The sequence below is a fragment of the Vibrio sp. 10N.222.55.C6 genome (genome assembly GCF_041473395.1).
Lineage (GTDB): Bacteria > Pseudomonadota > Gammaproteobacteria > Enterobacterales > Vibrionaceae > Vibrio > Vibrio crassostreae_C.
Window position 1 is genome coordinate 1 of record NZ_JBFRSD010000033.1, and the last position, 115,343, is coordinate 115,343.

The following is a 115,343-nucleotide window of genomic DNA, read 5'->3' on the forward strand; positions in this document are numbered from 1 at the left end:
AGAATATGGTGGAGGGAGACGGATTCGAACCATCGAAGGCAGTGCCGGCAGATTTACAGTCTGCTCCCTTTGGCCACTCGGGAACCCCTCCAGGGTGTGTCTTACTTTTCACAAAGTAAGCCTAAATTGATGTTTTCCCATAAGCCCATCAATCAGGTTGTTCTCTTAACTCTCAAAAGAGGTAAGAAGAATATGGTGGAGGGAGACGGATTCGAACCATCGAAGGCAGTGCCGGCAGATTTACAGTCTGCTCCCTTTGGCCACTCGGGAACCCCTCCAGGGTGTTTTTCCTAACTCATAATGGATAGGCTAAAGAGATGTTTTTCCCAACGCATCTCTCAAGTGCGGAGCGCATCATAGCAAACACGTTAAACCTGTAAAGAGTTTTTCTTATGGTTTTGTGTTGAATGCTGCCTTTTTGGGCAAAGATGGCGAAAAGTACGCATATTGCTCGGGAAGTGAACATCTGTACTAAGGTTTACGTACTGATAGGTAACACCTTGAGGTGACAGGCTTTCTGTATTGTGTTCAATGTGTCTAAAACGTGATGAAACGTAAATGGAATTTAATCTAGATTTACACTTCTTGACGTTACAGCATTCATCAGTTGATAGAATACGGTTAATTTCATTTATAGATAATAATACCTATCGTAGTAAGTAACTTGTCATTCTAGCTTGCTAAAATGCTCGAGAACAGCGTCAGATATTTTGATTGTAGAATAACTACTTATCGAAACTATCTGTTGAAAAGAGCTGCCTTGTTCTCAAGCCTTTTCCCTACGCTATTTCTGACCACTTACTCACTGTGATTGGTATAAACTTACTTGCAGACCATTATTATGAAGCGTAAATCTGTTTTAACCCTGCTTAGCTTGTCTATTCTTATGGCGTCTCCAGCCGTACTCGCTAAACGTATGGGCCCAAGCACTGTCACTGTTGTTACTGAGCAGGTTGATATTCACCAAGTTAGCCAATCTCTTTCGTTGGTCGGTAAGCTAGAAGCCGAGCAATCGGTAATGATCACTTCTGAAGTGGCTGGCAGAGTGGACTCTATCAACATTAAAGCCAATCAAGATGTCACTAAAGGGCAGATGTTGGTTCAACTCGACGATGACAAAGCAAAAGCGGCAGTTGCAGAAGCGCAAGCTTATCTAAAAGACGAGCAACGTAAGCTAGCGGAATTTCAACGCCTAGTGAAACGTAACGCGATCACGCAAACTGAAATTGACGCTCAGAAAACGAACGTAGAGATTGCCAACGCTCGTTTAGCTGCTGCAAATGCCAATCTGAAAGATCTTCACATCAGCGCGCCATTCTCGGGCACTGTTGGTTTTATCGACTTTAGCCGCGGTAAAATGGTGACTGCAGGTACTGAACTCGTGACCTTAGATGACCTATCGGTAATGCAATTAGATCTGCAGATCCCGGAGCGCTACCTTTCTAAACTGTCTAAAGGTATGAAAGTAACGGCTCGCACCAGCGCCTGGGGTGACACTCAGTTTACTGGTACTGTCGTTGGCATTGATTCTCGTATTAACGCTGAAACTTTGAACCTTCGAGTTCGAATCCACTTCGACAACAATAATGATTATCTAAAGCCAGGTATGTTAGTGGCAGCGGATATGGACTTCCCACCAGTGGAAGCGCCAATCATTCCCGTTCAAGCGCTTGAGTATTCAGGTACGAAGCGTTTCGTTTATGTTATTGACGAAGACAACAAAGCAACTCGTACAGAAGTTTTCCTTGGGGCACGTATTGATAACGAAGTCGTGATCGACAAAGGCATCGAAATTGGCCAGAAGATCGTGGTGCAAGGTATCGTGAACATGCGTGACGGCGTCTTGGTTCAAGAGCTTGCCGTTAATCGCCCAGCTGATGCAGCAAGTGATAAAAAAGCACAAGAAGGCGCTAACTAATGTTGTTATCTGATGTTTCTGTAAAGAGACCAGTAGCGGCCGTCGTATTGAGCCTACTATTGGTTGTGTTTGGTATTGTCTCTTTCAATAAGCTCGCGGTTCGTGAGATGCCAGATATTGAAAGCCCGGTAGTATCGATCAGTACTCGTTATGAGGGTGCGTCTGCCACCATCATTGAAAGCCAAATAACCTCCAACCTTGAAGACCAGTTATCCGGCATCAGTGGTATCGATGAGATCGAATCCACAACGCGTAACGGTATGTCGCGTATCACGATTACTTTTGAGCTTGGTTACGACCTCAATACCGGTGTGAGTGATGTTCGTGATGCTGTAGCTCGTGCGCAGCGTTCATTGCCAGATGAAGCCGACGACCCAATTGTTTATAAGAACAATGGTAGTGGTGAAGCTTCGGTCTACATCAACTTAAGTTCGACGGAGATGGACCGAACGCAGTTAACCGACTACACCGAACGTGTGTTGATTGACCGCTTTAGTTTGATTTCTGGCGTGAGCTCGGTGGATATCTCAGGTGGCTTGTACAAAGTAATGTACGTGAAGCTGAAACCTGCGCAGATGGCGGGTCGTGGCGTTACTACCTCGGACATCACTTCTGCTCTGAACAGTGAGAACATTGAAAGCCCAGGTGGTGAAGTACGTAACGATGCGATTGTGATGTCGGTTCGTACTGCTCGTTCTTACACTGAAGCGGAAGATTTCGAATATCTAGTCGTTAAACGTGCCTCTGATAACACACCTATCTACTTGAAAGACGTAGCGGATGTTTACATTGGCGCAGAAAACGAGAACTCGACCTTTAAGAGTGACGGCGTTGTTAACGTAAGTATGGGTATCGTGCCTCAGTCAGATGCGAACCCACTTGAGGTGGCTGACTTAGTCCATAAAGAAGTCGAAGCAATTCAAAAGTTCTTGCCAGACGGTACTCGTTTAGCTGTCGACTATGACTCAACTGTCTTTATCGACCGCTCAATCTCTGAGGTTTACAGCACGCTCTTTATCACGGGCGGCTTGGTTATCCTTGTGCTTTATATCTTTATTGGTCAAGCACGTGCAACACTTATTCCAGCGGTAACCGTACCTGTATCTCTGATCTCGTCGTTTATTGCCGCGTACTACTTCGGTTTCTCTATCAACCTGATTACCTTGATGGCACTTATCCTGTCGATTGGTTTGGTGGTAGATGATGCGATCGTGGTGGTTGAGAACATTTTCCACCATATTGAACGTGGTGAGTCACCGCTGCTTGCGGCCTATAAAGGTACTCGTGAAGTAGGCTTCGCGGTAATCGCAACAACGCTTGTATTGGTAATGGTATTCCTACCAATCTCGTTCATGGACGGCATGGTTGGCCTATTGTTTACCGAGTTTTCTGTATTGCTTGCGATGTCGGTGATCTTCTCGTCGCTAGTCGCATTAACGCTAACGCCAGTGCTAGGCAGTAAGATCCTTAAAGCGAACGTTAAACCAAACCGTTTCAATTTGTTTGTCGAGCGCGTATTTGGCAAGCTTGAGTCTGGATACCGCGCGGTATTGCTCCGTGCTCTTAACTGGCGTTGGGCCGCTCCAATCATCATTATCGCGTGTATGGGCGGTAGTTATGGCTTGATGCAACAAGTGCCGTCGCAACTGACGCCACAAGAAGACCGTGGTGTTATATTTGCGTTTGTTCGTGGTGCCGATGCAACCAGTTACAACCGTATGTCTGCCAACATGGACATCGTTGAAGAACGCTTAATGCCATTGCTTGGTCAGGGCTTCTTGAAGTCATTCAGTATTCAATCACCAGCGTTTGGTGGTAATGCGGGTGACCAAACGGGCTTCGTAATCATGATCCTAGAAGACTGGGATGAGCGTGACGTTACCGCACAAGAAGCGTTGAACGAAGTTCGTAAATCGTTGAACGGCATTCCAGATGTGCGTGTATTCCCGTTCATGCCGGGCTTCAAAGGTGGTTCAAGTGAGCCTGTTCAATTCGTACTTGGCGGTTCTGATTACTCTGAACTTCAGAAGTGGGCAGAGCTCTTAAAGCAAGCGGCTGAAGATTCTCCAATGATGGAAGGCGCGGACATCGATTACTCTGAGAAAACACCAGAGCTATTGGTAACCGTAGATAAGCAGCGTGCAGCAGAGCTAGGTGTTAGCGTTTCGGATATTTCAGATACGTTAGAAATCATGCTGGGCGGTAAGAGTGAAACGACGTTCGTTGAACGTGGTGAAGAGTACGACGTTTACCTGCGTGGCGATGAGAACAGCTTTAACAATGCCAATGACTTAAGCCAAATCTACATGCGAACTCAATCTGGTGAATTGGTAACACTGGATACGCTAACGCATATTGAAGAGGTAGCGTCCTCGATTCGTTTGTCGCACTACAATAAGCAGAAATCGGTGACCATCAAAGCGAACCTAATGGAAGGTTACACGCTGGGTGATGCACTAGACTTCCTCGATGAACAAGCGATTGAGCAGTTACCGGGTGATATTTCAGTAAGCTACTCTGGCGAGTCAAAAGACTTTAAAGAGAACCAATCAAGTATCCTAGTGGTGTTTGCGCTAGCGATGCTGGTCGCATACTTGGTACTGGCCGCGCAGTTTGAAAGCTTCATTAACCCGCTGGTGGTGATGTTCACCGTACCTATGGGTATCTTCGGTGGCTTCTTAGGCTTGGTGCTGATGAGTCAAGGGCTCAACGTCTACAGCCAGATTGGTATGATCATGTTGATCGGTATGGTAACCAAAAACGGTATCTTGATCGTAGAGTTTGCTAACCAACTTCGTGACCGTGGTATTGAGTTTGAAAAGGCGATCATTGATGCTTCTGCTCGACGCTTACGTCCAATCATGATGACGGCATTCACGACGCTGGCTGGTGCAATTCCATTGATTACTTCAACGGGCGCAGGCTATGAAAGCCGAGTGGCTGTGGGTACGGTTATCTTCTTCGGTATGGGCTTCGCGACATTGGTTACTCTGTTCGTAATTCCTGCGATGTACCGACTGATTTCAGGATCAACACGCTCTCCGGGTCACGTGGAAGCGGAACTTAATAAAGAGCTTAGCCATGACAACGTGGGAAGAACCAGTCACGGTTAATGAACACGCACGATTAATGAACACGGAATAGTGTAACAATATTGAAAAGCCTGCGTTTGCTCCTAGCGAATTGCAGGCTTTTTTTGTATAACAAACAGAGCTCAACGAATTAATACAATAGATCGAATAAAGGAAAGTAAAGTGGCTGAATTTAAATACAAAGATCTTTCTCAAGAAGAACAAGATAAGCTGGATGCAGCAACCTTTCGTCGCCTGCTAGCACACCTAGATAACAATAAAGATGTGCAGAACATCGATCTGATGATCTTGGCTGGCTTCTGCCGAAACTGTTTCAGTAAATGGTACAAAGCGGAAGCAGAGCAACAAGGCTTAGACTTGGATATCGATGACGCTCGTGAGCGTGTATACGGCATGACTTACGATGAGTGGAAACAAAACCATCAACCAAAAGCGACGCCTGAACAACTCGCGGCATTTGAAGCGAAGCAGAAGCCAGAGTAATTTGTTCTCGTTAGTGGCTGACTAATAGAATGAATAAACAAAAAGAGCCCATCAAGGGCTCTTTTCTATTTCGAACTATCGGTTTTGAACTTAAGCCAACTCACCCGTTTGCGAGAAAGCTTCTAACTTCGCTGCATAAGGTTGTAGGTCACCGATATTCAGATTTACCCACTCGTCATTGAAGTAAGTATCTAGGTAACGCTCACCACTGTCACACAGTAAAGTCACGATAGAACCTTTTTCTCCACGTGCTTTCATTTCACTGGCTAATTGAAGCACACCGTACATGTTAGTCCCGGTTGATGCGCCGACCTTGCGACCAAGAATGTCAGATAACCAATGTGTCGTTGCGATACTTGCTGCGTCTGGGATTTTACGCATTTCGTCAACCACACCAGGAATGAAGCTTGGTTCTGCTCGTGGGCGACCAATGCCTTCAATCTTGCTGAATGTACTACATTTCACGTTCGCATTGCCTGTTTGGAAGTATTCGTGGAATACAGAGTTCTCAGGGTCCACAACACAAAGCTTAGTTTCATGTTGTTGGTAGCGAATGAAACGGCCAATCGTCGCTGAAGTACCGCCAGTACCTGGGCTCATTACTACCCAAGCCGGAACTGGGTGATCTTCCATCTGCATTTGATTGAAAATCGAGTTCGCGATGTTGTTGTTACCACGCCAGTCGGTTGCGCGCTCAGCGTAAGTAAATTGGTCCATGTAGTGACCGTTCAGTTCTTCTGCTAAACGACGAGACTCATCGTAAATTTCATCTGAGCGGTCAACAAGATGCGCTTGGCCGCCGTAGAATTCTATCTGCTCAATCTTCTTCTTCGCTGTGCATTTTGGCATTACCGCAATAAACGGCAGGCCAAGTAGACGAGCAAAGTACGCTTCAGATACCGCAGTACTGCCCGATGAAGATTCAATAATTGTTGTTTCTGGGCCAACCCAACCGTTACAGATAGCGTATAAGAATAGAGAACGCGCTAAACGGTGCTTTAAAGAGCCTGTAGGGTGTGTACTTTCATCTTTAAGGTAAACATCAATGCCTTCGATACTTGGTAGATCGAGCTTGATAAGGTGCGTATCCGCTGAGCGTTGGTAGTCCGCTTCAATTTTACGAATCGCGTTGTTAATCCATTGATGGTCAGTGCACATAAGCGTTCTCCTGATCGAGTGTAGGAATTCTTTGTAATTGGTATGGTTCTAATTTATCCATAATCCGAGAGAAAAACTTTGCCATATTTGCTTTGTTTTGCTTAAATTGTAGAAAATTATTCTCTTTAAATGCGATTTGGTGAAAGTGTGATAGATGCCGTAGATAAAAAAATATTAGGGTTACTGCAAGAAGACAGCACCCTGTCATTGAACGATATTTCTGAAGCGGTCAATCTCACTACAACGCCTTGTTGGAAAAGGCTTAAGCGCCTCGAAGAGAACGGCATTATTGAGAAAAGAGTTGCACTGCTGAACCCGGAAAAACTGGATCTTTCCTTTACTGCGTTCGTATTGGTGAAAACCAGTGATCATTCTCATGAGTGGTATGGTCGTTTTGTGAATACTGTGTCGGAATTTCCAGAAGTGATGGAGTTCTATCGCATGGCTGGCGAATATGATTATATGATGAAGGTTCAGGTTAAAGACATGAAGTGCTTTGATGATTTCTATAAGCGCTTGGTGAATAGCATTGATGGTATCTCTAATGTGACCTCGACGTTTGCGATGGAACCATTGAAGTACACGACAGCATTGCCGCTTTAAGCTGCGCCTAGTAATAGATTAACTATCGCTTTAGTTTAACTATCTTCTCAGTTTAGATCTCGTCTCTGCGATAAAGAAAAGGATTATTCATGTTTGCAAAAGTATCTACCGCTATCCAGCTGGTACTGGCGGTCGCCATTTTTTACTTGGGTTACACCATCTACTCATTGACTAATAAAGTCGGTGAAATCGTTGATACTTACCCGCAAGTTATCGAAGACATATCGGGCCTCACCAAAGGGCTCAAAGTAGAAGAGCTATTAGCGCTTGCAGAACATGTCAGCGATCTTGCTCCTCAGGTGTTAAACACTGTCGAAGAAGTTAGAAAGACGATCGATGATGTGAATCAAACCGTAGCCTCGGTCGACAACAAAATCCCTGCGATATTAGATGAAGTGAAAAATGTTCGAACGGAAGTCGAGCAGGTAAGAACCGATGTTATTCCACCAACATTAACTGAATTAAAGAGATACCGCGTAGACGTAATGCCACCAATGCTCGCTGAAAGTAAGTCTTACCGCGAACAGACTATTCCTGTCATCGTCACGGAATCTGAAATGCTACGAGCGGAAGTCCCAGGTATTTTGGCACAAGCTAATTTGTTAGCTGATAAGAGTAAGGAACTCGCTCAGGGAGCCGCTGAGGGCGCGGTGAAAGGCGTAGTGTTATCGCCATTTAACCTTCTACGAGACGCAGGTGATGGCATTAAAACGCGAGTTCAAGGCGAGTTTGAGCCAACGTTAGAAGTTGAGTAGGTTTTATTGATTTTTGCGTGACGAGTTTTCTTAAGCGTCATTAAAGAAAGAGGCTAGGTATTAAACCTAGCCTCTTTTTGTTTGTGCGTATTTGGGGTTTGTAAGAAGCGTTTATCCGCTATTTATTTGAGTGCTATTTAGTAAAACGCATCACACCTTCTTGTACTGCTGTCGCTACCAGCTCACCTTTCTGGTTGAAGATCTCGCCGCGCACTAGGCCGCGAGTGTTCGCTGCCGTTGGGCTTTCAATCGCATAAAGCAGCCATTCGTCCATTTTGAATGGGCGGTGGAACCAGATTGAGTGGTCAATCGTCGCCACTTGAAAATTTGGCGTCATGATAGAGACTTCATGTGGGTGAAGCGCCGTCACTAAGAATCCCCAATCCGATGCGTAGGCAAGCAGGTATTGGTGGATCAAGTGGTTGTCTGGCATCGCGCCATTCGCTCTTACCCAAAGGTATTGTTTCGCTTCCGTCTTCTTAGGTTTCAGTGGGTTTACCACCGTCACCGGACGCATCTCAATCGGCTTTTCGCCACAGAAGGTTTTGCGCAGTTTCTCTGGTAAGAATTCCGCAATGTGGCTCGCTAATTCAGTTTCTGAGGCAAAGTTCTCTGGTCCCGGAATATCAGGCATTGAAATCTGGTGCTCAAACCCTGGCGCATCGCCATGATAAGAAGCAGTGAGATAGAAAATAGGGCGGCCATTTTGAATCGCTTTTACACGGCGTGTGCTAAAGCTGCGTCCATCTCGTAGGTTCTCAACATCGTAAATGATTGGCTTTTCAGGATCGCCGGGAAACAGAAAATAACTGTGGAACGAGTGAACACTACGGTCGTCTTGAACGGTATAACGAGCAGCAGAAAGCGCTTGTCCCAATACCTGACCGCCGTATACCTGTGGTAGGCCTAGGTTCTCACTTTGCCCACGGAATAAACCTTCTTCCAGTTTTTCTAGCTGAAGTAAACTTAGTAATTCTTGTAAAGGTTGACTCATCGCCAGCATTCCTCTTCGTAAAATGGGTGTCAGATTATGGTGTTAATCATTTAGCTTAGTCAGATATCTGTCAATAAATCATAGGGTTTCGAGACAGAATATGAAAGCTCTCTTATAATTGCTGAGTAGATTTGCCGAGTCCGGCAAACATGTTGAGAGAAATTGAATATGAAAAAGGCTCTAATTCTTATTACGTCTTTAGTATCGTTTGGCCTACTTGTTGGTTGCCAAGCAACATCAGAAACGAGCGCTTCTCAGGAAGTGGTTGCAGAGAACACTCAAGTGATTTCAGGAACAGTAAGCTACCGTGAAAGAATTGCATTGCCAGAGAATGCAGTGGTTACCGTTACGCTAGAAGATATCTCACTGGCTGATGCACCATCGACGGTTATCGCAACTCAAGAGTTCACCACAGACGGTAAGCAAGTACCGTTCGCATTCGAGCTGAGCTACGACAACGACAAAATTAAAGCTAACCACCGTTACAACATGCGCGCATCGATTCATGTTGACGGCAAACTGCGTTTCATAACGGACACGATTAAGTCAGTAATTACTGATGTAGAAAATACACAGCAAGCAGACCTACGTTTGGTTGGTGTTCGTTAATCAGAAGTCGATGCCACTGTTAAGGCATCTTGATTGGCTTAACTTAGCCAGTTGAATCAGCGATTAGTGGCAGCTCTAGGGCTGCCATTTGTATATTCTGAGTTTGATCTTTCCTGCATCACTCACCTCAATCCCTTCTTTAACCAAATGCTGCTTTTGTCGGTCGAACGAATCACCCTTTAAAGAGATTTCACCCTTGCTGTTTATCACTCGATACCAAGGCAGTTTGCTACCTTCTGGCAGGTTACCCAGCGCTTTACCAACATGGCGCGCATAGCCCGGAAATCCTGAAAAACGTGCTATGTCTCCATAAGTTGTTACTTTTCCATATGGAATTTGGTGAATCACAGCAAAGATTTGGCTCAAAAATTGGTCCATACTAAATGTTCCTAGTTCATAAATACCAATCACAGTAAGTAAGTGTTCAAAAATAGCGCAGGGAAAAAGCTTGAGAGCAAGGCCGCTCTTTTTGATAAGAAGTTTTGATAAGAAGTTTTGATAAGTAGTCATTCTCCAATCAAAAAATCTAACGAGGTTATCGAGTTTTTTAACAAGCTAGGGTGACCAGTTAATTACTACGATTGGTATGGTACCACGGATCGGTAGAAGGAGAGGGCTATGGTATTTACAACGTTTCAGTTCTTGATCACCACATTATTAGCGGTTGTTTGCGCGAGAGCAATCAGTTTAAGTGAGGGAGATATCCCGGTGCTTGCAATGGTAATTCCTGCTTTATGGATTTTACCGCAGGGAGGCATAGCAGGATTAGCTTTGCTTGCTGCCATGACCACTTATGGTCTAACCCTTCCTTTGCAGCCTATCACGCTGTCTGTCAGTGCGTGGGTACTGTTCCCGCTATTGATGGTGGTCTTCTCAAGACGCAGTAGTTTGTCGGTCGTGATTATTTCTGGCTTGATCGTGACTACGTTGCAGGTCGGAATCATGGTCACGCAATCAGCAGGCAAGCTTGAAGGCGTCCCGTGGGTTACCACACTTCAAACCTTATCTATCATCGTAATTTGGTGGGCGGCAAATCATCTTAAGACTGCTAGCCGACACAGCTGGTGGTCATTAGGCTTAATACTTCCATTATGGATAGCCGATTTACCTTATGCTGCTTTGGTGGCCTTGTGTATAACGGGCATCATGGCATCAATGGAAACGCTGACGCGCTTGAAAACGTTCCGCTGGAATAAACTATTATGTTGGACACTGCCAACGGTCGGTTTTGCGGCTTTGGTGATTACCCCAAGTATCGAAGTACCTAGTCCAGTCTTTGTAGTATGGTTGTGTCTATTAGGCACCGCGTGGATGACAGACTACATCATTCGCACAGAAGATAACGAAGACATCGATATCTAGTACTCCAGCAATCCAAACCTTCCAAATGCAGGTAAATGGTGAATTTACCTGCGATTTTCTAGTGGTTTGAATAAAGGATAAGCACTTAGACCGCAATTGTTCAAAAATAGGGTGGAAGGGCTTGCAATGGTTGCTGTGATGCTTAATAATCCAATCACTCTTTGAGGCAAGCCTCTTAGAAAACGAATCTATGGGGGCCTGGTCCTCCCGCAACAATAGCTCGTGAACTCGGTCAGGCCTGGAAGGGAGCAGCCGCAGCGAGTGACTTGTGTGCCGGGATGTGGCTGGGTTCCCACCCCTTAAAAAAGCCGCTCTTTATGAGCGGCTTTTTGCTATCTGATGCTTTCTAAAGTGAACACAGTTCGCAATTAGTTTAGTCCACACTGCATACCAAACTATTCGTAAATGCTGTATGAAAAATACTTACTTGCGATTTTTTGATGCTGACCATTGTCGATCAAGCGCTGGATACCGTCATCAATAAGATCTTTGAGTTCATTATCTTGTTTTCGTACCGCGACACCAATACCACGCCCGAACCATTTTTCTTCTGTAAATTTAGGACCCGTAAAGTGGTAGTCCTTACCTTGCTCCGTTTCAAGAAAGCCCGTATTGAGTCCCATAGAACCACCAAACACGCTACCTAGGCGCCCGTTGAGTAAATCGGTAAAGGCTTCGTCGAATGATCCATAACGCTTGATATCTACATTTGGGTAGATCTCGGAAAGGTATTTGTCACCAATGGTAGCGCGCTGAACTCCAATTGTTAGTTCATTTAAGCTGCCGTCATCCATATTGATTTCACGCCCTTTTTCCATGACAAAACGAGTGGGAACTTTAGCGTAAGGCATCGTGAAGTTAACTTTCTTTTCACGTTCTTCGGTAATGGTCATAGCCGCTATAATTGCATCGTTTTTACGGCTTAAAAGCGAAGGGATAATCCCGTCCCAGTCAGTTTTTGAGATGATACATTTTACTTCTAATTCGACACACAAGGCGTTGGCTAAATCGACTTCAAACCCCTCTAATTCACCATCTTGCGTTGTCCGGCTGAATGGTGGGTATGCTCCTTCCACCGTAAATCGGATTTGCTTCCAATCTTTTGCGTAAGTAAATACTGAGAAAACACTGACGAATACAACAAATATCCACTTCATTTTTATTTCCTTATAGTTTTAATGGATAAGTTGGTTAATCAAATGTTAAAGAATATCAATGTTAATGCATATCATTGTGAGCAAAGGCATTAGATAACTTCTGGAGCTCTTGCTTCCCAAACTAACTACACGACTTTTTCTTATCTAAATTTCTATTTATATCTTTCATAAACAGTAGCTTGCTGTACTTCTCGCAAGATCTTTAAGATACTCACCTTTGATTTATGTTGCATCTGAAACAAAAATCAATACAATGAGCGCATTATTTTGTTGCAGGTGAAACATTATGGCTAATAAAGCGTATCAATGGATGCTCTATCTAACACTTGGCACCAGTGCCTTGTTTGCTCTTTTCTTGGTGGCAAGTGACAACCTTGCGCCGTTCACAACTCAAGCTCAATTGCACATTCCAACCAGCCGTATTGCTGCAGAAGTGTCGGCGCCAGTGGTGGAGTTGGCTGTTAAGAATGGTCAGGATGTAAAAAAAGGGGAACTGCTAGTTCGCTTAGATCCAACTCGTTTTGAATTGGCGTTAACTCAGGCTGAAGCGGCTTTGGTTGAATCAGAGCAAAGCTATGAAGCAAACAAGCAGCACTTGCATGGCGCGGAAGCGACGTTACGTCAGCGCCAACACGAAGCTCTGAATGCCGAGAGAAAATTGAAGCGTAACCAGCAATTGATTTCGAGAAAACTTGTTAGCCAAGAAACGCTAGACGATAGCCGATCGGACACGATTGTAAGACAGCAAGCCGTCGAAGCTGCGCAAGCCGATATTGAGCAGATAAAAGCTGAGCTTGAGAAAAGCAGCGACAACGGTGCTTTGGCTGTTGCTCGAACTCGCGTTGAACTGGCGCAATTGGATTTGGACAAAACGACAATCGTCGCGCCTGTTGATGGCGTAATCAGCAATCTCAACCTTAACTCAGGAACCTATGTTGGCGCTGGCAGCCCCGTTTTGTTTTTGGTTGATCGCCAGCATGCTTGGATTAACGCAGACTTCAACGAAAAGGGCAGTGCAAATCTGACTGCGGGAACAACCGTTCGTTTGGTGTTTGATGCAATGCCTGGTGAGGTGTTTGAGGGAAATATTCAAGGTCGTGAACTGGCTATCTATGATGCGAGCAGCGACAACAGCGGCCTCGCGAAAGTCGTGAATGATGATCGCTGGATTCGAGACCAACAAAAAGTGCGTACACAAGTAACGTTGCCGTCACTTGATCACTCATTGTTCTCAGGCTCTAAAGTGAGCGTGATGGTGGTGCCTGAAGCGACGTTTTGGGATGTGATCGGAAGTGCATGGATGGAAGTGCTAGCTCGCATTCGTTACCTAGTTTAACTGTGCTCTTCAATCATCGACTAACTGACTACCCACTGACGAAATAACGATTTACGACCTAAGAGGCAGATTATGAATAACGAAGTTCGAGGCCCGATTAACTGGTCTGAAGTAGCTTGGATCAGCGCTATCGTGTCTTTGGGTATGTTGGCTCAACTTTGGCTACAGCTAGGTGTTGCGGCGTACCTCGCTCTTTATCCGGTAATGGCGGCGACCAAGATTAACGACTACTCAGTGAGAGGTATGCTCAAAGCGTTTCTCCCTATCTTGGGTGTCGCTTGTGTGGCTCTGCTTGTCGATCAGTTATTTGCCTCACACCCGGCAGTGGTTTGGGGGATCAGTTTATGGGTATTTGATTTAGCAAGAAGGTGGGCCGACACGCCTGCCAAACTTGGGAAAATCTACATCCCATTGCTCAATTGGTTTTTGGTGATTGTGTTTGCACAACATGGCCCAATGCCGATGACGGACTGGGTTCGCGATATAGCAGTGAGCATGGTGACGACCATGGTTGTGGTGAGATTTGTGATGCTGTTCTTAAAGCCGCCCAAAGCGATGTCGCCGCTGCCAATGCAAAGTGTTCCTGTGACGTACCAGCAGCGAGTGATATATGTGGTCATGCTTGGAGTTGGTTTAGCATTTTTGATGATGGTCGATTTGATTGCCGCGACGTTCTGTATGATGCCTGTGATTATTGCGGCTGCGCAAAGTGAACGCATGAACTATCAAATGGTGGTGAAAAACTGTTTACAAGCCCACGTTGGTGGTTGTGCATTGGCGTTGGTCTTCGTAACCTTGTTAGCGGGGCAACACTCCTATAATTGGGTGTATATCATTGGACTAACAAGCTTGGTGACCATGATAGCAATTTGGATCAGCGGCAGTCGTGGTGGCGTGCGAGGTATGCATACTGAAGCGATGTTAGGAACTATGCTACCATTGCAACTCTATGTTTCAGCAACCGATCTTGGTTTGCAAGATACCTACTTTCGTGCAGAGTTAATGTCCATCGTGTTGGTATTATTAGTGGTCTGCCAAGGAATTATATATGGAAAATCAACCAGCATTATCCATCACCGGAATTGATGCACTCGACAGCAATCCTATGTTCTTAATGGGCTTTGCTTACAAACAGTTTCGAGCTCAAGTCACCGCTGAGATGGGCACCACTTCGGGCATTTCTCTAGAGATGTTTGGTGCGCTTCGAGTGTTAGATAAGCATGGCAAAATCACTCAGCAAGAGTTAACCAATTACTTGCTTCGAAATCGCTCTGTGACCAAGCGTTTGGTTGATAACGCGATTAAGCTGAACCTTATTGAGGCCAGCAAGAGTGAAACGAACAAAAAGGTAAAACTTCTTTCTTTAACGGAAGAGGGCAAGAAGCTTGCCGAATATTGTGAGCCTATGGTCGATAGTATCAGCGAGCAGTTTCAGAGTGCGTTGAGTGAAGACGAATCCAAGCAGTTACAGACCTTGTTGGCTAAGCTTGTAAAAACAGACCAATTCGTCGACTGATTATGCGATCGAAGGTGTGGGTCTAATAACAATCGAATAAAGAGTAAGTGACATGACATACAAAATATTAGCGATGCTAATGATTAAGCTGTTGTTTACGTTTCGTGGCAGTAAACCTACGTCTAAAATCCCCGCCTCTGACTTTGATGCCGAACGCTTCGCTGGTACATGGTATTCCGCTTGTTTTATCCCGCATCCATTGCAATCAAAGCTCGGTTCTTTGTCGTTTAGCTTTTTATTTGAATCTGACGGTAATCTTAAGCTGACAACTCGAGGCTACAACGCGAAAAAGAATGAGTGGAAGACCAAAGAACAAGCCGCAACATTTAAGGGCTCTCAAACCGAAGCGTGGTTTTCAGTCGAAGCGAATAGCCCTTATGAGAAGCAGAGAAAGGTAATTTTCTTGAATGAAGATTACACTCAGGCTTTGTTGGTGGGTCCTACCAAAAATACCTTACAGATCTTGTATCGCACTGCAGAGTTCACCAAACAAGACTTAGACTCGCTGATTGAACGGGCGCAGAGCATGGGTTTTAAAACCAGTAAGCTAGTTCGTGTGTCACAACATATCAATGATGTGCCTGAACAATAAAGTAAGTTCGGCTAGTCCTGACTAGGTAGCTCGGCTAATAAGCAAACAACATTGCTAACCCGTTCTAATTCGCTGGCAACACCACTGCCGACGCTTCTTCCTCTGAATCTTCTTTGTCTTCTACTTGGTCAGCAACCCAATCAATCGTCTTTGTTAAATAAAGCTTATTGGTTTCGGTATCATACCAATGTTTTGATAATCCTCTTCGATTAAACTCACTGCCAATTGCTGCGAGTGTCTGGTTGCTTGAGCGCCCGTAATACAAGGTGTCACAAAGTTGTAGGTTCGACATGGATTGAGGATACGTATTGACTGGCGAGGAGTTCATGCTCATTGCTTTTGTTTGGTTATGAGTGCACCCAGTTAGGCTCAGGAAAAAGAAAAGGATTAGCGTATTTTTCATGGTGTATCAGATCTGTTGCCGATGATTTGAAGAGAGTATTGCCATGATTGCCCCACTAATTTGTCAATTTCTCGCCAACTAGTTATAGACCAAGACTTTCCTCCCAGTTAGAAAGCGTTATTAAGCCAACGATAAAAACAGTATTAACAAACAAAAGCGCAATTTTGTACAAAAGCTGAAAGAGACTATAGAGTAGACTGATAAGTCGCTCGATAATCAACAGGCTTAGGAATTGTTATGGAGAACAATAAACGCTCTAAAGAAAAGGCCGAGTATAAGATAACCGAAGAGCTCGGCGGCCTTGAAATTCTTAATGCTGAATACGAAAAGCAGAACTTCTCGCGCCACAGCCACGAGGGCTATACGCTGGGAGTCATCGAGCAGGGCGCTCAGCGTTTCTATCGAACGGGCGGGCATCATATAGCACCACAAGATGCGATTATTCTGGTCAATGCCGACGAAGTTCATAGCGGTCACTCTGCCACTGAAGGCGGTTGGGCGTATCGAGCCATGTATCCACTCCCAGAGCAACTTGCCAAGATCACTCAAGAGCTTAACCTACCGAATTACGGCGCGCCTTATTTCCCAAGAGCGGTTGTTGAAGATCCTGAACTCGCCAATCAATTGAGATTAGTCTTTAACACGATTGATGAATCTGACAATCGCTTGTTAAGAGAAACCTTGATGTACGGAATGTTGGTTAAACTTATTAGCCGACACGGAAAATCGCCGCTTAACCCTCAACTCGATGGGAAAACTCAGCGCCAACTTGTCTTAGTGAAAGAGTTCTTGGATGACTTTCCACAAGCCGATGTATCCCTAGAAGAACTATCTAAGTTAGCGGCTTTGAGTCCGTTTCACTTAGTGCGTTCCTTTCAGAAAGAGTTTGGCCTTCCGCCACATGCCTATCAGATTCAATCTCGGCTAAGGCTTTCCCGTAAGCTATTGAAACAAGGACATACCATTTCTGATACCGCGCAAGAGTGTGGGTTTCACGACCAAAGCCATTTTCATCGACACTTCAAAAAAGCCAATGGTTACACGCCGGGGCAATACATCAAGATGCTCTAAATCGGACACGTTAATTCAGTCTTTAAATCGAGCAAGTTTGTACAATCGAACCGACTCAACTCCTCTTACATTGAATAGCTAATGTGAAAAGAGAAAAGAACTATATGGATAGTGAAAGAATGGATAGACGAACACAGTTATGGAAGGGCGTTTTAGCGGGAATGCCCTTGAGCATTGCGGTAATCCCTTGGGGAATTCTAGCGGGCTCATATGCGATAGATGCTGGGTTGAATCAACTGCAAGCTCAAGCGATGTCGGCTATTTTATTTGCTGGCTCAGCGCAACTTGTCGCAGCGGGTATGTTCAAAGCGGGTATTGGTTTAGGGACCATGTTGTTGACCACACTGTTCATCACCTCAAGGCACTTTCTGTATAGCGTATCGATGCGAGACAAAATCAGTCATCTTCCTGCGCGTTGGCGCCTATTACTCGGATTTTGGCTCACCGACGAGCTGTTTGCGATTTGTAGTGGGCAGTCTCAGCAAGAGTTTAATCGTTGGTATGCCGCGGGTGTAGGTGGAGGTTTTTACCTTGTTTGGAATATCGCGAGCTTTGTTGGCATTGTCGCGGGAAGCCAAATCCCGTCACTCAATGAAATCGGTCTCGACTTCGCGGTAGCCGCAACGTTTATCGCGTTGGTTTTTCCATTAATCCGAACTCTACCCGTCGTGGTGTGTGTGGTGGTTTCATTGGTCACCTCGGTCGCGATGTCGGTCAACAATGTTGAAGGCGGGCTGATGATTGCAGCGATTGCTGGCATGTTAGCGGGCTTTTTCAGCGAGTCATTTCAAGAACGAAACAATAGCAATAAGCCAATCGCGGAGGGTAAATAGAGATGATTTGGTTAACGATATTCCTCATGACTGCGATTGTTTTCTTTAGTCGGTATCTGTTTCTTGAGCCTGCAATCCCGCTTCGACTCAATCAAACCGCAAGGCGCCTATTGCGCTATTCAAGCCCAGCGGTGCTGACTGCGATTTGGGGGCCAATTGTATTTGCTCCTGAACAAACATTTTGGCCAAGCCTTGAAAACCCATACTTGATAGGCGCGGTGGTGACTGGCTTATTGATTTGGAAAACAGGCAGTGTGCTACTAACGATCGGCGTTAGCATGGCGGTGTTTTTGTTCTATAACCTTGTCGCGGTTGATTACCTTTTCTCGTGAGCTTCAACTTCAATGTCAACTTAGGCTTTGTGTTTCTCCTATTATTTAAGGGCTGTATAAATATGATTACTTGTTATGTTCGATATGTGATTGATCCTAAAAAGGTAAATGAGTTTGAGGCATACGCAAAAATGTGGATTCCTCTGGTCGCTAAATTCGGGGGCCAACACAATGGTTATTTCTTACCGTCGGAAGGGGCGAACAATATTGCCTTGGCGCTGTTTACCTTTGAAAGTTTGGCTGCCTATGAAGAGTATCGGATTAAATCGTTGAACGATGCTGAGTGTATTAAAGCGCTTGAATTTGCAGACGAAGTTGATTGCATCGTGAGTTATGAACGCAGCTTTTTTAGACCTGTTTTAGAGTGATAGACCTTGCAACGTATAGCGTGGTGGCATCTAATGTACTGATTCACTGTTTGTGTATTTAGGTTCTGGTAAGGAGTTAGTTTGGCTAAGAAATATTATGTGGTTTGGAAAGGTCGTACACCGGGTATTTTTACCACTTGGAATGAGTGTAAATCCCAAGTTGATGGTTTCGCTGGTGCGAGATATAAATCGTTTCCAACACTAGGCGAGGCTGAGTCAGCTTTCGGTGGTAAAACGTCGTCTGCGTCAGGTTCTACAGCGACAAAGCCAAACTCTGCGGGTAAGGCGACGAAAGCTAAGGTGCCGCCTCTTTCGGAGCAGCAAATCACTGATATGCCTTTTGATATCAAGATCTTTACCGATGGAGCTTGTGAGCCAAACCCCGGTGAAGCGGGGACGGGTTTAGCGGTATACCAAAACAACCAATTAACCGAATTATGGTATGGCTTGTATCAACCTGTTGGTACCAATAATACCGCTGAGCTACATGGGCTTAAGCAAGCGTTTATTCTCGCGAAAGAGAAGTTAAACGCGGGCCTCTCTGTTGCGATTTATTGTGATTCTAAGTACTCAATTGATTGTATTACTAAGTGGGCAACGGGTTGGGAGAAAAAGGGCTGGACCAAGTCTGGCGGTGAGATCAAAAACCTCGATATTATTAAGCCTGCGTATGCGCTCTACCAAGAACTGGCTTCAAAAATTACCATCTACCATGTGAACGGTCACGTTGGTATTGAAGGTAACGAACTGGCCGATAGAATGTCGATTGTGGCTATTTCATCGAAAGAGCAACAACTCGCTCAATATCGTGACATCGACGATATTGAGTCTATTTTGGCACTGCGAGCAGGCTAGTTAGGCTTCTTAATGAAAAGCTACTGAAAGCATAAGTCGCGATCATTGGGCAGTGCTAAGTTGAGCGTTACATTTCAAATTGATGTAGCGCTCTTTTGTTTTTGTGGTGCTCCGTTTTCTTATGGTGCTTAGTCGTTCTTGTGAGGCGTAGCAGTCCTTGTGATGCTTACTGCCTGAGTTAATCCTTATTGAGCTGGGTTCTCTATCCAACGAGATAATTGCTGAGCTTGTTTGATCGAATTAAAACTGTCTTTCACTCTCTCACGTGCCTTTAACCCCATCGATGCTTTATCGTTGCTGCTTAGTTGCGCGAAACGCTCAATCGCTTCTCTTAATTCTTCCACATTCTTTTCGCCAACCACAAAACCTGTCTCTTGTGAGACGATCTCTTTGCATCCCATGATGTTGGTGGTAATAACTGGCGTTCCTACGGCCATCGCTTCTTTTAAAACCAGTGGTCCTGTATCCACACACCCGGTTTCGGAAAAACAGAAGGGCGCGATTAGGCTGTCATAATTCGATAGTTTCTCTTTCACCCATTCATGAGGCTTAGCGCCAAGAAAGGTCACGTTTCGAGTGAGCCCTTGCTCTTTGACCTGTAACTTTAATTGTTGCTCTAAATCGCCAGTACCGATGATATCGAGATGAATGTCGAGAGGTTCGGCAATCGGCGCCAATGCATCAATAAGATGGTGGATACCTTTTTGCTCCACTAATCGGCCAAGGAAAATAAAGCGAAGTTGCTTCGTTTCGGTTTTTGGGTTGAGTTGGAACTGTTTGGTATTAACTCCGCAATGCAGGAGCTTAATGTTTCCTTTCGCCATGGTATTGAAGTCAGCAAGCATGTCTTTACACACTGCAACCACAAAATCACTCGATGAAATTTTATGTTCAATGTCATAAGCGAACTCATAAACATCATGACCATGAGCAACGAACGAGCAGGTGATATTCAGCAGTTTTGCCGCGACGATGGCGTGTGCTGTAGTGTGCTGACAAAAATGCGCATGAACGTGTTCGACGTCGCTTTCCGCAAGTTGTAGCGCTAATTTAAAACCATAAGCGAACAGTGACTTTTTGGGCATACTGGTTTGCTTAGAAATAAATGAGACAGCCTTGATGAACCCTATCCAGTTAATGCTGGCGACTTTACCCATCCGAACATTTTTACCTATTTCGACAATGTCGTAGTCGAACTGTTTTTCACTGTTTTCAATTTTGAACGTCATTACACAAACATCGTGCCCACACGCTTTCACAGAGTCGACTTCTGTTTGAATGAAGGTCTCACTGAGTACTGGGTAGGTTGGCGCCACAAATGCTACTTTCTTCATTCCTTACTCCTCAAATCCATATGACTAAAGCTATCAAGCCAAGGTAATAACCAATAAAGCAAGATACGAACCAAGATCGAATCGTAGCTTTGGAGGGCTTTCTGATTGCTTTTCGAAGGTTACCCCTTAAGAGGTGGCTCGTTTTCTCAAATTGATAATCAAATTGGAGTTGCAGTTTTTTTGAACATCTGTGTTTGGTCGTCATTTTGAGAATGGACGCGTAGGTGACTGATATAGAGGTGATTTTGTAGTAAGACACTCTCGGCATAGAACATGCAACGTCAGCCATATAACGTATAAATCTGAGGGCGTCATTATGGCTAAAGTAAGTGTTGTTATTCCTACCTACAATTGTTTGGATTACCTGCCGAAAGCGATTGGTAGTGTACTAAAGCAGACTCATCAAGATGTTGAGCTGATTGTCATTGACGATAACAGTAACGATGGAACGTCGACGTATCTTGCTTCTATAGACGATGAACGCATTATTACGTTGTCCACATTGGGTGTTGGTGCGCCTCAAGCGAGAAACCTAGGGATTGAAAAGGCGACCGGTGAATACATCGCTTTTTTAGACGCAGACGATTTCTGGTTTCCTGAAAAAATTGAGCGCCAACTCGAATTTCATCAACGTTACCCTGATCTCGCGATGAGCTTTACTAACTACGAGCATCTTACTGAAGATTACCAAGTAATAGTCGACTGCTTTAGTTACTGGTCGCAGTTTCAAGATCAAGATGAGCTGTTCATCAATATCGAGAACCCGTTGGAGTTCATCATAGAAAATAACGTGATTGGAACATCAACGGTCATGGTGAAAGCGGATGTGTTTTCTCTAACAGACAGTTTCAATGCTGACATCAAGTATGGGGAAGATTGGGAACTGTGGCTTCGAATGAGTGAAAACCATCAGATCGGTGTGTTGAACTCGGTGCAGGTTGGCTACTTGATGAGAGCGAGCTCTGTTACCCAAACTGAAAGTCTTAAATTGAGAAATTTGCAGTCTATAGAGACTATTCTTCAACATTACCAAAATGACAGTCAACGATGGAATCTACCCACTTCTAGCTTCAAAATCGCAAAGGCGAGAATACTGGAAGGTTATGCTGACTATTATCGAGGTTTACAACAGAATAGACAGGCTATTGCCTACAGTTTCCGTTCTTTGGTCATGTCACCTCAAAAACGCACATTGCGACACCTAATTGGAGACTGTAAAAGTTTCCTAAAGCCAGCTTGGTAAGGAAAAGGTGACGACTATGGGTTCTTTAAAGCAGTCGGCTTACTACGCCATCGGTATATTAATGATGAAAGGGATTTCATTGGTGATGATCCCGTACATTACGCACAATATGACGTTGGCAGAGTATGGTTCCTTAGAAGCCATTGTCTTGCTGGCAGACATTGGGACGATATTGTTCAGCTTCGGTATTGTCGATGCCATGTATCGTTATGTGGGTGTCGCCGAAGGTGATGAAAAGCAAAAGCTCGTCTCGAACTGCTTCACATTGAGCGTGCTGGTGTGCGTGCTTGGGGGCGCCTTGATTGCCCTCAGTATGCCGTTGTTAATCTTAATGTTGCCAGTTGAATTCCAGCCTTACCAGATACTGCTTCTGCTTATTCCTACCATGCTCGATGGGGCGATTTCTATCCCGCTAACGCTGATGCGTATGAACGCGATGGCGAAACGTTTTTGCATGCTCAATGTGTTGAAAGCCGGTGTTCAAGCCATCATGACTTTTGTTTTGCTTGAGGCTGGATACGGTATAGATGGCGTGTTGATTTCAGCTGCGGTATCCAGTGTGTTGCTAATGGTTTGTTTAGTGCGTTATCAATGGCAAGAGATGGGATCTTTTGGTTGCTTCAAATACTCGGCGAAGATCTTAAAATTCGGACTGCCCGTTCTGGTTGGCGGTGCATCAATGTATATGATCATGGGGCTCGACCGCTGGGTAATGGCAAGCTTCGTCGGTGTCGAAGAACTCGCGATTTATGCGGTTAGCGGAAAGTTCGCGTTGATTCTTGGTCTGTTGTTGCAGCCTTACGCGCTTTGGTGGTTTCCAAACCGTGTGGCGATGCTTCAACAGCCGGGTGGCAGTAAGATGTGTGCCGATAGGGCGTTAGTCGGTGTTAATCTGGCCATTGTATTCGGTTGTTTGATGATCCTTACTGTACCTGGTTTTATTACTTTGATTTTGCCAAGCAGTTATCAATATGCAGGCACGATTGTCGTGGCACTCTTGGCGATTGGTGTGATTAAGAACGCTGGGGATTACCTTAACCTTGGCTGTTTCAGCGGTCACTCAAGCCAATCGCAAATGTGGATACAAGGCGGGTGTGCGATTCTAGCTGCGATTGGTTATTTTGTTGTGACACCGATTTATGGCGTGTGGGGTGTTGTGGTGGTGCTTTGTGGCACTTATGCCGTGAGACTGTCACTGCTCTATATCGTGAGCCAAAAAATGGAGTACTTGCCTTACGAGCATCGTAAATGGATGACAGCGCTGAGTATCGCCATACTTGCCATCATTAGTGATCGAGTTCTTGCCTTGGTACTGGTTGATGTTCATGATTTTGTTTTAGGCAGTTTTGTGGCGATAGTGACGTTAGTGGCCTTCATTCGATACTCTGTTATCCCAGTTCCACAGGCGCTGCTTGATAAGTTTACGTTAGGCAAGCATTCACATGTGAGTTGAATTCATGTCATCCAAGCTCTGGGCTTTCTAATCGGCATTCTTAGATATCATAATTCCTGACAATAAAACACTGTTCATAATACTTCTGATTAGATAGTATTTATAAATTCAGTGAATATTAACGATGGAAAGATATATGAATAAGTGGATGCTGCTCCTTTCTCTGTTTTCAGCTGCCTCATACAGCGCCTCTGAGTTTTCAAGTGAGGGTATTACTGCTCCCGACTTCAATTCACCGGATTTCAAGCCGCCTGAAGTTTCCCAACAGGAGCAACACAATATCGTTTGTGAAAGTGTCGTTTGTAATTCAATCTCGCGATCGCAGCCAGTTCCTGAATTGGGCGAAGTACCGGATAGAGAGCCGAATAAACATTAGAAACGATAGCGAGTGCGATTTTCATCGCGGGCGAAATTGGTATTGCAGAGAATTTGATTGAACCAGACGAAGAGCATTATATTGTCGAGTAATGGTTAATTAAAATGGCGGCATGTGAAGCGGTAAATACAGAGCTTTCTGCATTCGTTCATTGATTAAATATTTACGAAGTTTTTAACAAGGACGAAAAATGGAAATCTGGAAGTTAATGCTATTCATCCCCGCTTGTTTTGCGCTCAACATGACTCCGGGCCCAAACAATTTGTTATCAATGAACAACGCCCGTTGTTACGGATTTCAGGCCGCCTTTGTCGCAGGCCTAGGAAGAATCCTCGCTTTTTCTGGCATGATTGCTTTGGCTGCATCTGGCTTAGCGGTTGTGCTTTATACTTCTGAAACGCTGTTTTTCCTGATCAAACTATTTGGCGCGATGTATCTGTTGTGGATCGCGTTCAACCTATGGCGCTCACACGCCAGTCCGGTCGTGGATATCGAACGAAATAAGAATTGGTTTGGTCTGTTTAAACAAGAATTTGCACTCGCTGCTGGCAATCCAAAAGCGATACTCATTTTCACTGCATTCCTTCCTCAATTTGTCGATGTTTCAGCGAACGTAAATACTCAATTCTTTGTTTTAGGTAGCACCTTTCTAGTGTTAGAAATGCTCGCGATATCGATCTACGCGGCATTTGGCTTATACCTCAGAAACTGGTTCTCTAAGCCACAAATGGCAAAACGTTTCAACAAAGCGTGCTCGGTTTTTCTTGCGTTATCTGGCGCAAATTTGTTGGTTATTCGACAGTAAAACATAAGTAACCTAATCTACTCCTCAGGCGTTAGTTAAGTGGCATCTTCGTTAAGGTAGTTCGTAAGCCTTTAGGCTGTTGATATATTGTTAATAGCACCTTTGAGTTTGCATGTTTAAACTTGAGGTTCGGTTTAAATGAGGTCTATCTATGAATGTTGTTTGTGCGGAAAAACAAGAACTGGCTGATATCTACCAGCTTGAACATGCTTTGTTTGGCGCTCACGCCTATCCGCTGTTTTTCTTTCGTCAGGCCTTTGATTGCTGGGGAAAAGGTTTATTGGTTGCTAAGCAAGACTCAAAGATTGCTGGCTATGCCTTAACGACAACCACAGACAAGCAGAATGAGTTTTGGGTCCTATCATTGGCTGTAGACCAGAATTATCGTGGCATGGGAGTTGGCCGGAAACTGATGCAACAGGCGGTTGAGCAGTTGCCTCGAGATGCTAGGCTTTTGCTCACTGTAGACCCAAATAACACATCGGCTCGTGCGCTTTATGCATCGATGGGGTTCGTTACCATCAAGCAAGAAGACAACTACTTTGGTGATGATGAGCCGAGGTTAGTGATGAAGCTCATCATCTAGATTGTTGCTAACGGTTTTTAACAAAGGCGCTTAACTAAATCAAAGGCTCACACTTCAAAGACAATCTCGTAGCTCTAGGTTAGCATCACGATACCGTGCATTAACACGACACTAGAGGTCAGCCGAGTCCTCATATCAAAGTAGCCATCAGGACCTTGGCTCTGGTTCTCTTCTCTCATCGTCCTTTCAGCTCGCCAAACCGCAATATAACCAAAGATGAGAATCAGAGTTGTCACTAGCTCTTTTTGTTCGCCAAGCAATACTGCCAGCCAAGCGATGAGCACAATCGCGTTGCTTATTAGCAGTGCTTTGTTACTTGATTGGCTTTCAAAGTTTTCGATGCCATTTGCCCACAAGATCCCTGAAAGAAAACTCAAAATTGCCACGCTGTAGGTGATGAACAGCGTTTCACCGCTTATCCCCATAAATTGGCTGTCGGTGAGCGAAAGGAGAAGACCGAATAAAAACGGAATTAACCCCATGTACCCCAGTTTGGCCATGGTGTTACGGGTTTGAGTTGTTGCCATGTAATCCGCCTTCATAACTGCTGCTCAATCGCGTTTTTGAGCGTGGCACTCACTGGAGATGTGGAGCTAGGGAAGGTGGCGACGACTTTACCTTCTTTACTGATCAAGAATTTGTAAAAGTTCCATTTAGGCGTTACGCCCGCTTGCTGTTGTATCTCTGTAAACACGGGGTTGGCGTTGCTACCAGACAGTGAAGCTCGTGCCATCATTGGGAAGGTCACGCCATAGTCTAGGTAACAAACCTTTGCCGTCTTCTCTTCGCTTCCCTTGTCTTGGCGAAAATCATTACTTGGGAAACCGATAACCGTGAAGCCTTGGTCTTTGTAGGTTTGATGAAGTTGCTCGAGTTGCTCAAACTGCGGAGTGAAGCCACATTGGCTCGCTGTATTTACCACCAATAGAGTTTTGCCTTGAAACTCATCGCACAAGGCGATTTCTTCGGTTGAGTTTAACAAGCGCTGTTTGCCATTAAGTATTTCGGGACAGCTCGCTGCAAAGGCGATGGAACTCGTGAGGCTTGTAATCAGTGCGGTTGAGCAAAGTAGTGAACATTTCATAGGGTTGGCTCATTTTAGTTGGCGTAATGGTTATTACTCTTGAGCACGATGAAATGATCACTTTGCGTATTATTTACTGTCTCATTAACTCGCGCTTTTAGTTGTGCTTTTGCTCTCTGAGATAAGATATGGAGCGACCAAGCGACTGATATTCACTTTTGCACCAAGGCGAGCCGCTAATAGATACATGCCACCAATTTTTCGGTGCAGGAACAGCGCATCGGCGGGCGGCGTATGCCAATATTCTTGTTCCATGCTCAAAATGGTGCCTGCTTCACGAAGCCTTTGTGCCAATCCACTGGCTTTGAAGTCGTACTCTTCGTCAACTAACATCGGCTCACAGGCCATCTTCACTAGATTTAGAATCGCTTGGCGTTGTTCGGGAAGAATTGTCTCGCTAAAGAATCCTATTTGCTCTAAAGCTCGGTTGAGCACTTGCTCATCGTTGTTAATGACAGAGGAAAAGGCCAAGCGATAACCCTCGCTGAAGCGGTCACTGTACTCACGGGTTGCTCCGAAATCTAATAAGCCAATTTGTCGGGTGTTTTCAACATAAAGGTAGTTGGCGAAATTGGGATCGGTTTGCACCATCTTAAAATCGAACAACTCTCTGAACAGAAGCTCCAGTAAGCTGTGCATTACAAAGTCACGTGTGCTTTGGTCGTAACTTTCGATTTGCTCTATCGAGACGCCTTCGATGAAGTCCATGGCGAGCACCGATTCTGAAGAGACTTGCGGATGAATCTTAGGTACGACGAAGTGAGAGTATTCTTTCAATGCATCATGGTAACGAGTTGCGTAATCAGCTTCGCGAGCATAGTCTGCTTCATCGTGGAGCTGTTTCTTTGCCTCTTCTAACAAGCCTTTGTAGTCGACCGACTTTGGTATCAAGCCAACAATATTGAGCAGCGTGCCCACGTTATCTACATCACTGTCGATACTTTTTCTAATGCCGGGGTATTGGACTTTGACTGCGAGTTTGTCCCCAGCATCACTATAGGCTTGGTGAACTTGTCCGATAGATGCACTGGCGATCGGTTTAAAATTGAAGGACAGGAATTCGGTTTTCCAATGGTTCCCGAGCGAGCTTTCTAACACTTGATTGAGCTGTTTTGTTGGCAGTGGATCGGCATCGGAGCGCAGGCGAGAAAGAATGTCGGCTAATTCTGGCTCTAGAACATCGCCCGCATCCATTGATAGCATCTGCCCCAGCTTCATCGCAGCGCCACGTAGGTGCGCCAGTTGATCGGTCAGGCGAGCAATGTTCTGTGGCGTTAACAGTAAGTCTTTTGCTTTGGGCCTGTTGCCTTGTGCAATTTGTTTGGTGCCTTCCGTTAGCACGTTACCCGCGACTCTTGTCGCCAACGAAGCGAACTTACTGAATCTAGAAATTCGATGTGTGGGAAGGTTTCTCTCTTTTGCCGACATAAAGGTTCTCTCTGGGAATCAGGGTTGATACCAATCGTAGTAAATAACTGTTCACCCTAGCTTGTTAAAAATCTCGATAACGTCGTTAGATTTTTTGATTGTAGAATAACTACTTATCGAAACTTCTTGTCGAAAAGAGCCGCCTTGTTCTCAAGCTTTTTTCCTGCGCTATTTCTTGACACTTACCTACTGTGATTGGTATGACTACAAAGTTCTATCAATCATTACACAACCGTATGTTTTGTTGTGCTAACTTGTCGCGTGGAACAGTAAACAGAATTAAAAGGACAAAACATGAAGTTTATTTGGTTGAAAGTGGCCGTTACGGTATTGGTGTTCGCAGCCCTATTTGGCATCGTTTACTACAAAGTCGCCAGCGGCATGTCTTAACTCAACACTATTTTGTGCAGCTGTTACCGTTGCAACGTGATTTTCCGGTTAGCCAAAACGAAATCTTATATCGATTTTTGGCAAACCGTAGATAACACCAATCTGCCATTGGCTTAAAAATCGCCCAACGTAACGGGGCATACAGCCAACCCTTTCCTACTAGCTTCCACGCTTGGTAAGTCACGTCTAAACCGAGCAGCAGCTTTCCGTTTTCGTCCAGTGCATGCAAGATTGTATTGGCTGCCTCGGCATCTATTTGCGGGTAGTTTGAAAACGCTTCACTGTAGATATCGACGGTCTGGATCTGATCTTTGGAATCAGACTTAGTCAGTGCTGCCATCTCTTTTGCACAAAGTGGACAGGTTCCATCGTAAAATATCGTTAATGCAGTCATTGTTTTCCTTACTATTTTCGTCAATTCTCATTGATACGACATCACCATTTAGGTGGATCATTCTGCCCAGTTATCCGACACTGTTATTGTGACAACCAATTTACAGTATCATCTCGAGGTAACATCCGTTCCATGCATTTAAAAAATAAGAGCCTATCTCCAATGACAACAAAGTTAATGAACCGTTTGATTATAGCTGTGACAGCCCTGATGCTCAGTGGTTGTGTTAGCTACAGTATTACCGAGCAAGAAATGACGAAGTACCTTGAAGACTCAGTGATGCTAGAACAAGAGGTTGGTGTACAAAGTGTGATGTACGCACAAGTGGCTGTGGATGATCTAGAAGTGCAAATTGGTCGAGCCGATGCACAACGCGTGTCCGTGTTGGCGAATACCAATGCAAAAGTTCAAGTGTTCAATATGCCTAATATGGGGTTGGATTTAGACTTAGAGTTCAGCGCGATTCCCGAATACGACAAGGAGAGTGGCGAGGTGTATCTAAAGTCGCTGCGACTAGAGCGCTTTGAAGAAAAAGGCAAACAGCTTTCGCCTGAAATAGAGACACTACTCAAACCAGCTGTATCGATGATAGGTTTTGCTTTGTCCCAGTCTCCGGTTTACAAACTCGACAGCAACAAGGTTCAAGAGTCGTTGATTAAGTCATCGGAACCCAATCTAGTGATTAAAGACAATAAATTGGTTATCGAATTGTTTGATTAACCCTCAGTGCATTAGTTTTGACTAAGCTCTCACCCATAATGGCTGCCTACTAGGTAGCCATTTTTGTTTGAGCTCAGTCGGTCATGACTGTTTTTAGTCGGTTTACTCACCTTGTCTATCAGTCTCATTTATTGAATTCGCTGGGTATCTCACCTTTACTTTACTCTTGTGAGCAAGTCATCGCTTCAGTCATCAAATCATAAGAAAGAAAAGGTGAGCGAACTATGAAGAGTCCAGTAATTGCGGATAACAAACCCGTTAAAGTAGAGCTGACAGAGGGAGAAGAGTATTACTTCTGTACCTGCGGGAAATCGAAAAGCCAACCGTTTTGTGACGGTTCTCATGCTGGTACGGGGTTCAAACCGAAAAGCTTTGTCGCCGAAGAGAGCGGAGACGCCTACCTTTGTCGCTGTAAGTATTCCAACAACCTTCCTTTCTGCGATGGCACTCATAAACAGTTCACAGCGGAACAAGTTGGGCAAGAAGGCCCGGAGGTTCACATTCAAGCGGCTGCGCCAGATTTGTCGCCAGCTGCGAGCGCAACCAAAGAAGAACCTACCGTCGAGTTTATTCATCAACTGGCGCGTGATGGTTTATCCAAGGTTGGACATCATGGGCCAATGACCTCCATGGGCGTTCCAAGACATTTATTGCCTCACTGAAGTGATGGTCGCGCAAATGGCCACCAAGCCTTTGCTGGAGAATGTGCCCGTTGGAACTGAACTGATTATTGGCCCCAAAGCGAAGAAGCCACTCAAATTGGACATCTCTTTGTTTGTGTCTGATATGAGTTTTGGCTCGCTATCTGAAGAAGCAAAAGTCTCATTGGCGAAAGGTGCCGAACTCGCAGGGACGGGTATCTGCTCCGGTGAGGGCGGTATGTTACCCGAAGAGCAAGCGGCGAACTCTCGCTACTTTTATGAATTAGCCAGTGCTCAGTTTGGTTACGATGAAGCTAAGCTCAAAAACGTTCAAGCCTTCCACTTTAAAGGCGGGCAGGGTGCCAAAACCGGAACGGGCGGGCACTTACCGGGCGCGAAGAACATAGGCAAGATCGCGGAGGTGCGTGGCATTGAAGCGGGCACGGCAGCGATTTCTCCACCCACCTTTGTCGACCTTAACACGGTCGAGGATTTTAAAAAGTTCGCCGACCGTGTTCGAGAGGTGACAGGCGGTATCCCGATTGGCTTTAAGTTAAGTGCCAATCACATCGAAGAAGACATTCAGTTCGCGCTTGATGCCAGTGCCGATTACATCATCTTAGATGGGCGTGGTGGCGGTACAGGGGCGGCGCCAGAAATGTTCCGTGACCATATTAGTGTGCCGACCATTCCAGCGCTTGCTCGTGCCAGAGCCTATCTAGACAAGCAAGGCGTAAGTGACAGAGTCACCTTAATTATTACTGGTGGGCTTCGTGTTCCAATGGACTTCGTAAAAGCGATGGCGCTTGGTGCAGATGGAGTCGCTATCTCAAACAGTGCTATGCAATCTATTGGGTGTGTTGCTGCCAGAATGTGTAACACCAATAATTGCCCGGCGGGCATCGCGACTCAAAAAGCCGATTTACGCCAACGCTTAAATGTCGAGAAGGCATCGAATCAATTGAAGAATTTCTTCGAAGCCTCGACTGACTTGATGCAAGTGATGGCGAGAGCGTGTGGTCATGATCATTTGAATCAATTTAACCCTCATGATTTGGCAACATGGAATCGCGAAATGGCCGAGCTATCCGGTGTCGCTTACTCTGGTGTCTGTCCATTAAATCACTTTAAGTAAATAATACTTCGATAAAGCACACTCAATGTATTTTGGGTGTGCTGACTTTTTCCTGTGTAATGCCAACCTATGTTAAACCTTTCATAATCAACTGCTTTATAAGTGTTTTTAAACTATTTCCTATATTTTGAAAATATCGCTTTACCTCAAGTTAACTTGAGGTTTTATCATCATCCCCAATCTAAAAACACAATCTATCACCTTGTCGCCTAGTGCAGGTTTTGATGTTATCAAACAGACGTTACGAATCTTCAGTTATGAATTTTGAGCTCCGTAATTGAAGTCACGAGTGCAAAAAGGTGAGAAAAATGAACAAGGATCAACAATGAAAGTATTAGCGATTGGCGCGACCAACAGTACAACATCAATTAATCAACAACTTGCAGCGTACACCGCAGGTTTAGTCGAAGGCGCGCAAGTCGAGGTGCTCGACCTTAATGATTTCGAGATGCCAATTTACAGCGAGAAAAGAGAGCAAGATTCAGGTGTTTATCAACACGCTCAACGCTTTTTTAGCAAGATTGGCGAAGCAGATGCTGTGGTCATCTCTTTTGCAGAGTATAATGGCTCATACACCGCAGCCTTTAAGAATGTGTTTGATTGGACATCACGAATCGACATGAAAGTGTACCAAGGCAAACCTGTTGTGATGCTCTCCACATCACCAGGCCCAGGCGGCGCAAACTCTGTGTTGTCGTCTGCGGTAAATTCGGCACCTTACTTTGATGCAGATGTGAATGGGTCGATGTCGGTGCCAAGTTTCTACGACAACTTTAATGTAGAAACGGGTGAGATCATCAATGCCGAAATGGCCGAGAGCCTGAAATCGATCATGAGTCAGATTTAGAGAGCGAGAACACCACAATAAAACAAAGCAGCCATGTTCACGATTGCTTTTCATTGCGCCCGTTGTCAAAGTTTAAGGACATTAATTGGTTAAGGTAACAATAGGTCGCTACTCTAAAGTTAAAGTAAGCTTTAAATATTTATGATCTCAAGGATAGTGTCGTAATGAGAAACATCGTATACCTCACCATAGGCCAGTTGGCTGAGCGCAGTGGCGTGGCTCCTTCGGCGTTACGTTTTTACGAAACCAAGGGGTTGATTGCTTCGATTCGTACTAACGGAAATCAGCGCCGTTATCAGTCGGCGATGTTGAGACGAATTGCGTTGATCCAAGTCGCGCAGTCGATAGGCTTCACGCTGGAAGAGATCACCGAAGAATTATCGACACTGCCGATGAACCATACCGCGACTAAGCGAGACTGGGAGCGGGTTGCTAAGAAGTGGCAGGGTCAACTCGACAGCAAAATGGCGCAGATTAAATCGCTACAAGAGAACTTAACCGGCTGTATCGGTTGCGGATGCTTGAGTATGCAAAAGTGCAACTTGCTAAATCCTGATGATATCTTGCATGACCAAGGGCAGGGCGCACAACGAATTGTTGAACAGACTAACTGAGTTCCCGAAAGGCATGGAGCAACGAACTAAGTTTCAGGTGTTTGCTCAATGGGTTAAGCAACAGTTGTGACCGAATAGCGTGCCTAGACAAACACGAATTATAGGTCTAGTTTAGGTTGTTCTTTCAATAGAAGAAGAGGTTAGTTATGTTCAGCCATGTTTTTCTCGGTACCGAAGATATTGAACGCGCGAAGGCTTTTTATGACCCAATCATGAAAGTGCTTGGTTATAGCGAAGGCTCTGTTGATCTTAAAGGGCGCTGTGTTTACGTTAGTCAAACAGGTGTGTTGGGCTTAACGAAGCCGATTGATGGTCAGCCTGCGACTCACGGCAACGGCATGACGGTGGGTTTTCTTGCGCCTTCTCCTGAAGTTGTAGATGAGTGGCATCGAGTTGGCGTCGAAAATGGCGGTACCAGCATTGAAAATGGCCCCGGAGCGAGAGGTTCTGACGAGCGTCGCTTGTACATGGCTTATTTGCGAGATCCTGATGGAAACAAGATTTGTGCAACGCACTTTATGCCGTAGTTTACGTTATGCCATCGTTCATTTTATGCCACAGTGGCGTATACTTAGATCATATTGATGGTTCGGAGTTGGCTAAGTTGCGGCTCTGGACTTGTTAGCTTCCCGATAACTCAAAATTTTGCAAAGGACTGGCTAGATGAAACCGAACGAACTGTTTTATGAAAGTTTTGAGCGCTGCCGGATTGACCAAGAATTTCTCGAAACGTTTTTGGCTGATTTTTGCGAGCATAACCCAAGGTTTTCAGAACGTTTTGAAAATATAGGGTTAGAGCAACAAACCAAGATGCTTAAAGCCTCGATCATTCTTATCTATAACTCTGCTGGTCTACCAAGCGTGCGTAACTCAGTAAAGAAATTGGGTAAAAGGCATAAAGACCTAGGGCTGGATATTTCCGAGATTGAGCTCAACGAGTGGTTCAATTCGTTACTCAATACAGTTAAAAAATATGACCCTCACTACGATGAAAGCGTCGAACAAGCTTGGACAGAAACTCTCGAGGCCGGCTTAACTATCATGAAGAAAGAGTGCGTAGTTCCAAACACTGTGAATAACTAGGTCGTTGATGGGTAGTTTTGCTTGTTCGTTAGTTAAAACCGGCATTAACTCTTGAAAGATTGACATTGTCAGGTAAGCCTAACGATATCAGGCTTACCTCTTATTGTTTGACTAGAAATGAGCAGCCCAACCAATCAGGAACCCTTGCGATGCGGTATCGTATTCAAAGGTCCCCTTGTTTTCGTAATCAACCCAGGTCGATTTGTAGGCAACATTTAAGTCAGACCAACTGTTTATCTGGTATCGCACGCCAGTTAACAGAGATGAGGTAAAGTTGGTGTCACTACCAAGCCCTGCATCAATGGTTGCGTGAAACTTCCAATCCTTATTGATCTGCGTTATCCATCTCACACCTATTTGGTACTGTCCATCACGCGGTCACGTTTGGACGCACCTGTCACCTGAATACGAAGCGATGCTCGGTCAAAACGGTTGGGGACTCCAAGAAGTGGTCATGAAAGATCTTGATGATCACGTCGGTGAGATGATGGCGAAGATGGAAGAACTCGGTATTGCTGACAACACCATCATCATTTTCACTGCCGATAACGGCCCAGAGATCATGACTTGGCCAGATGGCGGTATGACACCTTATCACGGTGAGAAAGGCACAACTTGGGAAGGTGGCGTAAGAGCCCCTGCATTGGTTAGCTGGCCGGGTAAAATCCCAGCGGGTACTGTAGGCAATGGCATCTTTGATGGTATGGACTGGTTACCCACTCTGGTCGCTGCGGCTGGTGGTCCAACGGATCTAAAAGAAAAACTGCTGAAAGGTCACGATGGCTTTAAAGCGCACCTTGATGGTTACAACCAAGTGGATATGCTGACCGAGAAAGGCGAGTCAAACCGTAAAGAGATCTACTACTACGAACGAGACAAGCTGCAAGCGGTTCGTGTTGGTGATTGGAAGGCGCATTTCATCGTGCAAAACCACGGTTGGAGTGGCCCTAAAGAAGAGCTAAACGCACCATTGCTGTTTAACTTACGTCGTGACCCATACGAGCGAGCGGCGGAAGAGTCGGGCATGTACCTAAAATGGATGGGACAAAAAATGTGGGCATTTGGCCCGGCACAAGCGGCTGTCCAACAACATCTAGCAACCTTCCAAGAGTGGCCTCCAGTGACGCCTGACTCTCCGGCAGAGAAGACCGGTGGTGTAGGTAACTAGTTAAATATCATAAAAAATCCCGCTCACACTGAGCGGGATTTTTGTTTGAAAGCGTCTTAACGTTGGTTCTGTTTTAGCGTCGTGTTTCGTTCAATGAACTTCACTGGCACCATCAGCTTAACCAAGCTTGTGTCTTGCTCTTGAATCTGGCTAACGACAATTTTCACTGATTCACGTGCAAGGCGTCTGAAATCTTGCTTGAAGGTAGTGAGTTGGTAGTTCAACCATTGAGTCTGTGGGATATCGTCAAAACCAATCACTTGAAGATCTTCTGGAATACGCAGGTTAAATTCTAAGCGCGCCACATCCATTACTGCCATCGCGAGGTTATCTGTCGCACAGAAAATCGCTTGAGGATGTGTGGGTTCTGAAAACAGAGTCCGAATGGTATCTAGAGCATCAAGGTAGTCATAGTCAGCTTCAATAACACGAGCTTGTTCACCGGTAAGTTCTTCAAATTCTGAGCAGAACCCTGCTTCACGTTCGCCGTTAGTGTAGGTTGGAACATTACCTGTCAGGTAAACCGCCGACTTTGTCCCTACGCTATGCAAATGCTGAGCGGCAACTTGGCCAGCGGCGTAGTTGTCGCTCACCACATGGCTACTCTTAGTCCCTTCAACAACACGTGCGAACTGAACGATAGGAATGTCGAATTCTTCACACTCTTCATAAAGCGACTTATTAAAGGTCGCCGAAGCAGCAATTACGCCATCAACTCGGTATTGGAAGATATTAGGAATCGAGTGGTTGTCGTTTCCATCAACTTGCCAAGGAATCAATACCGCAGAGTAACCTTGTTTTTGTAGCTCAGTAGAGATAAGTTGCAGAGTTTTCATGTGGATAGGGTAGTCGGCATCAGGGAAAACTAAGCCAATCAATTTTGATTCATTTGTCGTAAGGCTACGGGCAAAAGCATTGGGACGATAATTCAACGATTTCGCGGCATCGAACACTTTCTGCTTGGTCTTTTCAGACACTGAACTTCCCGGTACAAATACGCGAGATACAGTTGATTGAGAAACGCCAGCAAGTCTAGCGACATCTTTAGATGTTACGGTTGTTTTGGACAGCGAAGAGTGTTTTGGAGAGTTCATAGACCATACTTTTGAACCAAATTGATTGTGCATAGAGTAACATAATTAGGTACGTACTCAAAAATACAATATGCCATGATTGGATGAAAAATAAGGGTTAATAGAGAGTGTTGAATATTATTCTGGGTATGACCCAAAAAAGCTCTGCGTAAGAGCAGAGCTTTGTTTAAAGAATTTATGAATCGACTAACTGGGCGTTAGAAGTAGTAACGAATACCTGCAGCGAATTGGTCATCTCTGTTTTCGAATTTATTGCCAACGAGCTGATCTTTACCTAGGTCGAATTGGTATTCAGTCCAAACTAGGAATTTGTTCTTCTGGAAGTGGTATTCAACACCAGGGATAAGCAGGTTACGCTCATAGCCATCTGTTTGGTCATCACGATCTTCCATGTAGTTGTAGTTCAACGTAGGGCGTAGGCCATTGTCGAAGTGGTAGTACGTGTAGATTTCACCACCTAGGGTATCGAACATTACATCCGTACCGCCTTGGCTTACAGCTTCCCAGTTTTCGCTAACATGGAAAGTGGCACCTGCGTAGAAGCCGCCGTTGCTGTAGTTCGCACCCAATAGCATGATGCGCATGTTGTCGCCATTTTCTACGCCAACCACACCTGAGTCTAGGTCTGCAATTTCATTTTGGTGGTAAGCTGCACCTAGTGTTACGCCATCAACCGGTTTGTAAGTGATTGACGCACCCATTCCGTTTTTCAATGAAGCTGTCGCATTACTCGCTAGTGCCACTTCTTCACGTGTCGTTTGGTAAGTGAAGCCGTAGCTTACTTGGTCGTTGATTGAGTTACGGTAAGTAATGGAGTTTTCTGCTCGACCTGTACCAGATGCAATACCCCAGTCAGAAAGGTTGTAAACACCTGAGCCGCGAGTACCGAAGACACGACCTAAGTCGGTGTACCATGCGACGTCATAAAAAGTAGACCACTGCTTAGTACCTGCTGCGATCTTGCCGTATTTGTCGTGCTCTACGCCTGCGTATAGAAGTCGGTCGTAAATATTGTCGCCGTTAGCACCTGAGTTGTAACCCCATTCAGCATGGCCAAAGCCAGTCCAGCCGTTATCGAGTCCCATTTGACCTTTAAGGCCGAAACGAGAGCTACCGCTGTTCCACTCACCGTTGTGGTCGCCGCCCTTATCTTGGTAACGAACGTCGAAACGACCGTCTAAAGTAAGGCTATCGCCCGCGTCATTGGTAAAAGTGTGTGCAGCAAAAGCAGAACCTGAGGTAAGTGCTGTCAGGATCACTGCTGAAAGAATCGACTTTTTCATTGTAATTCTCTTTATTCAGGCCGTAGAAAGCCACCGTGCTTTCAAGCCCGTTATATTGGTAATGGTTTGGCAGGGTGTACCCCATCCATGAGGCACTAGTAGATTCAGTTATTAGTGGAGCAATAATGAATTGGTTGGAGCACTTACTAGGAGCGAGAAGGGTCCCCCAGTAAGCGTGGCAACCTAAATCAGATGTCTATTTAGGTTGCCACTATTTCGTTTCAATCTTTTGGATTAAAGCGTATCGATTACAGCGTTGGGTTCATGATGCTTGAAGTGCGTTCGAACACATCTAGACCTTGCTGTTGTAGCCAGTAAGGAAGGTCGATAAGAACCCAGTTCTCAGACAGTTTGTCACCGTCACGGTAGTAAACGTCAACTACTTGCATGTTTGCACGTACTTCACCGCCAGTCATACCTAGGAAGCCACCTGTTGGTGTGTTTGATAGGTTTGGCCAACCGAAGAAACAAGAGAAGTTACCTTCAGCGAAACGACAAACGTGGCCGTTGAACTTCTTGTCTTTCAGGTTGTTACGGAAAGGAAGTTGGTGCTGTTGTTGGTAGCGAGGAATTGTGTAAGACGCGCCGATACCACATGGGCCGTACCAAATCATGTCTTTTGACCAGCTCTTCGCTAGTACTTCTGGTGGGCAACCCATCGCGCCGCTGTCGTTAAGAGCAGACAGGTCATCAACCATTTTGTTTACTAGAGCAAGTGTCGCAACACCTTCTTCTGGAGCCGCGTCTTCGAATAGCAGACCGTCGTGGTTACGTGGGCCAGGGTATACGAAGTGCTTACCAGTTGATGGTGGAAGTGGGTAGCAACCCGCTTGATCCATCATGCCTAGAAGGTCTAGGAACAGGCCTGTCTTAGTGATTTTGCCGTCAACCACACAGTTAAACTCTGCGTAGCGAACGTTCATGATCTTGCCAGTAGGGCGCATGCCTAAGTATTCAGCGTCGAATAGACCCATGAAGTGACCCATGCTCATTACCCAAATCTCATCTGGGTTAACTTCGTTGTTACCACCGATGAAGATGTCTTGACGACGCTGCATGCGAGTCATTGACTTCATCATTGGTGCCCAGAATACGTCAGCTGCTGCTTGTGCGCCTTCTTGCTCACGGAATGGGTAAACACCGCGCCACAAGTAATCTTCAGAAGTGTGTGCTTTTAAAACTTCAGCAACGTTCTCGTGAGTTGCGTTTTCCATTGCATCGAAGTATTCACGAACAATGCGTTTCGCTTCTTGATATTTAGACATAATAATTTCTCTTTGTGTTGTCGAGTCAACATTCGGAACAGGACTCGATTTGGATTTTGTTACCGGCTGATTTATCAGCCGGCTTTAAACTTTTCGTATTTGAACTTCAGCGTATGAGTGTCGAATTAAGCTTTTGCTGTTTCAGCTTTTTTGCTCTTATCGAAGACGCCACCTTTTAGAGTTTCAGGCAGTGTTAGCCATAGTAGGCCGGCGATAATCCATACGATTGGTGAGCCCCACATTGCTGTTTGTAGGTCGGTACGCTCTTGGATGAAGATAAGAACCATTGGTGCCCACATGCCGATAATACGACCGCCATGGAATAAAGCTGCACCATAGCTACGCAAGCGTGCTGGGAACAATTCAGAGAAGTAACCGCCCCATACTGCAGAAGCAGACAGGCCGAAGTTGTAGATAAGACCCAGAAGAGCCAGCATGTTTAGGCCGCCAATCATCATGTCGCCAGGTGCGACAAAGAAGATAGAAACCATGATACCTGCGAGGATGAAGCCGAACGCGTTGATCTTACGACCGTACTTATCGGCTGCCCATCCCCAGAACCAAGCACCGAAGAGTGAACCAAATGCTGAGATAGAGAAGATCAAACCGATGGTTGCACCATCAAACATACGAACATCTTTCAGGTAGGTAGTTACAAAGCCACCGAAGAATTGGAATCCGTAGAAGTTAAGACCAGAAAGAAGTAAACAAGTAATCGTAATTTTGCGGTAAGGCTTGCTTAACATCTCACCCCAAGAACCTTTTTTAGCTTCGGTTACTTCCCCAGCTGTATTGGTTGTTGTTTGTTGATCTTCTTCACCGTAGGCGATCACAGTTTTGTCGCTTGGTAATACAAAGATCATTAACGCTGCTGCTACAAGCGGTGGAATACCACCTACCCACATTAGGCTCTGCCAAGGTGCATCAACACTTGTAATGAAGGCTGCGTAAGCGCCCATTGCCACTAAAGCAACAGAGAACATTGAAGAAGCAAAAGCAGTCAACTTACCGCGAACCGTTGGTGTAAATAGGCCAATCATCAAAGATACAGCTACAGTGAAGTAACCACCTAAAGATAGTCCAATGATGAAACGCATTGCAGCCCAAGTGGCGTAGTCGGTAAACATCATGTTGATGATGGTTGCACCACCGTTTAATGCCGTAATTGCTATTAGTGTGGACTTCTTGCCGAACTTGGTTGCGAACCATGCACAGCTCAGAGCACCAATCAGAGCACCAACCGACTGCCAAGTGTAGAACTGAGCGGTATCAGAAAGGCTAATACCAGCATATTCTTCCACAATGTATGGGCGTACGTAGTCAATAATTACAAAGTTATAACAATAAAAAAAGTAACCTACTAGAATTGCTAGATATGCGGCTACCCTTTGAATCATAGGAACTTCGCTCATGTGTTTTTTAATGGTCATGACCGATAAACCTTTATTTTATATAGGGTGGTTTTGGTTTTAATTATTGTGTGTTGATTATTTAGCTTCATCACACCGTCTTCATTTCGGGAGAGATAATAGAATTTTTGTGGTTATTAGATCCGTGATCAAAGTCAATTTTAAAATGAGTGCGTACCCATTTTGTGCATTTTAGTGAACTTGATCTCATTTAACTGGGTTTTTGTGCTTTGTGGGGTGGTTTGAGTGTTTAATCGTCTATCTTAGTGATAATAGTCACACTTATTGTGGGTTTTTGAGGGAAAACATCCATTTTTGAGTACTATTGGCAGCGAATTAATTGCGACATACAATAAACGGAATCTAAAAATGGTTACGTACTCAAGTTTTGTGGTTATTGCTCTTTATGTGCTAACTACTTTGTTTATCAGCTACTTAGTTAATAGGCGCTATAGCGTCGGTGGCGACTTTTCGACTGGTGGAAAACAGTTTGGTTGGTTTACGGCAGGTGTGTCGATTCTTGCAACCTACATCAGCGCAATGACGTTCGTTGGCATGCCGGGCTGGGTTTATAGCTCAGGCATGGAAGCGATGAGCGTACATTTGAACTATCCAATAGTGATCTTTTTCACTGTGCTTTTCTTTGTTCCGGTGTTTTACAAGCTCGGCCTAACCTCGATTTACGAATACCTAGAGCACCGCTTTGGCGTTGTTGCTCGCACGATCAATTCCATCGTGTTCATTGTGGTTCAGTGTATTTCGGCAGGGGTTATTCTGTATGCGGTAGCCCTGATCTTAGTGCAAGTGCTGCCAGTGAGTATCTCTGAGGCGATCATCTACATCAGCGTATTTACTGCGTTGTATACCTATGCGGGTGGTATCTCGACTGTAATCTGGACTGACATGCTTCAGTCAGCAGTGTTGATTATCGGCAGCATTGCGATCTTTGTTTTATTGCTGATGAAAATCGATGCGGGCGAGATGTTGTCTCCTGAACATTTGAATATCATCAATCTCGATTTTGACTTAGGCGTCGATACCACATTGTGGGCCGGCGTAGTGGCTGTGAGCTTCTTGCACCTGAGTGTGTATGGCACTAACCAACTGATTATTCAAAGAACATTGGCGACTAAGTGTGTTAAAACAGCGCAAAAATCGATGTTGCTTTGTGGCTACGGCGCATTTTTTGTTTATCTGTTCTTTGCTGTGATGGGGGTGCTGTTAAGTGTCTTTTATCAAGACAGCAGTTTTGAAAACAGCAACGAAGTGATTCTCGATTTTGTGTTTAACCATACCAACCCAATCATTGTTGGTTTGGTGATCTCAGCACTTTCGGCTGCGGCAATGTCGACATTGGATTCCACCTATAACTCAATGGCGACGGTCGCAACGTTCGATTTCTATAAGCGCTTCTTCCGTAAGCAAGCCTCTGACGCGCACTATGAATCAGTGGCTAGAAAAATGAGCCTGGTTGCTGCAGCGTCGGTTGTTGTGCCTGCGTTACTGGCTGTTTCTAATGAATCAGTGCTTAAAACGATTGCGAGCTTAACCTCTATTTTTGTTGGTATTCGCCTTGGCTCTTTCATCTTGGGTTTGTTCTTCAAACAAGCAAACGAGAAAGGCGTAATTGCGGGCAGTATTGGCAGTGTGGCCGTCGTATTCATCGCCAAATACAGCGGAATAGCTTGGCCTTGGTTTGCCTTGATTGGCACTGTGGTTTTCTTAGTGTTAGGTGTTGTTGTGAGCCGCTTCTGGGGAGAGGTAACCGAGCAACAAAATGAATTTATAGAAAAGCAAAAGCATTTGTTTGCAAAGCCTACCGCGAGTCATTATGGCTTGTTGGTGTTCGCTGTTGTGACGATTGCTGCTTGTACTGTTATCCCTGATTGGCTTTATGCCGCTCTTTCTTAATTGACCGATTTTTTACTGGTATATCTATGTTATCGATCTTTGATATCTACAAAATTGGTGTTGGGCCATCGAGCTCTCACACCAACGGCCCAATGATTGCGGGTTTCCATTTCACACAATTAATCGCTGATAAAATCGCAGAAGTGACGCGTATTCAGGTGGATTTATACGGTTCTTTGTCATTGACTGGCATAGGTCACCACACCGACAGAGCTACAATATTGGGGCTACTCGGCAATAAACCAGACACCATCAAAATCACCAGCGCAAACCAAGCAATGCGTCATGCCGTAGACAGTGGTGAGATGGATTTAGCGGGCACCAAGCACATTGCCTTCAACTACGAAACCGACATGTTGTTCCACAAAGACAATCTGCCTCTGCATGAAAATGGCATGATGATTACTGCGTTTGACCAGAGTGGCAACGTGATTGTCGATGAAACTTATTATTCGATTGGCGGCGGTTTTATCGCAACTGCTGATGAACTGCAAAATGGTACTCAAACCCAAGCGGTAGAAGTTCCTTTCCCGTTCAAAAACGCCGATGAAATGCTTCAACAAGCTGACAATAGTGGGATGAGCCTCGGTGGTATGATTCTAAAAAATGAAGCGGAGTTCGAAGGCGCTGACATTATTTCAGAGAAAGCGGATCAAATCTGGCGAGTGATGAGTCGTTGTATGGAGCGTGGCTTTGAAACCGAAGGCATTCTTGATGGTGGTTTGAACGTAACTCGTCGTGCGCCTAACCTACTGAAAAAGTTAGAAGCGAATGCGGCGGTTGAAAACGACCCAATGGAAATCATGGATTGGATTAACTTGTTTGCGTTTGCGGTTAGCGAAGAAAATGCGGCTGGTGGCCAAGTGGTAACATCACCAACCAATGGTGCGGCGGGCGTTATTCCTGCTGTGTTGATGTACTACCATCGCTTCATTAAAGAGTTGGATACTAAGCAGTTAAAAGATTTCTTAGCGGTATCGGGCGCGATTGGTATTCTGTACAAAACTAACGCTTCGATCTCTGGTGCGGAAGTAGGATGCCAAGGTGAGGTAGGCGTATCATCCTCTATGGCGGCTGCGGGATTAACGGCACTACGCGGTGGCAGCAATGAGCAGATCTGTATTGCGGCGGAAATCGCGATGGAACACTCATTGGGTATGACTTGTGACCCAATTGGCGGCTTGGTTCAAGTGCCGTGTATCGAGCGAAATGCGATGGGTGCGATGAAGGCAATTAATGCATCTCGCATGGCATTGAAGCGAAACTGCAAGTCTTTGATCTCACTCGATAAGGTCATCGCAACCATGTACCAAACCGGTAAAGACATGAACAAGAAATATCGTGAAACATCACTCGGTGGTTTAGCCTTGATCCATCTAGCTCATCCTTGTGAATAGCTAAGCCAGTTAACCCAGTAAATAATAACGTTAAGCCCAGAGCCTTAGACTTTAGAAATCTATCGCGGCTGGGCTTTTTGTTTTATGTGTTTTAGGGAGCTAATCTGAAAGCGGTAATCGATAGCTGTTTTTCAACTCTTTTACTGAGATGTTCGACTGAATCGCACTCACGCCTTTGACTCTTCTGATCGAGCTAATACGCTCAAAGTACTCTTCCAAATCTTTGGCCAACACTTGCACCATGTAATCGGCGCCGCCTGCAATGCAGTGACACATAGGAATCCAATCGGTTACCGCGACAAATTCTTCGAATGGTTCTGTGTTTTCAACTTCATGGTTACCCAAGGTCACAAGAGTAAAACCAGCCACATGAAAGCCTAATTTCTTACGATTCAGCTTAGCGGCGTAACCATCGATATAGCCAGTTTCCTCCATGCGTTTCCAACGACGCCAGCATGGGGTTTCGCTGAGGTTGACCTTCTCTGCGAGCTTGCTGTTGCTCATGCGTCCGTCTTGCTGGATATGCTCTAAGATGGCGATATCTGTGTCATCTAACACTTCTTTGGTGGATTCTTTCTGTTTCATGGCTATTTTAGAAAAGTCTTGCTCAAATTTGGATTAATATTAGCCTATATAGCAATTTAATTCCTAGTCGAATCTGTAAACTCTCTCCCTATAAATACTTTACTTATTAGGAGTGAGAGGAAATGAGCTCTCAATTAATGCTGGCGTTCTTGCTATTTTCAACATCAATTGCAATTACCCCTGGGGCAGGCAATATCGCATTACTTGGGATTTCAAGTCGTTATGGATTTGCTGCGACTTTACCTTTTATCTCTGGGAACGCTGTTGGCATCATCATCGTACTGGCGGGTTCTAGTGTCGGTTTGGTGAGCCTATTTACCCTTTACCCAGAGCTATACAGCATTTTGAAATACGCGGGTGCGGCTTATTTGCTGTTCATGGCGTGGTCGATTGCGAATATGCAAATCGAAGAAAGCACCACCGACAATCGTTCAGGCTTTGTGTCGGGTGTGTTGGTGCAGGTGTTAAATCCTAAAGGTTGGATAGCGTCATTAACCGTGTTTTCGCAGTTCATCACTCCGAATGCAGATTACTTGATTCAAGTGGTGACCATTATCGCGGGTATGGTGATTACCGGTGTACCGTGCATGTTGGTGTGGGCGTATTGCGGCACCATGCTTAAAAAGCTACTGCAATCACCAAAAAAGATGATGTTTGTGAACCGTTGCTTGGGCGGAAGCTTAGCGATGGTGGTTGCCTTTATGCTTTATCAACCGGCGTAAATCACAAAGAAAAAAACCACTCCTAAATCCATAGGAGTGGCGTCTAAATGTCGACTAAGTCGTTAACAGTAAAGAATTAAGTTAACAAATATTTAAGGAACTTGAGTTAAAAGCTTTAAGCTTTTCAGTGTAAAGATTAAGCGGTTTCTGCCTCTTTAACTGGAGCTGAGTTACGAATTAGGTGGTCAAATGCACCTAAGCTTGCTTTTGCACCTTCACCCATCGCAATGATGATCTGTTTGTAAGGTACGGTTGTTACGTCACCCGCTGCGAACACACCTTTCATTGATGTTGCGCCATGAGCGTTAATTTCAATTTCACCGCGTGGTGAGAGCTCAACTTTCGAACCCTTCAACCATTCGCTGTTTGGCATCAGGCCGATTTGAACAAAGATACCTGCGAGTTCAATCTGTTTAAGTTCATTGGTGTTGCGGTCTTTGTATTCCAGACCGGTTACACGGTTGCCATCACCAATCACTTGCGTTGTTTGTGCCATCTTGATGATTTCGATGTTTGGTGTTGCGTTCGCTTTGTCGATAAGCACTTGGTCGGCACGCAATGTGTCTGCAAATTCAAGTACGGTTACGTGTTCAACGATACCCGCTAAATCAATTGCCGCTTCGATGCCTGAGTTACCACCACCAATAACCGCTGTTTTCTTACCTTTGAATAAAGGACCGTCACAGTGTGGGCAGTAAGCGACGCCTTTATTGCGGTACTCTTGCTCACCCGGAACGTTCATTTCACGCCAGCGAGCACCGGTACTTGTGATAACCGTGCGAGCTCGTAGTGTTGCGCCGCTCTCTAGCTCAACGTGGATGTAGCCGTCTTCAGTGTCTTCTGCTGCAATGATGTTTGCAGCGCGCTGCTCAGTCATCACTTCAACACCGTACTCTTTTACGTGCTCTTCAAGGCTTGCCACTAATTTAGGGCCAGTTGTCGCTTTTACTGAGATAAAGTTCTCAATCGCCATGGTGTCCATCACTTGGCCGCCGAATCGGTCAGCAACCACACCAGTACGAATGCCTTTACGTGCAGCATAAATTGCCGCTGAAGAACCTGCAGGGCCGCCGCCGACAACCAATACATCAAACGGTGCTTGTTGGTTTAGGTTTGCTGCTTTCTTTTCCGCTGCGCCTGAATCAACCTTGTTAAGGATTTCAGCCAGTGACATACGGCCTTGACCAAATAGCTCACCATTAACGAATACACTTGGTACTGCCATGATGTCGCGAGACTTCACTTCATCTTGGAATGCTGCGCCGTCGATCATCGTTGTCTTAACCAGAGGATTAATCACCGACATCATATTGAAGGCTTGAACCACTTCTGGACAGTTTTGGCATGAGAGCGAGATAAAAATCTCTACATTAAGCTCTTGATCGAGTTCTTTAATTTGCTCGATTACGTCCGCTTCAAGCTTGATAGGGTGACCACCACTATGAAGCAGTGCTAGAACCAGTGACGTAAATTCGTGACCCATTGGCAAACCGGCAAAACCGATCGCGGTGCCTTTCTCTTGGTTCACGACCTGCATGATAGGGCTGCGAGTGCTTGCGCTGTCATCGCGAGTCACTTCAATTTTATCGGTTAAAGACGAGATGTCATTCGCCAGATCTTGAAGTTTGTTCGCGGTGTCGCTGCCATCCAGGCTAAGCACTAACTGAACATTGGTTTTTAGGTTTTCTAGGTATGCTTTTAGCTGCTGCTTCATTGCTTGATCTAACATAATCGTGCCTGCTCTTAAATTCTGTGTCTTGGTATTGACCAATACCTTCTTGCTGAAAAAGGAAAATAAAAAGGGGGCGCAAGTCGGCAAATATTGTGGTGTTGATGTTTTGAAAGGGTGGCGCGCGACTGCCCTTTAGGAGGGGGGCCGAAGCGCGCCTGTAGAACCGTTTAGCTATTCTTGTTAGCTAGGCTTAGATTAAATCTTGCCTACTAGGTCTAGAGATGGAGCTAGAGTCTCTTCGCCTTCTTTCCATTTAGCTGGGCAAACTTCACCTGGGTTAGCGGCTACGTATTGTGCTGCTTTAACCTTGCGTAGTAGGTCTTCTGCGTCACGGCCGATGCCTTCAGCTGTGATTTCCATTGCTTGGATAACGCCTTCAGGGTCGATTAGGAACGTTGCACGGTCTGCAAGGCCTTGACCTTCACGCATAACGTTGAAGTTATTTGTGATGTTGCCTGTTTGGTCGCCTACCATGAAGTATTCGATAGTGCCGATTTTGTCAGAAGTATCGTGCCATGCTTTGTGAGAGAAGTGCGTGTCAGTTGATACTGAGTAAACTTCTACGCCGCGAGATTGAAGCTCTGCGTATTTGTCTTGTAGGTCAACTAGCTCAGTTGGACATACAAACGTGAAGTCTGCTGGGTAGAAGAAGAATACAGCCCACTTGCCTTTAACGTCTTGCTCAGTGATTTCTACGAATTCGCCGTTTTTGAATGCTGTCGCGTTGAATGGTTTAATTTCTGTGTTGATCATGATTCGACTCTCTTTCTAATTTGTAGTGTTTAACGCTATCCCGCGTCGATGGAGCTATATTGCATTCGCACCGAAAATTAGTGAAATCGGACATTTCTATAGATTCAATAGGCAAATCCTATCTTCGTAAGAAGATCGCTATCGACAAAAGCTATCAAACTAGGGCTACGTTCTATTTGGGTAGCTATGCTCTTTAGGCTGTTCTTTATTTCGGCTTATCTCTATTCACGTAAGCCTCTATGTATCTAAGTATCTAAGTATCTAAGTAGGTAAGTAGGTAAGTAGGCAAGGGCAGGCATGGCTTCTTTCAGCGAGCTGGGATTTGATGCTAAATCTGTAAATAACAAAAAATTATCATTAATATAATTTATGATAATTTCAGTTAATCGTCACATCTCCATATACTCTCTCCATCGAAACGAAACATCGAAGCCAGTCTTCGAAACGCACAGAATTAAAAACGAATTTGGAGCAAGTTATGAAAATGAATCACGTAGGCATCATGGTTGGCGACATGGACAAAGCAGTCGAGTTTTACACGAAAGCGCTGGGTCTAAGAATCGTAATGAACAACACCAAAGTAATGGAAGAGCGCGAATCAGCAATCGGCCGTATGTGTATCGCAGTATTTGGTGAAGGCTTCAAAGGCTTCAACATTGCACACCTAGTCACATCTGATGGCATCGGTGTTGAGCTGTTCGAAATGAAAGATCGCCAAGAGCGTCACGAAGTTGATTTCTCTCGCCTAGGCATCTTCCACTTCTGTCTACAGCTTCCAAAAGAACAGTTCCATTCAGCTATCAAGCGCGTTGAAGAGTATGGCGGTAAGGTTCGTATGGACATCATGCGTTACCACCCAGAAGACGAACTAAAACAAGCACAAATGGTTTACCTAGAAGACCCGTTTGGCAACCTATTCGAATTCTACTCGCACACATACGAAGATACGTACGCGACTGATTACGAGTAATAGCGTTACTGCCTTCCATAGGTAGAAAAACCGAAACACCCCCTAAAGAGGATTGGTAGCAATACCAATCCTTTTTTTGTGTCTGTAGGGCTTAATTTAGGAACATCGGATAAACTATCGGTTGCACTAAAACAAGCCGACATTGTTGATCTATAGTGCAGCATTGGCTTGAGCGAAAACTTAACTGATTGATAAATATGATGTTAAACCATTGGCATATATGTTGCTCTATTGCCTTTATGTAAATTGTATACAATAAAAAATACATAAAGGAAGTCACATGGAACAGAACAGTGAATTGATCTACGGATTAGACGATCGACCATCAGTCAAAGCAGCCAGTTACGCGGCGCTGCAGCATGTATTAGCCAGCTTTGTTGGAATTATCACACCCACGCTCATTATTGGCGGTGTTTTAGGGTTGGGTGAACACATCCCTTATTTGATCAGCATGGCATTGATGGTGTCTGGGGTTGGCACTTTTATACAAGCTAGAAAAATAGGGCCAGTTGGCGCAGGGATGATCTGTGTCCAAGGGACCAGCTTTGCGTTCTTAGGTTCTGTCTTAGGTGCGGGTTTTCTTGTTAAAGCAAATGGCGGTGGGCCGGATGAGATGCTCGCCACCATTTTTGGTGTCTGCTTCTTTGGTGCATTTGTCGAAATCGTCCTATCGCGCTTTATCGAAAAACTCAAAGTAGTGATCACGCCCGTTGTGACCGGCATCGTTATCACGACGATTGGTGTCTCTTTGATTAAAGTCGGCGTCACTGATATCGCTGGTGGTGTTGGCGCAGAAGATTTTGGTTCTGGAAGCAATCTGATGTTGGGTGCGATTGTGCTCGGAACCATAGTGGCACTTAACCTAAGCAACAACACCATGGTAAGGCTGTCGTCGATTTTAGTCGGATTGGTTGTAGGGTGGGGCGTTGCTATTCTGATGGGCAAAGCGCCAATGGTTTCTTTTGCATCTCAACCGCTATTGAGTATCCCAGTCCCATTTAAATACGGTTTCGCTTTTGATTGGCAAGCCTTCCTTCCTATTGCTTTTATCTACTTGATTACTGTTATTGAAACGACGGGCGACCTTACCGCCAACAGTATGTTCTCAGGCCAACCAGTTAAGGGTCCAAAATACATCAATCGACTCAAAGCTGGCGTGCTAGGTGACGGCGTGAACTCGCTTATCGCCGCTGTATTTAATACTTTTCCAAACACGACTTTCAGCCAGAACAATGGTGTGATCCATTTTACGGGGATTGCGAGTCGTTACATTGGCTACTTCATTGCGGCAATTCTTTTTCTATTAGGTCTATTTCCCATCTTAGGCGCGGTATTAATGACGATTCCAAAGCCAGTATTAGGCGGAGCGACATTGGTGATGTTTGGTACGGTTGCTGCGGCGGGCATCAAGATTATCGCTAGTGAGAAGCTGGATCGTCGCAGAATCATGACGATTGCCATCTCATTAGGTTTAGGACTGGGGGTAATGCTAGTACCGGATTTATTGAAAGAAGCACCCAAGCTAGTGCAAAGCATATTTGGCTCACCAGTCACGATGTCGGGTGTTGCTGCTCTTGTTATTACCGGGTTGATGTCTTTGGTGCCTGAAACTAAAGCCAAATCGATGACGAATTCGGTACAAACCAGTAAAGCGTAACTTATACAGCCGAGAAGAAGCGTACGTGACTGATTACGAGTAATCGCGTTATCTACCTACCATAGGCAGAAAAACGAAACATCCCCTAAAGAGGATTGGTCGAGATACCAATCCTTTTTTGTATTTGGATGTTTGGCTGAGTGACTTATCTACATGAAGTGATTGAGAAATGTACAAATTTAAGACGTTGTTAAAGTTGACGTTTTGACGATAAAACCTTTCATGAATATGACGGAAGAAAGTGTCGTTCATGAAAACATTCCGTCATCATACCGAATGGTAGCCTTGGCTGAGCAGTGACTATACTCAGCATTATATTGCTAACCAACAACAACGAAAATAGAGAAACATGCAGAGATTAGCGCACACAAACCATATGAAAAAATCACATATTATCTTTACCGCTCTTGTTCTTATGATATTAGCCGGATGCACCTCAACGTCGGCTGTCGGCAGTTCTAAAACAAAGGAATATGCCAAGTCACATGCTCTTGCTGGTAAAGCTTCTTGGTATGGCGATAAATTCCATGGAAGGCTCACAGCAAGTGGTGAGACCTATAATATGAATGCGAATACTGCGGCTCATAAAACTTTGCCCTTTGGCACTATCGTGAGAGTGATCAATACAGACAATAACAAGTCTGTTGATGTGAAAATTAATGATCGAGGCCCTTATGTAAAAGGCCGAGTGATCGACCTTTCGCACAAGGCATTTGCAAAAATCGGCAACGTTAAACAAGGCACCGTGCCTGTCAAAATCGAGATTGTTGATGACAGCAATACCTTTAGGTACAAGCACTAGAATTCCCTCCTAACCTCCCCTTGGTGTACATCTACGATCCCTTACTAGTAATGGGAAAGGGGAGGAACAGAACCTCGATCTCGATGATTGAATGTCACATTTATGCTTACTCAATAAGGCTGCTTTTTAGCCTTTTTTGTGCCTTTCGATAATCCATTTTTAATAAGATTATCTTATTTCTAATATGTGGGTTGATGATGTTATGTGGTCAATAAATCAGTGTCTTAGCTTTCTTATTATTAGGGTTCATTGAAATTCATTGTGAAATAATGAAAAGCTGAACTAATCCAAAATTGGTTGTGGCGGGCGTGTAATAGAAAGGGGGAGGTACAATTGATGGGAGAAGAAGACTCTCAAAGTGAGGGAAATTACATTTCGTTACTCACTGAAGTAAATCTGAAATATTAGTGACACGGTTCTGAAATTTTTGGTGTTTAGCTTATGGGCTTCTATGTCGTATTCAAATAAGGAAATACCCGTGAAGCTAACCCCTGTCGTTGCAGCCGTAATTATGTCTTTTAGCTCAGCAAGCTATGCTTTCAGTCTTCAACAATCTGCCAATGAAAACAGTGAAGATCTCGTATGGACAGGGCACCTAAGCCCAGACAGCGACACGGTAATGTCTGCGATGCTCGCGGCTCATATCTATGGCGGTACAGCGACAGTACCTGAGCCTATCAATCCAGAATCCACCTTCATCTTGAACTACTGTAATGCGGAATCTCCACGTGTAGAGACAGGTTACTCTTCATACCGAGTGGGGCTGGTTGACTTCAACCAAGTGACTCAATTAGCACCAACTATTGATCAAGCATCCATTGTGGCAGTGGTCGATCATCATGCGATTGGTGGCTCTCCAATTAACACCCCGCAGATTGTCGAGATGGATATCCGAGGTTGGGGTTCAGCTGCAACTATACTGGCTGACAATGCTGAAAAGCTCGATGTGACATTACCTAAACACCTCGCTTGTGTTGGCTTGGGTGCGATTCTTTCTGACACAGTGGTATTCCAATCAACAACTACAACAGATCATGATCGTGAATACGCAGAGAAGCTGGCGAAGGTTGCAGGCATTTCAGATATCGAAGACTTCGGTCAACAGATGTTGGTTGCTAAGTCAGATCTTAGCCACCTTTCATCTGAAACCATTCTGACGCTGGATTACAAAAACTTTAAGTACGGTGGCAAACAGGTGGGTATCGGTGTTGCTGAAACACTAATGGCTCAACAACTGATTGACCGTAAAGACGATCTTCTAGCAGCAATGAAGACTTACAAAAAAGAGAACGGGCTAGACCATCTGTTCTTTTCAATCACAGATACCAAGAACAAAGAAGCGAACTTATTGTGGGTGGATGAAAGCGACTATCAAGTCATCAAATCGGCTTTCAACGCTGAACCAACAAGCGACATGCTGACATTAGAAGGCGTCACTTCGCGTAAGCGTCAGATTGGCCCTGCGGTACAAAAGGCAATAGAGAGCTTGTAGAGAATAAGAACCGTTACTTTATAAACAAGTAGTGAAGGGATTGGTAGAGATACCAATCCCTTTTTGTTTTGGGTGTGTTGAATTGGATTTGGATAAAATTGAGTTGCGCTTTTTCTAATTTAACAAAGCTTATGGATAACCCGGATCTAACATAGCCCTTATGATACGAATCCCAAAGGACATTCACGACCAACCACGTGAAGAGTTAGACTTAGAGCAGCCTTAAACAAGTAACCAATCCTAGTCGCGGCTTTCTATTATCGGTAAGTTAGTATTCATAGTTTGAACTAATAATACAGTGTTTTATTGTTTATAGTAAACCCCAGACAGAATGACTAACAGGACAATGAAATGACCTCAATCAAAACCATTGGTTTAACAGCTATCGCACTTGCACTTGTGACAATTACTGGCTGTACCAGCTTAAAGGTAAAGGCTGCGAACGCCTTCGTGTCTGACCCAATTATCACACACGCAGACCACGACCAACTTACCGAAGCCAGTTCGAAAATCGATGGTATCCGTTATACATCAATGACGACGACGATCATCACGACTAAAGCAGCCAAGCGCACAAATGGAGTTGCTCGCGTAGACATCGAGGCTGATGGAATCGAAGAGGTGCAATCAAAATGGCATGGTGAAGAACACGTTTGTCAGATGTACCACGATCGCATGAACAATCCAGAAACTGAGGGCCTGTCAGATATCGTCGGCAATGGATTGGCGCTGAACTACCAGATCGCTATTCGTGGTGTTGATGGTCAGTCCTATACTTGTTCTGGGCATGTAGATCCCCAATAACAAAAAATAACACTGCGCTTTACTGGGTCTATTTCAAAATTTGGAAACGAATTTTTTTTATCGCTGTTTGGTGAGCAATGTACCTGTTTTTCACATTAGCTAGTTGTATTACTCGTGCCATACCTAATGAAACGTTTAAGGCACTTTCGAGAAAGGAAGTGCCAAAGGTAAAAATTCATCCTACGAAGCATCTGGACAGAAATGAGCTTCGGAGAACCAAGTATTAGCAAATCACGAATTAGCATAAGTATGGAAAGTCACTAAGCTCACTGTCCAGTATTGTTTTTACACAAATCTGACATTGATGAATGCCATAAGCTATCGATATAAACATCAATATATTGTATTATTATATCCGTATTTATACTTATTAGGATTTTCTATGTTGATTCACGAATTTTCGAATAAGGACGTTACCGCTGAGCATGTAATTTTAGCTCAAGCAATACTAGCAGGGACTGCTCAAGGTGATAAAAGTAAAGCACAGCGCTTTATGATTTTTGTAAATGAGATTCCCGATGCGCCGACTGTGCAAAACCTGATTCCACGCTTTAGTCAATTTATGAAGCTCTTTAAAGCCAGCTGACATTCAAAATACGTTACACAGGGATGTGTAATTAAGATCACCAACTCCCCCCTAACCACTACCTACTTTTAAACTCTATCTGACCCTATGCTCGCTCTATATCTAGCCATTGTTGTCGGAGGACAATAGAGTTTGATCAATTTTAAAAACGTTTCTGGACAAAAATGCGTTACGACAAATAGAATATTAGCAATTAATGGATAACTTCAAGTATTGAATAATAGCTTTGGGAGAGTTAGCGCATGACGCGTACATACGCTAACAGCGTAGCTTGTGCCAAGAGCATGAAAAATAATTTAATCACACAAGCTAGGGTCTAAAACATACGTCCGACTTGAGGATTTTAATGTGAGTTCTTGTTCAGAGGTGCATTCGATATAGCTTTTCTCATGAAGTTTTACCTTCAATGCTCCATTTACCTTCCAGCCGGTTAGAAAAGCTAATACAGTTATACTCCCAAGAATGATTATAAATATCTTGGGTATCCAGAGGAGCTTTTCCCCTGTAATCAGGCAGATGACCATGAATACAGACATAACAAACATTGCCCAAGAAAAAGTAAATGTAGAAGCATCATTAATCGCCCCACTTACGACTATTTTATCATGAAGCAGTTTATGTGCATCAAACACCCCCATAACATCGTGAGCCGATAGCAGAAAAAGTGATGAAAAAATCAAACAGAAAGCAAATGCCTTTAAGCGGTTAATTTTCATCAATTAATCTCTCTACTTCTTTTTTCATTGGTTCAGTATATCTATATTTGTCATCTACTTCAGATACTTTCTTACCAATGTAAAATGCACTTATGGCAAAGAAACCTAGTAACAATGCTGTAGGCGGGGTAGCAAACGCTAGGGTTAATCCAGCTCTTAATACTAAAGTAGCACCTTGAGCTATTACGCCTGCAACCACACCTTTAGATATATCCGCTGTAAATTGGCCGACCACTTCACCTAGCGTTTTTTCATCATGTAAAATGTAGTTAACTGCATTAACCGCACCACTAAACACAAGCTCTACATAGATGTTGCCTTTCAAGAAACTGACATTGCCTTGAACGGTATTTAGGGCGTGACCAATTTTAAGCAATTGTGGTGTTGCTTCTTGCCAACGGATACCTAGGTCTAAATATTTAGGCTTGTAGTTCTCAACCACAATATTCATTACACCATTGATATTGACAGCTTTAGCGGTTGCCCCCCAACCGCCAAGCTCTTTAGCGACCTCATAAGCGCCTTTAAGCCCCATACCTACGCCAGTGTAGTCCTTGCCATTCGAAAGCTGTCCATGCGAGTCTTTGATGAGCAAGTCTAAATACTCGTTACCTTCTTCAACAGTCAGTACCGCAATACTCACGTTCTCTTGTCGAGAGGTGTCCCACTGATATTCTTTAGCTTGCTTTTGTAAATCATCGTTCCATTCTTTTTCTGTTAGGTCGTAAGCTTGTTGGGCAGCTTCGCGTTCAGCAAGAACACGCTCTCTATTTTCAGCCCATCGTTTCTCATCGCTCGCGGTATATCTCAGCTCTTCCTGACGTTCTCGATGTTGACGTACTGCACGTTCTGTTGTGGTTTCTTGTCTTTCTTCTGGAGCTACAGGAGCGGATTCATATCTCATGGGAGTCGACTTCACTGATAAATAAAAAGGATATTAACAATATTTTCAGTGGTTTATTATCCTCAGCAAGAGGATCTGATGATTAAACCAATTAAATAGGCAACCTGACAGGTCAAATAATCATAATAAAGGTCAAATCGTGTTGAGTTGCATCATATAGGATAACTTTTTGTAGGGTAAAATGAACGACACAGATCTTGTAGAGTATTTGGTCTAGCTGATTTTGGGGCAAATCCGTGTTAGCCCAACCTCCCTCGGTAATCACACCAACCTCAAATTCCCTCCTAATCTCCCCTTAATCCGTATTTTCGACCCATTATGATTTCGTGGAAAGGGGAGGAACTGAATGCCGATGGCGACATGCGCATTTTCACATTCAGCGCCAAAGAAGATTCTCCCCCTCGGTCGTCAATCTAGAGGGGGTGATGAACTCAACTTGAGGGGGAGTTAGAGGGGGAGGGTGTTTCAAAATCGACGAGTACAGTCAGCTCATTAGCTATTGAAAAGTATTGTGATTGCGCCTGATATGAATGGAACGTCCAAGCGTTCCAATTGAAAAATTCAGCGTTCTAAAACTCACAACGTATAAGCGTTATTCGAATCCAACCACTCTTTTACCGCTCGGTTAAAAGTGACCAACTTCTGCGGTGTTACTCTTCTTTGAGCATAGATAAGGCTTAGCTTTTGGGCTTTTATCGACCATTCTGGGAACACGTGAATAAGCTTACCTTGTTTGATCTGCTCTTCAACTTGATAGAACGGCAAGCTGGCGACACCTATCCCTTGCATCGCTAACTCTAAAATTGAACTGTAGGTATTAGAGCTAACGCTTCCGGTTACTTCAACATGGTAGGTTTGTTCGCCATTGATCAACTCCAGCTGATTCCAACGTTCATTTTGACTGTTAAGAATGAAGCTGCATTTATGGATGTCTTTGGTGGTGGCGAGTGGGTTAGTCGATGCGTAACCTGCACTGCAAACCAGAACATTGCGGATATGCCCGAGATCGTTGGCAATCACATCATTAGGCAATTCATCGTAAGCTCGGAAAGCAATGTCAAAGTCGCCAGACTCTATCTTCTTTTTCATCGGCCCAAAGTCGAGAATCAAATCCACTTTTGGATACTCTTGCTTGAAAGTAGGGATGATATGACGACAAAGCGCACGCCCAAACTCTATCGGGGCGGTAATTTTCAAATCGCCTGCCACTTCCTGCGTCATGTCTAAGACACGCATTTCCGCTTCGATTGCTAATAGTTGAATTTGCTTCGCTTTCGAATACAACTCTTCACCCACTTCCGTGAGGCTGATAGAACGAGTCGTTCTGTGAAACAGCTTAGAATTCAATGTTTCTTCGAGTCGTTGTACATGCCGAGACACCAAACCTTTTGACACATCCAATACTTCAGCGGCCTTGGTGAAGCTTTGCTCTTCGGCGACAGTCAAGAAGGTCTGCATATAAATCAAATTCATCATTAACACCATTTAGTAAACAGTGAAGTCATTTTGTACTGTTTTTCTCACTCCTTCAAGCAACTAAGATTCAAAACGTAAACAGAAAGGAGAAGAACAATGAACAAATTACTACTTATTACCGCTGCAAAGGCTGCCTCTATGAATGTTTCAGCTGCCTCTGTTGTAGAAAGCAACCCAACATTGGTTGGAGACTCATTCGGCTTTGTTGAAGGCCCTACATGGGATGTGGAACATCAACGTTTCTTGTTTAGCGATATTCCAAATAACACAACCTATTCTTACGACCTTAACGGCAAGTTGAGCGTTTTTGATGACAATTCTGGCTATGCCAATGGTCTCGATATTGATGCCAAAGGCAACCTGTGGGCTGCCCGCCATGATAGAAAGCTGTCGTACCGTCAGGGCAACGGAGAGAAAGTGATTGTCGCTGCAACGTATAACGGCAAGCTGCTTAATAGCCCGAACGATTTAACCGTTAATAGCGATGGAAGCGTGTGGTTTACCGATCCTCCGTTTGGTATCCAAGGTTACGGCCCAGCAAAGGCAGAACCAGAGCAAGCGGTTAATGGCGTTTATCGTTACCTAAATGGTGATCTAAAGTTGATCACTGGAGAGTTCAAGTTACCAAACGGCATCGCTTTTTCTTCTGATGAATCTTCTTTATACGTTGCCGACACATCTGATGGCTGGGTATACCGATTTGATGTTGATGGAGAGTCACTCAGCAATAAGACTCAGTTTGCTCAAGTGAAGGCGGAGTCTGGCTCTGAACCTATGGTTGATGGTGTCGCTGTTGATGCCGATGACAACCTATTTGTTGCAGCGCACGGTGGCGTGGGTGTGTTCGATAAAGACGGTAAGCAGATAGACTTCATTGCTATTGATGCGGGCCATATCAGCAACCTAGAAATTGGCGGGAAACAGCAAGACTTACTGATGGTAACGGCATACAACAAAGTGTTGGTGTTCAAGCTTAAGTAACACCTTATACAAACGAAAATAAAAAAGGGACGGGTAGAAATACCGGTCCCTTTTCTCATTTGAATAGGTCGAAAGTGGGTTAGCTCGATGCGCTGCAAGGATGCTGCTGGCAATTAAGACTTAGTCTGATTGGCTTCTATATCAAGCGCCGTTTGATTTGGCTTACTGAAGTACTTCTTCCACTTTATTGGCATCATCGGAATGACGATCAGGCTGATGCCGACAAGGGTCAACATGTCTGGAATCTCATCAAACCACATCACGCCAAATAAGGTCACGAACACCAACCCCGAGTATTCCGCGAGAGCAATTTGGTTTGCTGGTGCTTTTTTATAAGCCACCACCACAAGGGCATGGTATCCAAGAACGAACAGGTTGATTGCCATAATCCACCCAACATGACGCCATTCAATCGCCGCCCATGCAGGTAGAGCAAGAGCCAACGCCAGCGGTAGAGTCATCACACTGGTCCAAAATAGTGTCGAGATAATGTGTTGTTCTGCGTGAAGACGTTTAATCAAAATATTGCCGACACCCATGGCGAGCGCACTGCCTAACCCTGCAATAGCGGCCCAGTGAAATTGCTCTGGACGCAACACGATTAACACACCCACGAAACCAATCAATGTCGCCACCACTTTTGATGATGTCGGCTTCTCTTTCAGTAAAACAATAGAAAGCGGGAGCATCAGAATGGGCCCAACATAGAACATCGCATTTGCGGTCGCCAACGTTAGGTGTGTGATGGCAATCATTGCGCAGCCGCTTCCCATTAGGATGAATTGAGCCCGCAAAAAATTGATGCGACAACCACCTTGCATGCGCGTCTCTTTGGGTAGCTTTAGCCAAAAAGGGAGCAGCAACATCACGCTCAATAGCTGGCGGATAAACACATATTGGAACGTGGGCACTTCGCCATTCAGTACTTTTAGTGAAACGTCTGAAAAGGAGGCGAGCAGGTTGGCGAATACTAAGAGCAAAATCGCGTGGTTGGTGGCTTTGGTCATACAGAAACGGCGCTACATATTTGTCATACAATTATGGGCGCACATAATACATGAGAATCGAAAATATGTAAGAACAAAAAACCAAGTAAGAACAATGTCGTTCGATGCTTAGTGATATGGGGTGCGAGATCTGCTATTACGACCTGAGTTCAGTAGGTGAGTGCCCAGTCCAATTCGGTATTTATCGAATAATCGAATGAATATGCAACAATATCAGCGCATTGGAGATCATCGCTGCTTGAACCTACTTGGCAGAGAGACACTGTCGGGTAGGATCTCGCAACTCAATAATGGTATTGCTTGTGTCGATTCGTTTGAAAGCAGAGTCACTGACTTGGGCATTGCTGAAATCGGTACGGAATAAATCGGCGCGCAGTAAATCGACGTTGAGCATTTGGGCGTAACTCATGTTGGCGTTACGTAGGTCAGCATCGCGGAAGCTCGTATTGTTGAGGTTCGCGTGGCTGAAATTGGCATAGGTGATGTCAGCCTCATTCATGTCCGCACCCGATAAATCGGCGCCACTAAAATCAGTACGTATCAGGTTGGCGCAACGAAGGTCAACATCTTGAAGCGCTAGATTACTTAGATCGGTATTACCTAATTGTGCTCGTTCGCCGCCTTGGTTTTCCAACCACAATTTATGCTGATCTAAAATAGAATCGAGTTGTTGTCAGAGTTTGTTGGTCGAAAGCGAGATCAGTTTTAGGCGATTCAAAGAAAAGCAAACAACCAAGTTAGTCATCTCGGTTATTTGCTTTAGATTTGTTGCTTTTATGGTGAATGGACGAGCGCTTTTCGAGGTTAAAGCGTGTTTTTGTACACCTTGCCGTCTTTCATGATCAGTTTTTGTGTCTCTGTGTTCGCCACACATGCAACACTTTCCAGTGGGTTGCCATCGATGATCAATAGGTCGGCATACGCGCCTTCAACGATCTGACCTAACTTGCCTTCTTGGTATGGGTGTTGGTAGGTCGACATTTCGAACAAGCGACCACAGTTTGATGTCGCCATGCGAAGCGCGGTGATGGTATCGAATACTTGCTCAATCGCACCAAGTTCATTCAATTGTGTCGCGTGAACGTTGGTTTCACCTACACAGTCAGTGCCAAAAGCGATGTTCTGGATGTCGTATTTCTTAATCAGTTCTGCTGACTTGAACATCGCTTTGCCTACGCGTTCTGTCTTGCGGTATGTCTCTTCATTTGGCAGCGGGATCTTACGCTCTGCAATCAATGAAGAGGTAAAGTAAGAAGGAATCACCCAAATGCCTTTCTCTTTAATGATTTCGGCAATGTCGTCGTCCATGATGGTCGCGTGTTCGAAAGACATCACGCCCGCTTCAGCTGCTCGGCGCATCGCATCAGAGGTGTGGATGTGCGCAGCGACATAAGTGCCGTAATCTGAAGCGGCCTCAACTGCGGCTTTCATCTCGTCTGATGTAAATTGCAATGTGTCTAGCGGGTCGAAGGTTGAAGATGCGCCACCGCCAGCCATGATCTTGATTTGTGATGCGCCCATGAATAGCTGTTCACGCACCGCTTTCAATACTTCTGAACGCCCATCGGCCACTTTCATTGAGCCTTGCTTCATCATTGGTGAGTCTTCATGGCCGTTTGCTAAACGCTCTTGTGCTTGGTTTTGACGGTAATCGGAGTGACCACAGGTTTGTGAGATAGCCGCCATTGAAGGAAGAATGCGTGGGCCAGTCGCATAGCCCTTGTCGATACTGTTTTTAAGGCCAAGCGTATTGCCCGCCACGTCGCGAATGGTAGTAAAGCCGCGCATTAACATCTCTTCTGAAATCTTTGCTGAGCGAATCGCCACTTCTTCACGAGTCATCGTATCAATGACATTAAAAGAGGCAGAGAGCGTGATATGAACGTGCGCATCAATCAGGCCTGGCATGACTGTGCCACCTTGAGCATCAATGATTTCATCCGCTAACGTTGCATCAACCTTGCCAATTTGAGTAATCAAGTTGTCTTCAATAAGAAGTGATACGTTCTCGATTAGGTTGTTATCAACACCGTTAAATACGTTCGCGTTAGTGATTAGCTTTTTCATAGTCTGCACCTTTTGGAAATGAGTGTGTGTCGCTGATGGGGTCATCATATGGGGCGCAGCATTTGAAGAATGGCCATTTGGTGACAAGCAATGACGAGACTTATCTTTTGGTGCTTTTCAATATTTCTAAGTTTTTCCTACTCGAACGTTAAGGTGTATTTCAAATCGTCGTCACCTTGTGTTGAGAGTCAATTTACCGAACTGTAACTGGATCTAAAACGGAAGGCTTAATGAAAATACTGAATGAGTTCATCCACTTATAGGTCGAACGTTAAATTGACAATATCTTATAAAATGTTAAATCGGTGTCAGTATTTAGGGGCTCTGACATTGGTCTGAAATTTAAGTTCGTTCTATGAGGCAACATCCTTACATCAAGAAAAATATATGCTTAAGGATTAACTCATGAAAAAACAAAATATCTCGGCAGTCGCCCTTCTAGCACTGATTATTACGGGTTGTGGTGGAGAGAGTTCATCAGGAGGTGACAGCACAACGTCTAATAACGCTAATGTTCCAAGTAATCCAAGTAATCCAAGTAATACCGGCTCATCATCTACCTCTCAGCAGCCTGACATTAAAGCTCTTAGCAACAATATGATTTTTGCGATCGAAGGTTTTATCGAAGAAACGGATCCAATCAGAAATTTCTCATCTATTACCGTCAAAAATGAGCTGCCTGCGTTCAAGAGTGGAGATACTCAGGAGGTTGATGTGACTATCGCTGTACCAACAATCGTTATCGATAATGGCAGCAACTTTGTTAACGATTGGCACTGTTACGAAACCACAGGATTAAGCGCGCAAAGGAAGGATCATCAGTTACTTGTGGACGGTACAATTTCTGAATATCGATACGATATGCAAAGTAACTCTTGTTCTAGTGAGCTCTTGGGATCGTATGTGTTTAACGATGCGGTGTTCGACAGTTCGTTGGAATTTAAAACCGTTGGCAGCGTAGTTTCCAAAGATGGGAGCGGGACAGAGTCTAATTTACCTACTTACGATTTTATCGCTCAAGCTTATGGAGAGCAGTCAAAAGAGCGGTTTGGTGATTCGTGGGAATTATTACAGCGCGACAAAATTAACGCAGCAGCTAAGGAGGTTGGGGCCTCGATCTTTGAGTTGAACACTTCATCTGGAAAGATCGATTTGGATCTAGGTCAGCTTAATAGCGACACTCTCATCGATTTCGCTTCACTAGATACAAATCAATTATTGAATGGTGCGATTTGGGGGATGCCCGGTCAAGGCGTTGCCGATGAAAAATGGTGCCGAATTGTGAATATTCCAGAAGATCTAAGTCAGAACAGTATCAAGTACCAATCTGTTATCTCGACAAATTGTGCGAGGTCGACACAACGTTATTGTGATGCCTTTGGTTCATCGTTTTCGAGTGGTAACTACCCACCAGCAGCTCCTATCGCTTGGGACAATAATACGGCGAGTAATGCCCAGTTGAACTCAGATGAGCAGTACCGAAGAGATGCTCAAGGTCACTTTGTTGTGAACAGTTCTGGTCAGAATGCGTTTGTCCTCTCATCCAATTCGGTTGTGATTCCTATTTTCGGTTACACCAGTCCACGAAGTGATGGGCAAATTAACAATGCCGGTCTTAATAGTTGGGCTGGTCACGAAGGTCACTGCCAAAACGTGATGAATAGCCGACACACAAAGATGGGGATTGGATACAAAGCCAGTAAGTCAGATGCATCGAAGATGTCTTATTGGACGCAAGATTTCAATTAACACACTCATTGCTTAAATAAAGGTCATCCATTTAGCGTCGCTATTCTTTCTTTAGTTGGTAGTGGCAGGTTACTTGGTAGTAGCAGATCACTCGAGAGTGCCATTTTACTTTACAGTGATACGTGGGCGATCAGGATTATTGAAGGTGGAGGCGCGAGGACACTATGACGATTCATTAATGTCGTGAATGATTTTGAGTGGTGTCATGAAATGGTAAGTTTTGCTTCGATTCGAACGCTAAGATGTATTTCAAATCAAGGCGACTTATCAAATTAGAGAGAGACAGAATGACTAAATCAGACAAAGTTTACGGATTCAACACACCACAACGTCTATTCGTAGGTTACACGTTAGCCGTGCTGGTGGACTTAGTAGTGCTTAACTTTTTCGATGAGTACTGGGACTTCGTCAACATTGAATCTTTCACTATTTCTTTGATAGCGGCGTTGCTGCTGCAGTTATTGTTGAAGCTCTCTATTGGCTTAGAACACAAGGTAGCGGATTACTTCAAACAGAAATCTGGAACGGCACCTAAGGTGTATCGAGCACTGTCGACATACATTATTCTTGTTGGCTCAAAATTCGTCATGCTAGAAGCGATAAACCTTATGTTCGGTGACAAGGTGAGCTTCACAGGCCCTTGGGGCGGTGTAGTTGCGTTCTTCGCTGTGGTATTTACAATTTTGGTTGCTGAAGTGATTGTATCGAAGATCTACTTTGCTCTGGATGAAAAGCAAGAATCAAATGAGAAAGCACTAAAAGAGACCAACGCGTAACAGAACTAAAATACATATGTGAATAACAGACGAGCCAGCTGATTAAGCTGGCTCGTTTTCGTTTTCGTTTTCGTTTGAGTTGCGATAACCAATTCGACGTGCTTGTTGGTTCTATTTTTCGTAAACCACACTTCCGCGCAACACCGTCATCAACACCTGAGTCTTGGCTATTTGTCTTGCAGATATGGTCGTTATGTCTCGGTCGAGAATGGCGAAGTCCGCTGATTTTCCTACCTCAATAGATCCAGTGATGTCGTCGATGCCCAAGCTAGAAGCGGCATTAATCGTGTAAGCGTCGATAGCCGTGTAGATATCAGTTAGGCCCGTTTTACCCATGATTAAACTGTTCGCGATGCCGACCAATGGGTTGATGTCGTGTACGTTCCAGTCACTGCTTAAGGTGATATTCGCGTCGGTCTTGAGAATCGCGTCGAGGTTCATCATGGCTTTAGCACGGCGAGCACCAAGGAAAGCTTCGGCCCATTGGTGTTGATGCCTTGCAACGTAATCAGAGCCGACTTGGAAATCTGCGGTCACGTCTAATTGGCGAAAACGTGGCACATCTTCATCATTGATTAATTCGACATGGGTTAGGGTGTAGGGCTTGGTTGAACCTTGTTTGCGAATGCTTTCTATCGCATCAAGCGATTCACGAACGGCACCATCACCAATGGCATGAATGTGGGCGCTAAACCCTATTTTTTCGAGCGCAGTTAGCCACTCTTTCATTTGTTCTGGTGGAATATAGTTCAAGCCATTAGGAGACTGGGGAAGATAAGTATCTAAGTAGGGTGCGAGCGTTTTGGCGGTGCCGTTGATAAAGATGCCGTCGCTGTACATTTTCACCTGATCGACAAGTAACAGACGGCTTTTATCGTCGGAATACATCTTCTCAAAGACTTCTAATTGAGAAGGTATTGCCATCGATGGGTATACCCAAGGGCGCAGCGACACGCGTGCCGTTAAGTCTTGATTTTGCTCGGCCTCTAGCCAAACGTCATACCAACCTCGTTTCCAATACATGCGACCGTCGCCAATGGTGGTGATGCCGTGGGCTGCCGCTTCCTCAAGCCCGAACATTAACCCTTGGTAGCTTTGCTCAAACAGTTCGCTTTGGCTGTTCCAAGCCATCTCCATCACTTGATCGCCAGCATTGTCTAGCAAGATGCCATTGAGCTTGCTGCTATCAGGATCTTTTAAATAAGCGCCACCTTGTGGATCCGGAGATTGTTGGCTGATTCGGGCGATTTTTAGTGCTTTGGAGTTGACCCACATTGAGTGTGATGTCTGCTCCATGATCACCACAGGGCGATCCGGGAAGATACTGTCGATGATCTCTAGTGGCGTGTAGTCAGAGTCGCTATCGAGCGTCGCTTCTAAAGAAAAACCATAACCCATTAGCCAACCTCTGCCATCGGTATCAGCATTGATCTTACACGCTTCTAAGTAGGGTATTTGCTCTTCTAACGTTGCTTCAGAGTCGAGTTCACAATTGCCACCCAGCTCTGAGGCGGCTTCAAACACATGGTTATGGTTGTCAATGAACCCCGGCAAGACAAAGGCATTGTCTAGATCAATGACATCAGTGCTTTGCCCTTGAAAAGTTTGCGCCTGTGATTGGTTACCGATAAAGATGATCTTGCCTTTGTGGGTAACGATCGAGTCTGACTCGCGATGCCCATATATATCTGCATTGGTAAAAATTTGGTCAGCACTTTGGCTTTTAACAGTTGTTTGCGCTTGAACTGCTGTTTGTGTTTGAACAATAGTGTTGGCTTGTGCAAGCACAGGCGCTACGGCCGATAAGCTTGCGAGTAATGCTATCCATGCAGTGCGTGACAGAGTGAGCTTGTTATTCATTATTATGTCTTCCATGTTCCACTGTTTAGTAAGTATAGAAAGCGAGTGGCCAGAATCATATCGTGAATTTTTAATAATAAAGTGTCCTTGGTTGCTCTCTTGTTTGAATGTAATTCCAGTGCCTTTTGAGGTGGTTGTGGGAATACAGCTCGTCAATAAAGGATTGCGAATCCATTCGCAGACTAAACAATTCACATAAGGTTCTGAATAAATTACAGTTAAGTGAGCTATAAAAATGGATTTAACGTATTACCAAGGATGTAAGTTTATGTTTTCAAGAGACTTACTCGCATTACTAATAAAAACAAGTCGAGGTTAGGATGAAAAAAATATTATTGCTGCTTAGCGTGATCTTATTGGGTGGTTGTGTTGGCATGCCCGAAACGGTAAAGCCTGTTCAACAGTTTGAGTTGGAACGATACCTAGGGAAATGGTACGAAGTGGCTCGTTTGGATCACTCGTTTGAGCGTGGCTTAGACAACATCAGCGCTGAATACAGCCTTCGTGATGATGGCGGCGTGAAGGTGATTAACCGTGGTTATTCGGCGGAAGAAGGTGAGTGGAACGAAGCGGAAGGAAAAGCGTACTTCGTTGAGGGCTCTGAACAAGGCTATTTGAAAGTGTCTTTCTTTGGCCCTTTCTACGGCGCTTATGTCGTGTTTGAATTAGACAAAGAGGGCTACCAATACGCGTTTGTTTCTGGGCCCGACACTGATTACTTATGGCTACTCGCAAGAACGCCTGAAGTCGCACCAGAAGTGATGGAGAAGTTTAAAGCCATGTCGAAAGAGCGTGGCTTCAATACTGATGAATTGATTTACGTTGAGCACAGCAAATAAGCTGAGCGCGCTAGGTTAACGACAGTTGATTGAGAAAAAGGAACAGATGATGAGTGCATCTGTTCCTTTTTTATTGGTTTGGTTTTGTATGAACTAGCCTTGTCGACGAACCTGCAACACGCTGAGTATCGATAGTGATAGGAAGAACGCAGGGTCACTCCAACCAAAACCAACAAAAATGCCTGTAAACGCGGCATACAAGGTGATGATGGCACCCAGCATGTTGGTCACAACCAAACCTTGTACGAGCTTTTTGGCACTGACTCCGGGCTCAATGTCTCGCAATAACCAACTTATCGCGGCAATACCACCAAGGAAGATACTGGTGTGCTGAGAGAGAAAATAAGCGTACTTATCATTAATTTCTACGCCGTACATAGGCCACATGACCGTTGGTAGGAAAAACAACGCCAAAGCAAACCCTGCGTAAATGATGCCGTGTAGGCTTAAAAACGTTTTATTGTTCATTTGTTATCTCTCTATCTCGTGCCTTTCGCTAATTCTTTATTCATTCCAATCGCTTTGTTTTCATTCAGCGAATTAACTAGTCGTTGATTGGGCCTTTGTTAATGGTAGTTAAAGGCTGGTTCACGTCGAAAATTACACCACGTACTTCGTCGACACCCATCTGTTTAAGGCGAGCGCTATGCATCGCTAGGTACGTCTCTGCACTGAGTTGGTCTTCAAAAAGATAGACACCACCGCCCAGTTTTTCAGCTTCGTTTTCTGTCCAGATTTTCCAGATCATACCCGGTTCGTTGTTAATAGATTTTGCTAGGTCAACTAGCGCGCTCGACATCTCTTCACCAAATGGGCCTGAAAATTCAAAATCGACTTGTAATAATTTCATGGTTATTTCTCCAAACAGTTACTTGGTATTGCGCTGAGACTCATGGTCATTTCGCAAAACGTAGGGGGCTTGATTGCCTGTTGGAATAGATATTACCTGTAAAAAACAGACAGAAAAGTTCATAATATAGTTAATAACTATCAGGATTTTAGACCGATGAGATTGAAAACCACCCTCGACCAATGGCAAACGCTTTACGAAATTGACCGTGCAGGCAGCATTCAGGCGGCGGCAGTGCAATTGAACAAGAGCCACACCACGCTGATCTATGCGCTGAGAAAATTGGAGGACCAATTAGGCGTGACTTTAGTGCAGGTTGAAGGTCGTAGGGCGGTCTTGTCGGAGGATGGTAAATCACTGTTGCGCCGTGCAAGCAGTATGTTGGAACAAGCTCGCGAGCTAGAGTTGATCAGTGAACAGCTGGCGAAAGGCGTCGAATCTGAAATCGTGGTCGCCGTGGATCATTTGTGCTGCCTTGAACGCCTTTATCAACCGATGGCGGCATTTTTGGCGGAGAACAACACCACATCGATACAAGTGATTGAAACGTCACTGTCTAAAACAACGGAAATGGTGACTCAAGAACTGGCTGATGTGGCTATCATCAACTTGCCTATTACTAATTACTCAGCCGAAGCGTTTGGTTTTACGATGATGGAGCCAGTAGTTGCTAGCTCACATCCGTTAGCAAGTGCCGTTTCACTGTCGTTGAATCAACTGTCGTCTTTGCCACAAATTGTGGTGCGAGATTTAGGTACACGATCTAATCAAGGCACTAAAAGCCAAGGGAACAAACAGGATGTGGGTTGGTTGAAGTCGAGTCAGCGCATTACGGTGGATAATTTCGATCATGCGTTTGGCGCGGTAGAGCAGGGAGTCGGTTATTGTCGACTACCAAAGCACATTGTTGAAAGTCGAGGTAGCGACAAGCTCACTGTGTTGAATGTCGAAAATGGCAGTGGGTATCACGTTCCGCTGCACCTGACTTTACCAAAAGGAGCCAAGACAGGCCCTGCTGCTAAACGTTTCTATGAGTTACTTCTTGAGTCAGCTTCAAATGCGAGCTAACGGTTAAATATTCTAAGATTAACGAGGCTGGTTGCCGTTCAAGAATAGCGCGACACATTCGCGAGTGTAGTGAAGCCTTTCTTCTTCGGATTCTCCGCTATCGTGACCGAAGAATGACCAATACGCCGATTTGCCGTGAAACATCAGCAACAGTTGGCGTGCTGCAATGACTGGTGAGCTTGATGTCGACAGTGTGAGATCACCAGAGTCTATTTTCGACTGCAAATAATCAGCAAGTAATTTGGTGGTTTTCTGAGGCCCAGTTTCTAAATAGATAGAGGCGATCTCTGGGTGCGTGTTGGATTGGCTCACAGCATTTTGAAAGGTCTGTCTGGACTGCTCATCAAGTAACAAATCTTGAAACTTCACACCAAACTTCACCAATTCGTCTTCCAAAGTGGCATTCATATCAAAAGCAGAAGGGCTGAGTTCGCGCTCGGCACACTTAGTTTGCATGCAGGTTTCGAAAAGCTCGTCTTTGTTTTTAAAGTGAGAGTAGACCGTTTGCTTGGAAACGTTCGCTGCTTTGGCTATTTGATCCATATTGATCTTGAAGCCATGTTCAGAGAAAAGTTGGCTGGCTGCGGTTAAGATCTGCGATCTCTTCTGTTCACTCTTGATGATTTTTGTCACGTGCTTGCTTCTCGTTACTTGGTGTTGGGTCGTTACCTAGCTTGTCTCTTTGCTTAGTGCCTATTGATACTCCGCTATAGGTGTCTCATTTGGCGCTAAGCATTATGCTTTTTGTGATGGTTTTATCAAACATTAACCATGAAACTTATTTTTAACACAATCAAACTAGACAGTCTAGTTTGGTTTGGTTAGTCTAAAAAAAGAACATAATTGAGTACCGCATAGGAACAGGAAGTATGTATAAATTGATGAAGGGAAGCGCAGTAGCAGTGGCGTTGTCGACTCTTCTTGTCGGGTGTGGTGAAAATACACAAGCCGAGACAGCATCGGATGCAGATAATGCTGCAGTGGAATCGAGTAGTGCAGCGTCGACAGTCTTAACAGTAGAAACTGTCGCTTTGGAACGCTCTCCATCGTATGCGGTACAGCGTGAATATGTCGGTGTGGTAAAGGCCGGGCAGCAGGCGAATTTGGGTTTTGAATTGGCGGGTAAGGTCAATGAGATTCTGGTGGATGTCGGTGACACAGTCACAACAGGTCAGCCGTTGATCAGACTGGATACCCAACTTTTGGAAACCGAGTCTAGCCAACTGAAAGCGCAGGCTGAAGAAGTCAAAGCTCAATTGAGTTTGGTGGCAGCGAACCTTAAACGTCAACGTTCATTGAAAGCGAAAGGCTTCAGTGCCGAAGCTGAGATTGATTCGTTAACCAGTGAGCAACGCGTATTGCAGGCGAACTTGCTGCGTATTGATGCCTCGGTAAAAGGCAATCAATTGAAGCTGGTGAAATCGACAGTTCGTGCGCCATATTCAGGGACTATCGCAACCCGCTTTGTCTCGCTTGGAGATGTAGTGAATGTAGGGAATCCAACTCTTACACTGCTTGCCTCTGAAGGGAAAGAGGCCTTTATCGGTATTCCTGCCCATCAAATGAAAAAGGTTACTTCACTTTCCGCCCCAAGTATTCGCGTCGGGCGAGATGAATTCGCTGTGAGCCTGTTGAATCCGGGCGCAATGGTCGACACACAGTCTCGCAGTGTCGGTTTGCGTTACTTGTTTCCTGAACAATCGTCGGTGTTAGAAGGGCAACTTGCCTATCTGAAATTTGATGAGCAGATTGATGACCAAGGCTACTGGGTGCCATTAACGGGTTTGATTGATGGATTGCGCGGTGTGTGGAACATCTTTGTGATTGGTGAAGACAACAAAGTTGAGCGCCGAAGTGTTCAGGTGTTGTTTGCCAACAATCAACAAGCGTACGTGAGTGGGGCGATTGAAGACGGTGAACAAGTGATTGCCAGTGGTTTACATCGTTTAGTTCCCGGACAAACCGTGAAGCCAGCAAGCGTTACTGCTGAATAGGAAATAGCATGAAAATCATAGAGACTATTTCCAACACTCGACTGCTTATCTTAATGACCGCACTGCTGATGGTGAGTGGTATTTCTGCGTTCATGACGTTGCCGCGTGCAGAAGATCCGGTGATCATCAACCGTTACGCGAACATTACTACCAGTTTCCCCGGCGCCAGTGCCGAGCGTGTTGAAACCTTGGTAACAGAAGTTATCGAGAACAAGCTGCGTGAGCTGAGTGAAGTTAAACTCGTGAGCTCAACCTCAAGACCGGGCGTGTCTATTGTCACCTTAGAATTGAATGACACCATCACCGAGCCTGAGCCGGTTTGGTCTCAAGCTCGCGACAAGCTATCTGACATCGAATCCATTTTGCCTGCGGGCTCTCACTCTCCCGATCTCGATAGTGATCATACCTATGCTTTCACAACCATCGCATCTCTAACCTGGTCTGGTTCAGGCGAGCCTGACCGATTAACGCTGGGCCGTTATGCCAAAGAGCTCGCCAAGCGGTTACGAACCTTGTCGGGTACTGAATTCGTTGATGAATATGGGATGCCACAAGAAGAGATTCAAATCAGTTTACGTACCGCAGATGCAGCCGCGTTGGGGCGCTCAAGTGCTAATATTGCTGAGTCGCTAGAAGGGGCGGACGCCAAGAACTCGGCGGGTGAACTGGTCAGTGCTTATTCTCGCTTTGGCTTAGAAATTAAATCTGAACTCGATTCTATTGAACGTATTAAGCAAGTGCCAATAGCCACTGATAGCAAAGGTCACATCATCCGTATGGAAGACATTGCTTCTGTGAGGCGTGGTGAGAAAACCCCGCAAGACCAGATTGCCATTATTGATGGTGAGCCGGGTGTGATTGTCGCGGCAAGAATGCACCCTGATCTGCGAGTTGATAACTGGACGTCGCGAGCTAATGCTCTGATTGGTAAATTTGAGCAAGAGTTACCAAGTAACGTTAAGGTGACCGTGCTCTTTAATCAGCAAGGTTATACCGAAACTCGCTTAGACGATTTAGGCAAAAGCTTGATGATCGGTTTCGGTCTGATCTTGATTGTTCTGTTTGTCACTTTAGGCGTGCGTGCCGCGATCTTAGTCGCCATTTCTCTGCCGTTAACCTCATTATTGACCTTGTCGATCATGAAAATGACCGGTGTGCCGATTAACCAAATGTCGGTGACAGGCCTAATTGTGGCGCTCGGGATCATGGTTGATAACGCGGTGGTGATGGTCGATACCATTCAAGCTTATCGTTTGAAAGGGCAACAACGAGCAGAAGCGACCATGAATGCATTGAAGCATTTATGGGTGCCGTTATTAGGCTCAACTTTAACTACCGTGTTGGCGTTTGCCCCGATTATCTTGATGCCGGGTGCATCGGGTGAGTTCGTCGGTGGTATTGCGATTACCGTTTCTTTCTCATTGATCGGCTCTTACATCATCTCGCACACCTTAATCGCAGGCTTAGCGACTAAGCTACTGCCGAAACAACTCAGTGATGTCGACAAGAAAGGACAGCACCATTGGTACATGACCGGCTTAAGAATCCCGGCTTTGACGCGCTGGTTCTCATCTTCTGTCCGCTTTGGTGTCACGCATCCAATTATCACGATTGCTTTGGTGTTGTTGGTTCCGTTTACCGGTTACTGGAGTATGTCTCAGCTGACTGAGCAATTCTTCCCGCCATCAGACCGAGACATGTTTGAGATCCAGGTGTACATGCCGCCGCAAGCGAGCATTTATGCCACTAAAAACACCTCTGAAAAAATCGACGATATCATTCATCGTTACCCTGAAGTGGAGCGTATCGATTGGCTCGTGGGTGCAAACTTCCCATCCTTCTATTACAACCTGCAAGCAAGGCAAAATAATGCGCCATACTTCTCGCAAGCCATGGTGAAAACAGAGAACTTTGACCAAGCCAATACGCTAATTCCACAGTTGCAAAAGGTGTTGGATGAAGAGGTGCCGGAAGCACAAATCTTGGTACGTAAGCTTAACCAAGGGCCTCCATTTACCGCGCCCGTTGAACTGCGAGTGTATGGTGAAAACCTCGATACGTTGAAAGCGATTGGTGAGGATGTGCGATTGATTTTGGCGGGTGTTCCTCATGTGACGCACACAAGGGAAACCCTGCAACCAGGTACTCCGAAGGTGTGGTTGAAGGTTGATGAAGACACCGCAAAGCTGAATGGTATTTCATTGAACCAGTTCGCAGGTATGCTGCAAACTACGCTGACAGGTCGTGAAAGTGGCTCTGTGATTGAAGGCAGTGAATCGGTGCCAATCCGTGTTCGTGTGGCAGATGAGGCGCGTGAGAACTTAGCGCATTTAAGCAATATCCGTTTACCAATCAGTTCAGATGTCTACTCGACAGGTATTAACGTATCGACACTGGCCGAACTTGAACTGACCACAAGTCGCGGCGCGATTACTCGTCGTAACGGGCAGCGTGTGAATACCATTGAGGGCTACATTGAAGCGGGTGTCTTGCCTCAAACCGTGCTCAATGAATTCCAAAAACGCCTAGAAAACTATCAGATGCCATCAGGCTATACGATTGGTTTTGGTGGTGAATCTGCTGAACGAGATAATTCAGTCAACAGCCTCATCTCGAATGTCGCAGTCGTGGTGGTATTGATGGTTTTGGTGGTGGTGATGTCATTCAACTCGTTCCGAATGAGCAGCATCATCTTCATGGTAGCAGGATTGGCGGGTGGGCTAGGGTTGTTGTCGGTTTGGACTTTCGGTTATCCGTTTGGCTTTACGGTGATCATCGCGATGCTCGGCATTGCAGGTTTGGCGATCAACGCGGCCATTGTCATTCTGACCGAATTGAAGCTAGACAAGGAGGCTTCCTCTGGGAATGTTGATGCGGTCGTTGAGGCGGTGATGTCGTGTACTCGACATATCAGCTCGACCACGATTACGACGGTGGGGGGCTTTATGCCGTTGATCATCGCTGGCGGTGGTTTCTGGCCTCCGTTTGCGGTCGCGATTGTGGGCGGAACGGTATTAACCACGCTTATTTCATTCTACTTTGTGCCTGTGGTTTATCATTTGATGACTCGAAATCAGCGAAAATCCATGACTACTCAAGCGGCATAACTGTTTTTCGATTTAACGTCTCTTCAATTTGGCTACTCTTTAATTGCCCATAATCGAGCCGTATCTGGCTCGATTATGGTGTGGTTATTCTCGATAAATTCATCCCAATTCCTACCTTTTTGTTGTGCTTTTCACCGCTATTACGCCCTCAATTAGTCAAATTATCCTTTCTGTTAGTCATTATATTCTTTCAATTCGTCACATTAGTGCATAGATGAATGCTTGATTATCTTGTTGGTGAATGAGTGGGTGTTTTGAATAATCTAACCAGTGAATACCTTGTAAATGGTATGTGAATTCACAATTTTGACGGGCGTCACACTTCTATTTATTCGCTCTTTCTAATGTACCTTGAACTTGCCCCGAGCTTTGGTGGTGAGCGAGTGTTTATCTACTTTTTCTAAATCCCTTGTCAGTACTGGCTCCATCTGTGTAGCACGCTATTGATGTGTGTCTTAATCGCTTACTGCTTCTTAGTTTTCGTCTTCATAAATGGAAGGTTAGTTTCCAAGTTTGTTTGGTGAGCTTTCAATTTCAACTCTTCATAATGCGCCGAATGTAACAATGTATTTCAAAGTGTAACAATTAAGTCATGTTTTCTGTGTGGTTTTAACCCAGCAGTAACGAACCTTATTGCATTGCTTTTTGAGATGCGGCGTTTCACATGCTCAACACATAAATATTCTAATGATCATGACAACCAGTACTCAGACGTTCGTTCTGAGGCTGGATAACCATCGAGAAAGTTAATGGAAGCTTCAAGATATAAACGCATTTTATCGAGGACAAATTTGTCGAAGATTGGTTTGCTGGGAACCGTTCTGATGCTCGAAGGATGTAACTCCGCATTGCTCGACCCAAAAGGTAGCGTTGGCGTTCAGGAAAAAGAGCTGATTATCACGGCTCTGTTGCTGATGTTGATTGTCGTCATCCCAGTGATTCTGATGACCATCTACTTTGCTTACCGATACCGCGAGAGCAATACCACGGAAGAGTATGCACCTGACTGGGCACACTCAACCAAGATTGAAGTGGTGGTATGGACGATTCCAATCATCATCATCGCGATTCTAGCCACCATCACTTGGCGAACAACACACGAATTAGAGCCATCAAAGCCTCTGGAAAGTGATGTGCAACCTATGGTGATCGAAGTGGTCTCTCTGGACTGGAAGTGGCTGTTCATCTATCCGGAGCAAAACATTGCGACGGTTAACTATGTTGCGTTCCCGAAAGATGTACCGGTGACGTTTAAGCTAACTTCAGACAACATCATGAACGCGTTCTTTATCCCGCGTCTTGGTTCGCAGATCTACGCGATGCCGGGAATGGTGACCAAGTTGAATTTAATTGCAAACCACGAAGGTGACTTCAAAGGCTTTGCATCGAACTACAGTGGCAAAGGGTTCTCTCAGATGAAATTCACCGCATCGGCCATGCCTGATCAAGTGGCGTTTTTAAACTGGGTGGAGAAAGTGAAAGCAAGCCCTGATCGCATCGAAGATTGGGAGCAGTTCCGTTCATTGGCCGCGCCAAGTGTGGCTGAGCCTGTGACGCTGTTTTCAAGTATCCCACCATTTTTATTCACTGATGTCGTGACCCAGCACCCTGGTTCAATGAACTGTTTGCCGGAAACCCAAGGATAATCGTCATGTTTGGAAGATTAACTCTAGACTCAATTCCCTACCACGAGCCCATTATTTTGGTCACGTTAACCATGATCGCTTTAGTGGGCAGTTTAGTGGTGTACGCGGTAACCAAAGCCGGTAAGTGGCAATACCTTTGGAATGAATGGTTTACGTCGGTAGACCACAAAAAATTGGGCTTCATGTACATTGCTGTTGCGATGGTGATGTTAGTTCGTGGCTTTGCTGATGCGGTCATGATGCGTAGCCAGCAATTGCTTTCTGCAGCCGGTGAAACGGGCTATTTGCCGCCACATCACTACGACCAGATCTTCACGGCTCACGGCGTGATCATGATTTTCTTCGTAGCGATGCCTTTGGTTATCGGTTTGATGAACATCATCGTGCCGTTGCAAATCGGTGCTCGTGATGTTGCATTCCCTTATCTGAATAACTTGAGCTTCTGGCTATTTGTGGTGGGTATTATCCTAACCAACATGTCGCTTGGCTTAGGTGAGTTTGGCCGTACGGGTTGGTTGGCGTATCCGCCGCTGTCTGGCATTGAGGCGAGCCCAGGAGTCGGGGTCGATTATTGGATATGGGCACTGCAAATATCCGGTGTGGGTACCACGTTAACGGGTGTGAACTTCTTCGCGACTATTTTGCGCATGCGTACTCCATCTATGCCAATGATGAAGATGCCAGTGTTCACTTGGGCATCTCTGTGTGCAAACATCCTGATCATCATCTCTTTCCCAATCCTAACGGTCACTATCGCGTTACTGACTTTGGATAGATACATCGGCACGCACTTCTTCACCAATGACCTTGGTGGCAACGTGATGATGTATGTGAACTTGATTTGGGCATGGGGACACCCTGAGGTGTACATCCTAATCTTGCCTATCTTCGGTGTGTTCTCTGAAGTGACTGCAACCTTCTCTCGCAAAAAACTGTTTGGTTATACCTCACTGGTATGGGCGACGGTGGCTATCACTATTTTAGCGTTTGTGGTTTGGCTACATCACTTCTTCACCATGGGTTCAGGCGCCAATGTGAATGCCTTCTTTGGCATCGCAACCATGATTATCTCTATCCCGACCGGGGTTAAGATCTTCAACTGGCTGTTCACCATGTACAAAGGTCGTATCCGTTTCACAACACCTATGTTGTGGACAGTTGGCTTCCTTATCACCTTCACCGTTGGTGGTATGACGGGCGTGTTAATGGCAGTACCGGGTGCAGACTTCATTCTGCATAACTCAGTATTCCTGATTGCGCATTTCCACAATGTAATCATCGGTGGCGTAGTGTTCGGTTGTTTCGCTGCGATTGGTTACTGGTTCCCGAAAGCGACCGGTTTCACTTTGAACGAGCTTTGGGGCAAACGCGCGTTCTACTGCTGGATCATCGGCTTCTTGATGGCGTTCTTGCCGCTTTACGCTCTAGGTTTTATGGGCATGACGCGTCGTTTGAGCCAAGACATTAACCCTGAGTTCTTCCCACTATTGGCGGTTGCGGCTGCAGGTACGGGCGTGATTGCGATGGGTGTGGTGTGTCAGTTCGTCCAGATTTACGTGAGTGTTCGTGACCGCGACCAAAACCGAGATCTAACGGGTGACCCTTGGGGCGGACGTACATTCGAATGGGCGACATCGTCACCACCACCGTTCTATAACTTTGCAAAATTGCCTAAGGGCGATGAGATCGATTCGTTCTGGTATCAAAAGCAAAGTGGTGAGTTTGATCCAACTCAGGAAGAAGAATACGAACGTATTCACATGCCGAAGAACACACCGACAGGCATTTATGTGTCTGCATGGGCGTTGGCATTTGGCTTCGCAATGATCTGGTACATCTGGTGGCTAGCGGCTGCAAGCTTAGTAGGCATCGTGGTGACGTGTATTCAACACAGCTACAACGACGATGTGGACTACTACGTGGAAGTTGAAGAGATCAAAGCGATTGAAGCGGCTCGACGTGCACAGCTTGCAGAAGCGAAGAAACAGTCAGTGAAAGGCGACCATTCTGGTCGTGGTAACAGCGCTGACACTGATAACAACGACAAAAAAGATGACTTGGAGACGACGTATGCAAGCTAATACTCCGTCACACACTTATGATCTTGCACACTCGCATGATCATCACCACGAAGCTGCGGGGAATAAGTTGTTTGGCTTCTGGGTTTACTTGATGAGTGACTGTGTCCTGTTTGCCACGCTTTTCGCGACGTATGCCGTGCTTGAGAGTGGATCAATTGCAGGGCCGACAGGTAAAGACATCTTTGAACTGCCGTTCGTGTTTGTCGAAACCATGATGCTGCTGTTCAGTAGCATCACCTTTGGTTTTGGCATGATTGCAATGAAGCGCAAAGACGTGACCGGACTGAAGCGATGGATCAAAGTTACTTTCGTATTGGGCTTAGCCTTTATCTGTATGGAAGTGTATGAGTTCCATCATTTGATTGCAGAAGGTTATGGCCCTCAAGAAAGTGCATTCCTTTCTGCGTTCTTTACCTTGGTTGGCACACACGGTTTGCACGTAACGTTTGGTCTGATTTGGATGGCGGTGGCTTATCACCAGCTTTCAACCAAAGGTTTGAACGACAACATGTCGATGCGCTTCCAGTGCTTGAGCTTGTTTTGGCACTTCCTTGATATCGTTTGGATTTGTGTATTTACCATCGTGTACTTAATGGGGGTGATGTAATGGAACAGCATCTAGACAGTGGTGCAACGGATTATGTGAAAGGCTTTATAGCGTCACTGATTCTCACCATTATTCCGTTCTACATCGTGTGGGCGCATGTATTACCAAGCACAGAAACGTACGTGATCTTGTTCGGCTGCGCGTTGGTGCAAATTTTTGTGCACTTTAAGTACTTCTTACATATGGAAGCGAAATCTTCCGATGGGCGTTGGAACTTGGTGTCACTGATGTTTACCGCCATTGTTGTATTGATTCTTATCGCTGGCTCGGTATGGATTATCTACAACATGAACGTCAACATGAAGTTGTAGGCTAAGGTATGCTGAAAAGATATCTGTCTATCACCAAACCGGGCATCATTTTCGGCAACCTGATTTCTGTTGCGGCGGGGTTCTTCCTCGCCGCAAAAACAGAACCAGCCAGCGCGATGTTGTTACTGACAACATTAGCGGGTGTGGGACTTGTGATTGCATCAGGTTGTGTTGTGAACAACATCTTTGATCGAGACATCGACCAAAAGATGAAGCGCACACGAAATCGAGAATTGGTTCAGGGCAACATCAATACAGACGTCGCGTTCGTTTATGCCTTGGTTTTACTACTCTCAGGCACAGCGCTTCTGTTCCAGTTCGCTAATCCGATCTCTGCGGTCATGGTGTTGCTTGGCTATGTGTTTTACGTCTTTTTCTACACCATGTGGTACAAGCGTACATCGGTTTATGGCACTTTAGTCGGCAGTATTTCGGGAGCCGTTCCGCCATTGGTGGGTTATTTGGCGGTGACGAATTACATCAGCCTTGAAGCGGTATTGTTGTTTGTGATGTTCTGCTTATGGCAAATGCCACACTCGTACGCGATCGCGATGTTCCACCTTCAAGATTATCGAGATGCAGGCATTCCTGTGTTACCGGTGAAAGAGGGCGTCGACAAAGCGCATCAACACATGAAAGCCTATGTAGTGGCGTTTGGTGCAGTATCATTGGCGCTGTTCCTACTCGGGGAAGCAGGTTATGAATACCTCGCGGTGTCAGCGGCGGTTTGCTTTATGTGGACCAAAGTGACATTTCGCAAAGTTGATTGCCTCAACTACATCCAGTGGTCAAAGACCGTCTTCAAGGTCTCTCTGCTGGTGGTGATGAGTATCAGTGGTGTACTGGGGCTGGAGTTGATTCCGTTGCCTACGCTTTTTTGATTTAAGTTTGTCGTTGAACCCTCAATGTTCTGAAGTCCGAGGGTTTGACGACTTTTTATCTGTCCCGCTTTAAGCTATTACCCTTCAAAAATATCACTCAGCCAATCTTCAAGCTGCTCTCGTTTATCTTGTGGGCCGTTGATGATCACTAAGCCGTTTAGTGTCGCGTGATCCCAAGAGATGGTGCCAGTTGCCAACGCATCGAACACATCGAGTTCCGTAATCAGTAATAGATCTTCCTCGGTAGGCAAAGTATCTCTGCCTGAGACATCGACCCCCTTCTCAAGTTTCACTTGGCTGTAATGACCTTTGATTGCTTCGAACAAGTTGAACTCAATTTTGCTTGGGTGGGGTTTCGCAAGCGCAGCCTTGATGGCAAAGAGTCGAAAGTGATCTGGCTTATTGAGGTTGTTGAATTCATCGTCTTGTCTGGCTGTAATGACGTTACCAAATACCTCGAGTGAACCGGGCTCTGTCACCAAACTAAATCCGGTATCTTGGTGAAGACCACAGGCAAACGTGAGTGAAGAGGTAAGCGAAAGAATCAGAGCAAATCGTTTTAACATAATGGTTATCGAGACCTGTAAAAGGATTAAGAATCTGACGGCAGCAGCCGAACCTGACGATAAAAAAGGGACCACAAAGGGTCCCTGTATTTGTTTGTCGTCCATGTAACGGTCAGCGAATCGATTGATAGCTATTTAGCGAGATTGTTTGCTAAGTAGCTTTCGTCAAAGAGCCATCGTCGAAGATCTATCGCCAAAGAGCGACCGTTCGAGCTCGCTATTAGCGAACGATGAGCATGATCTCTTCTGGAGTCATTGCCTTATCGAAGTAGCTCATGAATTGACCGAAGCCTTTGATGTCGCCATTCGAGAACGTGAATGCACCAGACTGTAGGTTGGTACCAATCACTTGTTGAGCGTTTGGACCTGCAATCAAGATTTGGTTCAATACTGCACGAGTGGTGTCGATTTGAACGTGTGCGCCTTTCACTGCTTCTTCGTGTAACTGAGCAATACCGTTACGGATTTCGATAGTGAATGCTTCGTTCGTATCAGAGAAGTTGTACGTTAGCATCATGTTCACGTCTAACGAGTTTTCTGCGATAAGCGTTGAAGTCATCATGTCGAAGATCTGCTTGCTTGGTAGTGCAGTAAGAACGTCAACAGAAGCGAAGCTGATCATGTTAGAGAAGTCACGTTTGTTCTCTAGTTCAGCCGCCGCGTTGAGCGCCCAGTTACGCCAGTTGATGTTCACTTGGTCTGCAGCCCATGCTTTGTAAGCTTGTGCTTTCATCTCACGAGCTTCCATATCTTGCTTGTTTACCGTGATTGGGTAAGAAAGAATTTCTGCTGCAAATGTGTAGTTCTCAGCCTTAATTGCTGCTTGTGCAGTCGTAAGGATGTTGTCACGACCGCCCATGATCTCTACGAATGCTTTAGCGCGTTGCTCGTAAGCCATTGGCTCTAGCTGCCATGGATCCGCTTCGAAGAAACCGTTGTAACCTACGTAAATCTGACGCACGGCGTGTGCAACAGTACCATAGTGTTCACCTAACCAAGGGTGTTCTGCAAGGTGCTTAGGAAGTTTAACTACTTCAACTAGCTCGTCTGGCGTCATACCTTTGTTCATGTAACGGATAGTTTGATCATGAGTGTATTGAATCGCATCACGGTAAGCCGTTAGTACGTCAGCTACTGCTTCTTTACCTTCAACAGGACGACCGTGAGAGTTAATCATGATCTCAGTGTCGAACTTACGCATTACGTCGATGCCCTTGAACCACATTGATGGGTCACGGAATTTAGTACCACGGATGGTGTGAAGGTTAGGGAAGTTCTCACCTTGAAGTACTTCAGCCGCGTGCAGGATTTTCTGGTCTGGGAAGTAAACCACTAACTCATCTTTAGTTTCAGATGGCACGTTCTCGATGTGCATTTTCACGCCAGAAATTTCGATTTCGATGTGGCTTTGGCTTGGTACAAGCAGGTTTGGTTCGATGAACGAGATAGCACCTTGCATGAAGCGTGGACCAAGGCCGTCGTTTACTGTGCCGTGCTCGCCTTCTTCTACGTGCTTAGCACCTGTGTAAGAAGTACGGTGACCAAATAGAGTACCTAGGTTTGAAGACCAGTTAGCCACTGCAGCGGTTAGGCCTTCTTCAGCGATGATTTTTACTTGACCTGATGCCACTTCTTCGTCAGTCACCCACGCACGCACACCAGAGATGTGGTCGATGTGGTTGTGAGAATAAATGATTGCTTTAACCGGCTTGTCGGTGATTTGACGGAATTACTCTTTTACCGATTGAGCCATTTCTACCGACTCGCCTGGATCAACAATGATGATGCCGTCCGTACCTTCAATCATGACGGGTGTATCTAGACCGAAACCGTAACCAAGATATACGTTGTCATCTACTTTGATGATTGCTTCGTCCATTTTACGACCATGCTTGGTGAGGATTGGGTGAACATGGTCAGACTCAGCAGTGTAAGCTAGAGAATCGCCTGTTTTAGAAACAACTTGAATACGTTCGCCTTTTCCCCAGAACATGTTTGATTTGTGTTCGAATAGAACCTCGCTCTTGTAGCGAGCATCAAGATCAATGTTTTGGTATTGCGCAGCATTTGCCGTCTGAAGTTCTTGGCCGACTTTCGATGTCGCTTCTACAGTTGGCGTTGCAGATGCAAAACCAGAAGCAAGTAGGGTGCTCGCAATAGCAACAGGAAGCGCCATTTTTTTGAATGTATTAGTCATGGTAGTGACCTTATATTTGGATACAGGAATTGGATTTCTTGAGCCAAATGATAGAGGTGGGGGAGGTCGCTATCTACGCGCTAATAATATTTCAATCTATCGTTTTTTCGATGATTTGTTTGATAAACGATTGTATTGGCGATTAATTTTGATCTAAATCAATTAGTAAGTGAGCTTGCAACAGATACAAAAATGCCCTGAAATTGAGGGCATTTGTTTTACAATTAGTCGCTAGTTCATGAGTGGCTGTGATACGAGTGAATAACAGCCAAATCATTGAATATTTAATTGCTTATCAAGAGCTAATCGTTTACCAAGAGCTTAATCGTTTACCAAGCACCTAGGTATGACTTGTAAGATTGTAGGCGAACTGTTGCTGCGCCGATTACATCAATGAAGCCCCAGAACGGATGTGGTTTCTCTGCTGAGATCCAAGCCGCGCCAGTTGAACCAATAGGGATGTTGTAACCTTCTGGTTCAATGATCTCAAGTACGATAGTACGACCTAAACCATTGCCGTTTCTTACCACGTGTTGACCGACGCTTTGTGGCCCCTGAAGTGGAGAAATACTCGACTCACCGGTACCGGCATTAAAGCTGTGTACTTTTGCTCGGAACACGTGGCCTGGGTATGCATCAACGAAGAACTCAGCGAAGTCTCCTACTTGAACATAGCCATAAGTTTGGTCTGAAATACGCATCTCAAGAAACTTTTTGCTGGTGTTGTAGAGGTGCATGTTACCCATGACAGAACCTTCAGCAATATTCACTATCGATACCTGACCATCAAACTCAGCTCTAATGGTCTTTTTCTCTTGCGCCCAATTTACTTTTTGTAAATCGGCTTTTAACGACACCAGTTCAGCATGCAGCACTCGAAGATCAGAGTCGTACTTTTCTACGTCACGCATATTGAAAATTTCAGGTGACGTTTCAGCACGCTCTAAGTCGCGATTCATTTGCTTGATCTCTTCTTCTTTCTGAACAATTGAAGATTCGATCTTTGCTTTGTCTGCGGCTGAGTCAATGTCGACGAGTGTGTAAATTACGTCGCCTTCTTTAACCATTTGGTTGTGTTCAACAAGCACTTGGTCGATCTGCTGGCCAAAGATCGGTGACATTACCGCGTGTGGTGCTTTCACTGTGGTTGAGTTGGTTAGATCAACGGGTGCCCACAAGCGAGAGATTACCGCTAATACCGCAAGAATCGTTACGCCACCAATGGCAGCCCATGTGTAGTTCTTGAAGTTCTTCTTAAGTGCGCCTGTCGCAAACAGTGACCATACAATTAGGATGTATGGAATCATCATCTCTTTCATTATGCGACCTCTTTTTCTGTAGCGGATGGTGTTGTTGGAGTCTTTTCTTCTGAAGCCTGTTCTTTTGAAGATTGCTCTACTGAAGACGGCTCTGTTACCGGTTGTTCAGGTGATACGTGGACTGCGGCTGTCTCTGTAATGGTCGCGTCTTGTTTAGGCTGAACACCACGGCGAATCACATCACTCAGTGATTGACCAATATGTTTCCAGTTCGCCAATGCGATAACCAATGCGATAACCCAGAATGTTTTGCTGATGAAGAGTCCGCAAAGTGACAGTGCAAACACGATCTGAACGTGAGCGCTTTTGTGCTCTTTTGCTTTATGCACACCCAGTTCATGCAACTGCCACATGCCGTAAACACCGGCTAAAACCACAGCAATGGTCACTGAGAACAAGTAACCAGAGAAGGACTCCATCTGGAAGAAGTTCATCATCATTTCATTGGGATGATTGTTGAATTGAGACATGTCGATGTCTTTAGAATGGATTGTGCCTAATGGTGCAAGAGCCCATGCTCCCGCAAACATCACTGCCATAAACAGACAGAATTTGACCAAGACCATCACAATGGCCCAGATTTTCTGGAAAACGATTTTTATAAAGTTCATATCTCAACCTAAATAAGGAGAGAGAAAGTGCAGCCTTGGTACAAGACTTTTAGAAGACATCTGAAAGAGGTGTTGAACTCACGTAACCGTATAGACCTACTGAGTCAAAAGTACTAGATGACAATTAAAAATCGCTTTGACCACGTAGACAACGCATTCTCGCGAATAGAGTGTTAAAAACACCTGGCGAAATCATTCTTAAGTAACGTCTACCATTGATAGGTTCGTTTGCTGCATTGGGTTTTAAGGCCGTCTTCCGTGATGTGTGCAACACCATCATCTACACATTTTTAGGTTTTCTGTTTAGGTTAAGAATTGATTTGTTGGCGAAATAATAGGAAGTGTAACTGGTGCTATCTACGCATTATTGCGATATTGAATTATCGTAATTACGATGAATTGAGTGGTTGCTTAAACGTGAGGTGGGTTTATTTGAACAGGCTCAAACTCGGCTTATAAAATATGTCTATTTAATTAGCCTGGATCATAGAAGTGGCTATAAAAGTATCAATAAGGCAGGACGGAAATATTGAATACTCCGACCAGTCTAGGGTGAGTTTGGGTGGATTAAGCGTTACTGGCACAGCGAAGAGATTTAGATTCCAATCTGGCGAATGTGGCAGCTATTCGAAAGAGTGAGTTGTTCTGACATTTTTGCTCTTTACCATATGATGCTTCCTTCTCAGTTTTGTTTTCTCAATGAGCATCCGTTGTTTCATTCTATCGCTTTTACGATAAGATAATTAAATCTATCGCCAAATGAGCACTGAATCATGAGTAATGACATTCCGAATTTTAACTTATTGGCTGTGTTTTCAGCGGTGATGGAGCAGGGCAGTTTGAGTAAGGCTGCCGATCATTTGAATACCAATCAATCGACGATCAGCACTGCGCTCGGCCGACTGAAAAATGAAATTGGCCAAGAGTTGTTTGTGCGCAGTGGGCGAGGGGTTGTGCCTACTGCTTACTCGCAAAGCTTGTATGAGCAAATCAAAGCGCCAATACACGAGCTCAACGGCGTGTTTCAAGGTATGGCTGGGTTTGATGAAGCGAGTACAGAGCGCAGGTTTGTGGCTTCGGTTCCCGAACATTTAAAGTGGATGTTGCTCGATCGATTTTCTCAGTTATCTAACCAAGGCTTATCTCTTGAGGTGTATGACCAACCAGATAGTGATGATCAAGTCCATGAGGATCTATTAACTCAGAAGTTTGATTTGATGATCGACATTGTGTTGCCTGAGCATTCAAGCATGATGAGCGAAAAGCTCTACGACAGTGAGTTTGTGATTGTTTGCCGAAATGGGCACCCTAGGATCAAAGGTGAGATCACCGAGGCGCAATATCTCAGTGAGCAACATGCGGTTTTAGCCAGAACACGTCGCCAAGTAAGAAGTTTGACTCACTACACTTCGTTAGACTTATCCTCGCGTAAAATTGTAATTCACGGCAGCTCTATGGCCAGTAACCTAATGCTGTGTAGCCAGACTGATTACATCACTGTTGTGCCGCTTTCTATGGCGATCCAGTATCAGGAACGTCTTGGGTTACAGTTGTTCAAACCGCCTTTCGATTATCAGCCTATCTCTCATTACCTCATTTGGTTGAAAAAACAGAACACCGATCCGGCACATAAGTGGTTGAGAGAGCAGATCATCAATACGACTAATGACATGTCTAAATCACTAAACAGTTGGCGCTCCGCTTTCTGATCGTCGCCCTATCTTTTGTTTGCCAAATATCTTCTTAACAAATCACTTGTATTAAGTGAGTTATAATAAAAAATTATCACAATGAGAATTTATGATAATTTCATTTATTTGCTGTCAGCTCGTATATTAACCCTAACAAAGAAGTGGGTAACCTCCACTCACGATTATATCGGCTCAGGTTGCTGGGCTAAAAAGGGCGAAATATGAAATTCCTACACACAATGATCCGAGTTACTGATTTAGACAAGTCTATCGAGTTCTACACCAAGGTATTGGGAATGAAGGAACTTGAACGCCACGAAAACAAAGAGTACCGCTACACATTGGTTTTTGTTGGCTATGAGCAAGGCGGCACGACTATCGAGCTAACGTACAACTGGGATACGAATGAGTACGAGATGGGCAGCGCGTTTGGTCATCTGGCATTGGGTGTAGAAGATATTTACGCAGCATGTGACAAAATCAAATCGCTAGGTGGCAACGTCACTCGCGAAGCGGGTCCAGTGAAAGGCGGCTCAACTCATATCGCTTTTATTACTGACCCAGACGGCTACCAAATCGAACTGATTCAACTAGGTTAATCGAGGATATAACAATGACAAACGCACTATTTCAACCAATTCAACTTGGTAATATCGAGCTTAAAAACCGTATTGTTATGCCACCGATGACGCGTTCTCGCGCAACGCAACCTGGTAATTCAGCAAACGATATGATGGCGGCTTACTACGCTCAGCGTGCTTCTGCAGGTTTGATTATTGCTGAAGGCACACAAATTTCACCTATGGGTCAAGGCTATGCTTGGACTCCGGGTATCTATTCTGATGAGCAGATCGCTGGTTGGAAAAAAGTGACTGATGCCGTACATGAAAAAGAGGGCGTTATCTTCGCTCAACTTTGGCATGTAGGCCGTGTAACACACCCAGACAACATTGGTGGTGAACAGCCAATCTCGTCTTCTGCACTTAAAGCACAAAACGTAAAGGTATTCATCGATAACGGTACTGATGAACCGGGCTTTGTTGATGTGGTTGAACCTCGTGAAATGACGAAACAAGACATCAAAGAGGTGGTTGAACAGTATCGCCAAGCGGCTTTGAATGCGGTTGAAGCAGGCTTTGATGGTATCGAACTTCACGCAGCGAATGGTTACTTAATCAACCAATTCATCGATTCTGAAGCAAACAACCGCACTGACGAATACGGTGGTTCAATTGAAAACCGTTTACGTTTCCTAGGCGAAGTGGTTGAAGCTATGGTTGAAGCGATTGGTGCTGACCGTGTTGGTGTACGCCTTGCTCCGTTCACATCGTTGAATGGTACGGTTGACGCTACACCAGTAGAGACTTACACAGCGGCGGCAGCACTACTTAACCTATACAAAATTGTTTACCTACACATTGCAGAAGTTGATTGGGACGATGCACCTGAAACGCCAAAAGCATTTAAAGCAGCAGTTCGTGAAGCCTACGAGGGTGTCCTTATTTATGCGGGTAAATACGATAGCGAGCGTGGCGAAAAAGCCGTTGCTGAAGGCGTAACTGACATGGTTGGTTTTGGTCGTCCATTCGTTGCGAACCCAGATTTACCAGCTCGTATTCAAAATGGTTACCCACTTGCAGCGCACGATCCAAACACATTGTTCGGTGGTGCTGAAAAAGGTTTAACGGATTACCCAGAATACGCAGGCTAAAAACAGCTGCCTGAAGCAGAGTATTGAGATAGTATCTCGATCCTGTTGAATGTTTATAAAAAGCAACCTTGCAGAGTCGGGTTGCTTTTTTTGTTATTGGACTAAGTAAAATGATGAACGTGAAAGCGATGCGCGGAGAGTTTTACCTTCTATTTGCCACCCTGCTAGCTGGGGTGGGATGGATTGCATCTAAGCTGGTGGTATTAGAAATGCCTGGGCCAGTGTTCATTGGTGTGCGATTCCTCGTCGCGAGTCTTATTCTTCTGCCATTTTGTATTCACCATATTCGTAAGCTTTCGTTTAAGCAGATTCTGTCTCTTTGCGGCGTGGGTTTGTTGTTGTCTGCCTCATTGCAGGTATGGGTGTTTGCAGTTTCGGTGACTGAAAGCTTGTCGGAAGGTGCATTCATCATGAGCTTAGCCATGATCATTGCACCGTTTGTGTCTTGGATTTTGTTTCGAGTTAAGCCTAATCGCGCGTTTTGGATGTCTTTCCCGATCGCGATTATTGGCATGCTGTTGCTGACTTTGGGTAACGGCTGGCATGTTGAGCAGAGTCAGATTTATTTCTTACTAGCATCGATGTTGTTGTCTGTTCACTTTGTGATGAACAAGCGTGTGATTACCAATATCAAGCCTATCGCATCAATCTGTGTGCAACTGTTTGTGGTGGGTGTGAGTGGTTTAGCCTTTGCTTCTATGACAGCTCAGCCGGAGTTCGAAATCACCAAAACCTTAGTCTTCTGGTTTATTGTCTCTGCGGTGATCGCAACGTCTATTCGTTACTTGCTACAAACGGTCGGTCAGCACTCCGTGAACATGGAAGTGGCGGCATTGATCATGATTCTTGAGCCTGTGTGGACGCTGCTGTTAAGTGTGAGTGTGCTTGGCGAAAGTGTAGAGATGCAGAAGCTGCTCGGTGGGGCGGTGATCATTGCTTCACTATTTTGCTATATCAAATGGTCGAGACGAAAATAAAACACTCGGCGCAAGGCCGAGTGTGGGTTGTTTTTCAATACACGTTCAGAGTGTAATAATTTCTAAGCACTAAGCTTGCTAAGCAGTGAACGCGGTAAGATCAGATTGCCGCGACTACTTTCTGAAGTAGCTTGAGCATTTGTTGTTGCTCTTCAGCATCTAACTCGTTCATCAACTCTTTGTTTAAACGAACGGGGATAGGAACGAGTTGTTCTTCAAGTGCTTTTCTGAGCTTTATCAGGCGAGTGTTGAACAAGACTTGTCGAGTGCAGAGCAAGGGTTAAATTCTGCGAATAAGACGTGCAAAGGGTGTCACCGTACTTATCGTTCTCGCTGGTAACTATTCTAACAACGAGCTTTGAATACAGGTGGTAAAGTCGAACCCTTACCACCATAGTCCTATCGCACAGCCTTCTTTTCTTTATGCCATCAATTCGAATGCACTAGGGGCGGGAAAGGACGTGAATGAATTAGTCGCGAATAGTGACTTTTGTAATCACAATATCTTCGCAAGGCACATCTTCGTGTCCCCAGCGAATGGTTGTTGGTGCTTTCGCAATTTTGTTTACCACATCCATACCTGCTGAAACCTTACCGAATACCGCGTAACCCCAGCCAGCATTGGTTGTTGAGGTGTGATCTAGGAAATCGTTGTCATCAAGGTTGATGAAGAACTGCGCCGTTGCAGAATGTGGTGCATCAGTCCGAGCCATTGCCACAGAACCAATCACATTCTTCAAGCCACGGTTTGCTTCGTTGACGATTGGGGCACGAGTTGGTTTTTCTGTCATGTCGATAGTGTGACCACCACCTTGAATCATGAAACCTTCAATAACACGGTGAAATGTCGTGCCTTCGTAGAAACCGTCTTGGCAGTATTTAAGGAAGTTTTTCGACGTTACTGGCGCTTTTTCAAGGTTCAGTTCAATCTCGATATCGCCAAAGTTGGTGGTGAAAGTAATCATAGGGTTACCTAAAGTTGAAGTTTTACTGAGTCGTAATGACGAAAGTGGGTTGCAGTATAGGGAAAATAACAGCAGATACTAGTGATGGTTTTATTGTGGTTGAATTCTCATCAACCACCAAAATCACGCCTGATATTGTTTAAGGAACATCTCGACACTTGAAGTAATGATCACTTGTTTGTGCGCAGCATCCGGTGACGGCACATGACCAATGATTTGCGGCCAAAACGCAAAAGACTTAAGCAGACCAATGAACTGCGTGGAGGCGAATTGTGGGTCTAGTTCTACTAAACGACCGTCTGCCAACGCGGCTTTAATCCAGGTTGTAAGTCCACTTTCTGCTTGGGAATATTTTTCCATCGCTTGATGCGCCAGTTCGGCGTTATGGAAATACTCTGAGAACAACACGCGTGACAGGTCGATGAAGCCTTCAGACTCAAGTAACTCAAGTTCTTGATTGGCTATCGACGAAAGCTGTTCTTCAAGTGGCAGTTCTGCTTGATAAGGGAAATGCGTTGCGGCCAGAGTTTTGCTCCAAATGCTGTCTAGAATCTCATCTAAAAGCAGTTCTTTGCTGGCAAAGTGATTGTATACGGTGCGCTTTGATACTTCTGCGCGACTCGATATTTTATCCATGCTGGTGGCCTTGTAGCCATGCTCAGTAAACTCTGCGATAGCAGCGGCAACGATCGATTCACGTTTTCTTTGGCTCAGCGTTTTTTTTACAGTCATCGGGATACTACTCAATATGTCGCGGTTAGCATTACATACGCTAATTTTACACCAGTAAGTTTACTTTTAGAACACCAATCCGCGTATTGGTAATTCGGTCGAGAGCAACTGAATCGCTTTGCAATGCACGGTGGGTATCATAGAATCGAAAGTGTATTCGAATTTTATTGATATCAACGGAAGAGAATAAACAATCAATGAGTAGTATTTTAGAGTGTATTCGTACAGTTGGACGAGGAGAAAGAGGGCGTAAGCCTTTATCGTTCGAACAAGCCTACCGCATCATGGATGAGTATTTAAGCGGAGAAGTCGGTGACGACCAAATGGCTATGCTACTGATGTTGATTCGTGTGCAGAATGAAACCAATGAAGAGATCGCTGGCTTTGTAAAAGCGTTTCAATCTCGAGTGCCAGATTTAGGCGCTGATATTGATTGGCCGTGTTATGCAGGTAAGCGTAACGATAACGCCAGTGGCAAGCCTTGGAACTTGTTGGCGGCAAAAATCTTAGCTGACAATGGCTATAAAGTGTTAATGCATGGCTATATGGATAAGCCGAGCGGTAGGACGCACGTTGAAAGCCATTTGCAAGATGTCGGTGTGCAAAGTGCTGAGAGCCCTGAACATGCTAAGTCGATTCTTGAACAAGACGGCATTGCTTATTTACCGCTAGCTAACTTTGCGCCCGAAGCACAAACCATGATTGGTTGGAAACACCGCTACGGTTTGAGAACACCAATTAACACGGTAGTTCGAGCATTGAATCCTGGTGGTGGCCGTTTAGGTCTGCGTGGCAGTTTCCATCCTGGCTTTCCACAACTTCATGCGGAAGTTGAGCATGTTATCGGAAATAAATCCCACTCGGTGATTTCATTCAAAGGGATGAACGGTGAGTCGGAATATAATCCTAAAGTTAGCCAAACGGTATGGATGAGCTCTCCTGACAAAGTCGAATCGTTCTACTGGGAAGAGATGATGAACCTAGAGCTGCCACTTCCTAGTCAATGTGTACTTGGCACATCGGCTGAAGATATGGCGCTAATGGCGAATACCGTTGTCGACAGCATGACAGCCATTCTCTTTGCAGAAACGCACGATAAAACTGAGGCATACCAGAAAGCGGTGCGCCTGTGGCATGAGTATTGTGCGCGTTAGATGGTGGTTTGTAATCAATGAGAGAAGGTCAGCGAGCGCTGGCCTTTTTATACTTGATTTCTAGCAAGGGCTTTTCGTGAACGCCCAAACAATAAAGCTACTTCACTCGCATCAAGCGATGCATTTTGTCTTCGAACTGAATCTCAATCACCTGTGAGATTTTCATCTTATCAACACGATCAAGCATTCTCGCTTGGTAATCACGTTTTTTCATCCACTCTAGCGGTTCTTTAAAGCCATCTTCATTAATCACAAACGACTGATCGGTAATAGAGTCTTCAAAGATATGAACCACCCAAATGCGTGATTGGAAATCCAATAACTCACTAAAGTAGCTTTTTAACTTAGATAAGGAATTCGTTAGATACGTTTTAGGTGAGGTTTGAGAAGACATAGTAAACCGTATTGGGACAATGAAAATCGGCAATGGCGCCGTATGATCATTATAGCCTTTACCCGTTAGGCTTGTCAGGTCGAATTCGGCAGCCATTCACGGCTATTGCGCTTGCTAATGCTACTATGGCTGCCAGTTAGAGATTAACCAAATCAGTGTCGGATTCACTATTTAACGAATAGGCCGAAGTCGATCTCTTGTTCTCTTTGATATTTCACCAGCTTCACTTTTAGGTCGTGTTTTGCTGCTAAATCAATGGCTAAGCATGACATGCGTTTTATCTCATCAACGCAGCTTGATATCAGCGGTTTTTCTTGATTATCGATAGTGGCGATGAGTGTGTTTTCTGTGCCGTCGTTACCTGCGTAAATATACGCGTACATGTTGTTGTCGTGTTGCATAAACTTCCTAAAACGGGATTTCTAATTATTAGTGAGGTGAAGATTACAGGGTTTATTTACGCAGGCTAGCTCGGCTAAGTAAGGTTAAGCAAGGGAAAGTAAGGCTTTGTAAGGGCTCTTTTTTTTCTTTTTTCTGGCGTTCGAAAACGTGCTCAACCCTTTGTTTGTCTCACTTTTTTGTCTTGTTAGGTTTTGCCTATCAATAAAATTGTTGAAATCCATTTAGTAAAATCAAGATTTTAGACAACAATTAACTTAACAAGATAGAAAATATATGACGCAAAGTATTTAGGGAGAACGCAATGCATTCTATTAAAGTGAAAGATTACATGACGCAGCAGGTTGTGACATTTACTCCTGATATGCCGTTAAGTCTAGCGTTAGACAAAGTGATGCGTAGCCACCATATGGGTGGGCCCGTAATCGATGATAACGAACAAGTGATTGGCTTCCTTTCAGAGCAGGATTTACTCGAGAAACTTGTGAAGGTCAGTTACTTCTGCCAAGACACACACCTTGTGGGTGACTGTATGTACCAAGAAGTGCTGTCGGTGTCACCTGACTTATCCATTATTGAATTGGCGGACATGATGCAGGTTGGAAAACCTAAAGCATACCCTGTGATCGATAATCGAAAACTGGTGGGTATTATCACCAGAACTGATGTTTTGAGAGCAATTGGCAAGAACTTGGAAGAATGCTTCAAACATCAGGTATAGTAGCGTGTTAAGAACGATTATTTTTCTCAATACTCTCAATTGAAAAAAGGCGCACTAGCGCCTTTTTTCTGTATAGCGCTTTTCTTGGTCGATCCTTTCTTTTTGGATCCCTAGCCAGTTGAACAGCTGATTAGGCTTTAGCTCTTGGGTATTCCAACTTTTGGAGGTTTCATGTCAAATCAAACGGCAAAGTTTGTTGAAGGTTCAACGATGCGCCACATATTGGTGATGTCGGGGGCTGGCTCTGTCGGTTTGATGGCGTTATTTGTGGTCGATCTGCTCGACATGCTGTTTATCAGTATGCTCGGACAGGTTGAATTGGCTGCTGCGGTAGGCTTTGCAGGTACGCTGACTTTCTTTTCTACCTCCGTTTCTATCGGTACTTCCATTGCCATGGGCGCATTAGTGTCCAAAGCCATCGGCTCTAAGAATCAAGAGCACGCTCGAAACCTAAGCACCAGTATCATGCTGACTGCGTTTGTTATCAGTTCAACCATAACTGCAATCATGTTCGCTTATATTCCAGAGCTGCTAGCCGCGATAGGCGCCAAAGGCATTGCAGCCGAACGCGCTCAAGCTTACCTACAGATTTTGCTACCTAGTGGTCCATTTTTGGCGTTAGCGATGGCAGCGGGTGCGGGCTTAAGAGCGGCAGGTGATGCTAAGCGTTCGATGTGGGCAACTTTGTCTGGCGGCATTGTTAACGCGATTCTCGATCCTCTGTTTATTTTTGGTTTTGGTTGGAACATCGAAGGGGCGGCTATCGCTTCGGTTGTCGCTCGTTTCTCGGTGCTATTCTTTTCGCTTTATCCTCTTATTCGCAGCCATCAGCTGGTAGCTCCGCCTTCTTTTGTGCAATGGCGCATTAATATTCGACCAATATTGGCGATTGCGCTGCCTGCGATTATCACCAATACCGCAACGCCTATCGGTAATGCGATTGTAACAACGGGTATCGCACAATATGGTGAGGATTTTGTCGCGGGCTTTGCCGTGATAGGTCGTCTGACGCCAGTTTGTTTTGCGGTTATCTTTGCCTTGTCTGGCGCTGTGGGGCCAATCATTGGTCAGAACTTTGGTGCTGAACGCATGGACCGAGTAAAAGAAACACTCAATAACTCATTGCTGGTTACTACGGCATACACCATCGCTGTTTGTATTCTGTTGTACTTCGTTCAAGGTTATGTCATTCAAGGCTTTAGCTTACAAGGTGATGCAGCAATCATTGTGGCGGCTTTCTGTACCTATGTGGCGTTAACCTTCACCTTTAACGGTGCACTATTTGTTGCCAACACGTCTTTCAACAACCTAGGTAAACCGCTTTACTCGACAGCATTGAATTTGGGTAAAGCGACGTTAGGTACTCTGCCGTTCGTATATCTAGGTTCGCAATGGTATGGCGCTTTGGGTGTTCTCTATGGTCAAGCTTTGGGTAATGTTTTGTTCGGAATTTTAGGTATCTTGGTGCTTCGACATCATATCGCTGAACTGATGCAAGGATCTCAAGTTGATCCAGTGGAAGATGATGTGTCGATTGTCAGCTTGAACACTCAGCCATTCTGTTCACACGATGCGGTTCTTATTGATGATGTATCCGCTAACCGTGAAGAGTGTGCGGAGCTTAAATCTCAGTAAGCCATCGGCGCTGGCATAATATTTTTGTTTTCTTGAAAACTTCTTCTTGACCTTGGAGTAGCCTCCAAGGTTTATACTTTTGATGAACTTAAGGTTCTGTTGCTCGTAAGTTAGCAACAACCTCAAGGCTTTTGAGTATTAAGGAGATACATTATGTGCGCAAAACATGCAGCGTGCCGCTCAGCAAAAGTGGACGTTCAACCTCAAGCGGCAGGAGCAAGTTGCTCTAGCCCTAAAATTTCAAGCATCACAGCAGCAGGTACTTCATCTGGTTGTTGTAGCTCTTCTGTTGCTTCGTCATCGTCTGGAGATGATTGTTGTAGTTCGTCGGATAGTGGAGAAGAAGACAGTCAGTCCTCAACTTTATCTCTCGATGCCAAATTTTCGAAAAGTTGGCTGGTTGCCGGAATGGACTGCCCAGCTTGTGCAAGAAAAATAGAAAACGCGATCAGCAATATTGACGGTGTTATTCAAGCGAAGGTTCTCTTTGCTACCGAAAAGCTGGTTGTGAAATTCGATAATGAAAGCCTTGCTGACACCATTGAACAGGTCTCTATCAAAACGGGTTTCCCTCTTACGGAAGTCGGTTCAAAGAAAGAAAAACAACAACCTGAGACTTTTTGGCAAGCTTATATCCAACCTAATTTACAGATTATCGCGATTGCAGCGGCAATGCTGTTTGCGGCGCTTCTGAAAAGTACCTCACCTCAATTAAGTGAAGGCTTGTTTACGGTAACTTGTCTGCTTGGTTTATATCCGGTGGCGAAGAAAGCGATTCAGCTGGCGCGTTCAGGTACACCGTTTGCTATTGAAACCTTAATGAGTGTTGCCGCGCTGGGTGCTTTGTACCTTGGCGAAACTGCGGAAGCAGCGATGGTTCTATTGTTGTTCTTGATTGGTGAGCGCTTAGAAGCGTTTGCTTCATCAAGAGCAAGAAGTGGCGTTCAAGCGCTAATGGCATTGGTACCAGAAAACGCGACTAAGATCATCAACGGCGAGCGTGTAGAAGTAGCAGTCAGTGAACTGGTTCCAGGTGATGTGATTGAAGTGGCCGCGGGCTCTCGTCTACCTGCTGACGGCCAATTGATTACAGACGCGGCAAGCTTTGATGAAAGTGCGTTAACCGGTGAATCTGTTCCTGTTGAACACATCGAAGGCAATAGCATCATGGCTGGCGCTGTGGTGGTCGATAAAGTGGTTCGTATCACCATCACTTCAAAACAGGGTGAGAACGCGATCGATCGCATTCTTCATCTGATTGAAGAAGCAGAGTCTCGTAAAGCACCACTAGAGCGATTCCTCGATAAGTTCAGCCGTTGGTACACACCGTTAATGATGGTAGTGGCTCTGTTGGTCATCATCACACCACCATTGTTGTTTGCGCAGCCATGGGAAACATGGGTTTACCGTGGCCTAGCGCTATTGTTGATTGCTTGTCCGTGTGCCTTGGTTATCTCGACTCCTGCAGCAATTACCTCTGGCTTAGCAGCAGCAGCGAAACGTGGCGCGCTCATTAAAGGCGGCGCAGCGCTAGAGCAGCTTGGTAAAATCCAAACCATCGCCTTCGATAAGACAGGCACACTGACCGAAGGTAAGCCTCAGGTTACGGATATTCAACCTCTATCGGGGTGGCAACAAGACGCGATGCTGCGTGTGGTTGGGGCGATTGAAGTTGGCTCTACTCACCCGTTGGCGCAGTCACTTGTCGCTAAAGTAAAAGACCTGAATATTGAGATTCCTGAATCACACAACAAGAAAGCGTTGATTGGTAGTGGTGTTGAAGGGGATGTTGATGGTGTTAAGTATCAGGTTCTGTCACCGTCTAAAGTCACGTTCGAACTTGGTGCCGATGTGGTTTCTCAGGTAGAAGCATTAGAAGGTGAGGGCAAGACGGTTGTGGTTGCTCTTGAGGTTAAAGATCAAGAAGAATCAACAGAGCAAGCTACGACGGTGATTGGTCTGATTGCTTGGCAAGATACGTTACGCAGTGACGCTAAGCTTGCGATTGAACGACTTAATGAATTAGGTATTCAATCTATCATGTTGACCGGCGATAATCCGCGCAGTGCAGCAGCGATCAGTAGCAAGATTGGTATGCAGTACAAGGCAAGCCTATTGCCAAGCGACAAGGTATCTTACGTTGAGGAGTTATCTCAACAGTCGCACGTGGCGATGGTCGGTGATGGCATTAATGATGCACCAGCAATGAAAACGGCGAATGTCGGCATCGCAATGGGTGGTGGTACGGATGTCGCTTTGGAAACGGCGGATTCAGCACTGACTCATAACCGTTTAACTGAGCTGCCAGCGATGATTGAACTGTCGCAAGCGACCATGAACAACATCCGTCAAAACGTAGCCCTTGCGCTTGGTTTGAAGGTCGTATTCTTGGTGACAAGCTTGTTAGGTATTACCGGTTTGTGGGTGGCAGTTTTAGCGGATAGTGGTGCAACTGCATTGGTGACATTGAACGCATTGCGTCTGCTTCGATTTAAATCTAAAGCGGACTAAATCGAGCTCACCGACATAGAGCATTCTTAATATAAAAGCGCCTTTAGCGGTAATACGTTAAAGGCGCTTTTTGTCTCATTAGTATGCAACATAGGCGTGCGGATTGCTTATTTTTGTGATGCCAATCGGTTTTTTGTGAAACTTGAATTATTGTTGCGATCATTCATGTGACATGTGTCACTTCATTTTGTAATGAGCTTGGTTAGAGTGTGTTCGTACCCCACGAATTTACTATGAGCTTAAATAAGGGTAAAAAGCCCAATAAGCCAAAAGGAGCGAACTATGTCTCAAGCTGTTTTCCACTTAGGTGTTACTGAAGCAGATCTTAACGGTGCTACTCTTGCGATCATCCCTGGTGATCCTGCTCGTGTGCAAAAAATTGCAGAAGAGATGGAGAACCCAGTATTCCTTGCTAGTCACCGTGAATACACGCTTTACCGCGCAGAGCTAGACGGCAAACCAGTTGTTGTATGTTCAACAGGTATTGGTGGTCCATCGACTTCTATCGCAGTTGAAGAGCTTGCTCAACTTGGTGTTCGCACTTTCCTACGTGTTGGTACGACTGGTGCTATCCAACCTCACGTAAACGTGGGTGACATGATTGTTTCTACAGGTTCTGTTCGTCTAGACGGCGCTAGCCTACACTTTGCTCCTATGGAGTTCCCAGCAGTGGCTGACTTTGAAGTTGCAACAGCAATGAAAGCGGCAGTTGATGAATCAGGTGCAACAGTTCACATGGGCGTAACGGCATCAAGCGATACGTTCTACCCAGGTCAAGAGCGTTACGACACGTTCTCTGGTCGCGTTGTTAAGCGCTTCCAAGGCTCTATGCAAGAATGGCAAGACATGGGCGTTCTAAACTTCGAGATGGAATCTGCAACACTGCTAACTATGTGTGCAAGTTCTGGTCTGAAAGCAGGTTGTGTTGCTGGTGTAATCATCAACCGTACTCAAAAAGAGACGCCTGATCACGACACTCTAAAAGTAACAGAAGCACGTTCAATCAAAGTGGTTGTAGAAGCCGCTCGTAAAATGCTTTAAGTCTTAAAGTGCTCTGAGTTTTAGAGAGCATTAAGTCTTCAAGTGACATTAAATTTTGAAAATGGCCGCATCGTATGATGCGGCCATTTTTTTGTGCCGTCTGAAAGTAATCAATAGAGAAAACAGACAACAAAAAAGGCGAGTGACTTAATCGTCATTCGCCTTTTTAACAATCTGCTTAAGAGCATTGAGCTCTCATGAGCTTATTGGTTTTTAGTACTCTAGATCTTCACTGCCACCCGCAGCTGTAAACCATGCCGTTAGGTGTGTTTTAAGATCTTTCAATTCGTCAGGGCCAATCAATGCAAGGCCAAGATCTTCAGCTCGTGTGATGTCGTTATGGCGAAGAGGGCGGAAGCTCACTAACATTGCACGTGCTTGTAGGCCACCTAGCAGGTCTCTAAGCGATTCCAGTTTGTACAAGGTGTCATCACCATCATCACGCATGCCTTTGGTCTTACATTCGATGATGTGCAGCTTATTGTTCACCACAGAGGCAACATCAAGCTCGTTACGAACCTCACGTTCACCCAGTTGACGGTATACCTGAACATTCAAAGAACGGTCTTGAATGGTCGGCATGTCATCTTGGATCTGCTTAACTGTGCTATGAACCAATGTTTCAAGCCATTCGCCGTTTGAGAAGCGTCGTGCGTCTTCATTGGCAAACGTCAAAATACCATTGTCATAAGTGGCGATCTTAGCTTCAACCAAATCGCTCAACAGCATGTTTAGCTCGCGATAACCTTGTTGTTTCTCTGACAACCCTACATCAAGTCTCTGTTCTTTGCGGCAGGTCGTTGCAAGATAGTTCAATGTAGCGAGGCCAGGGCCGAGTTCTAGTGCATTACTTGCCCAGCGTTCACCCAGCTCATAAAGCTTTTGATCAAGTTGCGGAGACAGCTGTACATCGCTGAATTCACCACGAGCGCCGAACACAGTCAGGTAGTCGTCGATAGTGATGCGATCTTGAACTTGTGCGTCTTCTTTACCATTCGGGTAAAGCCAGCACAGCTTGTCACTGTTTGGTTCAACAACAAAGATTGGCCAGTGGTAAGTACGAAATACTTCGTATACAGAAAGTAGGCGGTGACGAAGGCCACAACTTGCGTTGAGTTTCACTTCTTCACCACGAGCTTTGAGGTCTTCGGCAAGGTTTTGGATAGACTCTTTAATCGCGGATGTATTTACGAGGGTTGGAATCTCGAAAAATTCACTCGTAATGTCGCGCTTCTGCAAAACGCTGTCTAAGCGTTGGTAAATACTGACTTGATTCTTGTCACCGATGAACACGATGTGAGTGCTGATCGTTCGGTTATCGAGTAGTGGGGTGATCAAGCGAATGGGATCTTGATCGATAATGCCAACATGAACAGCCATATAAATTCCTTAATAGCGGCTCGCTCATAAAGGTGAAAGAAAAAACGGGAAGCAGCAAGCCTTAATAATCATATAATGACAAAGATCATAAAAAACAAGGGCAACCCTTGATAAAAGTTGCCCTTGTTCAAATAGTTATCACTATTGGGTAAGAAGTCCCAATATTCTCACTAAATATCTATCAATTTCTCAGCTACCTATAGCTTGAACTGATGAACCAAATCACCTTGCTGGTTTGCGAGAATTGTTAGGTTTTGGCTTGCCTCAGCAATTGAAGACATCGCTTGGTAACTCTTATCTGCGATATGGTTGATGTCTTCTATATTCCGCGCAATATCACCAGAAGTTTCACTCTGCTCAGCGGCTGCTTGAGAGATGTGTGTACTCATGTGGCTGATCTCTAGAATCAAGGCTTGGATCTCTTCCATCGCACTGTTGGCACTTGAAGCTTGTTGAACCGACATGTCCATATCGCTCATACAACTTTCAATCACGTTGCTTGCTGTTTTCGAGCTTGATTGCAGGTTGCTGATCATGGTCTCGATTTCAGACGTTGATTGAGTGGTCTTCTGTGCTAGCACGCGTACTTCATCGGCAACCACTGCAAAACCACGACCTTGCTCACCGGCACGCGCTGCTTCGATTGCCGCGTTGAGTGCAAGTAGGTTGGTCTGTTCAGCAATACCACGGATAACGTCGAGGATTGAGCCAATCTGGCTACTCATCTGTTGCAACTCACCTACAGCACCAACAGATTCAGTAAGGCGAACCTCGAGCTGGTTAATGGTACTGATGTTGGTGTTCATTATCTGACGACCAGACTCAGAAGCCGATTCTACTTGTTGAACCATGGTGAGTGAGCTTTGCGCGCTGTTCGCCACTTCTTGTACAGAATGAGACATCTCTGTCATTGCGGTCGCAACAGTCGCGGTTTGCTCACGTTGGCTGTTCAATTGAGCCTGCGTTTCAGATGACGTCTTCTGGTTGACGCTTGCAGTCTTAGTTAAGTCATCTGAAGCATCATTCAACTTCACAAGGATATTGTGCAGGTTGTCAGCCAAGGTGTTGATGTGACGGCTCACGCGGCTGAATTCGTTGTCGTAGCGAATATCGATACGCTGAGTCATATCACCTTCAGTTAGACCTTCTAATGTACCGAGGATGCGAGTTAATGGCTCTCGTACGCTGTGTGCAATGTGGTAACCAATCGCAGCAGCGAACACAGTCACAACAATGCCAATGGCAATCGCGTTGAATAGGCCTTTGTCGTAGATGCTGCTTGCGTCAGCGAGTGATGAGTTAAGTTGCTCTTCAGCGGTCACGTTGAATGAGTCCAAAACAGCCATCGCTTGGTCAACTTCTAGAGCTAGGTTAGCGATGTTCACGTACAACGCTTGTTTGGCTTGTAGGTAGTTGTTGTGTTTGTCTAGTACGCCACCTTTCTGACCAACGTCTTTGGTGAACTTCTGAACCGACTCATCGAAGACATTTTTAAGTGCTGGTAGTTGTGTTGATAGACCTCGATAAGCGTAGTTAAGATGAGTAACGGCCTTTTTGTTTTGGTTAAGGGCTTTTTGAACGAAGGCAACATCAGAGCTAGCAAGTGCATCAGAGGTAATAACTTCTGCGTCTTGCAGTTTGATGAAGTAGCTCTTTGCCATCACTTTTACAGAGATGCTTTTTTGGTCGGCAACGTACTCTTTCATACCAACGGTTAATTCTGAATGTAAGCGTTGGAAGTCACGAGACGCTTTTTGTACTTGTTCTTGTGCTTCGAACATCGCGACGTAGTTGTTCATCGCTTCGTCAGCTTCGGCGAAGTAGCGTTCTTCCATTGCTCTTAATTGCGCGATACGTTCAACAAGTGAAGCATTGTTTTGGCTTGCCGCTTCTAAACTACCGAGAACTTCTGAAAACGAGTTTTGTGATGCAGCAAATTCTGTACGCATTGCAGACATGCGTTCAGCGTTTTGTGTGGTTAAGAAATCTTTGAATGACTTATCAGCAGAAAGCAATTGAACACTCGTTTGATTTGAAAGCGCGACAAGTGGTAATGAGGTTTCTGAGACACTCTCAAAATTGCTGTGTATCTGATTCATGCTGTTCATCATGATGGTTATCGTGACTGCGAACATGATGATGATCAGTGCGAAACCAGCGTACATACGCTTGATCACAGATCCCTTCATGGCTTTCTCCCTAAATAAAAATGCAGACCTAATGTCAGGTCAAAGTAAAACTAACAAAATTATCAGCATTCTATTGAGCTCGGCTTACGCATTTTATGACGCACACGTCAAAAATAGCGCTCAGTTATAACCAACATGCCATTCTTGAGAGCTAAGGCTCGTTTTCTTTGATTTGAACGGTGTTTTTTATTATGCTTTAAAGCAGATTTATTGTGGTTTGATGCGGCATAGCGCATACTCAAAGCATTAAAAAATAAATGTTTTATCGGAGAGAAACATGGCTGAAGAAACCATTTTTACTAAGATCATCAACAAAGAAATCCCAGCAGATCTACTATACCAAGACGATTTAGTAACCGCATTTCGCGATATTAACCCTCGCGCGCCAAGCCATATCCTAATCATCCCAAACAAGCTGATTCCGACAACTAACGATGTTGAAGTCCAAGATGAAGCGATGATGGGGCGCATGTTTACTGTTGCTCGCAAGTTAGCAAAAGAAGAGGGCATTGCAGAAGATGGCTATCGTCTTATCGTGAACTGTAACTCTCACGGTGGCCAAGAGGTTTATCATATTCACATGCACTTGGTTGGCGGCCGTCCACTTGGCCCCCTATTAATGAGCTAATAAAAAGTTAATGAGCTAATGAAAAGCTAACGAGTTAATGGAAGCTAATGAGCTAGTTTAAACGCGCTCATTAGTGGGTTAACACAAGTAGTTAGTTGGAAAATTTGTAGTTTGTATGCCAACTTTAAGTTCTATCTGTTGTCTGAACATCGGCATCGCCTAGGCAGAGGCTAAATCAGTAGGGTTTCAACTGGCTTGAGATCCTTTTTACAACGCGTTTCGTTTTGATAATGAGACCATTAAAGGTCAGCAGACCCTAATAAAGTAGGCATTTTAAACATGCACGGAGACGATAAGTGAAGCAACAGTTTAGATTCGCTTCCATTGCCCTGTTATCGGCGTTGACCGTAGGTTGTGCGAGTATGTCTGCAGGAAGCCTGTTCAGTCATTACAGCGCACAAAACAAAGCGATCTACCAAGCCGTTAAATCTGGAGATTATTCAGAGGCTCAGCAAGAGCTACCAGATTACGCGGCAGGCGACATCCTTGATAACTTTGAAAGAGGCAGAATTAATCTGCTGGATCAAAAATACCCTGAGAGTAAGGCTTCGTTTGAAGTGGCTGATCAGGCGGTTACTGAGCAGCAACGCAAAGCCGTGATCTCAATCTCAGACAGTGCAACCAGTGTGGGTGCGTTGGCTGTGAATGACAATATTACCGAGTATGTGCCAGCCGATTACGAGTTGGGCTTTCTTCATCTGTATCTCGGTTTAAATTACCTCAAGAAAAACGATTTAGAAGGTGCGGTGATCGAAATGCGTCGCGCCAACCAAGTTCAAGAACAAGCGAAGAAGCAACGCGAGGCTGAGTTAGACAAAGCAGCCAGCGATGCGAAGAAGCAAGGCTTGTCTGCCAATGTGGGTAGCATCCTTGCCAACTACCCTGATGCGGGTAAAAAACTGCAGTCAGTACAGAATGCATATCTGATGTTCTTGTCTGGTCTGCTTTATGAAGCTTCAAATGATTTAAACAGCGCCTACGTTGACTATCGTCGTGCTTTGGCTGTGATGCCAGATAACCAAGAAATTATCGATAGAACCATGGCAACAGCCGCTCGTTTAGGGATGCGACAAGATTTAGCGACATTAGAAAAACGCTATAAGCAATCTTCTAAACTTAGTGCAGGTGAAGGGCGAGTGATTGTTCTTCAAGAGCAGAGCGCTGTACAAGCTATGGACAGTTGGCGACTGGATTTACCTGTTTATGACAGTCGCGATCAGGGGGCAATATACTCTCTTGCGCTGCCATATTACCCAAGCCAAAACGGAGAGCGTTTTTCTGCCTTGCGAATCAGCGGTCAACCGTTACAAGAGCACTTGATCACTGACGTAAACGCGATGGCGCAGAACGATTTATCGGAACGTATGACGAGCATTGTTATTCGCCAAGCGCTACGTGTCGTCGCGAAAGATCGCATTCGTAAAGAAGCAACCAAAGGCGATGACGTCGGTAATATTCTGTTCAACGTGTGGAACACACTGACAGAGCAACCAGACACTCGCAGTTGGCAATCATTACCTGCAGAGATTAAAAGCAGCACGTTTGTAGCAAATAGCGGTCAATATACGTTGGAAGCGGGCGCTAAAACGTACGACTTTGATATTCGAGAAGGGCAGACCACCTTGGTGTGGATTTCTCGACAAGGAAACAACGCAACAATGTGGCATAAACAGCTAGGGAGGCTGTAATGAAAAAGTGGTTAGTGAGCTTAGCAGCGGTTATGGCTCTGGCTGGTTGTGCTGATAATACAGCTGGCGTAAGGGTCGATAGTCTGACTCAGAACGTTTTCTTTGGTGACAAGGTATTGGGCAGCCGTTTACAGGTTGAAGATATTCGCACCGATCTGGTCGACGGTCATACGCGAGGAATCGTTCGTTTAAACAGTAACTATAAAGGCGATCAACATATTCTTTATCGTTTTTACTGGTACGACGATGCCGGGCTTGAGGTCAACCTTAAACAAGGTCCTTGGAAGCAAGCGATTGTTCGTGGTTTTGAAAGTATTTCGTTGTCGGAAGTGTCGGTAAACCCGAAAGCGACTCAGTTCAGAGTCCAGTTCCGAGAGCAGTAAGTTAGATTAAACGGGTCTCATGATTCGTAAATACAAGAATTTAAGAGTGTGGGTAACCCCGCTCAGTGATAAGTTGAGGAAACAAAATGAAAAAGAGTGTCATTGCGCTACTAGGTTTAGCGGTTATTTTAGGCGGTTGTTCAAACAAGGTAAGCTACGGTGATGCACAAGCAGTAGAAACCACGACAATCGATTTCGGTTCAACTGACCTTCAAACGATTGCGGGTGAAATGGTCGATAGCATGATGGCGTCTGGTTCTGTGTCTTACATTACTCGTGAACAGCGTCCAATCGTGTTTGTAGAGCGAATCAAGAACAAAACAAGTGAGCACATCGATACTGAGTCAATCACTGACACTATCAGTACTAAGATGCTGAACTCTGGTAAGTTCCGTTTCGTTGATATGGACCGTGTAGAGTCTGTTCGTGACCAATTGAACTTCCAAAACAACGATGAGCTTGTAAACCAAAGTTCAGCGATTCAATTCGGTAAAATGGTTGGTGCTCAGTACATGCTGTACGGCAACCTATCAAGCATCGTTAAGAAAGCGGGTAGCGATGAAGACGTGTACTACAAAATGACGATGCGTCTAATGGATCTTGAGTCTGGCTTGATTGAGTGGGCTGACGAGACTGAAATCCGTAAGCAACAATCTAAGAGCCTACTAGGCCTTTAATTTCGCTTACTTGCCAACTATGCGCAGCCGGATTTGACAATGTCTAGTATTGGCGGCGCTTAATCTTGACAGCGTATAGCTTGGTCACACGCCAATGCAGTGCATGATGTGCTGTTTATGAAGAGACACTGGCTTTTGGTCAGTGTCTTTTTTGTAGGGTATGAAGACGTTTATAGGGCAGTTAAGACGTTTATAGGGAGTAAATATGGCAATTTTTTCTTGGTCTGAGGCTAAGCTTCTTGATACCAGTTTGAGTTCGCTTGACGGTTACTTTTCTGAGCCTCCAGTTAGAGCACAGACATTAACAGGCGGTTTGACCAATCGATGTTGGAAGTTGGTCGATGCCGATGGTACCGCGTATGTTTGGCGGCCAACCACACCTATCACCAAAGCGTTCTTCATTTCTCGCCATGAAGAGTACCAAGTGCTGTCTGCCATTGAGCGACTCGGTATCGGGCCAAGCCCAATGGTAGTGAATGAGCAGGGGTTACTGGTTGAGTGGATTGCGGGTGAGACACTTTACGAAGATCTAGAACTCGATGACCTGTTGAAGACTCTGATCTCTGTTCATCTGGTTAATACTGCGCGATTACCACTGCAACCATTCAGTTTCACGGCGCGAGTCGACCATTACTGGCTGCAGCTTGATGCGATTCATAAGACCGAAGCCTGCACTAAGATTTATCAAGAGTGGCGCGTGGCTCCGAGTATTACCAATGTTGACCTGTCTTTGTGCCATTTTGACTTAGGTGGTTATAACCTAGTGAGAAACAGTGACTGCATTAAGATTATTGATTGGGAATACGCTGCGCTCGCAGACCCTAGGCTCGATTTAACATTAACCATTGCGGTTGCTGGCGCGCCAGTCACAGAAGCGGTTGAGAAGTACTGTCAGCTGCGAGGAATCCATGATGTTCAGCCTTGGCTTGATGGTGTAGAAGCATGGTTACCAAGAAGCCAGATGATGGCGATGCTATGGTATTTACTTGCTCATCAGCTTTGGGGCGATGAAAGTTATCTGCGTGAAGCGGAGGCTCTGAGTCACACTTTATGTAGCTAGGATCACGTTTAGGAAGTGAAAAATATAATTTCTCAGCTGTTACCTTTAAAACCTTGTTTTTCGTGTTAGATTGATCAAAACGTACCAATATTCAACGGGGGAGGTACAATGATTATCTATCTACATGGCTTCGACTCAACAAGCCCGGGCAATCACGAAAAAATACTGCAGTTGCAATTCATTGATGATGACGTTCGTTTCATCAACTACAGTACTTTGCATCCAAAACACGATATGCAGCATCTGCTAAAAGAAGTGCATAAGGTGATAGAGCAATCCGATGATCCGCATCCCATTATTTGTGGTGTAGGTTTAGGTGGTTTTTGGTCTGAGCGTATTGGTTTCTTATGTGGGATTAAGCAGGTGGTGTTCAACCCTAATCTGCACCCTGAGAACAACATGGTAGGTCGAATTGACCGTCCAGAAGAGTACGAAGACATCGCAACTAAATGTGTTGCTCAGTACCGTATGAAAAACAAAGGACGCTGTTTAGTGGTGCTTTCTCGTGAAGATGAAATTCACGACAATACCAAAACAGCTGCCGCGCTAGAAGATTACTACGATGTAATCTGGGATGAGAAAGAGAGTCATAAATTCAAAAAGATCTCTCAACATCTTCAAGCAATGAAAGCGTTCAAAAACGCTTAATCAATCCAGATGTTTTATAAAAGCAGTGCTCAATGAGTGCTGCTTTTTCACATCTGAATCTTAGAGATTGGTATTGATAAAGTAGTTGTATATGTTTTATCGGTCGGTTTGTGCATTTATAGATCAGTTTGCGCAAACGTTAACTAATTAGTCGCGAATCCTCATTGAGGGTAAGGATTTTTTTGTTGCGGTCATCTTTTTGCTATATATAATGTTCCCAAGCAAAATATTTTGACAAATATCAAAAAAAATTGAGAGCGAGTGAAAAAACTTGCCCATAATTTGTGTTCTGCCTCTCAGGTAGTCACCTTTTTTATCCACGTGAGCAAAGCAACAAACCATTATTTGTTGTTTGTAACCCCTCTAACTACTCGGTGAGCTGTCGTTATTCTTTTTCGCGGTAACCCAATTTGTAACAGCCTTCGCATTCAAGGCCGAGTAGATACATAGAATTTATCGGTTGGAGTAATCGAGCCGAACCCCATTTATTCATTTTGTAGAGGATTGTCATTGTGACAAAAATTATCGTAGTAGGCGGCGGTGCTGGTGGTTTAGAACTAGCAACTAAGCTAGGCCGCACTTTAGGTCGTAAGAAACGTGCCCAGATTACTCTGGTAGACCGTAAAGCAAGCCACCTATGGAAACCATTACTTCATGAAGTAGCAACGGGCTCACTGGATGAAGGTGTTGATGCATTAAGCTACCGTGCGCACGCAAAAAACCATTACTTCGATTTCCAAATGGGCAGCCTGAACGACATCGATCGTGAGCGTAAAGTGATTGCACTAAGCGAGCTTACAGACGAGCACGGTGAACTGCTGATGCCAAGCCGTGAACTTGAATACGATATTCTAGTGATGGCGCTAGGCTCAACGTCAAACGACTTCAACACTCCAGGCGTTCGTGACAACTGTATTTTCCTTGATAGCCCAGAGCAAGCACACCGTTTCCGTACAGAAATGAACAATCAGTTCTTAAAGCTTCACGCTAAGAACGGTCAAGGCACGGTAGACATCGCGATTGTTGGTGCTGGTGCAACTGGTGTAGAGCTTTCTGCAGAGCTACACAACGCCGTTAAAGAACTTCGTACTTACGGCTTCGGCGACCTAGATTCAAGCAAGCTGAACGTAAACCTAGTTGAAGCGGGTGAGCGTATTCTTCCAGCTCTACCTCCTCGTATTTCAAGTGCAGCACACTCTGAGCTAACCAAGCTTGGTGTGAACGTTCGTACGAATACGATGGTGACTCAGGCGGATTCTGACGGCCTAACAACCAAAGATGGTGACAAGATCCCAGCTCAAATCATGGTATGGGCAGCAGGTATCAAAGCACCAGATTTCATGAAAGATATCGGTGGTCTTGAAACCAACCGTATCAACCAGTTGGTTGTGAAGAACACGCTGCAAACAACACTGGATGACAACATCTTTGCAATCGGTGACTTGGCGCAATGTACACAAGCAGACGGTTCATTCGTTCCGCCACGTGCACAAGCGGCTCACCAAATGGCAAGCTGTGCATTCAGCAACATCATTGCTAAGTTGAACGGTCGTGACCTGAAAGACTACATCTACAAAGACAAAGGCTCGCTAGTTTCACTTAGCCGTTTCTCTACGGTAGGTAGCTTGATGGGTAACCTGACGAAAGGCTCGATGATGGTCGAAGGTCGTATTGCTCGTGTGGTTTACATCTCTTTGTACCGCATGCACCAGATGGCGCTTCACGGCTTAATCAAAACATCATTGATGATGCTGGTTGGTCGTATTAACCGTGTACTTCGTCCAAACCTAAAGCTTCACTAATCAGGTAAGCCTTCTCAGAGCATTACGCTGATAATAAAAAAGAGCTCTTCGGAGCTCTTTTTTGATCGTGTCGATTATGGATTATCGCAGGTGTTGAACTCATTTCTGCTGTTAAGACGTTGGAGGTAGCACAGAATAAACCACGCCATCTTTCGGCTTACCGTTAAACAGAAATCGATTCTGGGCAATGGTTTCTCGCTCAGCGCCACACTTCTCGATCAACTTTTGGCTGGGTAGGTTCTCGGTATCGCAGACAATCTCCAAACGCGTTAACTTGAGTTGCGCGAAACAAAATTCAAATAGGGCGAACATCGCTTCTTTGGCGATCCCTCTCCTTTGAAAGTCATCACCGACCCAATAACCTAAACTCGCCATATTAAAGGTGTGGTAAAGCTCATTAATGGCAACCATACCGACTAGCTTATCGCTTTTTCGCTCAAAGATGCCAAAGCCAAACGCATCGGCTTTCACCCAGTTCAGGCGAGTTGCCAGAATAAATTTCTCGGCCTCGACGATAGAAAACTCTTTATGACACCAGTCGACCCATGGCAGCAAGCTAGGGGAGGACTTAACCAGCTGAGAAAATTCTTGAGCATCTGAGGCCTCAATGATTTTAAGGCTAAGATTTTGTGTGTTGATCTGAAATTCAGGGCTCATAGAGCGTACCAAGTAACGTGTAAGTACTGAGCAAAGAAAGTCAGTACAGAATAAAGATAGATAGCACTTAATAAAACGCCCTCACTAGGAGGGCGGATTGAATTATTTATATAATTATAGCCGAATCGGCAAGTAATTTACTGCGCTACACGTCTAACTTGAATCACCATTCCAAGAAGTGGGTGGTCAAGGTAGTGAGTTTCTGTACTGCGCATACGACGTTTTTGGTCCATGCGGTAGCTCTTAAGGAACTCTTGGACTTCAACCGTCGGAGAAATCTCAGTTAGGTTGCCCACTTGGACGTTGCTTTCTGCGCCACTTACTGGTGAATCTAGCTCGATTTGTTGCTCTTGTAGAGTCACTTCACGAACGCTTGGCGCTTTTAAATCTAATGTCGTTTCAGCGTATAGGTAGTGCTGAACGTAGATTTGCAGCTTGCCGTCTAATTCGTAGAGTGGCTTATCAATGGTCTCTTCTTGGAACCCATCAGCGCTGCCTGCAGTGATTGCGCCTTTTTCAGAGCCATCAGCATTAAATTGTTTAGAGAAATCTTTACCTGCTTGAATGTGGAAAACAGGTGCAGAGCTCTTACCTTGGTCGCCTTGACGCCAAGCGGTATGCATCAGAACTTCAAAGCCAGCGTGTTTACGTAGCTTGTCTTTTTGAGGCGTTAACTTATATTCCGAGTAAGGAAGCATTTGAACGCCTTTCTTTGCTCGGTATTGGGTATCTTGAAATGAACCAACACGCTCAAGTGAAATCTTAGGCTGTGTATTTGGCCAAGATTCGTTCACCTTCTCTGCATCAACAGCGCGCTTAAAAATGATCACTTCTATATCAAATTGTCTCTGCGCCAAACTTGGCAGTGAGACGAACAATAGTAGCAGTGGGATCAGTCTTTTCATTTTTACTCCGTCTTCCAGCCGATCTATCGGCTGGATAATTTATATGTGCAAGTGGATTGGGTCTTATGCTGAAGGCAGCAAGTTCTGTCTGAATTCGCCCAATAAATCACTAACAAATTGAATTCGTTTCCGTCTGTCGACCAATGGTATCGTAAACTTGAACTTTGTTGGTCCTTCCATTGAAAACTTTTGCGGTTGAGATTGCAACAGTTTAACAAGGTAGGTCGGGTTTATGTCAGCATCCGGGTAGAATTCTAAGAATCCACCCTTATCGTGGGCTTCAATTTTCTTCGCTTTGATAGACGCTGCGGCTAATTTTAGCTCAGAAACTGATAACAAGTTCTTGGTTGCATCAGGCAGAAGGCCGAAGCGATCAATCAGCTCGACTTTCAACTCTGCCAATTCGTCGGAGTCACTCACACTCGCAATACGCTTATAGGTAGACAAACGTGTATTGATGTCTGGGATGTAGTCATCTGGTAATAGTGCTGGCAAACGCATCTCAATTTCAGTTTGTTCACGCAGTAGGTCATCAAGCGATGGCTCTCGACCTTCCTTCAATGCTTCAACCGCTTGTTCAAGCATCTCCATGTACAAGGTGAAACCAACTGACTGGATTTGACCACTCTGTTCATCACCTAACAGCTCACCCGCACCACGAATCTCTAAATCGTGAGTTGCTAAGGTAAAGCCTGCGCCCAAGTCTTCGAGCGAAGCAATCGCATCCAATCGCTTGATCGCATCTTTGGTCATTGCTTTAGGGTGTGGCGTTAACAAGTAAGCATAAGCTTGGTGGTGCGAACGACCTACACGACCACGTAATTGGTGCAGCTGTGCTAAACCAAGGTTATCGGCTCTGTCCATCAAGATGGTATTTGCCGTTGGTACGTCGATACCGGTTTCAATGATGGTTGTACACACCAGTAAGTTGAAGCGCTGGTGGTAGAAGTCATTCATGATGCGTTCCAGTTCGCGCTCTCGCATCTGGCCATGAGCTACAGTCACGCGCGCCTCTGGAATCAGCTTTTGCAATGACTCTGCTGTTTTCTCAATCGTGTCGACTTGGTTGTGTAGGAAGTAAACCTGGCCACCACGCATGATTTCACGCAGCACCGCTTCTCTGACGATGGCATCATCACTCTCGCGAACGAAGGTTTTAATTGCCAAGCGTCGTGCGGGTGGTGTAGCGATGATCGAAAGGTCACGCATGCCACTCATTGCCATGTTCAGCGTTCGCGGGATCGGTGTCGCAGTAAGCGTTAGAATATCGACATCCGCACGCATCGCTTTCACTTTCTCTTTCTGACGTACACCAAATCTGTGTTCTTCATCGACAACCAGCAGGCCTAGGTCTTTAAACTTAATATCGCTCGAAAGCAGCTTGTGAGTCCCGACTAGGATATCCACTTTACCGTCGGCGACATCTTGCATGATTAGTTTTTGCTCTTTAGCTGATTTGAATCGGGATAGAACCTCAACACGAATCGGCAAGTTGGCGAAACGGTCACGGAAGTTTTCGAAGTGTTGCTGAGCAAGTAGAGTAGTAGGAACTAAAACCGCTACTTGTTTGCTGTTGTCGGTACAAACGAATGCTGCACGCATCGCGACTTCGGTTTTACCAAAGCCAACATCACCACACACCAAACGGTCCATGGCTTTGGCTTGGCACATATCAGACATAACAGCATTGATGGCCATCGCTTGGTCATCGGTTTCTTCAAACGGGAAGCCAGATTTGAAAGTCGCGTATTGGCCGCGGTCGAGTACAAACTTGTAGCCAGGTTTTAGCTCACGCTTAGCGTAAACATCAAGTAGCTCTGCTGCAACATCACGGACTTTCTCCGCGGCGCGTTTACGCGCTTTTTGCCACGCTTCGCCACCGAGTTTATGTAGCGGTGCAGAATCTTCAGCGCCACCCGAGTAACGCCCGATTAAGTTCAAAGAAGCAACTGGCACGTAGAGCTTGGCATCGTTTTGATACTCCAGCGTTACGTATTCTGTTTTCATGCCACCGGCTTCGAGTGTTTGCAAGCCGATGTAGCGACCAATACCGTGGTCAATGTGCACAACAGGTTGACCCGGTTTAAGTTCGGCTAAGTGACGAATGACAGTATCGCTGTTAACGCTTTTCTTGTCTTTCTTACGGCGCTGAACAACGCGATCACCCAACAGGTCGCTTTCACAGATAAGGGAGATGTTTTGCTCTTCGTGGATAAAGCCATGTTCCGCTGACCCTAGGATCAGGCTGAACTTATGTTTACCTTTAATCGCCGCATCGAGGTTTTCAACTTCGCTTGGACGAACTTTGATACCTCGAAGTAATTCACTCAGAGCCTCACGACGACCTTCTGACTCAACTGAAAAGACGACTTTGCCTTCGAAGGCTTCAGTGAACTTTCTTAGGTTTGCGAGTGGCTCTTTATTCTGATGCTGAACACTGAGATCAGGAAGAGACACAACCGGAAGGTTGGTACGTCCAGCTTTCTCTTCAATTGAATCTAAGCTCAGATTGACTTGTGGCTTCTGTTTGAAGTGTGCGAACAGCTCGTCTTTCTTCAGCCACAGTTGTTCAGGCGTGAGAAGTGGCCGTAATGGGTCAACACCGCGCTGTTCGTATCGATGAGCAACGTCCGTTAGGAATGAGTCTACTGCAGTCTCGACATCACCTAGAATCAGCAGTTGCGCTTCATCGGCAACGTAATCAAACAAGGTTTCTGTGTGATCGAAGAACAGTGGTTGCCAATACTCAATACCAGCAGGCCATGTGCCTTTAGATACCTGCATATAAACCGATTCTGGTTCGCGGCGCGGATCAAACTGTTGGCGCCAACGAATACGGAAATCTTCAATCGCTGTTTCCGAGGTTGGGAATTCGTGAGCAGGCAGCAGGCGGATCTCAGAGATGTCTTCGATAGAACGCTGGTTTTCAGGATCGAAAGTACGAATAGTGTCGATTTCGTCATCGAAAAAATCGATTCGATACGGGTCTTTACTGCCCATTGGGAACAGATCGAGAATAGAACCACGACTTGCGTATTCACCGGGGCCAAACACTTGATCAACGTAACGATAGCCTGACTTTTCAAGCTGTAGGCGCAGTTTCTCAAGCGAGTAGAGATCGCCCGTTTTCACCATTAACGTGTGTTGTAGCAAAAAGTCTCGCGGTGACTGGCGTTGCAATAACGTGCTGATCGGAACGATCGTGATGCCATCTTTTAGTGTTGGCAGTGCGTAAAGGCGTGCGATACGATCTGAGATGATCTCTTGGTGCGGCGAGAAGCTATCGTATGGCAGCGTTTCCCAGTCAGGGAATAATGCGACTTCATGTGCCGTAAACTGTTCAATTTCAGATTGAAGCTTAAGCGCCACTTGTGGGTCGGGTACAGCCAAGACGGTATGGCTGTTGTGTTGCTCTGCGAGTTTGGCAATGGCAAGAGCGAGAGACGAACCGACTAGGTTACCGATGTGCTTTTTGTCACCGGCACCTTTAAGTTTAGGTAGTGTAAATATGGATTTTTTGGTCATGTTAATTTACTTGTTATCTCGGTCTAGAGAGCGTTGACGCAAGAGTTTCTGTTGTTGATAAAGTGCCGCTTTAATTAGCAGGTCTTGGTCGGTATCGCGAAGATGAGCGTATTTAAATTTGATTTCGAAACCTGAGTCTTTCGCCTCGCTAGCAAATACTTCTGCGTAGCAATAAATGGCTGCAGCTGGGTGCTCTAGAAAAAGTTTGGCTTTTACTAAGCGACCCGGTTCGATGTCTGCTTTTGAAAAGCAGGAAAACTGACTCGCACCAAATGAATAGGTGTGAGTGCGAAATTTCTCATCATCTTGCTGCGATAACATAAAGCTCAACAAGAGGTTTAATTTTGAGTTTTGTGCATCCAATAAACTGGTGACATTCTTCAAGTCGCTGTTTTTCAGTTCCGCTCGAGCGCTGTCAGCTAACAGATCCAATTGGCTAAATTCACTTGCCACCACAAATGGTGCTGGGATCTCAGATTCGAATTGAATTTGAGAGGGTAAAGTGAAGCCGCTGTCCATTGGTTCAATATTAGCGGTAAGGCTATGGTGAACGGTGAAAAACTCTTGTTCTGTCATGCGTTAGTTCCTTGAAGTGATCTATTGATTATCGCTATGTGGCCGCAGTAATCAAGGTCAGTTAATTGAAAGTCTCAAATAGTTGTTTGAAATTTGGCAATTTGACAAGGTTCTGTTTTTCAAGCCTAACTAATTGAGTTAATTCACTCTATATTTTCAATTAACCCCTACACAGTAACAGCAATACCCGTTACATTAACCCGCATCCCCTTTAGATGGTTCAAAGTATGTTTCATCCTATTTCGTTGTTTGTTGGCCTACGCTATTTGAAAGGCCGTTCAGGTGATCGCTTTAGCCGTTTTGTTTCTTATATGTCGACGGCAGGTATCACCATTGGTGTGCTGTCTTTGGTTACTGTTTTATCGGTAATGAATGGATTCGAAGCGCAGTTAAAAGACCGAATTCTTGGAGTTCTTCCTCAAGCGGTGGTTTATGAGCAAGGTGGCACCACTTCTCTTTTTGCCCAAGCGCCTAATTTTGCAGAGCAAATCTCGCTTAATGGTCACGTTGAACCGATTGTCCGCAGTGAGGCGGTGATTCAGAGTCCGGCTCAGTTATCTGCGGGGCTATTAATCGGTATTGAACCTAATTCAGATGACCCTCTTCAAAACCACTTGATTGCGGGCAGATTGTCTTCACTTCAAGCTGGGCAATATCAGCTATTTCTTGGTCACACCTTGGCGAGAAATTTGAAGGTATCTATGGGTGACAAAGTTCGCCTGATGGTGACCAGCGCGAGCCAGTACACCCCGTTAGGTCGTATTCCAAGCCAACGAAATTTCACCGTTGCCGGTATTTTCAATACAGGTTCTGATATCGACGCTCAACTGATGGTGACAGACATCCAAGACGCTGGGCGTTTGATGCGTTATAAATCAGACACTATTTCAGGCTGGCGACTATTTTTTGAAGACCCGTTTGAAGTCGCAGAGTTATCAACTCAGCCATTACCGGAAGGTTGGTTGTGGAGCGACTGGCGAGACCAACGAGGTGAGCTATTCCAAGCCGTTCGTATGGAAAAAAACATGATGGGTTTAATGCTTGGGCTTATCATCGGTGTTGCTGCTTTCAATATTATCTCAGCACTTATCATGGTGGTGATGGAGAAGCAGTCTGAAGTCGCGATTCTTAAGACCCAAGGCATGACTGATGGTCAAGTCATGGGGATCTTCATGGTTCAAGGCGCAAGTAGTGGCGTGATTGGTGCGCTCTCTGGTGGTGTGTTAGGCGTTGCTCTAGCGATGAACCTTAATACTATTTTAGAGGCGATGGGCGTTGCTCTATTCTCGTTTGGTGGACAGTTACCAATTTTGATTAACCCAATTCAAATCGCTGTTGTTGTGGTTCTGGCTATTGCACTTAGCCTGATTGCCACTGTATTCCCTTCTTATCGTGCATCGTCTGTGAAACCTGCTGAGGCCCTTCGTTATGAGTAATTTTCTTCAATGTAATGATATCCGTAAAACGTACCGTGAAGGCTCGTTAGATACTGAGGTGCTCAAGGGAGTCAGCTTTGACATCGAAAAGGGTGAGCTAGTAGCAATCATCGGTACCTCTGGCTCGGGCAAAAGTACCTTACTGCATATCTTAGGCGCATTAGACGATGCTTCTGCGGGCAGTGTGAGTTTTCTTGGTCAAGATTTAGCATCTTTGAGTTCGAATAAGCAGGCGAAGCTTCGCAACCAGCATCTTGGCTTTGTTTATCAATTCCATCATCTTCTTTCGGACTTTTCAGCGTTAGAAAACGTGGCAATGCCGCTGCTGATTGGTGGTGAAAAGCCAGCTAAAGCAAAAGAAGAGGCGCAACGTCTGTTGGATAAAGTAGGATTGAGTCATCGTGTTGACCACCGACCTTCAGAGCTTTCTGGTGGTGAGAGGCAACGTGTGGCGATTGCTCGAGCTTTAGTGAATAAACCTGCTTTGGTGTTGGCGGATGAGCCTACCGGCAACCTTGATCACAACACCGCACTTTCTATTTACGACTTAATGCGTGAACTGAACCGTGAATACGATACTGCCTTTTTGGTCGTGACTCACGATGGTGAACTTGCCGGTAAGATGGATCGCCAACTTCACATGCAAGATGGTTTACTGGTCAACGTAGAAAAAGAGGAGAGCTAAGTGTTTTCCTCTTTATCTCTATTGATAGGCGGCCGATTTAGCCGTGCGAAACAACGAGACAAGATGGTGTCGTTCATCTCATTGTCTTCGACCATTGGTATTGCGGTTGGTGTCGCGGTGATCATTATCGGCTTATCTGCGATGAATGGCTTTGAGCGAGAGCTTCAATCACGAGTACTTTCTGTCATTCCTCATGGTGAATTTGAAGGCGTGAATGAGCCTGTGACTCGTTGGGAGCACGTGATTGAGGAGTCGGTTAAGCACGATAAAGTCGTTGCTGCTGCGCCTTATGTAAAAATTACAGCGCTTGCTGAAAAGGGCAAAGAACTCAAAGCAATTGAAGTTCGCGGCGTTGACCCA

General features: G+C 45.1%; 106 protein-coding genes, 2 tRNA genes, 1 other RNA gene and 6 pseudogenes (1 of these 115 running past the window's edge). 70 read left to right on the top strand and 45 right to left on the bottom strand.

What is annotated here, in order from left to right; translation table 11 throughout:
• Window positions 1-6 precede the first annotated feature (6 nt).
• Both AB4486_RS17295 and AB4486_RS17300 read right to left on the bottom strand, forming a co-directional pair.
• A tRNA-Tyr gene (locus tag AB4486_RS17295) sits at window positions 7-91 on the bottom strand.
• A 102-nt stretch (window positions 92-193) separates the two neighbouring features.
• Window positions 194-278: transfer RNA gene (locus AB4486_RS17300), tRNA-Tyr, on the bottom strand.
• A gap of 563 nt (window positions 279-841) precedes the next feature.
• On the opposite strand from AB4486_RS17300, the gene AB4486_RS17305 reads away from it, so the two are divergent.
• The 3 genes from AB4486_RS17305 to AB4486_RS17315 all read left to right on the top strand — a co-directional run bounded on the left by AB4486_RS17305 (window position 842) and on the right by AB4486_RS17315 (window position 5,493).
• Complete coding sequence (locus AB4486_RS17305; protein ID WP_102393841.1) at window positions 842-1,918, top strand: efflux RND transporter periplasmic adaptor subunit; 1,077 nt, start codon at window positions 842-844, stop codon at window positions 1,916-1,918.
• Window positions 1,918-5,031: a vibriobactin export RND transporter permease subunit VexH gene (vexH, locus tag AB4486_RS17310; RefSeq protein WP_372117891.1), complete on the top strand. Its 3,114-nt coding sequence runs from the start codon at window positions 1,918-1,920 to the stop codon at window positions 5,029-5,031. The genes AB4486_RS17305 and vexH overlap by 1 nt, the downstream gene beginning before the upstream one ends.
• A gap of 141 nt (window positions 5,032-5,172) precedes the next feature.
• A complete protein-coding gene (locus tag AB4486_RS17315) occupies window positions 5,173-5,493 on the top strand; it encodes a DUF1244 domain-containing protein (protein WP_004736423.1) in 321 nt (106 codons plus the stop codon).
• Window positions 5,494-5,583: 90 nt separating this feature from the next.
• Here AB4486_RS17315 and AB4486_RS17320 read toward each other — a convergent pair whose 3' ends face one another.
• Entirely contained in the window at window positions 5,584-6,651 is a 1,068-nt protein-coding gene (locus tag AB4486_RS17320; protein ID WP_136978152.1) for a PLP-dependent cysteine synthase family protein, read from the bottom strand.
• A 129-nt stretch (window positions 6,652-6,780) separates the two neighbouring features.
• Between AB4486_RS17320 and AB4486_RS17325 the strand changes: the two genes are divergently transcribed.
• Together AB4486_RS17325 and AB4486_RS17330 are read left to right on the top strand one after the other, a co-directional pair.
• On the top strand, window positions 6,781-7,254 hold the full coding sequence (locus AB4486_RS17325) for an Lrp/AsnC family transcriptional regulator (RefSeq protein WP_017062025.1): 474 nt from the start codon (window positions 6,781-6,783) through the stop codon (window positions 7,252-7,254).
• 89 nt (window positions 7,255-7,343) lie between these two features.
• On the top strand, window positions 7,344-8,009 hold the full coding sequence (locus tag AB4486_RS17330; RefSeq protein WP_017070264.1) for a hypothetical protein: 666 nt from the start codon (window positions 7,344-7,346) through the stop codon (window positions 8,007-8,009).
• Between the two features lie 133 nt (window positions 8,010-8,142).
• Here AB4486_RS17330 and tesB read toward each other — a convergent pair whose 3' ends face one another.
• Window positions 8,143-9,003 carry an acyl-CoA thioesterase II gene (gene tesB / locus AB4486_RS17335; protein WP_029235187.1) on the bottom strand — a complete coding sequence of 287 codons (861 nt, stop codon included), beginning with the start codon at window positions 9,001-9,003 and terminating at the stop codon, window positions 8,143-8,145.
• A 168-nt stretch (window positions 9,004-9,171) separates the two neighbouring features.
• Between tesB and AB4486_RS17340 the strand changes: the two genes are divergently transcribed.
• The gene (locus AB4486_RS17340) at window positions 9,172-9,612 is read left to right on the top strand and encodes a YbaY family lipoprotein (RefSeq protein ID WP_017058951.1); all 441 of its coding nucleotides are present in this window, start codon (window positions 9,172-9,174) and stop codon (window positions 9,610-9,612) included.
• Between the two features lie 75 nt (window positions 9,613-9,687).
• Here the strand turns inward: AB4486_RS17340 and AB4486_RS17345 are convergent, their stop codons facing one another.
• Window positions 9,688-9,990, bottom strand: a complete 303-nt coding sequence (locus AB4486_RS17345) for an MGMT family protein (protein ID WP_048609271.1) — start codon at window positions 9,988-9,990, stop codon at window positions 9,688-9,690.
• Window positions 9,991-10,230: 240 nt separating this feature from the next.
• On the opposite strand from AB4486_RS17345, the gene AB4486_RS17350 reads away from it, so the two are divergent.
• Both AB4486_RS17350 and ffs read left to right on the top strand, forming a co-directional pair.
• Window positions 10,231-10,974 (top strand): hypothetical protein, encoded by a 744-nt coding sequence (locus AB4486_RS17350; RefSeq protein WP_372099748.1) that lies wholly within the window; start codon window positions 10,231-10,233, stop codon window positions 10,972-10,974.
• Between the two features lie 196 nt (window positions 10,975-11,170).
• Window positions 11,171-11,267, top strand: an RNA gene (gene ffs / locus AB4486_RS17355) — signal recognition particle sRNA small type.
• A 102-nt stretch (window positions 11,268-11,369) separates the two neighbouring features.
• On the opposite strand, the gene AB4486_RS17360 is transcribed toward ffs, so the two are convergent.
• Window positions 11,370-12,131, bottom strand: coding sequence for a transporter substrate-binding domain-containing protein (locus tag AB4486_RS17360; RefSeq protein ID WP_372117894.1), 762 nt, complete (start codon window positions 12,129-12,131; stop codon window positions 11,370-11,372).
• Window positions 12,132-12,417: 286 nt separating this feature from the next.
• On the opposite strand from AB4486_RS17360, the gene AB4486_RS17365 reads away from it, so the two are divergent.
• The 4 genes from AB4486_RS17365 to AB4486_RS17380 all read left to right on the top strand — a co-directional run bounded on the left by AB4486_RS17365 (window position 12,418) and on the right by AB4486_RS17380 (window position 15,575).
• Complete coding sequence (locus AB4486_RS17365) at window positions 12,418-13,467, top strand: HlyD family secretion protein (protein ID WP_372117897.1); 1,050 nt, start codon at window positions 12,418-12,420, stop codon at window positions 13,465-13,467.
• Window positions 13,468-13,539: 72 nt separating this feature from the next.
• Window positions 13,540-14,553: a DUF2955 domain-containing protein gene (locus tag AB4486_RS17370; protein WP_017070267.1), complete on the top strand. Its 1,014-nt coding sequence runs from the start codon at window positions 13,540-13,542 to the stop codon at window positions 14,551-14,553.
• Complete coding sequence (locus AB4486_RS17375; RefSeq protein WP_017062227.1) at window positions 14,516-14,983, top strand: MarR family winged helix-turn-helix transcriptional regulator; 468 nt, start codon at window positions 14,516-14,518, stop codon at window positions 14,981-14,983. Before AB4486_RS17370 ends, AB4486_RS17375 begins: the two co-directional genes overlap by 38 nt.
• A 52-nt stretch (window positions 14,984-15,035) precedes the next feature.
• The gene (locus tag AB4486_RS17380; protein ID WP_017062226.1) at window positions 15,036-15,575 is read left to right on the top strand and encodes a lipocalin family protein; all 540 of its coding nucleotides are present in this window, start codon (window positions 15,036-15,038) and stop codon (window positions 15,573-15,575) included.
• A gap of 64 nt (window positions 15,576-15,639) precedes the next feature.
• On the opposite strand, the gene AB4486_RS17385 is transcribed toward AB4486_RS17380, so the two are convergent.
• Entirely contained in the window at window positions 15,640-15,978 is a 339-nt protein-coding gene (locus AB4486_RS17385; RefSeq protein ID WP_372117900.1) for a hypothetical protein, read from the bottom strand.
• Between the two features lie 237 nt (window positions 15,979-16,215).
• Between AB4486_RS17385 and AB4486_RS17390 the strand changes: the two genes are divergently transcribed.
• From AB4486_RS17390 to AB4486_RS17410, 5 genes are all read left to right on the top strand, one after another.
• Window positions 16,216-17,049 (top strand): AraC family transcriptional regulator, encoded by an 834-nt coding sequence (locus AB4486_RS17390; protein WP_136979715.1) that lies wholly within the window; start codon window positions 16,216-16,218, stop codon window positions 17,047-17,049.
• A gap of 104 nt (window positions 17,050-17,153) precedes the next feature.
• Complete coding sequence (locus tag AB4486_RS17395; protein WP_372058620.1) at window positions 17,154-17,882, top strand: AzlC family ABC transporter permease; 729 nt, start codon at window positions 17,154-17,156, stop codon at window positions 17,880-17,882.
• Between the two features lie 2 nt (window positions 17,883-17,884).
• Complete coding sequence (locus tag AB4486_RS17400) at window positions 17,885-18,214, top strand: AzlD domain-containing protein (RefSeq protein WP_372117902.1); 330 nt, start codon at window positions 17,885-17,887, stop codon at window positions 18,212-18,214.
• Window positions 18,215-18,276: 62 nt separating this feature from the next.
• A complete protein-coding gene (locus AB4486_RS17405; protein ID WP_372117905.1) occupies window positions 18,277-18,582 on the top strand; it encodes an NIPSNAP family protein in 306 nt (101 codons plus the stop codon).
• 81 nt (window positions 18,583-18,663) lie between these two features.
• Window positions 18,664-19,437, top strand: a complete 774-nt coding sequence (locus tag AB4486_RS17410) for a viroplasmin family protein (RefSeq protein ID WP_372111813.1) — start codon at window positions 18,664-18,666, stop codon at window positions 19,435-19,437.
• Between the two features lie 185 nt (window positions 19,438-19,622).
• Here AB4486_RS17410 and AB4486_RS17415 read toward each other — a convergent pair whose 3' ends face one another.
• Window positions 19,623-20,771 carry a glycosyltransferase family 4 protein gene (locus tag AB4486_RS17415; RefSeq protein ID WP_372117908.1) on the bottom strand — a complete coding sequence of 383 codons (1,149 nt, stop codon included), beginning with the start codon at window positions 20,769-20,771 and terminating at the stop codon, window positions 19,623-19,625.
• Between the two features lie 316 nt (window positions 20,772-21,087).
• Here AB4486_RS17415 and AB4486_RS17420 point away from each other — a divergent pair, with 316 nt between their 5' ends.
• The 5 genes and pseudogenes from AB4486_RS17420 (at window position 21,088) to AB4486_RS17440 (ending at window position 25,234) form a co-directional block, all read left to right on the top strand.
• Window positions 21,088-22,014 carry a glycosyltransferase family 2 protein gene (locus AB4486_RS17420; RefSeq protein WP_372117911.1) on the top strand — a complete coding sequence of 309 codons (927 nt, stop codon included), beginning with the start codon at window positions 21,088-21,090 and terminating at the stop codon, window positions 22,012-22,014.
• Window positions 22,015-22,030: 16 nt separating this feature from the next.
• Window positions 22,031-23,467 carry a lipopolysaccharide biosynthesis protein gene (locus tag AB4486_RS17425; RefSeq protein WP_372117914.1) on the top strand — a complete coding sequence of 479 codons (1,437 nt, stop codon included), beginning with the start codon at window positions 22,031-22,033 and terminating at the stop codon, window positions 23,465-23,467.
• Window positions 23,468-23,603: 136 nt separating this feature from the next.
• Window positions 23,604-23,935, top strand: a pseudogene (locus tag AB4486_RS17430) (hypothetical protein).
• 98 nt (window positions 23,936-24,033) lie between these two features.
• Window positions 24,034-24,648, top strand: coding sequence for a LysE family translocator (locus AB4486_RS17435; RefSeq protein WP_017070275.1), 615 nt, complete (start codon window positions 24,034-24,036; stop codon window positions 24,646-24,648).
• A 151-nt stretch (window positions 24,649-24,799) separates the two neighbouring features.
• The gene (locus tag AB4486_RS17440; protein WP_017062214.1) at window positions 24,800-25,234 is read left to right on the top strand and encodes an N-acetyltransferase; all 435 of its coding nucleotides are present in this window, start codon (window positions 24,800-24,802) and stop codon (window positions 25,232-25,234) included.
• A gap of 74 nt (window positions 25,235-25,308) precedes the next feature.
• Here AB4486_RS17440 and AB4486_RS17445 read toward each other — a convergent pair whose 3' ends face one another.
• The 4 genes from AB4486_RS17445 to AB4486_RS17460 all read right to left on the bottom strand — a co-directional run bounded on the left by AB4486_RS17445 (window position 25,309) and on the right by AB4486_RS17460 (window position 28,530).
• Window positions 25,309-25,776 (bottom strand): DUF3429 domain-containing protein, encoded by a 468-nt coding sequence (locus AB4486_RS17445; protein WP_017062213.1) that lies wholly within the window; start codon window positions 25,774-25,776, stop codon window positions 25,309-25,311.
• Window positions 25,773-26,318 (bottom strand): glutathione peroxidase, encoded by a 546-nt coding sequence (locus tag AB4486_RS17450; protein WP_017062212.1) that lies wholly within the window; start codon window positions 26,316-26,318, stop codon window positions 25,773-25,775. The genes AB4486_RS17445 and AB4486_RS17450 overlap by 4 nt, the downstream gene beginning before the upstream one ends.
• Before the next feature lie 84 nt (window positions 26,319-26,402).
• Entirely contained in the window at window positions 26,403-27,746 is a 1,344-nt protein-coding gene (locus AB4486_RS17455) for an AarF/ABC1/UbiB kinase family protein (protein ID WP_065584895.1), read from the bottom strand.
• Between the two features lie 397 nt (window positions 27,747-28,143).
• Complete coding sequence (locus AB4486_RS17460) at window positions 28,144-28,530, bottom strand: thiol-disulfide oxidoreductase DCC family protein (RefSeq protein WP_017062190.1); 387 nt, start codon at window positions 28,528-28,530, stop codon at window positions 28,144-28,146.
• Window positions 28,531-28,692: 162 nt separating this feature from the next.
• Here AB4486_RS17460 and AB4486_RS17465 point away from each other — a divergent pair, with 162 nt between their 5' ends.
• From AB4486_RS17465 to AB4486_RS17490, 6 genes and pseudogenes are all read left to right on the top strand, one after another.
• Window positions 28,693-29,250: a DUF1439 domain-containing protein gene (locus AB4486_RS17465; protein ID WP_017065247.1), complete on the top strand. Its 558-nt coding sequence runs from the start codon at window positions 28,693-28,695 to the stop codon at window positions 29,248-29,250.
• 224 nt (window positions 29,251-29,474) lie between these two features.
• Window positions 29,475-31,026 (top strand): annotated as a pseudogene (locus AB4486_RS17470) (glutamate synthase-related protein).
• Between the two features lie 325 nt (window positions 31,027-31,351).
• Window positions 31,352-31,873 (top strand): NADPH-dependent FMN reductase, encoded by a 522-nt coding sequence (locus AB4486_RS17475; RefSeq protein WP_372117918.1) that lies wholly within the window; start codon window positions 31,352-31,354, stop codon window positions 31,871-31,873.
• 164 nt (window positions 31,874-32,037) lie between these two features.
• On the top strand, window positions 32,038-32,487 hold the full coding sequence (gene soxR, locus AB4486_RS17480; RefSeq protein WP_017062186.1) for a redox-sensitive transcriptional activator SoxR: 450 nt from the start codon (window positions 32,038-32,040) through the stop codon (window positions 32,485-32,487).
• Between the two features lie 146 nt (window positions 32,488-32,633).
• The gene (locus AB4486_RS17485; protein WP_372117921.1) at window positions 32,634-33,014 is read left to right on the top strand and encodes a VOC family protein; all 381 of its coding nucleotides are present in this window, start codon (window positions 32,634-32,636) and stop codon (window positions 33,012-33,014) included.
• A gap of 136 nt (window positions 33,015-33,150) precedes the next feature.
• Entirely contained in the window at window positions 33,151-33,570 is a 420-nt protein-coding gene (locus tag AB4486_RS17490) for a globin (protein ID WP_017071826.1), read from the top strand.
• Between the two features lie 111 nt (window positions 33,571-33,681).
• Here AB4486_RS17490 and AB4486_RS17495 read toward each other — a convergent pair.
• Window positions 33,682-33,933 (bottom strand): annotated as a pseudogene (locus AB4486_RS17495) (DUF481 domain-containing protein); the annotation flags it as partial.
• Between AB4486_RS17495 and AB4486_RS17500 the strand changes: the two are divergent.
• Window positions 33,929-34,738 (top strand): annotated as a pseudogene (locus tag AB4486_RS17500) (sulfatase-like hydrolase/transferase); the annotation flags it as partial. The pseudogenes AB4486_RS17495 and AB4486_RS17500 overlap by 5 nt on opposite strands.
• A gap of 56 nt (window positions 34,739-34,794) precedes the next feature.
• On the opposite strand, the gene AB4486_RS17505 reads toward AB4486_RS17500, so the two are convergent.
• The 4 genes from AB4486_RS17505 to AB4486_RS17520 form a co-directional block, all read right to left on the bottom strand.
• The gene (locus AB4486_RS17505; RefSeq protein ID WP_102429122.1) at window positions 34,795-35,832 is read right to left on the bottom strand and encodes a LacI family DNA-binding transcriptional regulator; all 1,038 of its coding nucleotides are present in this window, start codon (window positions 35,830-35,832) and stop codon (window positions 34,795-34,797) included.
• 197 nt (window positions 35,833-36,029) lie between these two features.
• Entirely contained in the window at window positions 36,030-37,115 is a 1,086-nt protein-coding gene (locus AB4486_RS17510; RefSeq protein ID WP_372117925.1) for a porin, read from the bottom strand.
• 248 nt (window positions 37,116-37,363) lie between these two features.
• Complete coding sequence (locus AB4486_RS17515; protein WP_017065254.1) at window positions 37,364-38,380, bottom strand: nuclear transport factor 2 family protein; 1,017 nt, start codon at window positions 38,378-38,380, stop codon at window positions 37,364-37,366.
• Between the two features lie 125 nt (window positions 38,381-38,505).
• On the bottom strand, window positions 38,506-39,810 hold the full coding sequence (locus AB4486_RS17520; protein ID WP_372117927.1) for an MFS transporter: 1,305 nt from the start codon (window positions 39,808-39,810) through the stop codon (window positions 38,506-38,508).
• 348 nt (window positions 39,811-40,158) lie between these two features.
• Between AB4486_RS17520 and AB4486_RS17525 the strand changes: the two genes are divergently transcribed.
• Entirely contained in the window at window positions 40,159-41,700 is a 1,542-nt protein-coding gene (locus AB4486_RS17525; protein WP_017065256.1) for a sodium:solute symporter family transporter, read from the top strand.
• Window positions 41,701-41,726: 26 nt separating this feature from the next.
• Window positions 41,727-43,097 carry an L-serine ammonia-lyase gene (locus tag AB4486_RS17530; RefSeq protein ID WP_136979737.1) on the top strand — a complete coding sequence of 457 codons (1,371 nt, stop codon included), beginning with the start codon at window positions 41,727-41,729 and terminating at the stop codon, window positions 43,095-43,097.
• A 99-nt stretch (window positions 43,098-43,196) separates the two neighbouring features.
• Here AB4486_RS17530 and AB4486_RS17535 read toward each other — a convergent pair whose 3' ends face one another.
• The gene (locus AB4486_RS17535) at window positions 43,197-43,682 is read right to left on the bottom strand and encodes an Lrp/AsnC family transcriptional regulator (protein ID WP_017065258.1); all 486 of its coding nucleotides are present in this window, start codon (window positions 43,680-43,682) and stop codon (window positions 43,197-43,199) included.
• 122 nt (window positions 43,683-43,804) lie between these two features.
• On the opposite strand from AB4486_RS17535, the gene AB4486_RS17540 reads away from it, so the two are divergent.
• On the top strand, window positions 43,805-44,404 hold the full coding sequence (locus tag AB4486_RS17540; RefSeq protein ID WP_372117929.1) for a LysE family translocator: 600 nt from the start codon (window positions 43,805-43,807) through the stop codon (window positions 44,402-44,404).
• A 136-nt stretch (window positions 44,405-44,540) separates the two neighbouring features.
• Here AB4486_RS17540 and ahpF read toward each other — a convergent pair whose 3' ends face one another.
• Together ahpF and ahpC are read right to left on the bottom strand one after the other, a co-directional pair.
• A complete protein-coding gene (ahpF, locus tag AB4486_RS17545; protein WP_372117931.1) occupies window positions 44,541-46,133 on the bottom strand; it encodes an alkyl hydroperoxide reductase subunit F in 1,593 nt (530 codons plus the stop codon).
• 198 nt (window positions 46,134-46,331) lie between these two features.
• Window positions 46,332-46,889 carry an alkyl hydroperoxide reductase subunit C gene (gene ahpC / locus AB4486_RS17550; RefSeq protein WP_016798107.1) on the bottom strand — a complete coding sequence of 186 codons (558 nt, stop codon included), beginning with the start codon at window positions 46,887-46,889 and terminating at the stop codon, window positions 46,332-46,334.
• A gap of 478 nt (window positions 46,890-47,367) precedes the next feature.
• Between ahpC and AB4486_RS17555 the strand changes: the two genes are divergently transcribed.
• The 6 genes from AB4486_RS17555 (at window position 47,368) to AB4486_RS17580 (ending at window position 53,200) form a co-directional block, all read left to right on the top strand.
• Window positions 47,368-47,859 (top strand): VOC family protein, encoded by a 492-nt coding sequence (locus tag AB4486_RS17555; RefSeq protein ID WP_029406249.1) that lies wholly within the window; start codon window positions 47,368-47,370, stop codon window positions 47,857-47,859.
• Between the two features lie 280 nt (window positions 47,860-48,139).
• The gene (locus AB4486_RS17560) at window positions 48,140-49,516 is read left to right on the top strand and encodes a uracil-xanthine permease family protein (RefSeq protein ID WP_054541753.1); all 1,377 of its coding nucleotides are present in this window, start codon (window positions 48,140-48,142) and stop codon (window positions 49,514-49,516) included.
• Between the two features lie 349 nt (window positions 49,517-49,865).
• Complete coding sequence (locus AB4486_RS17565) at window positions 49,866-50,318, top strand: septal ring lytic transglycosylase RlpA family protein (protein WP_372117934.1); 453 nt, start codon at window positions 49,866-49,868, stop codon at window positions 50,316-50,318.
• A gap of 478 nt (window positions 50,319-50,796) precedes the next feature.
• Window positions 50,797-51,810: a manganese-dependent inorganic pyrophosphatase gene (locus AB4486_RS17570; RefSeq protein ID WP_372117937.1), complete on the top strand. Its 1,014-nt coding sequence runs from the start codon at window positions 50,797-50,799 to the stop codon at window positions 51,808-51,810.
• A gap of 351 nt (window positions 51,811-52,161) precedes the next feature.
• Window positions 52,162-52,614, top strand: a complete 453-nt coding sequence (locus tag AB4486_RS17575) for a hypothetical protein (RefSeq protein WP_102503346.1) — start codon at window positions 52,162-52,164, stop codon at window positions 52,612-52,614.
• Between the two features lie 382 nt (window positions 52,615-52,996).
• Complete coding sequence (locus AB4486_RS17580; protein WP_102420170.1) at window positions 52,997-53,200, top strand: pyrophosphatase; 204 nt, start codon at window positions 52,997-52,999, stop codon at window positions 53,198-53,200.
• 296 nt (window positions 53,201-53,496) lie between these two features.
• Here AB4486_RS17580 and AB4486_RS17585 read toward each other — a convergent pair whose 3' ends face one another.
• The 3 genes from AB4486_RS17585 to AB4486_RS17595 all read right to left on the bottom strand — a co-directional run bounded on the left by AB4486_RS17585 (window position 53,497) and on the right by AB4486_RS17595 (window position 56,293).
• Window positions 53,497-53,916, bottom strand: a complete 420-nt coding sequence (locus AB4486_RS17585) for a hypothetical protein (protein WP_371729322.1) — start codon at window positions 53,914-53,916, stop codon at window positions 53,497-53,499.
• Complete coding sequence (locus AB4486_RS17590) at window positions 53,906-54,820, bottom strand: hypothetical protein (RefSeq protein WP_229647364.1); 915 nt, start codon at window positions 54,818-54,820, stop codon at window positions 53,906-53,908. Before AB4486_RS17590 ends, AB4486_RS17585 begins: the two co-directional genes overlap by 11 nt.
• Before the next feature lie 576 nt (window positions 54,821-55,396).
• Window positions 55,397-56,293 carry a LysR family transcriptional regulator gene (locus AB4486_RS17595; protein WP_372117999.1) on the bottom strand — a complete coding sequence of 299 codons (897 nt, stop codon included), beginning with the start codon at window positions 56,291-56,293 and terminating at the stop codon, window positions 55,397-55,399.
• Between the two features lie 99 nt (window positions 56,294-56,392).
• Between AB4486_RS17595 and AB4486_RS17600 the strand changes: the two genes are divergently transcribed.
• Complete coding sequence (locus AB4486_RS17600; protein WP_372117940.1) at window positions 56,393-57,277, top strand: SMP-30/gluconolactonase/LRE family protein; 885 nt, start codon at window positions 56,393-56,395, stop codon at window positions 57,275-57,277.
• A gap of 113 nt (window positions 57,278-57,390) precedes the next feature.
• Here AB4486_RS17600 and AB4486_RS17605 read toward each other — a convergent pair whose 3' ends face one another.
• The 3 genes from AB4486_RS17605 to AB4486_RS17615 form a co-directional block, all read right to left on the bottom strand.
• Window positions 57,391-58,284, bottom strand: a complete 894-nt coding sequence (locus AB4486_RS17605) for a DMT family transporter (RefSeq protein ID WP_017080421.1) — start codon at window positions 58,282-58,284, stop codon at window positions 57,391-57,393.
• A 244-nt stretch (window positions 58,285-58,528) separates the two neighbouring features.
• Window positions 58,529-58,924 carry a pentapeptide repeat-containing protein gene (locus AB4486_RS17610; RefSeq protein WP_017066655.1) on the bottom strand — a complete coding sequence of 132 codons (396 nt, stop codon included), beginning with the start codon at window positions 58,922-58,924 and terminating at the stop codon, window positions 58,529-58,531.
• A 164-nt stretch (window positions 58,925-59,088) separates the two neighbouring features.
• Window positions 59,089-60,351, bottom strand: coding sequence for an amidohydrolase family protein (locus AB4486_RS17615; RefSeq protein ID WP_372117944.1), 1,263 nt, complete (start codon window positions 60,349-60,351; stop codon window positions 59,089-59,091).
• A 405-nt stretch (window positions 60,352-60,756) separates the two neighbouring features.
• Between AB4486_RS17615 and AB4486_RS17620 the strand changes: the two genes are divergently transcribed.
• Both AB4486_RS17620 and AB4486_RS17625 read left to right on the top strand, forming a co-directional pair.
• Window positions 60,757-62,100: a CAP domain-containing protein gene (locus AB4486_RS17620; RefSeq protein ID WP_229648056.1), complete on the top strand. Its 1,344-nt coding sequence runs from the start codon at window positions 60,757-60,759 to the stop codon at window positions 62,098-62,100.
• Between the two features lie 287 nt (window positions 62,101-62,387).
• Window positions 62,388-62,876 (top strand): hypothetical protein, encoded by a 489-nt coding sequence (locus tag AB4486_RS17625; protein ID WP_102533577.1) that lies wholly within the window; start codon window positions 62,388-62,390, stop codon window positions 62,874-62,876.
• A gap of 111 nt (window positions 62,877-62,987) precedes the next feature.
• On the opposite strand, the gene AB4486_RS17630 is transcribed toward AB4486_RS17625, so the two are convergent.
• Window positions 62,988-64,736, bottom strand: coding sequence for an amidohydrolase (locus AB4486_RS17630; RefSeq protein WP_372117948.1), 1,749 nt, complete (start codon window positions 64,734-64,736; stop codon window positions 62,988-62,990).
• Between the two features lie 320 nt (window positions 64,737-65,056).
• Between AB4486_RS17630 and AB4486_RS17635 the strand changes: the two genes are divergently transcribed.
• Window positions 65,057-65,575, top strand: a complete 519-nt coding sequence (locus AB4486_RS17635; protein ID WP_372117950.1) for a lipocalin family protein — start codon at window positions 65,057-65,059, stop codon at window positions 65,573-65,575.
• A gap of 93 nt (window positions 65,576-65,668) precedes the next feature.
• Here the strand turns inward: AB4486_RS17635 and AB4486_RS17640 are convergent, their stop codons facing one another.
• Together AB4486_RS17640 and AB4486_RS17645 are read right to left on the bottom strand one after the other, a co-directional pair.
• Window positions 65,669-66,043 carry a hypothetical protein gene (locus tag AB4486_RS17640; RefSeq protein WP_065103881.1) on the bottom strand — a complete coding sequence of 125 codons (375 nt, stop codon included), beginning with the start codon at window positions 66,041-66,043 and terminating at the stop codon, window positions 65,669-65,671.
• A gap of 76 nt (window positions 66,044-66,119) precedes the next feature.
• A complete protein-coding gene (locus AB4486_RS17645) occupies window positions 66,120-66,425 on the bottom strand; it encodes a monooxygenase (RefSeq protein WP_102429136.1) in 306 nt (101 codons plus the stop codon).
• Window positions 66,426-66,581: 156 nt separating this feature from the next.
• Between AB4486_RS17645 and AB4486_RS17650 the strand changes: the two genes are divergently transcribed.
• Complete coding sequence (locus AB4486_RS17650; RefSeq protein ID WP_372117954.1) at window positions 66,582-67,493, top strand: LysR family transcriptional regulator; 912 nt, start codon at window positions 66,582-66,584, stop codon at window positions 67,491-67,493.
• Between the two features lie 18 nt (window positions 67,494-67,511).
• On the opposite strand, the gene AB4486_RS17655 is transcribed toward AB4486_RS17650, so the two are convergent.
• On the bottom strand, window positions 67,512-68,126 hold the full coding sequence (locus tag AB4486_RS17655; RefSeq protein WP_102393158.1) for a TetR/AcrR family transcriptional regulator: 615 nt from the start codon (window positions 68,124-68,126) through the stop codon (window positions 67,512-67,514).
• A 236-nt stretch (window positions 68,127-68,362) separates the two neighbouring features.
• On the opposite strand from AB4486_RS17655, the gene AB4486_RS17660 reads away from it, so the two are divergent.
• From AB4486_RS17660 to cyoE, 7 genes are all read left to right on the top strand, one after another.
• Window positions 68,363-69,487, top strand: a complete 1,125-nt coding sequence (locus AB4486_RS17660; RefSeq protein ID WP_372117958.1) for an efflux RND transporter periplasmic adaptor subunit — start codon at window positions 68,363-68,365, stop codon at window positions 69,485-69,487.
• 8 nt (window positions 69,488-69,495) lie between these two features.
• On the top strand, window positions 69,496-72,594 hold the full coding sequence (locus AB4486_RS17665; protein ID WP_372117961.1) for an efflux RND transporter permease subunit: 3,099 nt from the start codon (window positions 69,496-69,498) through the stop codon (window positions 72,592-72,594).
• A 749-nt stretch (window positions 72,595-73,343) separates the two neighbouring features.
• A complete protein-coding gene (cyoA, locus tag AB4486_RS17670; protein WP_081326284.1) occupies window positions 73,344-74,240 on the top strand; it encodes a ubiquinol oxidase subunit II in 897 nt (298 codons plus the stop codon).
• A gap of 5 nt (window positions 74,241-74,245) precedes the next feature.
• A complete protein-coding gene (cyoB, locus tag AB4486_RS17675) occupies window positions 74,246-76,321 on the top strand; it encodes a cytochrome o ubiquinol oxidase subunit I (protein WP_017066634.1) in 2,076 nt (691 codons plus the stop codon).
• Entirely contained in the window at window positions 76,293-76,928 is a 636-nt protein-coding gene (cyoC, locus tag AB4486_RS17680) for a cytochrome o ubiquinol oxidase subunit III (protein WP_080967339.1), read from the top strand. The genes cyoB and cyoC overlap by 29 nt, the downstream gene beginning before the upstream one ends.
• Complete coding sequence (gene cyoD / locus AB4486_RS17685; RefSeq protein ID WP_004736302.1) at window positions 76,928-77,239, top strand: cytochrome o ubiquinol oxidase subunit IV; 312 nt, start codon at window positions 76,928-76,930, stop codon at window positions 77,237-77,239. The genes cyoC and cyoD overlap by 1 nt, the downstream gene beginning before the upstream one ends.
• Window positions 77,240-77,247: 8 nt before the next feature.
• Window positions 77,248-78,120 (top strand): heme o synthase, encoded by an 873-nt coding sequence (cyoE, locus tag AB4486_RS17690; RefSeq protein ID WP_372117965.1) that lies wholly within the window; start codon window positions 77,248-77,250, stop codon window positions 78,118-78,120.
• Between the two features lie 77 nt (window positions 78,121-78,197).
• Here cyoE and AB4486_RS17695 read toward each other — a convergent pair whose 3' ends face one another.
• The 4 genes and pseudogenes from AB4486_RS17695 to AB4486_RS17710 all read right to left on the bottom strand — a co-directional run bounded on the left by AB4486_RS17695 (window position 78,198) and on the right by AB4486_RS17710 (window position 82,813).
• Complete coding sequence (locus AB4486_RS17695) at window positions 78,198-78,686, bottom strand: hypothetical protein (protein WP_012604429.1); 489 nt, start codon at window positions 78,684-78,686, stop codon at window positions 78,198-78,200.
• Between the two features lie 220 nt (window positions 78,687-78,906).
• Window positions 78,907-80,883, bottom strand: a pseudogene (locus AB4486_RS17700) (alkyl sulfatase dimerization domain-containing protein).
• A gap of 329 nt (window positions 80,884-81,212) precedes the next feature.
• The gene (locus AB4486_RS17705) at window positions 81,213-82,202 is read right to left on the bottom strand and encodes an efflux RND transporter periplasmic adaptor subunit (RefSeq protein WP_012604427.1); all 990 of its coding nucleotides are present in this window, start codon (window positions 82,200-82,202) and stop codon (window positions 81,213-81,215) included.
• On the bottom strand, window positions 82,202-82,813 hold the full coding sequence (locus AB4486_RS17710) for a magnesium transporter (protein ID WP_372117967.1): 612 nt from the start codon (window positions 82,811-82,813) through the stop codon (window positions 82,202-82,204). Before AB4486_RS17710 ends, AB4486_RS17705 begins: the two co-directional genes overlap by 1 nt.
• Before the next feature lie 773 nt (window positions 82,814-83,586).
• Between AB4486_RS17710 and AB4486_RS17715 the strand changes: the two genes are divergently transcribed.
• The 4 genes from AB4486_RS17715 to AB4486_RS17730 all read left to right on the top strand — a co-directional run bounded on the left by AB4486_RS17715 (window position 83,587) and on the right by AB4486_RS17730 (window position 87,192).
• On the top strand, window positions 83,587-84,522 hold the full coding sequence (locus AB4486_RS17715; RefSeq protein ID WP_102394217.1) for a LysR family transcriptional regulator: 936 nt from the start codon (window positions 83,587-83,589) through the stop codon (window positions 84,520-84,522).
• A 203-nt stretch (window positions 84,523-84,725) separates the two neighbouring features.
• Complete coding sequence (gene gloA, locus AB4486_RS17720) at window positions 84,726-85,103, top strand: lactoylglutathione lyase (protein ID WP_017066787.1); 378 nt, start codon at window positions 84,726-84,728, stop codon at window positions 85,101-85,103.
• Between the two features lie 14 nt (window positions 85,104-85,117).
• Window positions 85,118-86,215, top strand: coding sequence for an alkene reductase (locus tag AB4486_RS17725; protein ID WP_017065285.1), 1,098 nt, complete (start codon window positions 85,118-85,120; stop codon window positions 86,213-86,215).
• 110 nt (window positions 86,216-86,325) lie between these two features.
• Window positions 86,326-87,192, top strand: coding sequence for a DMT family transporter (locus tag AB4486_RS17730; protein ID WP_372117969.1), 867 nt, complete (start codon window positions 86,326-86,328; stop codon window positions 87,190-87,192).
• 100 nt (window positions 87,193-87,292) lie between these two features.
• On the opposite strand, the gene AB4486_RS17735 is transcribed toward AB4486_RS17730, so the two are convergent.
• Window positions 87,293-87,448, bottom strand: a complete 156-nt coding sequence (locus AB4486_RS17735) for a hypothetical protein (protein ID WP_017070441.1) — start codon at window positions 87,446-87,448, stop codon at window positions 87,293-87,295.
• On the opposite strand from AB4486_RS17735, the pseudogene AB4486_RS17740 reads away from it, so the two are divergent.
• Window positions 87,416-87,532 (top strand): annotated as a pseudogene (locus AB4486_RS17740) (cytochrome c); the annotation flags it as partial. The gene AB4486_RS17735 and the pseudogene AB4486_RS17740 sit on opposite strands and share 33 nt — an antisense overlap.
• 130 nt (window positions 87,533-87,662) lie before the next feature.
• Here AB4486_RS17740 and AB4486_RS17745 read toward each other — a convergent pair.
• Window positions 87,663-88,157 (bottom strand): peptidylprolyl isomerase, encoded by a 495-nt coding sequence (locus AB4486_RS17745; protein ID WP_017060208.1) that lies wholly within the window; start codon window positions 88,155-88,157, stop codon window positions 87,663-87,665.
• A 123-nt stretch (window positions 88,158-88,280) separates the two neighbouring features.
• Window positions 88,281-88,889, bottom strand: a complete 609-nt coding sequence (locus AB4486_RS17750; RefSeq protein WP_017065287.1) for a TetR/AcrR family transcriptional regulator — start codon at window positions 88,887-88,889, stop codon at window positions 88,281-88,283.
• A gap of 167 nt (window positions 88,890-89,056) precedes the next feature.
• Here AB4486_RS17750 and AB4486_RS17755 point away from each other — a divergent pair, with 167 nt between their 5' ends.
• A complete protein-coding gene (locus tag AB4486_RS17755) occupies window positions 89,057-90,043 on the top strand; it encodes a glycosyl transferase family protein (RefSeq protein ID WP_081324522.1) in 987 nt (328 codons plus the stop codon).
• A 97-nt stretch (window positions 90,044-90,140) separates the two neighbouring features.
• On the opposite strand, the gene AB4486_RS17760 is transcribed toward AB4486_RS17755, so the two are convergent.
• Both AB4486_RS17760 and AB4486_RS17765 read right to left on the bottom strand, forming a co-directional pair.
• Window positions 90,141-90,437, bottom strand: a complete 297-nt coding sequence (locus AB4486_RS17760; protein ID WP_050622140.1) for a hypothetical protein — start codon at window positions 90,435-90,437, stop codon at window positions 90,141-90,143.
• A gap of 167 nt (window positions 90,438-90,604) precedes the next feature.
• Complete coding sequence (locus AB4486_RS17765; protein ID WP_017060212.1) at window positions 90,605-90,838, bottom strand: hypothetical protein; 234 nt, start codon at window positions 90,836-90,838, stop codon at window positions 90,605-90,607.
• Between the two features lie 302 nt (window positions 90,839-91,140).
• Here AB4486_RS17765 and AB4486_RS17770 point away from each other — a divergent pair, with 302 nt between their 5' ends.
• The 4 genes from AB4486_RS17770 (at window position 91,141) to udp (ending at window position 96,744) form a co-directional block, all read left to right on the top strand.
• Complete coding sequence (locus tag AB4486_RS17770) at window positions 91,141-91,557, top strand: CBS domain-containing protein (RefSeq protein WP_017060213.1); 417 nt, start codon at window positions 91,141-91,143, stop codon at window positions 91,555-91,557.
• A 171-nt stretch (window positions 91,558-91,728) separates the two neighbouring features.
• Entirely contained in the window at window positions 91,729-93,192 is a 1,464-nt protein-coding gene (locus tag AB4486_RS17775; protein WP_017065289.1) for an MATE family efflux transporter, read from the top strand.
• A gap of 153 nt (window positions 93,193-93,345) precedes the next feature.
• Window positions 93,346-95,703, top strand: a complete 2,358-nt coding sequence (locus AB4486_RS17780) for a zinc/cadmium/mercury/lead-transporting ATPase (protein WP_372117972.1) — start codon at window positions 93,346-93,348, stop codon at window positions 95,701-95,703.
• Between the two features lie 282 nt (window positions 95,704-95,985).
• Window positions 95,986-96,744, top strand: a complete 759-nt coding sequence (udp, locus tag AB4486_RS17785) for a uridine phosphorylase (protein WP_017065292.1) — start codon at window positions 95,986-95,988, stop codon at window positions 96,742-96,744.
• Between the two features lie 213 nt (window positions 96,745-96,957).
• Here udp and AB4486_RS17790 read toward each other — a convergent pair whose 3' ends face one another.
• Together AB4486_RS17790 and AB4486_RS17795 are read right to left on the bottom strand one after the other, a co-directional pair.
• On the bottom strand, window positions 96,958-98,124 hold the full coding sequence (locus AB4486_RS17790) for a DUF1887 family protein (protein ID WP_102429147.1): 1,167 nt from the start codon (window positions 98,122-98,124) through the stop codon (window positions 96,958-96,960).
• A 197-nt stretch (window positions 98,125-98,321) separates the two neighbouring features.
• Window positions 98,322-100,313 (bottom strand): methyl-accepting chemotaxis protein, encoded by a 1,992-nt coding sequence (locus tag AB4486_RS17795; RefSeq protein WP_017068093.1) that lies wholly within the window; start codon window positions 100,311-100,313, stop codon window positions 98,322-98,324.
• 277 nt (window positions 100,314-100,590) lie between these two features.
• Here AB4486_RS17795 and hinT point away from each other — a divergent pair, with 277 nt between their 5' ends.
• The 7 genes from hinT (at window position 100,591) to AB4486_RS17830 (ending at window position 107,199) form a co-directional block, all read left to right on the top strand.
• Window positions 100,591-100,941: a purine nucleoside phosphoramidase gene (gene hinT, locus AB4486_RS17800; RefSeq protein WP_017060220.1), complete on the top strand. Its 351-nt coding sequence runs from the start codon at window positions 100,591-100,593 to the stop codon at window positions 100,939-100,941.
• 296 nt (window positions 100,942-101,237) lie between these two features.
• Window positions 101,238-102,629, top strand: coding sequence for a COG3014 family protein (locus tag AB4486_RS17805; RefSeq protein ID WP_372117974.1), 1,392 nt, complete (start codon window positions 101,238-101,240; stop codon window positions 102,627-102,629).
• The gene (locus AB4486_RS17810; RefSeq protein ID WP_017060222.1) at window positions 102,629-103,012 is read left to right on the top strand and encodes a YcfL family protein; all 384 of its coding nucleotides are present in this window, start codon (window positions 102,629-102,631) and stop codon (window positions 103,010-103,012) included. The genes AB4486_RS17805 and AB4486_RS17810 overlap by 1 nt, the downstream gene beginning before the upstream one ends.
• An 86-nt stretch (window positions 103,013-103,098) precedes the next feature.
• Window positions 103,099-103,689 (top strand): penicillin-binding protein activator LpoB, encoded by a 591-nt coding sequence (gene lpoB, locus AB4486_RS17815; protein WP_017060223.1) that lies wholly within the window; start codon window positions 103,099-103,101, stop codon window positions 103,687-103,689.
• Window positions 103,690-103,894: 205 nt separating this feature from the next.
• Window positions 103,895-104,749, top strand: a complete 855-nt coding sequence (locus AB4486_RS17820) for a phosphotransferase (RefSeq protein WP_017060224.1) — start codon at window positions 103,895-103,897, stop codon at window positions 104,747-104,749.
• A 108-nt stretch (window positions 104,750-104,857) separates the two neighbouring features.
• Window positions 104,858-105,397, top strand: coding sequence for an alpha/beta hydrolase YcfP (gene ycfP / locus AB4486_RS17825; RefSeq protein ID WP_009847155.1), 540 nt, complete (start codon window positions 104,858-104,860; stop codon window positions 105,395-105,397).
• Between the two features lie 512 nt (window positions 105,398-105,909).
• A complete protein-coding gene (locus AB4486_RS17830) occupies window positions 105,910-107,199 on the top strand; it encodes an NAD(P)/FAD-dependent oxidoreductase (protein ID WP_009847154.1) in 1,290 nt (429 codons plus the stop codon).
• A gap of 111 nt (window positions 107,200-107,310) precedes the next feature.
• Here the strand turns inward: AB4486_RS17830 and AB4486_RS17835 are convergent, their stop codons facing one another.
• The 4 genes from AB4486_RS17835 to AB4486_RS17850 all read right to left on the bottom strand — a co-directional run bounded on the left by AB4486_RS17835 (window position 107,311) and on the right by AB4486_RS17850 (window position 112,862).
• Window positions 107,311-107,856 carry a GNAT family N-acetyltransferase gene (locus AB4486_RS17835; protein WP_017060225.1) on the bottom strand — a complete coding sequence of 182 codons (546 nt, stop codon included), beginning with the start codon at window positions 107,854-107,856 and terminating at the stop codon, window positions 107,311-107,313.
• Window positions 107,857-107,993: 137 nt separating this feature from the next.
• Complete coding sequence (locus tag AB4486_RS17840) at window positions 107,994-108,761, bottom strand: peptidoglycan binding protein CsiV (RefSeq protein WP_017065298.1); 768 nt, start codon at window positions 108,759-108,761, stop codon at window positions 107,994-107,996.
• A 63-nt stretch (window positions 108,762-108,824) separates the two neighbouring features.
• Window positions 108,825-112,286 (bottom strand): transcription-repair coupling factor, encoded by a 3,462-nt coding sequence (gene mfd, locus AB4486_RS17845; protein WP_372117977.1) that lies wholly within the window; start codon window positions 112,284-112,286, stop codon window positions 108,825-108,827.
• Between the two features lie 6 nt (window positions 112,287-112,292).
• On the bottom strand, window positions 112,293-112,862 hold the full coding sequence (locus AB4486_RS17850) for a hypothetical protein (protein ID WP_017065300.1): 570 nt from the start codon (window positions 112,860-112,862) through the stop codon (window positions 112,293-112,295).
• A gap of 227 nt (window positions 112,863-113,089) precedes the next feature.
• Between AB4486_RS17850 and lolC the strand changes: the two genes are divergently transcribed.
• The 3 genes in view from lolC to lolE are tightly spaced (each overlapping or abutting the next) and all read left to right on the top strand, a layout consistent with a single transcriptional unit that may run on beyond the window.
• Window positions 113,090-114,298: a lipoprotein-releasing ABC transporter permease subunit LolC gene (gene lolC / locus AB4486_RS17855; RefSeq protein WP_372099811.1), complete on the top strand. Its 1,209-nt coding sequence runs from the start codon at window positions 113,090-113,092 to the stop codon at window positions 114,296-114,298.
• Window positions 114,291-114,983 (top strand): lipoprotein-releasing ABC transporter ATP-binding protein LolD, encoded by a 693-nt coding sequence (lolD, locus tag AB4486_RS17860; protein WP_108179898.1) that lies wholly within the window; start codon window positions 114,291-114,293, stop codon window positions 114,981-114,983. The genes lolC and lolD overlap by 8 nt, the downstream gene beginning before the upstream one ends.
• A protein-coding gene (lolE, locus tag AB4486_RS17865) for a lipoprotein-releasing ABC transporter permease subunit LolE (protein WP_372117980.1) crosses the window boundary here: on the top strand, window positions 114,984-115,343 show its beginning. Its footprint extends 885 nt past the window's final position; the window shows 360 of its 1,245 coding nt (coding positions 1-360); the start codon lies at window positions 114,984-114,986; the stop codon falls past the right edge of the window.

Coding starts and splice junctions, on each gene's coding strand:
- AB4486_RS17305 (WP_102393841.1), top strand. CDS start 842: ATGAAGCGTAAATCTGTTTTAACCCTGCTTAGCTTGTCTATTCTTATG.
- vexH (WP_372117891.1), top strand. CDS start 1,918: ATGTTGTTATCTGATGTTTCTGTAAAGAGACCAGTAGCGGCCGTCGTA.
- AB4486_RS17320 (WP_136978152.1), bottom strand. CDS start 6,651: ATGTGCACTGACCATCAATGGATTAACAACGCGATTCGTAAAATTGAA.
- AB4486_RS17325 (WP_017062025.1), top strand. CDS start 6,781: ATGCGATTTGGTGAAAGTGTGATAGATGCCGTAGATAAAAAAATATTA.
- AB4486_RS17330 (WP_017070264.1), top strand. CDS start 7,344: ATGTTTGCAAAAGTATCTACCGCTATCCAGCTGGTACTGGCGGTCGCC.
- tesB (WP_029235187.1), bottom strand. CDS start 9,003: ATGAGTCAACCTTTACAAGAATTACTAAGTTTACTTCAGCTAGAAAAA.
- AB4486_RS17340 (WP_017058951.1), top strand. CDS start 9,172: ATGAAAAAGGCTCTAATTCTTATTACGTCTTTAGTATCGTTTGGCCTA.
- AB4486_RS17345 (WP_048609271.1), bottom strand. CDS start 9,990: ATGGACCAATTTTTGAGCCAAATCTTTGCTGTGATTCACCAAATTCCA.
- AB4486_RS17350 (WP_372099748.1), top strand. CDS start 10,231: ATGGTATTTACAACGTTTCAGTTCTTGATCACCACATTATTAGCGGTT.
- AB4486_RS17360 (WP_372117894.1), bottom strand. CDS start 12,131: ATGAAGTGGATATTTGTTGTATTCGTCAGTGTTTTCTCAGTATTTACT.
- AB4486_RS17365 (WP_372117897.1), top strand. CDS start 12,418: ATGGCTAATAAAGCGTATCAATGGATGCTCTATCTAACACTTGGCACC.
- AB4486_RS17370 (WP_017070267.1), top strand. CDS start 13,540: ATGAATAACGAAGTTCGAGGCCCGATTAACTGGTCTGAAGTAGCTTGG.
- AB4486_RS17375 (WP_017062227.1), top strand. CDS start 14,516: ATGGAAAATCAACCAGCATTATCCATCACCGGAATTGATGCACTCGAC.
- AB4486_RS17380 (WP_017062226.1), top strand. CDS start 15,036: ATGACATACAAAATATTAGCGATGCTAATGATTAAGCTGTTGTTTACG.
- AB4486_RS17385 (WP_372117900.1), bottom strand. CDS start 15,978: ATGAAAAATACGCTAATCCTTTTCTTTTTCCTGAGCCTAACTGGGTGC.
- AB4486_RS17390 (WP_136979715.1), top strand. CDS start 16,216: ATGGAGAACAATAAACGCTCTAAAGAAAAGGCCGAGTATAAGATAACC.
- AB4486_RS17395 (WP_372058620.1), top strand. CDS start 17,154: ATGGATAGTGAAAGAATGGATAGACGAACACAGTTATGGAAGGGCGTT.
- AB4486_RS17400 (WP_372117902.1), top strand. CDS start 17,885: ATGATTTGGTTAACGATATTCCTCATGACTGCGATTGTTTTCTTTAGT.
- AB4486_RS17405 (WP_372117905.1), top strand. CDS start 18,277: ATGATTACTTGTTATGTTCGATATGTGATTGATCCTAAAAAGGTAAAT.
- AB4486_RS17415 (WP_372117908.1), bottom strand. CDS start 20,771: ATGAAGAAAGTAGCATTTGTGGCGCCAACCTACCCAGTACTCAGTGAG.
- AB4486_RS17420 (WP_372117911.1), top strand. CDS start 21,088: ATGGCTAAAGTAAGTGTTGTTATTCCTACCTACAATTGTTTGGATTAC.
- AB4486_RS17425 (WP_372117914.1), top strand. CDS start 22,031: ATGGGTTCTTTAAAGCAGTCGGCTTACTACGCCATCGGTATATTAATG.
- AB4486_RS17435 (WP_017070275.1), top strand. CDS start 24,034: ATGGAAATCTGGAAGTTAATGCTATTCATCCCCGCTTGTTTTGCGCTC.
- AB4486_RS17440 (WP_017062214.1), top strand. CDS start 24,800: ATGAATGTTGTTTGTGCGGAAAAACAAGAACTGGCTGATATCTACCAG.
- AB4486_RS17445 (WP_017062213.1), bottom strand. CDS start 25,776: ATGAAGGCGGATTACATGGCAACAACTCAAACCCGTAACACCATGGCC.
- AB4486_RS17450 (WP_017062212.1), bottom strand. CDS start 26,318: ATGAAATGTTCACTACTTTGCTCAACCGCACTGATTACAAGCCTCACG.
- AB4486_RS17455 (WP_065584895.1), bottom strand. CDS start 27,746: ATGTCGGCAAAAGAGAGAAACCTTCCCACACATCGAATTTCTAGATTC.
- AB4486_RS17460 (WP_017062190.1), bottom strand. CDS start 28,530: ATGACTGCATTAACGATATTTTACGATGGAACCTGTCCACTTTGTGCA.
- AB4486_RS17465 (WP_017065247.1), top strand. CDS start 28,693: ATGACAACAAAGTTAATGAACCGTTTGATTATAGCTGTGACAGCCCTG.
- AB4486_RS17475 (WP_372117918.1), top strand. CDS start 31,352: ATGAAAGTATTAGCGATTGGCGCGACCAACAGTACAACATCAATTAAT.
- soxR (WP_017062186.1), top strand. CDS start 32,038: ATGAGAAACATCGTATACCTCACCATAGGCCAGTTGGCTGAGCGCAGT.
- AB4486_RS17485 (WP_372117921.1), top strand. CDS start 32,634: ATGTTCAGCCATGTTTTTCTCGGTACCGAAGATATTGAACGCGCGAAG.
- AB4486_RS17490 (WP_017071826.1), top strand. CDS start 33,151: ATGAAACCGAACGAACTGTTTTATGAAAGTTTTGAGCGCTGCCGGATT.
- AB4486_RS17505 (WP_102429122.1), bottom strand. CDS start 35,832: ATGAACTCTCCAAAACACTCTTCGCTGTCCAAAACAACCGTAACATCT.
- AB4486_RS17510 (WP_372117925.1), bottom strand. CDS start 37,115: ATGAAAAAGTCGATTCTTTCAGCAGTGATCCTGACAGCACTTACCTCA.
- AB4486_RS17515 (WP_017065254.1), bottom strand. CDS start 38,380: ATGTCTAAATATCAAGAAGCGAAACGCATTGTTCGTGAATACTTCGAT.
- AB4486_RS17520 (WP_372117927.1), bottom strand. CDS start 39,810: ATGACCATTAAAAAACACATGAGCGAAGTTCCTATGATTCAAAGGGTA.
- AB4486_RS17525 (WP_017065256.1), top strand. CDS start 40,159: ATGGTTACGTACTCAAGTTTTGTGGTTATTGCTCTTTATGTGCTAACT.
- AB4486_RS17530 (WP_136979737.1), top strand. CDS start 41,727: ATGTTATCGATCTTTGATATCTACAAAATTGGTGTTGGGCCATCGAGC.
- AB4486_RS17535 (WP_017065258.1), bottom strand. CDS start 43,682: ATGAAACAGAAAGAATCCACCAAAGAAGTGTTAGATGACACAGATATC.
- AB4486_RS17540 (WP_372117929.1), top strand. CDS start 43,805: ATGAGCTCTCAATTAATGCTGGCGTTCTTGCTATTTTCAACATCAATT.
- ahpF (WP_372117931.1), bottom strand. CDS start 46,133: ATGTTAGATCAAGCAATGAAGCAGCAGCTAAAAGCATACCTAGAAAAC.
- ahpC (WP_016798107.1), bottom strand. CDS start 46,889: ATGATCAACACAGAAATTAAACCATTCAACGCGACAGCATTCAAAAAC.
- AB4486_RS17555 (WP_029406249.1), top strand. CDS start 47,368: ATGAAAATGAATCACGTAGGCATCATGGTTGGCGACATGGACAAAGCA.
- AB4486_RS17560 (WP_054541753.1), top strand. CDS start 48,140: ATGGAACAGAACAGTGAATTGATCTACGGATTAGACGATCGACCATCA.
- AB4486_RS17565 (WP_372117934.1), top strand. CDS start 49,866: ATGCAGAGATTAGCGCACACAAACCATATGAAAAAATCACATATTATC.
- AB4486_RS17575 (WP_102503346.1), top strand. CDS start 52,162: ATGACCTCAATCAAAACCATTGGTTTAACAGCTATCGCACTTGCACTT.
- AB4486_RS17580 (WP_102420170.1), top strand. CDS start 52,997: ATGTTGATTCACGAATTTTCGAATAAGGACGTTACCGCTGAGCATGTA.
- AB4486_RS17585 (WP_371729322.1), bottom strand. CDS start 53,916: ATGAAAATTAACCGCTTAAAGGCATTTGCTTTCTGTTTGATTTTTTCA.
- AB4486_RS17590 (WP_229647364.1), bottom strand. CDS start 54,820: ATGAGATATGAATCCGCTCCTGTAGCTCCAGAAGAAAGACAAGAAACC.
- AB4486_RS17595 (WP_372117999.1), bottom strand. CDS start 56,293: ATGAATTTGATTTATATGCAGACCTTCTTGACTGTCGCCGAAGAGCAA.
- AB4486_RS17600 (WP_372117940.1), top strand. CDS start 56,393: ATGAACAAATTACTACTTATTACCGCTGCAAAGGCTGCCTCTATGAAT.
- AB4486_RS17605 (WP_017080421.1), bottom strand. CDS start 58,284: ATGACCAAAGCCACCAACCACGCGATTTTGCTCTTAGTATTCGCCAAC.
- AB4486_RS17615 (WP_372117944.1), bottom strand. CDS start 60,351: ATGAAAAAGCTAATCACTAACGCGAACGTATTTAACGGTGTTGATAAC.
- AB4486_RS17620 (WP_229648056.1), top strand. CDS start 60,757: ATGAAAAAACAAAATATCTCGGCAGTCGCCCTTCTAGCACTGATTATT.
- AB4486_RS17625 (WP_102533577.1), top strand. CDS start 62,388: ATGACTAAATCAGACAAAGTTTACGGATTCAACACACCACAACGTCTA.
- AB4486_RS17630 (WP_372117948.1), bottom strand. CDS start 64,736: ATGAATAACAAGCTCACTCTGTCACGCACTGCATGGATAGCATTACTC.
- AB4486_RS17635 (WP_372117950.1), top strand. CDS start 65,057: ATGAAAAAAATATTATTGCTGCTTAGCGTGATCTTATTGGGTGGTTGT.
- AB4486_RS17640 (WP_065103881.1), bottom strand. CDS start 66,043: ATGAACAATAAAACGTTTTTAAGCCTACACGGCATCATTTACGCAGGG.
- AB4486_RS17645 (WP_102429136.1), bottom strand. CDS start 66,425: ATGAAATTATTACAAGTCGATTTTGAATTTTCAGGCCCATTTGGTGAA.
- AB4486_RS17650 (WP_372117954.1), top strand. CDS start 66,582: ATGAGATTGAAAACCACCCTCGACCAATGGCAAACGCTTTACGAAATT.
- AB4486_RS17660 (WP_372117958.1), top strand. CDS start 68,363: ATGTATAAATTGATGAAGGGAAGCGCAGTAGCAGTGGCGTTGTCGACT.
- AB4486_RS17665 (WP_372117961.1), top strand. CDS start 69,496: ATGAAAATCATAGAGACTATTTCCAACACTCGACTGCTTATCTTAATG.
- cyoA (WP_081326284.1), top strand. CDS start 73,344: ATGGAAGCTTCAAGATATAAACGCATTTTATCGAGGACAAATTTGTCG.
- cyoB (WP_017066634.1), top strand. CDS start 74,246: ATGTTTGGAAGATTAACTCTAGACTCAATTCCCTACCACGAGCCCATT.
- cyoC (WP_080967339.1), top strand. CDS start 76,293: ATGACTTGGAGACGACGTATGCAAGCTAATACTCCGTCACACACTTAT.
- cyoD (WP_004736302.1), top strand. CDS start 76,928: ATGGAACAGCATCTAGACAGTGGTGCAACGGATTATGTGAAAGGCTTT.
- cyoE (WP_372117965.1), top strand. CDS start 77,248: ATGCTGAAAAGATATCTGTCTATCACCAAACCGGGCATCATTTTCGGC.
- AB4486_RS17695 (WP_012604429.1), bottom strand. CDS start 78,686: ATGTTAAAACGATTTGCTCTGATTCTTTCGCTTACCTCTTCACTCACG.
- AB4486_RS17705 (WP_012604427.1), bottom strand. CDS start 82,202: ATGAAAGAGATGATGATTCCATACATCCTAATTGTATGGTCACTGTTT.
- AB4486_RS17710 (WP_372117967.1), bottom strand. CDS start 82,813: ATGAACTTTATAAAAATCGTTTTCCAGAAAATCTGGGCCATTGTGATG.
- AB4486_RS17715 (WP_102394217.1), top strand. CDS start 83,587: ATGAGTAATGACATTCCGAATTTTAACTTATTGGCTGTGTTTTCAGCG.
- gloA (WP_017066787.1), top strand. CDS start 84,726: ATGAAATTCCTACACACAATGATCCGAGTTACTGATTTAGACAAGTCT.
- AB4486_RS17725 (WP_017065285.1), top strand. CDS start 85,118: ATGACAAACGCACTATTTCAACCAATTCAACTTGGTAATATCGAGCTT.
- AB4486_RS17730 (WP_372117969.1), top strand. CDS start 86,326: ATGATGAACGTGAAAGCGATGCGCGGAGAGTTTTACCTTCTATTTGCC.
- AB4486_RS17745 (WP_017060208.1), bottom strand. CDS start 88,157: ATGATTACTTTCACCACCAACTTTGGCGATATCGAGATTGAACTGAAC.
- AB4486_RS17750 (WP_017065287.1), bottom strand. CDS start 88,889: ATGACTGTAAAAAAAACGCTGAGCCAAAGAAAACGTGAATCGATCGTT.
- AB4486_RS17760 (WP_050622140.1), bottom strand. CDS start 90,437: ATGTCTTCTCAAACCTCACCTAAAACGTATCTAACGAATTCCTTATCT.
- AB4486_RS17765 (WP_017060212.1), bottom strand. CDS start 90,838: ATGCAACACGACAACAACATGTACGCGTATATTTACGCAGGTAACGAC.
- AB4486_RS17770 (WP_017060213.1), top strand. CDS start 91,141: ATGCATTCTATTAAAGTGAAAGATTACATGACGCAGCAGGTTGTGACA.
- AB4486_RS17775 (WP_017065289.1), top strand. CDS start 91,729: ATGTCAAATCAAACGGCAAAGTTTGTTGAAGGTTCAACGATGCGCCAC.
- AB4486_RS17780 (WP_372117972.1), top strand. CDS start 93,346: ATGTGCGCAAAACATGCAGCGTGCCGCTCAGCAAAAGTGGACGTTCAA.
- udp (WP_017065292.1), top strand. CDS start 95,986: ATGTCTCAAGCTGTTTTCCACTTAGGTGTTACTGAAGCAGATCTTAAC.
- AB4486_RS17790 (WP_102429147.1), bottom strand. CDS start 98,124: ATGGCTGTTCATGTTGGCATTATCGATCAAGATCCCATTCGCTTGATC.
- AB4486_RS17795 (WP_017068093.1), bottom strand. CDS start 100,313: ATGAAGGGATCTGTGATCAAGCGTATGTACGCTGGTTTCGCACTGATC.
- hinT (WP_017060220.1), top strand. CDS start 100,591: ATGGCTGAAGAAACCATTTTTACTAAGATCATCAACAAAGAAATCCCA.
- AB4486_RS17810 (WP_017060222.1), top strand. CDS start 102,629: ATGAAAAAGTGGTTAGTGAGCTTAGCAGCGGTTATGGCTCTGGCTGGT.
- lpoB (WP_017060223.1), top strand. CDS start 103,099: ATGAAAAAGAGTGTCATTGCGCTACTAGGTTTAGCGGTTATTTTAGGC.
- AB4486_RS17820 (WP_017060224.1), top strand. CDS start 103,895: ATGGCAATTTTTTCTTGGTCTGAGGCTAAGCTTCTTGATACCAGTTTG.
- ycfP (WP_009847155.1), top strand. CDS start 104,858: ATGATTATCTATCTACATGGCTTCGACTCAACAAGCCCGGGCAATCAC.
- AB4486_RS17835 (WP_017060225.1), bottom strand. CDS start 107,856: ATGAGCCCTGAATTTCAGATCAACACACAAAATCTTAGCCTTAAAATC.
- AB4486_RS17840 (WP_017065298.1), bottom strand. CDS start 108,761: ATGAAAAGACTGATCCCACTGCTACTATTGTTCGTCTCACTGCCAAGT.
- mfd (WP_372117977.1), bottom strand. CDS start 112,286: ATGACCAAAAAATCCATATTTACACTACCTAAACTTAAAGGTGCCGGT.
- AB4486_RS17850 (WP_017065300.1), bottom strand. CDS start 112,862: ATGACAGAACAAGAGTTTTTCACCGTTCACCATAGCCTTACCGCTAAT.
- lolC (WP_372099811.1), top strand. CDS start 113,090: ATGTTTCATCCTATTTCGTTGTTTGTTGGCCTACGCTATTTGAAAGGC.
- lolD (WP_108179898.1), top strand. CDS start 114,291: ATGAGTAATTTTCTTCAATGTAATGATATCCGTAAAACGTACCGTGAA.